Here is a 115,343-nt window from a genome sequence, read left to right as displayed (position 1 = left end):
TGATAATTATCAGAATTGGCCCATCAGGTATGTACGTACTTGATGGGCTTTTTCTTACTCTTCGGTGACGTCTTCCATCAGTTCGGCGCAGATCTGCAGCCATTCGGGAAGTTTGGGGCCAAAATCGTTCTGTTCCAGCCAGTCGGCAGCAAGCAGGTGCGGGGCGTAATCAGAGTTTTTTACCCGCAGTTCATGGTCAAAGGAATTGGCCACGTGGACGGCCACGGCAGGACTCAGGTCCGTACTGCCCAGCCTTTGCGGTTCATGGTGGCAGTAGATGGCCTCAATAACATCTTCATCGAATCCCCAGATAGCCAGCAGGTATGCCCCCACTTCGGCGTGGGTAAATCCGAGAATGTCTTTTTCTGCTTCCTGAATGGGAATGTTGGCATCGCGGACGATGCTTAAAATGGTGGAATATTCATCAGTATACGATGTGGCGAGCACCAGCTTGCCAATGTCGTGCATGAATCCGGCAAGGAAGGTGTGTTCGGCCAGTTCGTTACTGCCGCCTTCGGCCTTGACGATGGCCCGGGCCATAAGGGCCGTGTACTGGCAGTGTCTTCCCAGTTCGGCAATGGAAAAATCAATATTGACTTCCTTGGTCGAGTTGAAAAGATGGATTCCGAGGACCAGTCCCTTGAGATTGTCCAGTCCCAGCAGGGTGGCGGCCTGTTCAGGCTTGGTCACTTTGGAGTAGAGTCCGAAAAAGGGGGAGTTTACCAGCTTGAGCAGTCCGGCGGTCATGCCCATGTCTTCACCGATCAGCTTACCGATGTCGCTGATCACCACATCTTCTTTTCTCAGTTCTTTTTCCAGAGTCAGATACAGGTCCGGCAGGCTGGGCAGGTCTTCGATGGACGCAACCCCCTTGGCCGCACGCTCATTGAGGAATATGTTTTTAAGGCGCAGGCTTTTTTTGATTTTTGAGACCAGTTCGGTGCCGACATACGGTTTTGTAACGAACTGGTGCGCATAATTCATGAACTCCAGACAATTTTCTGAATTAATCGTCTCTGAGATAATAAAGCGTATGCTGCCGGGTTGTCTGCTTTTTATTTCTTCCAGCAGTTCATAGTCCTTAAATCCTTCAACGCAGAAATCGGAAGCGATAACATCAAAGGGATAGGTGCGCAGCAGGTCCATAGCCTCTTCGGCTGTGGAGGCAAATTGAATCGCCCACCTTTTTTTCATGGCGGTGAGCTCGTTATCAAGGGATTCAAGCTGGGATTTGTCTGCGTCAATAAAGAGAATGTTCTTTGAACGGCCCATAATCATCTCCGGGAATGTGAAATGTATTTAATATCTTATCGGTTGAATTTGCGGTTTATGGATTCACGATAGCATGGTCTGCTGCTTTTGAAAAATAAAAAACCCCGTTTCGCGTAGAACGGAACGGGGTTTTGCAGTTTTGTGACAGTAGCTTGGATTATTTCTTGATCAGCAGGTAGGGGCGGTCGGAAATGAACTGTTCATTGACCACAGTCAGCCCTTCGGGACGGTTTTCCCAACGGTCGTAATATTTTTTCTGCATGACCAGAATTACGTCATCCTGTTCCGCAAGGACCTTTTCGATTTCAGCAAAGTCGCTGGTCTCGTGAATATTGGTCCCGGCGTAGTAGGTGAAGATACCGGAATAGATCTTGTGGGCCAGCGGATAACTGCCTTCGGCCACGTATTTTTGCATCATTTCCCCGGTCTGGCGGGGACTCATGAGCGGGTCGAGTGAAGGCAGGGTCTGCAGGGCCAGCGGCTGCAGCCAGATGACCATGGCCGCAGTCATGACCAGCAGGCCTTTGTATGCTCCGCATTCCTTGACCTTGAGCAGGGCCAGTCCGGCCAGTCCCATGATCAGGACAGTGAAGGAAAGGCCGTTCAGGGTGACATCAAAGGGAATTAGTATTTCGGCAAAAGGCGCGGCAACAGCGAGGAGCAGGTAGAATCCGGCTATGGCGGTCCAGAGACGTTTGGAATCAAGAGCCGGCTCCTGTCCGTCTTCTCCAAGCAGTCCGCGGGCAGTGAGCATGGCCAGAGGCGCGAAAAGGGGCAGGATGTAAATCAGCACCTTGATGCTCAAGCAGGTCAGCAGAATAAATCCGCTGATGAACATGATCCAGGCCCAGTCGCGGCCCGCATTGAGGGTGTTTTTGCGTTCGGCAGCAACTGCAACCCAGTGCTCAATGCTGAAGATTTTTTTAACCGGTGCGGCGAAGATTGCCAGAGTCCACGGCAGCCATGCCAGCGGGAAGGCGATCAGGTAGTACTGAAAAGGCTCTTCGTGGTGGAAGGAGCTTACCGCGCGCTGGTAAATCTGCTTGTAGAAGATGTTGTGGATGAAAGCGGTTCCGTCCACGATGATCGCACCCACCACCCAGGCCAGCAGGATCGCCAGCAGGATGCCCAGACCTTTGAGCAGGCTCTTATCGCGCAGGAGTTTGAGTTGTCCTTTCCAGATCAGGAAACAGGCTGCGGTGAGCAGGGGGAAGATCAAGCCCAGCGGGCCCTTGGTCAGGGTGGCGATACCCATGAACCCGAAGGCCCAGAGGAAATATTTCCCGGATTCGCGGTTCTGGAAGCCCTTGAACAGACAGATGTTGGCCCAGAGGATGAAACCGCCGAAGAGCAGGTCCATGCGTGAATAATGGGCTATGCCGATGAAAAAGACATTGCTCAAGAGCACCAGTCCGGTGGCAAGGGAAGTCTTGCGGCCGCAGCCCAGCGTACGGGCAAAGCTGACAGTGGAAAACAGGAAGAATCCCGCAGAAAGGGCCGAGCCGAGGAAGAACACGCTGATTCCGTCCGCCGGGGTAACGGCATCGATGAGGGACAGGAACCAGAAATATACCGGAGGTTTGTCCGGGTAGGCCACGCCGTTGAGGTACATGACCAGCCAGTGTCCGGCGTCTTTCATCTGGGTGTAGACATCTGCGTAGCGGACTTCATCGGAAAACCACAGGGAACGGTAGTCCATGGTGAAGATGGACTGCAGAAAGAGAATGAACAGGACACTTAGCCATGGATTGGTTTCCATGATGTCCCAGAGAAAAGGTCTTTTTTCGTAGCGCATTGGCTAGTCCTCTTTGGAAAAAAGGTGAATGGCGAATCCGGCCACTGATCCAAGCATCCATCCGCAGAGAACATCACTGGGATGGTGCCAGTTAAGGTAGATGCGGCTGAAGGCCACGGCTGCGGCAAAGATGCCCAGCCCCAAGGTCAGCAGCAGGTTCCGGTAACGCAGGATAAGGGGCAGGCTGGCCCCGTAAATTTCGCATGTATGGCCCGAAGGCATGGAGTGGTAAACTCCCTTGGTGGAAAAAGGCTCGAAAAACGGTCCTTCGCCCGGACGTGGTTTGCCTATGGCAATCTTAAGGAAACGCACGGTGATCAGGCTGACCGCCAGCTGCACACCAAGAAAAACAAGGGCAAAGCGCAGTTTTGATTTATCGGTCTTGCGCTGCCTGATGCCTGTGATCAGGAACCAGAGATAAATGGGGTAAAAACAGGCGTTACCCCAGTTGGTCACGATTTTGGCAAAAGATTCCAGGTCCGGGTGGGCCTGCGCATGGGCCTTGAAAAAAGCCAGTACCTCAATTTCGTTGCTGAAATTAAAATACAGGCAGGCAAAAATGAGCAGCAGGGGCAGGGAACCCAGAAAATAGTGGCAGAGGGTCAGGTTTCTGTGAATAAAGGAATTCAATTACCTACTCCCCGCCGTCCGTGGACTCCTCTTTGGGAGGTCTGTCGTCCGGGTGTTTATCCGTGGTGAATTTATACCAGGTCTCCTTGTCCGTATTCAGTTCTTCAAGCACCTCGGAAAGCTTTTTACCTTCTTTTTTCCAGTACTTGTATTCGTGGTCCGGGCAGGAAAACGGGATAACCAGTGTGCCGTCTTCCAAGAGATAGGGCATGTCTTGCTTATTATCACTCATGGGCACGGTTTACACGTTGACGGGAGAGGATTCAAGGGAATGTTTTCGTCCCTGACCGGATTGTAATAATTAACGCGAAACTCCCCCGCAGCGGGCAGGTGCTGCGGGGGAGTTTCTTATGATGATGAATATCCTTTTACTGGACGTTGTTCTCTGAATTTTTCGGTTGATCCTTTCAGGCCGCCTTGCGGTTTACATTTACGCAGATGGACCGGTCCATGTGGCGGACTTTGGTCAGAATCTTTTTGACGATCTTTTTATAGCGGGGCAGGTCCTTAGGAGCGTAGCTTGACTTAGCTCTTGCCAGCCCGGCCATGTCGAGGATTTCGTTGTACAGGTAGGGCATATAGAGCAGGTCCTGCCTGATGAAGAAGTATACTTCGTGCAGGGCTTTGTGGATTTCCTGCTGATTTTTGCCGTGCTTGCGGAAAAGCTTTTCCAGCCTCTTGGTCACGTGGTTCAGCGATGAAGTCCACTTGGGGCTGCGCGGTTCAAATGAAGGCATGGGTCTCGGGGTGGAGGTCATGTTCATGGCTGTTTTGAAATAATCCATGCTTCCGGTGACGGCTGAGAGCAGCCCTTCCATATTTACTTCCTGCATATCCACATTGCGGGTGCCTTTGATGACGGCACAGCCGCCGTAAAGGTTGAATACCGGGGCGCGCAGTTTTTTGATGTCATCTTCCATTTCATGCTTTGAAGTCATGTACTGGACTGTGGAGGTCAGTTTTTCGCCATCGGCATTTACTGTTTCCACCAGCATGGCCGGATTGTATGCGTTATGCTTAACCGCTCTGGCATTCTGGTGACCGGGGGCGTGGGAAGAGTTGCCTTTCCATGCAAAGTCCTGACCCACCATCATGATGTGGTTGAAGCCGCACCAGTCAAGGAATCTTGCCAGCGTGATACTGACGTTACTACCTGCGTCAAAAATTTCTTCGTGGTGGCCGAGTACGAATGTTCCGATTCCGCCGACGGTCCACATGGGGATGGTCGGGCCGGGGTATTCGGCCAGTACTTTATGATCCAGCTTGGTGGAGTAGATGAGCGGGATATCCTTGGCCCATTCTTTATCAAGCTGTTCGTAGACTCTGCTCATGGATGCGTTGTAGTCAATACCGACGCAGAAATGGGGTTTGATTCCGGTTTTCTGCACTGCGGGCAACCCCTGCAGGGAAGTGGCGTAAATTGCCTGACCGGGATTTGCCGCCAGTTCAGGTCCGAACCGGGCCAGCGAAGGGCCTGCACCGAGGATTACCGCGCCCATACCACGTCCGGCTCCCTTGAGTGGGGAGATGGATCCATCTTTAAGTATACGTGAGAAATTATCCAGTTCGTTGCCGACCATGACGTCCTGCTTGAGGCGCAGGGTGGTCATTTCAACGGTGAAAGATTCCAGTTTGGCTTTGACTGTGGAAGACCACTGTGAGTATTCCGGACCAAGTTGCTGACTGGCCATATCGAGCCGCAGATAAATTTTACCGTATACGAATTGAAGGTCGAGTTCTTTAATGATAAGCATCAGGCTGTGTTCATCGGCTGGACAGAAATGGAGCTTTCCGGCCTCCATGAAAGGACGGTAGTCGGTCTGTCCCAGACAGGCGAGCAGCATTTCCGGATTGGGGTCGGTAACGATAACCTTGTGGGTGTCCGGTGTGCTCATCAGTACTTGATTGAGACCGTAGCCCACGTTGCAGCCCACTATGATGGTGGCACTGGTTTCGGGCTTTTCGTTCGCCACCCAGCCTTTGTAGATGGCATTGGGCGGGACGGTTTCAAACATTCCGTTGCCGTCTTCCATTTTCCAGTCGAGAATGTCCCACTTGTTTTTGAAGAGTGACTGCGTCAGTTTCTCTTCGTCAATATCCTGACCGCTGAGCCAGGCATAAAAGGGCGGGTTGTATGTTTCAAGAGCTTCGATGTTGTCTTTAAGAAAAGGATAGGCTGACATTTGTTCCGTCCTTGGCAGACTGTTTTTATTAGCTGTAGCTGTGCCGGGTTCATTCCTTGCCCCGGTTTTTCCAACCAGACTGATGTGATATCTGCCCTCTATTTGCAAAATGATTGCCAGAAATGAAAAGGACGAGGCCTGAAATTCGTTTTCTTAAAGATAATTACCTGAAAGGATTAGATAAAATGTTTGCTCGTGATATTTTGGAACTGGTCGGCGGAACCCCCCTTGTTGAGATGCAGGGGCTTAATCCCAATAAAAATGTCAAGATTCTGGCTAAGCTGGAATCCATGAATCCCGGAGGGTCCATCAAGGACCGCGCAGCCGGGGCCATGATCCGCAGTGCCGAGCGCAGCGGGGAGCTTACCCCGGATAAAGTTATCATCGAAGCTACTTCCGGCAATACCGGGATCGGGCTGGCCATGGCCTGTGCCGTGCGCGGTTACAAGTTGATGCTGATCATGCCCGAGACCGCTTCCGAGGAGCGTAAGATGATCATGCGTGCCTACGGGGCCGAGATAATGCTCACTCCCGGACATCTCGCCACGGACGGGGCAATCGAACAGGCTTACCGTTTTTACCGTGAGGAGCCGGAAAAATACCTGCTCATGGACCAATACAATAATGAAGCCTCCATCGAAGCCCATTACGAAGGCACCGGGCAGGAGATCTGGGACCAGACAGAGGGCAGGGTGACCCATGTTGTGGCCTGTCTCGGAACTTCCGGTACAGTCATGGGCATCACCAAGCGGCTCAAGGAATTGAATAAGGATATTCAGATCATTGCCGTGGAACCTGAACCGGGACATAAAATTCAGGGCCTTAAGAACATGCAGGAGTCCTATCCCCCCGGCATTTACGATAAGCAGAAGCTGGACCGCATCATCCGGGTGCAGGATAATGATGCCTTTGATGCCTGCCGCCGCCTTGCCAGGGAAGAGGGCGTGTTCGTGGGCATGAGTTCCGGCGCGGCCATGGCCGGGGCGGCTGATATTGCATCCGAACTGGAAGACGGCATGGTGGTGACCATTTTTCCCGATGGCGGTGAACGCTATCTTTCCACCCCGTTGTTCCGTCCGCAGGCTTTGAAAGGACCGAAGCTTTTTGATCATAGCAGCGGCGAGGACCGGGTACTTTCCATCTCTGAAGCTGAAACCGGGCTGTTCACCATGGGACCGTCTTTTGACAACCCTTATGATCCGGAAGTGTTCCGGCGTATTGTGCTTCTGGATGTGTTGGCCCGTCATCTTGAGCGTGAAGGAGCCAAGGTTTCCGCGCTGGTGGGGCTGGCTGACCTTGAGGATCAGACCTTGGCTGCCTCCCGTGAACGGGGTGTGGACCGCAATACATTTTCTACTGAGATTGCTACAGCTGTGCGCAAGGCCGCATACCTGCTGGGCGTGCGCAAATCCATGCGTTTTGAGCGCGCTTCCGAGTCCGTAGACCGTACGGTAGAACTTTGCCGCGCCCTGCTGGCCCACGGGCTGGCTTACGAAAAGCTGCGTTCCGTATATTTCGACATCTCCCGCGACAAGGGCTACGGCCAGATGTCCAATATGGATATCGACAAAGTGAGTCTCGGCAAGACTGTGGATATGGATGATTACGTGAAGGAGAATCCGCGCGATTTTACCCTGCTCAAGCGGGCCACCCTGCAGGATCTCAAGCTCGGCGACATTCTTGAGACCGAGTGGGGCAATGTACGCCCCAGCTGGTTTATGCAGCAGGCGGTGACCGCCCTTGAAGGTCTGCCCGGAGTAAGTCTCGTACTGGCCGGGGAAATCCACCGTTTTCCGCATCTGGAAAACCTGCGCGCCATCTGGGCCGGGGCCGGGGTTTCCCCGCAGGCATGGATGGTGGCCCAGCCGGTACTTCCCGGAGGCCCGGTGCTGCCCTGTGTGGATGAACTCCTCGAACAGTCCGGCCAGCCCATCGCCGTGCGCATGTGGATGCTTTCTTCTTCCTACAAAAAACCGCTGGTTTGCAGCGAACAGTCCATTTCCATGTGGGTCAAGAACCAGCAGAAATTGCAGGATCTTGCCGCAGGATTAAGCGTGCATGCCGGGGATTCCGGGCAGGTCTCGGAAGATATTGATCAGGAGGTTTTCACTCTCAAGTCCGGACTTTCGCAGGCCCTGAACGATAATCTCATGCTGCACCGTTTCTGGCCCATCCTGTTCAGCTTCACCAAGTCCATCAATTCCCAGCTGGGCAGCGGCAAGCTTTCTGGCAAGGAAGCCAAATTCTGCCTCGACCAGCTTCTCGAAGTGGACGACATCCTCGGTATCCTCGACCACGAAGCCATGCCCGTACCCTTCGTCTCCCTGCCCGAGGACGCAAAAGATCTACTTGAACAGCGCGAGCTTGCCCGTGCAAACAAAGACTTCGCCACTGCTGACGGTCTGCGTGATAAGCTTTTGGAGCTTGGGTTCAATGTGGAGGACAGCTCGGAGGGGGCGCGGGTTTTTCGGGTGAGGTGATGCCTCCGGCGGCTCTGCCGAGGGCCTTAAATCCTTTTGCAAAAGGGTTTAAGAATCCCAAAACCTTTTAGTTACGCTTCGCGTGGTGATTAAAATTTAACTCCCCCTGTCGTCTGGTGCGGCAGGGGGAGTTTTGTTGTTAGACGTTTAGTCTGTGTGTTGCTGGACTACGCTGTCTGATCATTTTTAGATTATATTTCTTTCTAAATTTTGCTTCTAATAACTGAAGTTTTGTTTTGGTTTTTGGGGTTCCAAATTGTCCAGTGAATGAGACTATGCCTGTTTTTGTTATGTTGTTGTGCTGATGTTTGTAGTGTACGGCAGCGACTTCTATTTGCTTGTATGCTTTAGGTATGTCTGATCCTTTTAGTTCGACATATAAGGCTATGTTTTTTTTGCTTTGTTTTTTGTTAGTGACCAAGACGTAGTCACAGGCTGTGTTTTGTGGCTTTACGCATCCATCAAAATCGATCACATCAAATTTGATTTTTTCCTTATTCTCAACATGAAGTTCTGCCTTTGCTTCTTTGTCGCTTTTGTCTACTAAGGTGATTCTTTTTTGATTGTAAGAAGTGGTGCACTTTTTACTCATCGTGTCCCTCTTCATCAAATTCAATGTCCAGCAATTTATTGAATTCTGCGCCAATTACATCGGAAACATCGTCGATGCTATCCGCTTCAATCAGTCCAGTCTCTTCATCCATGATCGAGCGTACTGCTCCGTCTGCTTCCACCATGTAAGCGGCTACGTCTTCAGAATTCAGCCACTGGTCTTCAGGGATAATTTCTTTGACCTTTGCGGCTTTTGCTTCACTTTGTTTGCCTACAGTTCCTGCGTAGATGAGGGTGTTTACTGCTGTTAGGATGTAGGGGCTGTGGGTGGTTAGGGTTATTTTGGTTTCTGCATGGTTATGTATTTCCGAGATATAGCGTGTTAGCAAATATTGGGCTTCGGGGAATATGTGGGCTTCTGGTTCTTCGATGAAAGCATGAAATATATCTTTGTTTTGTACTCTATTTAAGCCAATTAGAATAGGTGTTGCTGCTTGTTGTCCTGATGATGCATTGGATAGAGCGACAGTTCTTCCATTCTCATTAATAAAGTATTCGTTGTTTGATCTTTCAATATTTCCTTTAATGATACTGCTGAGCTGATAACACTCTATGGGCGCGTCTTCAGTGTCTTTTTTAATTTGACGTGAGTATATCTGGCCAAATTTATTTAGCAAAAAGTCAACATTGTTTTCTGTCATCCAGAATGAATTGTCTGAAATAGTGTTTACTAGAGATCTTGATGCTGGAATGAATATACGTCTAGTGTCTGCTTCGGGTGGAAGTCCGCTGACTATGTAGTTGTATACTTTGCTTAAAAATGCATCCTTATCTATTTCAGAGTTAAATTTTTTGCCCATACTTTTCGCAAAGTCAATGTTGTTCTCAAGAGCGTGCTGGACAACTGTTTTTACAGCAGAAGATATGGATGGATTTTCTTGAGTTTCGCTAAGGGTAATATCTTTTAAATCGTTTGGGTTGAATCCAGTATAAGTGAATTCCCATGTCCGATTTATGTTATTGCTTATAGTTAGTTTAAAGTTGATGTCTAAGGATTTTTTTTCAAAAATTGAATAAAATAACTTTAGCGAATCTTTATTAAACTCTTTTGTCTCTATATCAGGATCAGCTAGTTCATGTGCACTGTAGTGCAAGATCCTATCTTCCATAAAATACAGCACCTTCGCAATCAAACTCTTCCCGGCAGCCTGCGGGCCGATCAGTATGTTGAACTTTTTGAAATCCAGTTCGGCGTGCTTGATATTGTAAAAATTCTCGATCAGTAATTTCATATTTTCCTCGCAAAGTTATACCCGTGAAGTTCTTCATTCTCAGGGATTTGTCAATATCACCTGAGAATTTTTCACTAAACAGGTACGCCGGAGTTCCTACTTCTTAGTCATCCGATAAACCCCGTCCCAGACTTCGCCTTCAGGTACGGGCGGATTAATCTTGTGCTCCTCGGCGCGTTTGATGAACACATCGCAGGGTGTGAATTTTGTGTCGTCGTATCGTTCGTATTTGTTGGCTTCGGTGTATATTTCAATGGCCTTGTCCCAGTTCTGGGCCACGTACTCTTCGCGGGCTTTGTTGAAGAGGTCGAAGAGGATCTCCTCGCTTTCGGTCAGGCCGCCTTTCATGGCTACAAGCTCGTAGATGCGCACGGGTTCGTTTTTACCGACCACCTGAATGTTATCGATAAGCCTTGCTTCCACCAGATCAAGAATCTTGTGGGTTTCTCCGTTTACTTCCACTTCCTGATCAAGGGTGAAATGGGAAACCGCATTGAAGATGCCGAATTGCTTGGCACCCTCTTCCAGGCGGGCGGCGAGGTTAACAGCGTCGCCCATCATGGTGTAGTTCATGCGCATGGATGAGCCCATGTTTCCGACCACGATTTCACCGGAGTTGACTCCGATCCTTGTGCGCATGTTGTGCACTACCTTGGGCCACTTTTCGCCCTTGGCCCATTGCTCTTCGGGGAAGTTCTTGGTGTTGCGGTCCGGTTCGTCCGGGAGCTGTACTTCCTTGGCCCATTTGTCGCGCAGCTCAAGTCCGGCATTCTGCATTTTCACCGCCACCCGGCAGGCGCGCAGGGCGTGGTCCGGCACATCCATGGGGGCGCCGAAAAAGGCGATGATGGCGTCACCTTCGTATTTATCAAGGGTTCCTTTCTCCTCAATGAGAATATCGGTCATTACCGATAAGTATTCGTTAAGCAATTCAACCAGCTGCGGCGCGGTCAGCTTTTCAGAAAAGGTGGAAAAGCTCTGGATGTCGGTGAAGTAGGCGGTGACTTGCCTTGCTTCACCGCCCAGTTCCGGCATTTCACGGTTGGAGAACATCTCGTCGATGAGTTCCGGGGCCAGATAGGAGGAGAATGTGGCCTGCAGGAATTTTTTTTGGCCTTCTTCGCGCCAGAACTTGATCAGGGTCAGCAGGGTGAAGTTCAGGCCCAGTACAATGAGCGCGTACATGGGCGTGAAATAAGCATCGTACTCCCGGAAAATGTAGATGGAACCGTAAACAATGCCCGCACCCATGACTGCGATGGGCATGATCATCCACATGGAACGGGTCCAGGTCAGCAGGATCATGGAGCCTATGCCGGCCGCCAGTACCAGCAGCAGTTCAAGGCCGGGCACCCAGTCCGGTTTGAGGATGAAGTCCTTGGTCAGGATGTTGTCCACGATGGTGGCGTGCACTTCAACACCCGGATAGTCCGATGCAAAGGGGGTAACCCTTAAATCACGCAGTCCGGCGGCAGAGGTGCCCATGAAAATTATTTTGTTTTTGAGTTCCTTTTCCCCGACTTTTCCACTCAGAACATCCTTGGCACTGTAGTAGGGGAATTCTTCCATGCCGCCCCGGTAGCGGACCATCATCTGTCCTTTGGCATCGACAGGGATGGTGGTTTTGCCCAGTCTGATGGATTCAATACCGATGGGGCTGGTTTTAACGAGGATATTCCTGCGGCCTATGGCTTTCATTAGTGTGGCAAGGGCAAGGCTGGGGTATTGCTTGCCGTCCATGGTGATGATCAGCGGTACCCGGCGTACAACACCGTCATAATCGGTGATGGAGTTGTAGAATCCGCACAGGGGGGAGGCCTTGGCCAGCACCGGGAGCGGGCAGATGGCGTCCTGTGCGTTAAGGGTCAGGTCTTTGAGGTCCGGCGCGCCCTTGGCCCTGATCTGGGCGATGGGTACCGGTTTGGCAAAACAGGGCAGTGCCATGACTGACGGGTCCTTTTTGTCTTCCAGAAAATCAAAATAGAAACCGAGCACAAAACGGCCCCGTTCCAGCACATCGGCAAGGACCTTGTCGTTATCCATAAGTCCTTGAGGAAGTCCTTTGAAATCAACGGTTACGCCCAGTTCCTCTCGCAGGCTGTCCCGGATGGTGGACGGAGAGGTGCGGTCCGGTTCACCGATGAGAATATCAAGCCCGGTGGAAAGTGCCCCGGCCTGTTGTAGTTTTGCCAGCAGCAGGGCCATGCGGTAGCGGGGCCATGGCCACTGGCCCAGTTCGGCAAGGCTTTCATCGTCAATATCCACAATTACCGGAATGTTTGTCTTCTTGCCCACCGGGCTGGAGCGCATGTACTGGTCGTAAATTTTGTAATCCACAAATTGAAGGATGGGCGGCTGGAAAATATAGAGGGCTGCCACCAGAATTGAGACCGCCAGTCCGGTGGCGATGAGGAAAAAAGAGTCCGAACCTGTTATTTTTTTTAAGATAGCCAGCATTTTTTTCCCGGAAAGAGTTTAAGTTGTGTTAATAAAAATTACTCTATGTTATTTATATATGTATGAATCATCTGGATTTTTCAATTGAATTTATATATATACTATAGATATAAATGGGTTGAGAAAAGTAGAATATATTGTATCTTTTTAATATAGTTAGTTTTTTCGGGAGGGATCGGTTGTGAGAAAAGTGAGGTCTTTAATTCTCTGTCTGACGGCGTGCCTGTTGTTGGGGAGTTTTGGTGTTGCTTTTGCGCAGCCGGAAATGTCTCCCATGAATCCAGAGCAGGTTGACGGTTCACCCTATCTTAGAAATATTTTGCAGGACCTTCTCTCCACCCATGACCGCATCAAGGCTGCGGAAGCCCGCGTGGAATCCGCAGAACACCTTGTCTCCCAGAGCTGGTCAGGTTGGACCCCTTCAGTTGATGCCTCTATAGAGGGCGGACGTGAGGAGATTGACAAGCCCGGCGGCGGTACCAATAAAGCCCGCAACGAACAGCGTATTGAAGCCACTCAGCTGCTTTACGATTTCGGCGGGGTGAACAGCAATATCGATAGCAGCAAAGCTTTGCTGAATGAATACAAGGCCGTGCTCGAGCAGACCCGTCAGGAACTGCTGATTCAGGGTGTGGAAGCTTACCTCGGCCTTATCCGGGCAAGGGAAACCCTGAAGTACGCTATCCAGTCTGAAGAGAGCATGAAACGTCTTTCCGGCATGGAAGAGACTCTGGTCAAGCGTGGCGCGGGACTCTCATATAAGGAACTCCAGATTAAAGCCCAGCTTGCCGGGGCAACTTCTTACAGGGTTACAGTAGAACGTTCCGTTCAGACCGCACGTAACCGTTTTAAGGCGGTTTTCGGGTTTCCGGTGACCATGGAAGAAATCAACAAGATGGTTCCGGTGGATATGCCTGCCACTTACATGCCTGCATCCCTTGATGATGCCATTACACAGGCTCAGGCCCAGAACCCCATGCTGCTGCAGCTGAAGTTCACCAAGGAAAGACTTTCCCATGATGTAGGTGTTCAGGAAGCTTCCCTCTATCCCCAGTTTGAATTCGTGCTTGAAGGAAAGAGAAGAGAGCAGGATCAGGGAGCATCCGGTGTAAGAATGGAGAACAAGGCTACTTTTCAGGTCAGCTATACCGGGTTCAGCGGTCTTTATGAATACGAAGGTGCTCAGGCCGCAAAAGCGAACCTGCGCGAAATCCGCAAGACCACTCTGGATGTGCGCCGCACAGTTGAAGAAAATGTCCGCAACGCATGGCTGGAACTGATGACTCTGCGCAAGAACGCGGAGTTGTACAGGACTCAGGCCAATATCACTGCGGAGTTTCTTGAGCTGATCAAGAAGAAGAGAGCCACCGGCGAACAGGTTGAACTGCTCGACATCCTTGTTGGTGAACGGGATTACTCAACTGCTACCAGTGCCAGCGTTACCGCCGACATTGATAACATTATTTTCGCTTACAAGCTTTTGTATGAAATGGGCATGATGGGTATTGACGTTTTTAAATAAAGTCAGGACGTCAGTTAGAGATTAATTGAAAATTCCATGTGTGCATGCTCATGGAATTTTCTTTTTCCGGCTATATTTCTACATTCTGAATCTGCACAGGGGACCATCGGTATGAGAGAGTTATTGAGGCGATTGTCGTTACATCCTTTTCTGGCATTTGAAATCTGCCTCGCCTCTTTGTTTATCAATGTCCTGTCCCTTGCTTCTCCTATTTTTGTAATTCAGGTCCTGAACCGTTATGTGGGCTACGGCTTTGACGGCACCCTGATCACCCTGACCGTGGGCATGCTCATCGCCGGGGTTCTCAACCATGCTTTTACGCTGGGCCGGGTGCGGCTTGCTTCCGCCGTTAACGTGGGACCGGATAAGCATCTGGCCGATACCGTGCTGGGCTGTCTGGCCCGGGCCAAGATGTCCACTCTGGGGCGGATTCCCCCGGCCCGGATTCATGAACTTATGGGCGGAATTCAGGTGGTGCAGTCCGGGTATGATGCTTCGGTCATCTGCTCTGTGCTGGATATGCCGTTTTTCATTCTTTTTGTGGGGGCTACTTTTTTCCTCAGTCCGGTACTGGCCCTGATTACCGTACTGGCCATCGGTTGTTCTTTGCTTGCGGGATGGCTGAGCATGCGCCGCGGCAAACGTATGACCGACACCATGCGGAATGAGTCCATTGTTCATCGCGGCAACCTCGCCAATGCCATCAGCGGGGCGGATACGGTAAGGGCTTTCGGCGGACGCGGTTTTCTGACCGGGGTATTTCAGAACCAGATGGGCAAGCTGCAGCAGATCAAACGGGACATGGTGCAGGGCAGCACCCGCGGGCAGGCCGTTTTGCAGAGTATAGCCATGCTCTTGCGGGTCATGGTTTATGCTGTGGGCGCACGTGAAGTTGTGGCCGGGTCCATGAGTACCGGCGGGCTGATCGGTGCTTCCATTCTTTCCGGTAAGGCTCTGGCTGTTTCCGCATCCTTCATGAAATCCCGGACCATGATCTCGCAGGCCGGGCAGATGATGCAGTCCCTGCAGGAGTTTGTCCGCCAACCCCTTGAATCGGAAAGCGGAACCGAGTTGAAAAATTACCGGGGAGCCATTGAAATCAAGGATCTCGGTTTTGCCTACCCCGGTTCCACCGGACCTCTTTTCGAAGGTTTGGATGTGAATATTGAGCCGGGAAATGTTGTTGTTGTCACCGGCCATAACGGGGCCGGGAAAACCTCCCTCGTGCGTTTGCTGCTGGGACTCATTGACCCCGGACGGGGCCAGATTCTGGCCGGAGGGGTGGATGTCCGCCAGCTTTCCGCTCCATGGTGGCGCAGGCAGGTTATGTATCTCCCGCAGGAGCCCACTTTTCTCAATGCCACCATCAGGGAAAATATCTGCCTGAATAACCCGGATATGGACGAGGAACGTTTGAAGCGGGTGGTGGAGATTGCCGGGCTTAAAAAATATCTCGATACCAGCGTAAACGGGCTGGAGGCTCAGGTGGTTAACGGCGGCGCGGAGCTTGCCGTGGGCATCCGGCGCAGGCTGGCCCTGGCCCGTGCCCTTTCCGTACAGGGTGCTGTGGCCGTGCTGGATGAGCCTGCCGAAGGGTTTGATATTGAAGGGTTGCGGGCCATGGATATGATTATCCAGAGCATGGTCAAGGCCCAAAAGACCATGGTCATAGTTTCGCAGGATATGCGGCTGATGCAGCGTGCAGATATTATTATTGATCTGGGCAGCAAGCCCAAGCCGCAGGTGCTTTTTCCCAAGCAGGACGTGTCGGACTCCAATGCTGACCCTTCTGACAAAGCGTCTGTTAAACCCTCCGGGGATGGAGGTGTGCAGTGAGTCCTGAATATTCCGGAGATGTAAAGGCGACCAGTCACTTTTTTCTTTTTCTGTGCATCGCCATGTGTCTGGGCTTTTTCGGCTGGGCCTGTTTTTTTCAATTGGATATCGTCAGTCAGGCCGAGGGCGAGGTTATACCCAGCTCAAGGGTCAAACCGGTGCAGCACCTTGAGGGCGGCATCATCAGGCAGATCAATGTGCGTGAAGGCGAGAATGTCCGTAAAGGGCAGGAGCTTATTGTCCTTGAAGCCACGGCCAGTGATTCCACTGTGGAAGAACTTGAGGTCCGGGTAACTTCCCTGCGGGTAAACATTGCCCGGCTGGAAGCGGAGGACAAGGGACTTGCCGCGCCGGATTATCCCAAAGATATTTATGAGAAATTTCCGTCCCTGATTGAGCGGTCCCTGAAACTTTTCGAGACCCGCAAGGCCCGTCTTGAGAGTGACCTGCTTTCCGAGCAGGAAAAAATCAAGCAGCGTGAGCAGGATATCAAACAGATCACATCCCGGCAGCGTAACTCAAGGAACAGCCTGAAGCTGCTGCGGGAGCAGATCGGGATCAGTGCCGGACTGCTGGAAGACGGTCTGACTTCCCGTTACAAGCACCTCGGTTTTCTTAAGGAGGAGTCCAAGCTCAAGAGCGGCATTGAAGAGGATTCAGCCAAGCTGGGCAAAGCCCGTTCCGCACTGGCGCAGGCCAAGGCCGATATCGGCGAGATCAGGAATTCATATTTGGCTTCAGTGCGTGAGGAACTACAGGAAGACCGCAGGGAATTTGATGAATTGTCCCAGCGTCAGCGTAAATTTGCGGATAATCTGAACCGGACAGTTATCCGTTCCCCGGTGGACGGCGTTATCAAGACCCTTTTCGTATACAGTACCGGAGAAGTTGTGAAACCCGGGATGACCATCATGGATATTGTTCCGGCAGGCGACAAGCTGGTTATCGAGGCCCGGCTGCCCATAAGCGATATCGGCTACGTTAAGGACGGCCAGAAAGCGGTGGTCAAGCTGGCTTCCGGCGATGCCTCACGTTTCGGCAACATCGACGGCAAAGTCATTAATATCAGCCCGGATGCCGATTCCACCGACCGGGGCGTGACCTATTACCGGGTGCGCATTGTGACCGATAAGGATTACTTCGAGCACGACGGCAACTACTACAAGCTTTTTCCCGGCATTCGCGTGATTGCCGGTATCCATATCGGTACCCGTTCGGTTATGGAATATATCCTTGAGCCGTTCATGGGCTCCATGAGCTATGCCATGAGGGAACGATGAGCACTGAAGCAGCTCCCGGAAAGCCGGAGAAAAAACAGCCCGACTGGATTGATACTGTCCCGCCGAGGGTAAAGGAAAGTTTTCTTGCTGCGGTGAAAGCCCATTCTGCGGGCAAGTATGGTGAGGCTGTTACCCATTATGCCATGGCCCTGAGTATATTGCCGGATGACCCGGTGCTTTTGACCAATCTAGGTGTGGCCCTGCGCGAAGAAGGTAAATTCAAGGCTGCTGAGACCTGTTACCGCAGGGCTGTGGCTGTGCGCCCGGACAGTCCCGGAGCGTTCAGCAATCTCGGTAATGTTCTGCGCAGGCAGGGCCGGCTGAAAGAATCAGTGAACTGCCATCGCAGGGCCATAGAATTGGACCGCAAATTTATCGATGCCTATTACAATCTGGGGCTGGTTCTTCAGGATCTGGGCAAGCTGGATGAGTCCATTCGTCTTTTCAACTATTGCCTGAAATACAGGCCCGGTGACCACCGCATCAATTGGGATAAATCGCTGGCTCTGCTGTCCAAGGGTGATTTTATAAACGGCTTTGAACTTTATGAATACCGCTGGAAGCGTGAGGAACTGACCCTGCGTCATTTCCGTCAGCCTGTCTGGGACGGCTCTCCCTTGAATGGAAAAACCATCTTTATCTACGGTGAGCAGGGCTTCGGGGATACCCTGAATTTCTGCCGCTACCTGCCTCTTGTGGCTGAAGCCGGAGGTAAGGTCATTTTTGAATGCCAGCCGGAACTGGTCAGTCTGCTGGAAGGAATGGACGGTATTGATGCCATTATACGCAACGGGGAAAGGCTGCCGGATTTTGATGTGCAGAGTCCGTTGCTCAGTCTGCCGCGTATAATGAAGCATGATTTGAAATCAATTCCCCGTAAGTGTCCCTACATTATCCCTCCGGCGCAGGCCGGATTCCCGGTCCATGTTCCGCAGGGGACAAAATTCAAGATAGGCATTGTCTGGGCCGGAAAACCTACTCATAAAAATGACCATAACCGCTCAGTAAGTATTGAAAATTTTCTGCCCTTTGCCGGAATTCCCGGAGTGACTCTTTATTCTCTGCAGAAAGGTCCGGAAACAGCGCAGCGGGAAAAATACGGCTGCGGTCTGCTGGTCCGCGATCTCGGCAGCGGGTGTGAGGATTTTGCCGATACCGCCAAGATTATGGGGCAGCTTGACCTTATCATCACAGTGGATACTTCGGTGGCTCATCTGGCCGGAGCCTTGAATGTCCCTGTCTGGGTCGCCATACCCTATAATCCGGACTGGCGCTGGATGCGTAAACGCAAGGATTCCCCGTGGTATCCGTCCATGACTCTTTTCCGCCAGAAAAAAGCCGGGGATTGGGATCTTGTCTTCAGCAGCATGCTGGGTGCTCTCAAAAAGAAAATTTTCGGTTAACTATGTGGCAAGCCGGTGCTTTTTTATGAAGAATACTGGACTGAAATCCACAGGTGGGGTAACTGGTTAATCGTACTTAAAAAATTCGATTAAGATTTTAAATTGATTTGAGGGGACAGCCAGTAATGACGGGTAGTAAAATTCTGCTTGAGTCCGGTACCAACGAGGTGGAACTTCTGGAACTCTATCTTGATGAAGGCAGCGGCGATACATACAAACGCTGGTCTTTCGGTCTGAACGTTGCGAAAGTCAAAAAGATTGTCCGTGAGGCCGACCTGAAGAATTTTTCCGGGCGCAAGAATAACGGTTCCACCCCGCAGGGCGCGCCGGATATTGACCCGCAGAGCCCTCTGGTACTGGGTATGTTCGAATTTATGGGCACGGTCATTCCGCTTATCGACCTCAGCGGCTGGCTGCGCATGGAGCCTGTTTCCAAGGACCGGCGCATGGTGCTGGTTACCGAGTTCAATGAGATTGTCAGTGCATTCCTTGTTTCGGGAGTCAACCGCATTCACCGGGTCAGCTGGCAGGAGCTCGAATCCCTGCAGGGCGATATGGCTAAATATGCCGAAGGGACCATCATCGGTACGGTAAAGCTTACCGATCCTGACCGCATCCTGCAGGTGCTTGACCTTGAACAGGCCATGGAAGACCTTAATCCGGCGCGGGACAAGGCTGCCCTTGAAGAGGTGGAAGAATCCATTGACTGCGTTTATCAGGCTCTGTGCGCCGATGATTCGCGGTCCATGCGTAATCTGGTCCAAAAATCACTTCAACGGGGTGGGTTTGAGGTTGAAGCCTATCCCAACGGCCTTGAAATCTGGAAGGCCCTTGAAGAAATTTCTGAAAAAGTAACCAAGACCGGACTGCATGTTTCCGAATTCATCCAGCTGGTTGTCTCGGATATTGAAATGCCGGGAATGGACGGCCACGCCCTGACCAAGCGCATCAAGGAAGACCCCAATCTGCGTGACCTGACCGTGTATCTTTTTTCATCCCTGATCACAGAAGAACTGCTGCATAAAGGGGACGCCGTAGGTGCAAACCGTCAGTACTCCAAGCCCCAGATCGCCACGCTGGTCAAGCAGGCCAGAGAGGATTTGAACGGGCTTTACAAGCGTGACGGTTAAAGCTGTTCTTCACCGCTGGCAATGAGTTCCAGCGCGGCTTCATCAATAATCTCAACTGTTTTACGTTCCACTTTAATCAACCCCTGTTCGCTCATTTTTTTGAAAACGCGGGAGAGGGTTTCCTGAATTGTTCCCAGATACGAAGCGATCAATCCTTTGGGCAGGTCCAGTTCCAGCACATTGGAATTCTGGGTGGACTTGAGCAGCAGCAGGTAGCTTGCCAGCCGGGCCGGAACTTCACTCAGGCTGAGCGCGGCCACCTGATTTACCAGCTGGCGGAGCCTGCCGGAAAGCAGGGCCAGCATGGACATTGCCAGATCCGGGTCTTCACGGATGACCTTTTCAAAACGGTCGCGCGGGAAATAGAGCAGGGTGGATTTAGCCAGAGTTACCGCGCTTGCCGGATAGCAGGCTCCCTGAAAAACGGGCACTTCCCCGAAGATTTCCCCGGCCCCGAAAATATGGATGATCTGTTCTTTTCCGGCCAATGATTCCCGGTAGATTTTGACTTTACCGGATTCAATAGAATAAAATCCCGTGGCATCGCTTCCGGCGGTGAAAATCTGTTCCCCTTTTTTCAGCTCACGGGATACAATGATTTGTCCGATTTTCTCCAGCTGCTCCGCACTCAGTCCTGCAAAAAGGCTTATTTTGTCCAGATTATGTGTCTTTTTCATTACATTTTTCTTTTATAATTAATGGTGTCCGGTAAATGACTTAAGTCAGGGTTTGTGCCAAGTAACAGTACTATAGTCAACTAACCGATAATATGAAGAAAGGAAACATCATGAATAAAACAGCCGTAATAAATATCTGCCGCGGGTCTGGCGAGGGCGGTTGCCGTTTTGCTCTGTTTGTGGATGAGGGCTTTGCCGGGCGCATTGAGAAAGTAATCAACAACAGCGGCTGGCCTGAATTCCTGCAGCAAAGATTCGGGGATAAGATAAGCAGGCATAAGATGGTTTCGGTGAGCGGAGCATCCTGTCCTAACGGTTGTTCTCGGCCGCATATCGCTGATATCGGATTGATCCGGGCTTGTGTGCCGGTAATTGACCATGACGGCTGTATCGGCTGTGAAGAATGTGTGCGGGCCTGCCCTGACGAGGCTATGGAACTTGTTGACGGTAAAGTGGTAATCACCCGTGAGAAGTGTCTTGTGTGCGGCTATTGTACCAATGTCTGTCCCACCGAAGTTATTTCCTGCTCCCGTAGCGGCTGGCGTTTTCTTATCGGCGGCAGGCTGGGGCGGCACCCCCGGCTGGCGACGGAACTGCCCGGTGTATACACCAGCGAAGAAGCATTGGACCTTGTTGCCAGATGTATGAAAATCTGGATGGATAATTATGTGGACGGTAAACGTTTCGGCTGGGTCATGGAACGGGTCGGCCATGATAAACTTCTGCTGGATTAAAATTTATTCTTAACTCAGGACGGTAACGTGGCCGGACTTTTTTTTATATCCTTTTCATATCTCCTGCTTGCAGCACATGCGTTGCGCGGCGGCGATAACGGTCTGGTCTTTTTTATGGTCGGTGCTGCCGGGTTGGTTTTCAGCCGTGAACGCTGGGCCGGAAATGTGAGCGGGATATTGCTCGGGTGTGCTTCTCTGCTCTGGCTTGATAAAGGGACAGCACTTATTAACCTGCGCATTTTTACCGGAGGGGATTGGACTCGGCTGGCTTTGATTATGGGTGCCCTATTTGCGTTGACCCTGTTTTCCGCCGCCTACTGTTTCTCCTCTGCCGGGAGGGAACGTTTCAGCCGCAACGCAGAACAGGGGTGGTTCCGGGCTTCAATATTTCTGCTTACTGCACTCCTGCTTGAGATTACCCGCAGCAAGGTTTCTTTTCCCATACTTCTGGTTGACCGCTTTTTTCCGGGTTGGGGCAGGGCGGAGATATTTCTGCTGGCCTTTTACGCATCATGGCTGGGCGGAAAGATGTTCAGCCCGGAAGGGGCAAGGTATATGCGTCCGCGCATCTGGGCTTTGTTCTCCTTGGTGTTTTTCGGGCAGCTGGCCCTCGGTCTTAGCGGACTGGAACAATTCCTGATGACCGGGAAACTGCATCTGCCAATCCCCGCACTTATTGCCGCCGGTCCGGTTTACCGCGGTTCCGGTTTTTTTATGCCCATACTTTTTACGGTCTCGGTTCTGCTGGTGGGCTCGGCATGGTGCAGCCATCTCTGCTATATCGGGGCATGGGATGACCTGTGCAGCCGTAAAGAAGGAAAACCGCCGACAAAGGATTTCAACCCTCGGTTGATATGGGTGCGGCTTGTTTTGCTGATATTGATTGTCGGCGTTGCATGGGAGATGCGCAGGGCGGGAATCTCGTCGGTGGTGGCGGTCTGGGCAGCATCGCAGTTCGGGCTGCTCAGTGTTGTGGTTATGCTCGTTTTTTCCCGCGATATGGGCATGATGGTCCATTGCACGGCATTTTGTCCTATGGGCATTGTTTCCAACCTGCTGGGACGTATTTCTCCATGGCGGATGAAAATCTCTTCAGACTGCTGCAAATGCATGAAGTGCAGCAGGGTTTGCCGCTACAACGCCCTTAAGCCGGAAGACATTGAAGCCGGGCGGCCCGGCATATCCTGCACTCTTTGCGGGGATTGTGTTTCCAGTTGTTCTACCGGAAGCCTCAGGTTCAAATTCCCATTTCTCAGTTACAGTAATTCCAGAATGTTTTTTCTGGTCATGATAGTTTCGCTGCATGCTCTTTTTCTTGGGGTGGCAAGAATTTAATGTTTTGCATGAAACTCATGGAAACAGCTTTACTTATTTAATAGTAATGATTATTTTTACCTGAAATGGATAAAAATAAAAAATCTTTTTGGGAAGATATTTGTACTGTGTTATTCTTAATAGGTTCAGGTTCGGGCCTGATGATGAAAAGGAGAACGCCATGACTCGTACCGTAGTTGTTGATGTTGATGAATGTGTCGGCTGTGAGGCTTGCGTTGAAGTCTGTCCCGGTGTTTTTACCATGGGTGCCTGCGATCTGGCTCAGGTTCAGAATCCCGAAGGGGCTGATGAGTCTGAGGTTGAATCGGCTATGGAGCTTTGTCCGACTAATTGTATCTATTGGGAGGAATAAAAAATTATAAAATTATGTCTCCTTTGACCTGAATCAAATACTTTTGAACGTTGTTTTCCTATTTTGGACTCAACGAATGAGAGATGAAACCTGCCGATGGGGCTGATATGAATGCATAGCCAGCGGCAGGTTAATTTAAATAACAGTATTTAGCAGGAAGGGAGAAAATTTTATGGCTTTTGATCTGAATCAAATACTTAAAAAGGTTGTTTCTGTATTCGGTAGTGAAGAAGTAGAAAACCAATTACCTGAAAAGGAGTTTAAAATGTTTTGCAACCAGTGTGAACAGACAGCAAAAGGACAGGGCTGCACAGTTAAAGGTGTTTGCGGCAAGAACGAACAGGTTTCCGCCATTCAGGATCTTCTGGTTCAGGTTTGCGTTGAGCTTGGAACAGTAGCCACCGCTGCCCGCAAGGAAGGCATTGCAGTATCCAACGACGTTAACCGCCTCACCGCTGAAGCAGTTTTCTCCACCCTGACTAACGTCAACTTTGACGACGAAAGATTTGTTCCGGTCATTAAGAACGTTGCTGCCGCACGTGATGAGCTGGCCGCCAAGATTAAAGCTGACTGTGGTCCGGTAACCAAGGTTGCTGCCACCGCTGCTGAACTGAGCAAGCAGGGCGAAGCATTCCCCGTAACCTCCTTTGATGAAAATGAAGATCTGCGCTCCCTGAAGCAGATTCTTGTATACGGCCTCAAGGGTGTTGCAGCATACGTTGATCATGCCGCCATTCTAGGTCAGGAAGACGATGAACTTTACGCTCAGATTCACGAAGCACTTTCCGCAGTCCCGCAGCAGCTGGGCATGGAAGATCTGGTCGGCTGGGCCATGAAGTGCGGTGAAATGAACCTCAAGGCCATGGAACTTCTCGATGCGGGTAACACTGGAGCCTACGGACATCCCGTACCTACCGAAGTTCCCCTCGGTGCCAAAGCCGGTAAGGCCATCCTCGTTTCCGGTCACGATCTCAAGGATCTGCGTCAGCTTCTCGAGCAGACCGAAGGAACCGGAATCAATATTTACACCCACGGTGAAATGCTGCCCTGTCATGGCTATCCCGAGCTGAAGAAGTTTGACCACTTCTACGGCCATTATGGAACCGCATGGCAGAATCAGGCCAAGGAATTCGCAGCATTCCCCGGTGCCATCCTGATGACCACCAACTGCATCCAGAAGCCTGTTGAAAGCTACAAGGGCAACATCTACACCACCGGTCTTGTCGGCTGGCCCGGAGTTACCCACGTAACCAACGGTGATTTTGCTGAAGTGATCGCAAAGGCCAAGGAACTGCCCGGTTTCGCAGCTGATACCGATAACGGCGCAGTACTCTGCGGTTTCGCCCGCAATTCCGTCCTCGGCGTGGCTGACAAGGTAATCGAAGGCGTGAAGGCCGGTGCTATCAAGCATTTCTTTCTCGTGGGCGGTTGTGACGGTGCCAAGCCCGGACGTAACTACTACTCCGATTTCGTAGAGCAGGCTCCCAAGGATACCGTAATCCTCACACTCGCCTGCGGTAAGTTCCGTTTCTTTGACAAGCAGCTCGGCGACATCGGCGGCATCCCCCGTCTGCTGGATATCGGACAGTGCAACGATGCCTACTCCGCAATCCAGATTGCAGTAGCACTTGCCGACGCATTCGAATGCGGCGTTAACGACCTGCCCCTGTCCATGGTCCTGTCATGGTACGAGCAGAAGGCAGTATCCATCCTGCTGACCCTGCTGCACCTCGGCATCAAGGATATCCGCCTCGGGCCCAGTCTGCCTGCATTCGTAACACCTAACGTGCTGAACTTCCTCGTTGAAAACTTCAACATCATGCCCATCAGCACTCCTGAAGAAGATTTGAAAGCTATTTTAGGATAGTTTGCCTCCGGCGGCTGGGGAAGGGGAACTTTTGGGAAAAGTTCCCCTTCCCCAGACCCCATCCCCTCAAAACTTTTTAATAAGCTGTCGCTCTTTTAATCAGAAGATTTTACTTAACCTCATAAATTTATTTTTACCTGTTAGAGCGTCGTTTAAGGTTTAATACAAATTTCCGTCTTGGGCTTAATCTCCTGAGGCACAATCAAAGAAGTTCATAACTGGCTAAAAACTATTAAAAGTTTTTGAAGAGTCCAGAGAAACTTTTTTCAAAAAGTTTCTTTGGCCCTCGGAGAGCCGCCGGAGGCAAAATGCTTCCATCAAAAGCGCGATAGCGCATCAAATCCTAAGCCCCGCAGGGCCGCCGGAGCCCTACAAGGCACGGCAAGGAGGATAATAAAATGAAAGTATTACGTAAGATGATTTCTATAGACGAGGAACTTTGCGACGGTTGCGGGCAGTGTGTACCGGGTTGTGAAGAAGGCGCACTGCAGATAATTGACGGCAAGGCCAGGCTTGTTGCTGAGAAATACTGTGACGGCCTTGGCGCGTGTCTGGGCGAATGTCCTACAGGCGCACTGAAGGTGATTGAGGTGGAAGCTGATGACTTTGACCCTGAAGCGGTCAAGGAATTGCTGACCGAGCAGGGGCGCGACATTCCCAATCATATGCCTGATCCCAAGAGTCTGCATCTGGATAATGCAGGTGCCAAACCTGTTTCCGGCGGTTGCGGCTGTTCCGGTTCGAAGATTGAAGCTTTTGCTCCGGCTGCTTCGCCCTGTCAGCAGGCCAATGTGCCTACTGATGCTGAAGCCGGACCCTCGCAGCTGACCCACTGGCCGATCCAGATCCGTCTGGTGCCTGCGGACGCTCCTTTCCTGAAAGGTGCGGACCTCTTGCTGACAGCAGACTGTGTGGCGGTTTCCGTTCCCGGTTATCATGAGCGTTACCTGCCGGGTAAGAAGGTGCTTATGGGTTGTCCCAAGTTTGATGATGTGCAGATGTACGTGCAGCGACTGACTGAAATTTTCGCTACCAGCGGGGTTAGGTCTGTTACTGTGCTGGAAATGGAAGTTCCCTGCTGTTCCAATTTCAGCAGAATTGTTGCTACTGCACTGAAGCAGGCCGGATCGGACATCCCTGCTGAAAAGATTATCTTCACCAGAACCGGACAGCTCAAGGCCAAGACTACACTTGACCAGCCTGTGCCGCTCTAGGATTTACATAAAGAAGGGTTCATCTACCTCCTTTGACTATATAAGCTGAAACGGGGCATTTCCGAATTGATCGGAAATGCCCCGTTTCTATTTTTAAGACTATTTAGATTTTTCGTAGCGAAGCTTACTAAAAGTTTTAGGAGAGTCCAGAGAACCCTTTTTCAAAAGGGTTCTTTGGCCCCCGGAGGGTCGCCGAAGGCATTCTTAATTCATAATATCCTGCTCAAATCCGGGCTGGTTGTGGAGTTGGTCCGGCACGTAGTGCGGTTGCGCTGCGGAATCAGATTTTTCCAGCGGCCCGGAGGTGTTGACCATGGGACTGATGTTCGGGTCTTCCTTGATGGGCAGCAGGGTGCGCGTTCTGGAATTAAGCGGCACGTTCCAGTCCCATGACCCGAGGATTTCGCCATCGGCTACGGTGGATACTGCGGCGGTGATGAAGATGCGTTCGGTGCCCACGGAATATGCACCGGCTAGCACGCATTTTTCCGGCGGCGCAAGGTCTTCATCAAGGGCGGTGGTGGGGAAGCGGGAACTGTCAGCAACAATGGCGAACCCTTTCTGGGCAATGCGTGAGGCAACCTGCTCGGTGAGTACCTTGGCGAAGTCGGTCTGCAGGTTGCTGCCGCGCAGCCGGAACATGGTCACGGTAATGGGTGATCCCGGAGGCAGCCGTTCTTCAAGCTGGTTGGAAATCTGGTCCCCGGCCTTGTAGTTCAACTCCACCATGGGAGTGTTGTCTTCTTTGAAAAAAGGTCCGGTTGTGGGGCGTTTGCCGAGATAATCCAAGGTCCGTTCCTTGTATCCGGAACATGCGCCAAGGGCCATAAGCGCGGCCAGTGCCATTATCAAGCTGATTGTTTTGCCTTTCATGAAAGTTCCCTGTTTTTAAAATATGAGCAAGGGCAATAGTTTACTGACGCTAAATCGGATGCAATGAAAATGCCACGGGATAAAAGAGCCGCTTATACAGCCTCTTGACCCCGTGGCTATTTTAATTGTTTCGGCAAAACCGGGCAGATAAAGCCGGAAAATTGGCACTTTTCCCGGCAGGGGTTAATCCAGCCGGGAAATAATTTCTCTGATCAGCGCGGACATGGCGGCTGATGATTTTGCGGCCTGTGCGATTACCGCTTCATGGGTTGTCTCGGCCATGCAGTCCGGCAGGTTTTTGTTGGTCAGGCAGGCGACGCCCATGACTTTAATGCCCATGTGCACGGCGGCAATGGCTTCAATGGCGGTGGACATGCCTACCGCGTCTGCGCCGAGACGCTTGAACATGCGGGTTTCCGCCGGGGTTTCAAGGTTGGGACCTGTTACCTGCACGTAGACGCCGCGTTCAAGGCGGATGCCCTTGTCTTTGGCGGCCTGAGTGGCGGTTGCGCGCAGCTTTTCGCAGTACACTTTGCTCATATCCGGGAAGCGGACTCCCCATTGGTCGTTGTTGGGTCCGCTGAGCGGGGAGTGCCCGGTGAAGTTGATCTGGTCGGTGATCAGCATCAGGTCTCCGGCATCGAATTGCGGATTGAGCGCGCCTGCGGCATTGGTGATGAAAATTTTTTTGATACCCAGTTCACCCATTACCCGTACCGGGGTGCAGGCTTCGGCGGCAGTGTACCCTTCGTAGATGTGAAAGCGTCCGCTGAATACAAGTACTGGTTTTCCTTTTATAAATCCGTAGATGAGACTGCCGGAATGACCTTTGACAGTGGATTGCGGGAAGCCGGGAATTTCGGAGTAGGGTATTTCAATGGGAGAGTCCAGTCTGGTAATGGCTTCTCCAAGACCGGAGCCGAGAATTATTCCTGTTGCAGAGGCTTGAAAATTATCTATCTTTTCTAGTATATGCCTGCTAATAGTATGTATAGATTCCGGGGAGGTCATAGGTAGTTTTACTCGTATTTTCGGGTTTAATTTGATGGATGCGGCTGTAAACAGCACTGCAGTAAGTCTGTCGTCCGTTTTAACTAGTAACTCAAAAGAGAACGGGATTCTATGGATTTTTCCACCTTAATCGGGATGCTGGTCGGTCTTTCCCTTGTTGTGGGAGCGATTTTTATCGGCGGGGCGGTTGATGTCTTTGTCAACGTTCCCGGCATGATGATTGTTATCGGCGGGACTTTGGCATCCATATGCGTTGCTTTTCCTTTTGAGGAAGTTCTGCAGGCCATGCTGGCCGGATTCAAGGCTTTTTCTTCCAGAAAGGTCAAAGTAAACGAAGTCGTAAACATCATGGTCAAGGTTGCTGAAATCAGCCGCCGTGAAGGTTTGATCGCCCTTGAAAACGTACAGACCGAAAACGTTGTCCTGCGTAAATCCTGCCAGCTGATCGCGGACAACGCCGATCCTGAACTCATCCGCGCCACTTTGCAGATTGAAATTTCGGCCATGAAAAGACGCCACAAGATTGCACAGGACGTATACAAACGTCTTGCCGGGCTGGCTCCCGCTTTCGGGATGCTCGGTACCCTGATCGGTCTGGTCCAGATGCTTTCAAACCTGCAGGACCCTGCGTCCATCGGTCCGGCCATGGCTGTTGCCATCCTGACCACTTTTTACGGTTCCCTGCTGGCGACCCTGCTTTTTATTCCCATCGGTGCCAAGCTCAAAGCCAGAACCCTGCAGGAACAGCTGCACCTTGAAATCATTTTCGAGGGCGCCAAGTCTATCCTTGAGAACAACAACCCCCGTCTGGTTTATGAGAAGCTTTCTTCATTCCAGGCGCCCAAGGACAGAAGTGGAGATTAAGCCATGGATGATGAACTCCTGAAAGGCTCGTTGATCGGCGGCGAAGAAGCGGACGAGGATGAACCTAATGAGTGGATAACCACTTTTGCGGATTTATCCATGCTGCTGCTGGTTTTCTTTATCCTGCTTTATTCCATGTCCGAGATTGATGCGAAAAAATTTGATATGACTTTCCAGTCGGTCAGTAAATCCATCAGCGGAAAATTGCAGAAGATAGCCACCAGCAAGGTTTCGCGTGAGGAGGCCGGGGCCATCCTCAATCAGGTTGTGACCCGCAGGCAGATCATCAAGGCCCAGCGCAAGGTCTTTGAAGATGTTAAATACCTGCAGACCACCAAAGGGGTGGAAGGGATCATGAGCGCAAAATTCGAGGACGGCAAGATCACTATCAAGCTGCCCTCGGATGTGCTTTTCAGTTCCGGACAGGTGAAGCTCAGTAAAAAAGGGCGGGCAGCAATAAAAGCCCTGAAGAATTTTTTCATCAGCCATCCGGACCAGTATATCAATATTAAAGGATATACGGATGATACCCAGCCCAGCAGCAAAAGCAGGCTGAAGGACAACTGGGAAATTTCATCTTTGCGTGCGGTAAATGTCCTGCGCTACCTTATGAAGCTGGGAATTAAGCCGAACAGACTTACGGCAACAGGACTTGGGGAGATGGACCCTCTTGTGCCTAACAATTCTCCCCGCAACCGTCAGCGCAACCGGCGGGTTGAATTTGTTCTGGATAAGATAATGACCGGTCCTTAAGGGCAGGGTTATAAAAAAAATGAAAATTAAAATTTAACTTCCGCCATAAACATGGTTTTATTGCAGGAAGGAGATGTTAAGGTCGTGCTTTGGAGGCATCGACGTTAATCATTTGAATTTACGATTGGAGAGTAGGATGGATATTTCATTCGATAGCAGTTCGGCCAGAGGTGCTTTCAGGACAAGTCTTCCGGGGCTTGCTCTCAAGATTGAAGGCAAAAAATCCCCTTATAGCGTGAAGGATTTCAGTGTTAACGGTCTTGCTTTTTCCGCCGGGAAAGACACCTTTGAAGTAGAACAGCAGTTCAAGGTGGATTTTGTCCTTGGCAAAAAAGAGCTTTTGACCGGGCTTGATATCAAAATCGTGCGCGACATAGGTAAAGGGCTTATGGGCTGTGTTTACATTGATCTGGATAAATATCAGGAAGCGCGGCTTGATAAGCTTGTTCTTGAAGTCCAGAAGCGGATGATTCAGCTGCGCAAGAAAAAAGGCGCGTCCTGATTATTGGTCCGGTGCTGAGCAGTGTACAAAGGTGAACATAAGGTCCTCATCGCCAACCGGGGTGAGATCGCCATCAGGATAGCCAGGGCTTGTCTGGAGCTTAATCAGGATTTTGTCTGCGTATACACGGAGCCGGATTCTGAGAGCGGGCATGTGCGTTTCGCGCGTGAGAACGGAGGGGAGGAGAGCCTTTTCCGCATCAGCTCATACCGGGACGCCAATGAGATTTTCAGTGTCGCAGACCGTAGCGGGGCCACGGCCATTCATCCGGGATACGGTTTTTTTGCTGAGGATTTCCGTTTTGCGCGCCGGGTGGTCAGGCGCGAAAAACCGCTTATTTTTATCGGGCCTTCGTGGCGGGTGATTCAGGAACTGGGCGACAAGATTAATACCAAACGTCTTGCGCGCAGTCTGGGCGTCCCCACTGTTCCGGGGTCCGACAGTCCTATTTATGATGAACTTGAGGCTGTCGAGCTTGCCGACAGCCTTTTTGCATTTCAGCGGGAACAGGGATTCCAAGCCCCGGCTATCATGGTCAAAGCTTCCGCCGGGGGCGGGGGCATGGGCATTGAAGAAGTCAATGATCCTGATGAATTCCGTTCTGTTTATCGCCGCATCCGTAATTACGCCAAGCGTCAGTTCAATGATGAAGGCGTGCTCATAGAGCAGCGTATCTACGGCTTCAATCATCTGGAAGTTCAGGTGGTCTGCGAACGCAGCGGTAAAAAGCATGTTCATTTCGGTACCCGCAATTGTTCGGTGCAAAGCAGCGGAAACCAGAAACGGATCGAAGTTGCGCCCGGTTTCGCGCCGGACGAAATCCATTATATTTTCAATGCTTCCGAAGTACTGGAGAGCATTACCGAACATTCCCTGTCTATGGCCCGGGCTGTTAATTACGATAATGTGGGCACATGGGAATGGATAGTCACCCCTCGCGGGGAGCCGTTCCTCATGGAGGTCAACACCCGTATTCAGGTTGAAAACGGGGTTTCTGCGGCCATCTCAGCCATCAAGGATGAGCGAAACGTGAACATCGTGCGTGAGCAGGTCCGTCTTGGACTCGGCGATGCCATCAATTATAATCAGAGCGATGTTGAGCTGTCCGGTGTCGCTATCGAGTACCGCATTATTGCCGAGAATCCGGATAATGATTTTGCTCCGTGGGTGGGCAAAATTGAAGACTTCGGCTGGCAGGACCAGAGCTGGCTGGAAGTTTACACACAGGTTCCCACTGACCGGTCTTATGAGATCCCTACAGAATTTGATCCCAACCTTGCGCTGGCAATTGTGCGCGGGGGCAATCTGACAGAGGCTAAACAGCGCGGTGTGGAATTTTTGAACGGACTGGTATTGCAGGGGCAGGACCGTGCGGGCAGGAAGCTTGAGTCCAATATTTCCTATCTGATTGATAAGACTTCCGGTCTGCTGGAATTTTAGTATGAATATTGATAAGCGCATCAACGCTCTTGCGGAGCGGCTCAACTATATCAAGGACATTTTCGGGAATCTGGAAAATGCCAATATCAGCATGCTCAGTTCCGAACTGACTGAGTTTCGTGAGTTGCGCGGGACCATTTCCACTAAAGATTCCCTGAGCAGGCTGGCCCGTCTTGAGGATCTTTTTTCTTTTCTTGAATCCAAACTGGAAAAAGAGCTGACCGCCATGGACCGGGTGCGCATTGTGCGTCATCCGCAGCGTATCTGCCTGACCGATATTCTGGAAAATGTTTACGACAACTACACCGAACTGGGGGGGCTGGGCGAGTTCAGTATCGATCCTTCCATGCTCATTGCTCAAGCCTACATCACCCGCAGGGTAGGGCAGAAGGTTGTCCACCAGCCGGTCATGGTTATCGGGCAGGAGAAAGGGCACGGGCAGGAGTTTCGCAACGGCGGCTCAGTCAAGCCGTGGGGAAATGCCAAGGCGTTGCACTACATGAAGGTTGCGCAGGCAGAAGGAATTCCCATCCACACTTATATTTTTACCCCCGGTTCCTATCCCATTGAGGATTACCCCGGTGCGGCGCAGCAGATTGCCAAGAATATTTATGAGATGGGCAGGATTGATGTGCCCATTATCTCTGTTATTTCTGAAGGCGGGTCCGGCGGTGCCGAGGCCATCGGCCTTGCCGACCGCAGGCTCATGCTTTCTCACGGCTACTACTCGGTCATCTCACCGGAAGGCGCGGCGGCAATTGAGGCCAATCTCCGCGACGGCAAAAGAGTTGATGATTCCCTGATCGCCGGCTGCGCCCGCAAACTCGGCATTACCGCTGAAGAGAACCTCGACATGGGCTATATTGACCGGGTTATTCAGGAGCCGCATCTTGGAGCCAAAATTGCCAGCTATGATTTTTTCCGAAATCTGCGTTCCGAGGTTATCCGGGCCACCAACGAGGTCTGCATTTCCGTAAAGGGGCTTAAGTTGTTCCGGGCCATGGCTCTCAAACAGAAAGGGCCGGAAGATGGCGAGGATGTTTTCATGCGCTGGGCCTTGAGCTCCAGTGCCCGTGCGCGGCTGGTGGAAAAGCGTTATGAAAAATTCCGCCGTCTCTCAACTTCCGCCTACATGGATCAGCGTTCCGTGTTCCTGAAGATGGGAGCGGCTGTGCAGGGGATGGCCTGGGCCACCAAATCCTTGTTCGTCTACAATATGGTGGGGCGGACCGTTCGTGCAGCCAAGCAGGGTATGGAAGAGATTCAGGCCGAGGCCCATCTGGTCAAGGAACGCACCTCCCGGCTGCTGAAGAAAGGGCAGTCCGGGAATGGTACAACTGCTAAAATTTCCAGCGATGTACGGGATAAGCTGCTCTGTTTGTCCACCTCGGACCAGTCGCCCTGTTTTGAGGAAGGACGCTGGAAGTACAGCAGTCCCAAGTGCCGGGAAGACCGCACTTTCAGTTGCCCCAATTCCGCTGCCGAGGGTTGTCTTGATCTTTGGGCACCGGATCTTTTCGGGGATTTCGCCGGGGTCTGCAGCAATTGCGGACACCATTTTTCCATGGAATATCAGTGGTATCTGTATAATATTTTCAATTATGCCGAAGGTTTTGAGTTTAACTCAGGAATAGAATCCGCTAATCCGCTGAACTACGAAGGATTTGACCTTAAGCTGGATGAGGCCCGCAAAAAGACCGGGTTGCGCTCATCTTGTATTACCTTTGAGACCCGCATGGACGGCATAAATGCGGTAGTTATCTGCCTTGCGGCACCGTTCCGGGGTGGTTCCGTAGGTGCTGCCGAAGGTGAGAAAATTATTCGGGCAGCGGAAAGGGCCCAGCGCAAGCAGCTGCCGCTGGTTTTTTATGCCCATGGGACAGCCGGAATCCGCATTCAGGAAGGTACCAACGGGGTGCTCCAGATGCCGCGCTGCACCATGGCCCTGCGCCGTTATGTGGATGCCGGGGGGCTTTATCTGGTTATTTACGATACCAATTCCTATGGTGGTTCGGTGGCCAGTTTTCTGGGCTGTTCCCCCTACCAGTTCGGAATCAGGTCTTCAAAGATCGGTTTTGCCGGACCGCGGGTTATCACCGAGACCACCGGGATTCCCATACCGCCTGATTACCACAATGCGTGGAACGCCCTTGCTCGCGGGCATATTCAGGGTATCTGGGATCGTCGCGAAATGGGGCGCAATATAGCAGAGGCATTCATGACCATGGGCGGCAGGAATTTATATTATAGATAAGAATGCCTTCGTCAAGCCTACCGGCGGTCCCTCCGGGGGCTTAAACCCTTTTGGGAAAAGGGTTTAAGAATCCCAAAACTTTTTAGTAGGGCTTTGCCGCCTTATCTGGTGAAGTGTGCGTTGAGTTAGACTTACCTACGTTTGTGTAGGTGCTTATCGTATTTACTTTTCTGTGTTAGGGAGTGTTTCTTCAGGTTGACTTTGCCTGATAATATTTGCAAATTGCCCGGACCGGATGCCGGATTCAAAGGCTTCGGTTTTTAATGTAAGAAATTGATCTTCGCCCATGATGGTGAAATATAAGTGAAAATAATCCAGAGGTTAATATAATGCTGAATATTAAAGAACTGCTTGAAGAGATCAAGGCTTCTCCTTACGAGGAAATCGAAATATCCGTACCCCATACCGGATCTGTGGAATTTACCGGACTGAAAGTGGGTGATAAAGTGAACGGACCTTCCGGCGAATGGAAGGAAAAACCCGGAACCGTGTTGGCAAAGCTCACCCGCGAGCGCAACACCAAGAACATTACCGCTCCTGAAAAGGGCGAGATTGTTTCCATTCGTGAAGATCTCGAAGGCCGTTTTGTGGAAGCCGGCGAAGTGCTGATCAAAATCCGCCATTTCCTTTCCAAGGAAGAGGTTATCCAGCTGATTCTCAAGAAAGCACTTTTCCTGTTCAATGCCCCGGAAAAAGCGAAGTACTACTTCACCCCTGAAGTTGATGCCAAGATTAAAGGCTCCGGCGAGCGTTCCGTTAAGGTTACCGAAGGTATGGACCTGTTCATAGTTTCCCGCATGAAGAGGGAAACCCCGCTTAACTACAGCGGTCCTGAGGGTCTCATTTATTCCGTTTATTTTCATAACGGTGATAACGTTGACGCAGCACAGCCTCTGATCGGTATCTGCCCGGCTGACCAGCTCAAGCAGATTCAGGAAGTTGTGAACCGCGTTCAGAGCGAATGGGAAGAGGTTGACTAACAAGTTCTTTCGCCCTTTTAAAATGTAGCCATTGACGGACTCTTTTTTTCCGTATTAATAAAGGATTTTCGCATGGGAAATGTTCTTCAGATCAGGGTCATGGCCCGCACGTATGATGAGGCCGAAGTTGAGAAAAAGTGGCCTTATCTGGTTGAAACCGCATGGGAAGAACCCCACGTGGAAGGCCGTCCGCACGGAGTTGTCGAGTTAGTCGAGGACCTTAAGGACAGGCTGGAACTGGGCATGATTCCCGATGAAAAAGCCGAGGCCATGGCTGATTCCATCCGTAAGGCGTTTGATCTCAAACTGCGCATGGAAAAAGCCCTTGGCGATTGGAAAGCTTCGGAAGCCAATACTATCAGTTATGATCTTGAAGACGAGCTGAGCGTAGCGGAAAAAATAGCATCCAAAAGAAAATTCAGATAAATGGGGGCCTAAATGGCTGGAAGCATGAACAAAGTTATATTGATAGGACGTATCGGGCAGGACCCGAAACTTTCATACACCACATCCGGTCAGGCATTTGTCAACTTTTCGGTTGCGACTGATGAAGGTTACAAGGACCGCAATACCGGACAGAAGGTTGATAAAACCGAATGGCACCGCGTCACCGCTTGGAGACACACTGCCGAATTCGTAGGTAAATATCTCTCCAAGGGCCGTCTGGTCATGGTTGAAGGCAAGCTCCAGACCCGCAAGTGGCAGGACCAGAACGGTCAGGACCGCTACACCACTGAAATCGTCGCCAACAACGTTCAGGGTCTCGACAGCAGACAGGACGGCGGCTATCAGGGCCAGCAGCAGGGTGGATACCAGCAGCAGGGCGGCGGCCAGTACAACAACCAGCAGCAGGGTGGCGGCTATCAGGGCCAGCCCCAGCAGCAACAGTACAACAACCAGCAGCCCCAGCAGCAACAGCAGGGCGGCGGTTTTCAGGAAGAAGAGGACCTCGGTCCCGCATTTCCTTCCGAAGCCAGCGGAATGGACGAAGTCCCGTTCTAAGCAGGTTTTGAAATTGCAAAATCAAATCCCCAATCTCACTGAGATTGGGGATTTTTTAATTTATGCGGATTAAGCAGACAAGATGGCGAAGTCCAACTAAAAGTTTTGGGAATTCTTAAAACCTTTTTCAAAAAGGTTTTAAGCCGCCGGAGGCGAAATCAATTCATCAAAAAGCGCGAAGCGCAGCAAATCTGCCTTTATCTGGGCATATCCGGAAACATCTCCTTCACAATGGCTGAAGCTTCCTGCGTAGCCATGATGGCCCCGAATTCGCTGGTGAAGGGTTTCAGCTCATCAATCAGCCGGGGCAACTGCTCAATACAGGCCCGTGCAGGGACAAAGGGAGCCGGGGCGGGGGATTGCTGCGTGCCGTTTTCTGCGGGCGGTGCTTGCGGTTCTTCAGCTGCGGTTACAGGCTCTGCAGGCGGTGAGACCTGATAGATATGGCAGGCAAGTTTCCAGGCCACCTGCAGATCCCGGTAGGCGTAGCGGTATTCTTTCAGTGATGTATAAGCCTGCCCTCGGAGCATGAATGCGTGCGCTTTTTCTTCTTCGGAATAATCTGAATCGATGATGTCGCTGAGCTTGTCCACAGCCGCGTCATATTCATGATGGCGGGTGTATTCCTGAGCCTGCTCAATGGGCTGGTAAAAAAATGAGCAGCCGCTGATTGAAAACAGCAGCAGGAAAAGTGACAGGCAGGTCAGAATGCGGGGTATCTGCACAGGCTTTTGGGTCATAATGCCGAAGTATCGCACAGCCTGACCTTGCATGTCTATGGGGTAGCCGTGCTCTACTCCAGTGCCGTGGATTCATCCGATTTGATTGCCTCGATTATTTCTTCCTTCTGGTCATCTTTTAAATCCAGAAATTTTACCCTGAATCCGCAGGAGCAGTGGGCCTTACTCTGCGCTTTGTAGACGCCGGCATAGATGGGCAGTCTGTTTTTCAGAGAGAATATTTTAAGAAATAGAAATTTTTTGTCCCTGAGATCCGCATCAGTGTGGAAAGTGCAGCCTTTTTCCGAAATGTGATGGATTGTTCCGTGCACGGACCGGGACATGGCCGGATCATCTTCAAGGCTGATTTCCACCGCCATATTGACATTGATCGGGCAGGATGATCCCGGAATGGCGCACTTGCGGGTCAGGCAGTCGCAGATGAAATTCTCGTGGTCGTCCAGAAAAACGGGCCTCTTTCCTTTTTCAAGGGTTCTGATGGTCGGTATCCCGGATGAAATGGTGAATATCCTGTTTCGGTCACAGCAGGGCGTGTTCATGACCTTGCGTACATCAAGAATTGTCCCGGAATATTCTTTTTCCAGCAGAGCATGGCAGAATTTTGCCGGGCAGGAGCAGAACTCCAGCTTTACGTATGCTGAGAGTGTTGAATTTGAATATTGTTCAGGATTATCAGTATAGATAATTACCTGATTGTTTTGCTGACTCATTACCTCCACCATTCCCCAATAGTTTGTCAGTGTATAAAAATATCACGGGAGAAATCTGTTCACCTGCAGGCCGGAGCAGGTGCCGGAGACGGACTTTCCTTTACACGATACGTGGAAAATCTGGCCAGATTCCCTCCCGTGAAATATGTGTTCAACTTAATTTTTAACCCACGAAATAGTAATGGCAGGGCGGTATTGCAATATGCATGTCCGCATCGATTTCCGGTACATGGAAGAGAAAGTAAAGATGCTGTGAGGGCGGAGCGATGAAGAGGTTGCCCTTCATGTGTTCTTTGATGATTCCTTCGGGCAGGCCGTGCTTGGCTGCCAGTTTTTTTATGCCCATGCCGATCAGGATCATTGCTTTCTGGGTGAATTGTACTTCAAATAATGAAATTTTGACCGCTTCACGTTCGTTAAGTTTTACCTCTGCTGAGTATCCGCACATTGAATCGGGAATAAACATTTGTTCCTCCGGATTATTAAGTTTGTGAAATTGAGTTTCAATATCAATTAAATTAGATAATGAATTGTTGTCAACAACAAATCATTATTTTTGTAGAGAATTAGTAATTCTGCGGGTTATAAAAAGGCGGCTAGGCGGAGGGGGCAGTCTCTTTTTTCAGTCCCGGTTTAATGAATTCAGTATATAGTTGGGCAGTTTGGTCCGGCTCGGCTTTCATAAACTGGATTCCGTAGCCGTAAACACCGTCTTTGGGAATGGTAGACCAGCGGATACCGCCGCAAATGGGAAGCTGGTTGGCAAGCTTACAGATTTTGATATTGACGAGCTGGTTTGCAGAGAGATCGGTGTCTGTTTTCAGGTAGCATCCGGTTTCAGATAAATTGATTATTTCAGCATCAAATTTATTGGCCATGGCGTGGTCGTCACCGTGGCTGATTTTGCTCTGCAGGTCTACATTCACCCTGTCGTTGCGGCGGATAAGGGCTTTTTTCTTTTGGGTGCAGTGGTCCCGGAAGCGGTCCGGGTCGTCAACAAAAATGGCTGCCCCTTTGTTTATGCGGGTACGCATGAGGGGCTTGTCTGCGGCAAGGGTGAATATCTTGTTGCGTTCGCGGGCCGGGGTGGACATGACTTTTTTCATTTCAAGGATCATCCCGGAAAAGTCATGGCTCAGTGCTTCCTGGAAAAATTGTTCCAGATCAGAGCAGAACTTTATTTCCATTTTGGAATGGTTCTGAAAATTGCGGTAGGGCTGGTGACTGTCGGTGTAGGCCAGAATAGATAAATTATCGCTGTTCATTGATATTACTCCTGAAAATAAAAAACCCGGAACCAAAAGACGGTTCCGGGCCTACTTAATCACGGGTAATCATTTAATTGTTACGGCTGCATTAAATTTCGAACAACATTTCGAGGTCGTCACGGGTGAGTGACTTGAGCGCGGATTGACCCGGAATAATGGCATCCGCAACGCTCTTCTTCATTTCCTGCAGGCCGAGGATCTTTTCTTCCACGGTGTTCTGGCAGATCATCTTGTAAGCAAAGACCTGACGTTTCTGGCCGATACGGTGGGTACGGTCAGTGGCCTGATTTTCCACTGCCGGGTTCCACCACGGATCGTAGTGGATGACGTAGTCGGCGGAGGTCAGGTTAAGACCGGTACCGCCTGCTTTCAGCGAGATCAGGAAGATGGGGATATCCGGGCTGTCGTTAAAGCGGTCCACCTGCTCGAAGCGGTCCTTGCTGGAGCCATCGAGGTAGGTGAAGGGGATATCCTTAATGGTCAGCCATGAACGGATAACGTGCAGCATCTGTACGAACTGGGAGAAGACCAGCACCTTGTGTCCGCCTTCAACGATATCAAAGATGAGGTCTTTGAAGGCGTCGAATTTACCGGAAGGCAGGTTGGTGGACAGGCCGGGCATATCCAGCTTGAGCAACCGCGGGTGGCAGCAGATCTGGCGCAGCTTGAGCAGTGCGTCGAGAATGGACATCTGGCTCTTGGCCATGCCTTTCTCGTCCACATCCTTGAGCACCTGATCTTTGAGGCGTTTGGCAAGGGCGTTGTAAAGTTCGCGCTGTTCCTCGATGAGATCGCAGTAATGGACGGTCTCGATCTTGGGCGGCAGGTCCTTGGCCACCTCGGACTTGGTACGGCGCAGGATGAACGGTTTCACCCTTGTGCGCAGATAGTTGAGGGTCTCTTCGTCACCATCCTTGATGGGTTTGACAATGCCCCTCTGGAAAGCATGCTGTGAGCTGAGGAAGCCGGGCATGAGGAATTCGAACAGAGACCAGAGCTCAAAGAGGTTGTTCTCAATGGGCGTACCGGAAAGGCAGAGGCGCATGTCACTCTTAAGCTTGCGCACCGACTTGGCGGTGATGGTGTTCGGGTTCTTGATGTTCTGGGCTTCATCCAGAATCACAGAAGTATATTCGTGCTTGAGCAGCTCTTCAAGGTCCCGGCGCAGCAATGCGTAAGTGGTTATTACGATTGTTGAATCCGGAATTTTCTTGAACAGGTCCTCGCGTCTTGAGCCGTAAATGGTCAAAAGCGGCAGGTGCGGGCAGAATTTCTGCGCCTCACGTTCCCAGTTGGGCATGACCGAAGTGGGCACGATGATCAGGTTCGGTCCGGTAATGCCCCGCTCGTGCAGGGAAAGGATGAAGGACAGGGTCTGAATGGTTTTACCGAGACCCATTTCATCCGCAAGGATGCCGCCGAACTTGTAGTCGCGCAGGAAGTTCAGGTAGCTGAGGCCCTGTACCTGATAGGGACGCAGGGTCGCATTCAGTGCCTTGGGCTGATCAAGCATTTTGATTTCATCAAAGTTGTGGATCTTCTCACGCAGTTTGACGAAATGTTCGTCAGTCTTGGCGTCGGGAAGGTCTTCGATGATCTTGTCCAGCACCGGAGTTTCATACTGCTCGAACTGCTGGCGCGGAGGCTGTTCGGGATCGTAACCCAGAGCCTTGAGCTTGTGGCTGAGTTTCTTGAGCCATGATTCGGGCAGGCTGGTGTAAGAGCCGTCCTTGAGCTGGACATAACGTTTGCCCTGACTCCACGCTTCCCATATTTTTTCAATGGGCACGCGCTGGTCATCGTATTCAACGTTGATGTCGAGGTTGAACCACTTGTTGTCTTCGTCTGTTTCAACTTCGGCAACAATCTGCGGATTGGTCAGCCTTACCTTGTAACGGGTCAGGTTTTTCTCACCGTAGATGCGGTAGGCTTCAACCAGCTGCGGATAGTGGTCCAGCAGGAAGGTGATGGCCGCTTCCTGTTCCATGAACCAGATGGAGTTGTTACGCGGCTGGAAACCCATGTCGCGCAGTTCGGCAAAAAGCTGTGCTTCCTCGTCCTGAGCACGGCGTACAAGATAGGATTTTTCGCCATCCTTGTAGCTTCCGGTCTGCAGGTCGGGGTTGGGTTCGCCCATGGAGATTTCCCCATGCTCGGTATCGTAGGTGTTGTCGACCCTGATGGTCAGCAGTGAACCTTCCTCGTTGAGGTAGAGCTTGGGATTGAATGTGGCCGGTACAAAGAACGGCTGCATCTTCTCAAGGAATTCCTCATGGTCGTGCAGGTCGGAAACCGGAATCTGGGTCCAGACACGGTCAAGGAATTCCGGGATATCCCCGGGAGGGATGACCGGATTCTGGATGCGCATTTCCTGCACCAGTTTGGGAGCAAGAGTGGTCTGGACCGGGTAGAAACCCTGTTTCCAGTATACCCAGAGCGGCAGTCTGCCGTAGAAAAAGACTTCATCGTCATCCATTATGGAGAAAGGCGGTTTGCCTTCATCGGAAAGCAGGATGTCGAATGAAAGACCTTCCTCGGAAAGTTCCGGGGAGAGTTTTAGCTGCATGGTTCTGCTTTCAATGCGGATGGGAATATCTGTATCGCGCAGGAACATGTAATATTCGTCTTTGATGGCAGTAAAAAACCATGCATGCAGCCCGGCGGGAATTTCCACCCGGTGTCCGCGGTAATCAAGGTAGTGCCCGATCTGTTCGGAAACATGCGGCAGGCTGGGCGAGGTTTCGGCCCATTCCGGTTTTTCGATGATATCCTGCAGTTCTATTTCGTTCTGCACCTGAGAGAGGCCGGACTTGTTCTGGCGGGCCCGGAAAAAGGCCACCTGCAAGCGTTCCGGTTCCGGGTACATGCGGTAAATAATGTAGTGCTTGCCTGCTTCGGGCTCCAGTTCCGTGGCAAAGAATGAACGGAAATTCTGGCGCCAGTCGGCCTGCTTCTGGCTTTCGGCTTTTTCTTCCTCGGAATCAAGGGAGAGAAGCAGCTTTAATGCAGCAGCACCCACATGTTTGCACACGCCGGAAAAGGATTCCGGGCAGTTGCAGTAATGGTTTATGCTTTCCTCGGCCAGGTTAAGACCCAGCTCTGAGGAGTAGTTTTGAAAATCATCGCCTTGGATGGTGGCGTCCACATCCCAGTAGCGTTCGCGTTTTTTAAGATCGAGTTTCAGGACCCCGTCAGAATTTACGATCGTGCGTGCGCCGTCCAGAATATATTCCGGTACGGTGTCTGAGACAAATGCTTTGAGAATTGATTTTACTACAGCTTCTTCGTTTTGAGACATGATTACGTTTTCCCCGAACTGTAACTTTCCATAGTTTATTATATCTTATATGAAATAAATAGCTTAGTGTAAAAATAGTACGCGTTAAACCGCTTCCGCTGAATCCGTAAAGTAAAAAGCGATTCGGGTCAATCTGTAACGGTTCGTTACTTGGCTTTTAATCCACAATAGTCCATACTGCTTATATTATCAATGTAGTTGGCTTAATGAAAGGTTTTTATTCAAAAAAATAAGGATAACATGAACAGATTTCTCTTTGCCGCAGTGATGATTACTTGTCTGGCTTTTCTTCCAGCCTGCGGTCAGGATGGCGGACAGCAGGCTGGCAAGGACGCCGATACAAAGACTGGTCCCGCCCCGGCTGCTGTAAAAATTGCTGATTCCAAACCCGTTTATGGCGGCAGGCTGACTGAGCCGACGCTGGCTGAGCCCATGTGTTTGATTTCCACACTCTCTTCAGATTCTGCAAGCCACACTGTCGCCAGCAAGATATTTGTTTCTGCGCTTAAATACAACAAAGATATCGAACTTGTTCCATATGCTGCTGAATCTTTCGAAGTGCTGGAAGGCGGTAAGCTGTTAAAGTTCAAGCTCCGGGAAGATATCAAGTGGTTTGACGGAAAGCCTTTGACTGCTGAAGATGTTGAATTTACTTATAATATGATGCTTGATCCGAATACCCCCACCGCTTATGCCGGGGATTTCAAGAATATCAAGGAATTCAAGCGGACCGGTAGATATACTTTCGAAGTACGTTATGACAATATTTTTGCCCGTTCCCTGATTACCTGGGCTTCAGATATTCTGCCCAAGCACATTCTTGAAGGTGAAGACCTGAATACCACCAAGTACAGGCGTAATCCCGTTGGAGCGGGGCCGTACAAGCTTAAGGAATGGGTTCCCGGCCGCAGATTGATACTTGAGGCTAATGATGATTACTTTGAGGGACGCCCGTACATTGATGAACTGGTATACCGGGTCATACCTGATCTTTCCACGCAGTTTCTGGAGTTGAAAAGCGGCAGTCTCGACAACATGGGGCTGACCCCGCAGCAGTATCTTTTTCAGACCAAGGGCGGGAATTGGGAACGTGATTTTCAGAAATTCAAATACCTTTCCTTTTCTTATTCATATCTCGGGTTTAATATGGAAAGCCCTTTTTTCAAAGATGTGCGGGTGCGCAAGGCCATTAACTACGCCATTGACAAGGAAGAGATCGTCAAAGGTGTGCTTCTGGGACTGGGCTATCCGGCCATGGGACCGTATAAACCCGGTACATGGGTGTATAATGATAAGCTCAAACCCTATGGCTATCATCCTGAAAAAGCAAAAGCTTTGCTTGAGGAAGCGGGGTGGTCCGACAGTGACGGGGACGGGATTCTTGACCGTGACGGCAAACCTTTTTCCTTTACGATTATCATTAATCAGGGAAATTCCTTGCGTATTAAGTCCGCAACAATTATTCAGAACCGTCTAAAGGGTGTCGGAATCGATGTTAAGATCAGGACTGTTGAGTGGGCGGCGTTTCTTAATGATTTTATTCTAAAGGGACGTTTTGATGCCACCCTGCTCAGCTGGAATATTCTGCAGGACCCTGACAGCTATACGGTCTGGCATTCATCCAAGGCCGTAGACGGCGGACTTAATTTTATCAAATATAAAAACAGTGAGCTTGACGAGTTGCTTGAGCGTGGCCGGTCCACACTTGATCAGTCTGAACGCAAGGTCATTTATGACCGCATTCAGGAGATCATGCATGAAGAGCAGCCTTATTGTTTTTTGTATGTTCCCATGGCTCTGCCCATATACAGCAGTCGAATTCAAGGTCTGAAAGTGGAACCCGCAGGTCTGGGCTATAATGCCGATTGGTGGTGGATTCCCGAAGAGTTACAGAAGAAAAAGAGTTTACAGCAGTAATTATGATACGCATTAACGAAATCACTGACGTTGTCAGTACCTATATTGATGATCCTGATCTGGACTTGATCCAGAGGGCCTACGTCTTTTCCGCACGGGCACATGAAGGTCAGGTGCGCCTTTCCGGTGAGCCTTATCTCGCCCATCCGCTGCACGTGGCCAAGATTCTGGCCGATATGCGTCTTGATGAGCCCACTGTGGCCGCCGGACTGCTGCACGATACGGTGGAAGATACCGATACCACCATTGACGAGATTGCTGATCTTTTCGGTGAAGAAGTTGCCGACATTGTTGACGGTGTGACCAAGATCGGGATGATGGATTTCGAATCCAAGGCTATCGCCAAGGCGGAGAATATCCGCAAGATGATTCTGGCTATGGCTGAAGATATCCGCGTACTCATGGTCAAGCTCGCCGACCGTCTGCATAATATGCGCACCCTTGATTTTCAGAAGAATTACAAGCAGCTGCTCATTGCGCAGGAAACCATGGATATCTACTCCCCCCTTGCCAACAGGCTTGGGTTGTACATGGTCAAGCGCGATCTTGAAGATCTCTGTCTCTTCTACCTCAAGCCGGATGTCTATCAGGATATTACCGACGGGCTGGAACGCCAGCACACCATCGGTAAGGAATACGTTGATAACGTCATCGGACTGCTGACCGGTATCCTTGATGATAACGAAATCAAGGGGACCATCAAAGGACGCACCAAGCACAAGTATTCCATCCATAAGAAGATGCAGCGTCAGGGTTTAAGCCTTGATCAGGTGCATGACATTATTGCATTCCGGGTCATCGTTGATTCCGTAAAGGACTGTTATTCCGTGCTCGGTCTGGTCCACTCCATGTGGAAGCCTGTTTCCGGTAAGTTCAAGGATTATATTTCCATTCCCAAGGCCAATATGTACCAGTCCCTGCACAGTACGGTCATCGGGCCGGAAGGTGAGCGTATCGAGATCCAGATCAGGACCGAAGAGATGCAGCAGGTGGCGGAATACGGTGTTGCTGCCCACTGGCAGTACAAGGAATCCGGCAAGAGCGACGCCAAGACCAACCGTGATGCGGAACGATTTTCATGGCTCAGGCAGATCATGGACTGGCAGCGCGAGCTGGAAGACCCCCGTGAATTCATGGCCTCGCTGCGTTTCGATCTTTTTAACGACGAAGTTTACGTCTTCACCCCCGCTGGTGAGATCAAAGAACTTCCCGACGGTGCCACCCCGGTTGATTTTGCTTACTCCATTCACACCGAGGTAGGTAACCACTGTACCGGGGCCAAGGTCAATGGGCGCATGGTGCCGCTCAACTCCGTGCTCAAGAACGGTGATACCATCGAGGTTTTCACCGATAAAAAACGCAAGCCCAGCCGCGACTGGCTCAAGTTCGTAAAGACCGCCAAGGCCCGCACAAGGATCAAGCACTACATTCGCACCGAGGAGCGGACCCGTTCCATCATTCTTGCCAAGGAGCTGCTTGAGAAAGAAGGCCGGCGCATGAATATCAATGTGGCCAAGGCCATGAAAGACGGTTATTTCATCATGTTGGCTGATGAATTCAATTTCGGGCACGTGGATGATCTGCTTTCAAATATCGGCTATTCACGCATCACCCCGCGCAAGGTGCTGGGACGCCTCCATGCCATCCTCAATGAAGTCGAGGGCGTTGTGGAAGAAGCACCCAAGCCGGAACAGCATCATCACGAGACCGAGGAGGACAAGGCCAAGAGTGCTGCTAATTCCATTGATATCGAAGGTGTGGATAACGTCCTGATCCGTTTTGCAGGGTGCTGCACCCCGCTGCCGGGAGAGCCGATCATCGGTTACATCAGCCGTGGACGCGGTGTGGTCATCCATTCTGCAACCTGTCCCAATATCAAGAACCTGGAAGAAGAGCGTCTGCTCAATGTTTCATGGACCGGAGGACAGGAAGAATCCCAGCATCCGGCCCAGATCCGCATCCGCTGCCGCAACCACAAGGGTATGCTGGCAAAGATCTGTACCGTGCTGACCGATATGGACGTGAACATCGATTCCGGTGAATTCAAGTCCGACCTCGACGGCAGTTCCGTGCTCGAATTCACCGTTGAGGTCACCGACCTCGGGCATCTGCACCGTTCTTTGAACAAGCTCAAGACTATTGAGCATGTTTTGGAGGCTACTCGGTTGAGTTAGGGCTGACTCATTTTGACCAATGACAAAACGTCCCGCTGAACTTGGCTCGGCGGGACATTTCTATTTTTCAGAAAGATTCCTTTGATGTTTTTCTTCGGATTAGTGGTATTGTTAGACTTCTCATATTAAAAAACTTGAAAGGATTGCTTACAAAAGTTACTTATTAGATATATTATATTTAAAAAATAGAGGAAAAAGTAATGATTCCAGCTGCTGAGAAAGCAACTGAACAGGTTCGGAAGATGTTCCTCCCTTTTATTGAAGGGAAGAAACCTACTGAATTTGACCTTAAAAGGCTCGAAAGTGAAGTCTTGAAACTCATGAATAGTGCCCCCGGAACAGCGCATACTTTTCTTGGCGTAATTGCATCTTTTCGGAGAGATATCCTTGGAGTCCATAAGCATTTTGAAAATGCTTTGAAGATTGATGGAGATGATTTTGTCCATTTAGCTAATTATGCCCAAGCATTGTTTTCTTGTAATGCCTTACAAGAGGCGTTGAATATTTCTTTTAAGGCTTTAGCTAAAGGTTCCGATATCGCAAGTATTGACACTGCAATTGCAATCTCCAAGCAATTAAATGATGAAGGTGCATTAGAACGATTAGTTAAGATTCGTGAAGAATTTTGTGGAGAAAATATTGATTTAGATTTGTGCTTTACGCTTGGAGCACTCCAGCAGCAAATGTCGGTGTATCCTGAATTAGTGACTCCTCTAGATGAAGACATGTTTGCTGAAGCACTGGAACTTGTAGAAGGTGTTGAGGTTGAATAATGGGTGAGTGGAAGATTTTTTTATATCATCTTTTTAAGCTTCGTTACGAGTATTTATTTAACGAAGTGAAACGATTAAAAGCCAAAGACCCTGATTCGTATAAAGAGCACAAAACGACTAAGATGTTTGCTTCTGTTGTTAAGTGTATTGCGTTGTTGAAAAAAGATCCTACTGGTGACGAATATCAGATGGGGGTTAAAGTTTTATCAGGGTTTCGTTATTGGAGAAGGGTAAAAAGACACCTTCCGCAAAGGCATCGGCTCTTTTTTAGATTCCGTTCAGATCAAACTAGCGTGGTTTTAGCTTGGCTGAATGATGATAAAACACTCCGTAAGGAGGGTGCTAAGACTGATGTTTACCATGTTTTTTTTAAAATGCTTGAAAGTGGTAAGGTCCCGGATCGCTATGAGGAGCTTCTAGAAAGCTCGGAAGAGTACGGTGCTTCCTCTCAAAAGAGCATTAGCGCGCAAAGTTAAAAAGTATTCAGAGTCTCATCCTCCGCAAGTCCTCGTCGCTGCGGAGGACTTTTTTTATACCTCATCAAGAACCTTCTCAGTCAATTCCACTTCAATCAACTGCGGCACATACATCTCCGACCAGACAAAATTATGGTGCCTGATTATTGTTTCAGCATCTAAATAGGGTTTGTCGGCAGTGGTGTGCGCGTCTGAAGCTACCCGCACTTTGTAGCCCATGCTTGCGGCCTGGCGCACTGTGCTGTCTATGCAGAAGTCCGTACAGCATCCGGTGATTATTAGTTCTTCTACGTTCAAGTCGCTTAGCCTCTGCGCAAGATTTGTTTCGCAAAAAGAGTCGCAGCAGGTCTTTTCTATGACCGTATCTGTTGGTCGAAAATCAAGCTCATCCAGAATCTGCCAGCCGTCTGAATTTATTGCCAGCCCGTCTTCTGCGCTGTTGTGGCGTACGAATATTATGGGGATATTTTTGTCCCGTGCCTTCCCTGTGAGCAGATCTACCCTGCTGATTACCCCGTCTGTGTCATAGCGGTTTCCCGCTGCGAATAATGCTTTCTGCATGTCTATGATCAGTAAAGATTTCATGCTGAGTCCTTGTCTGTTCTGGTTAGTTAGCTGAGTTTGGGATGTTTTTTAGTTTGTTTTTAGGGAGATGTGAAGGTTTAAAATAAACAAACGAAAGTTTCAAACGATTCTTTTAAACAAGTGTTTGACTTTAGTTAAACGTTTGTTTAAATCTCTTCTTGAAAGAATGAGAAATTCTCAAGTTGAGAGGTTTAAATATGACGGTTCATCCTAAAGGAAAAACAAATAAGGCCCGTGGCGAAGAGACCCGCGAAAAGCTTGTTGACGTTGGCTTGCAGCTTTTTGCCATGAACGGTTTTAATGGCGTGAGTATGCGCAATCTTGCTTCAGAAGCAGAGGTTAATCTGGCTACTGTGGGCTACCATTTCGGTGGCAAACAGGGCCTTTATGAAGCAGTGATCAGAGAGATTATCCGTTTCCGTGAAGAGTTTATGCCGGGGGTCAGTGTCGTTCGTGAGCAGATTAAACGTGTAGAGTCCGGTGAAATTTCCAAAGAAGAGATGGTTACCTGGTTTTTCCGTTCCCAGATGGAAGGAATTCTCAGTGATCCAATCACTATCTGGGGGATTATGTTGATCAACCGTGAAATGGCTGCTCCCAGTGAAGTTTATCCGTTATTAGATGAGGAATTTTTCGAACCTGCCATTCAGGCCATGAATCTTCTGCTGAAAGCGGCCATGCCGGAGGGTAGTTCTTATACTGAAATAATGACAGTAGGGACTGCTTTAATCGGTATTGTGCTTAAGTTTGTGGCGTCAAAAGCTTTTACCGATCGTGTTGGCTGGGATGAAATGACCCCTGAACGCATTGAAGAACTCATAGAAATACTGTCCAGAAGGGTAGTGGCTTTTGTCTGCTGTTAGGAGGCATATTAAAATGAAAAGATTAATAATTATTTCAATATTGGTGCTCGGCTTCGCTTTGAGCGGTTGTAAGGAAAAGCCTGTCCCGGCGCAGGAGATATTGCGCCCGGTAAAGACCATGCAGGTTGGTGAAGGTGTTTCCGGCAGAAATTGGGTTTTCTCCGGTACTGCCGAGGATGCATTGCAGTCTGACCTCTCTTTCCGTGTGGGCGGCAAGATCACCTCTTTTCCCGGTGATCAGATCGGTCGCAAATTCAGGGCCGGGGAAGTCATTGCCCGTCTGGACCCGGAAGATTACGAGCTTGAAGTCCGGCAGGCAGAATCCAATCTGGAGCAGGTCCGCGCCAATTTTGTGCGTGCCAAGGCCGATGTGGAACGCATCAGCCAGCTTTACAAGCGCAAGGTTGTTTCCAAGTCCGAGCTTGACCAGTCCGAGGCCGATTTCAAATCCTATCAGGCTCAGCTCAACGCTTCAGCCAAAAAACTTGATATTGCCCGCAAACGTCTGCGCTACACCGTGCTCAAGGCACCTTTTGACGGCTGGGTAGGTGCTGTTTCCGTGAACGTGCACCAGAACGTGCAGTCCGGCCAGAAGGTTATCGGTTTCAATGCCGGTAAGCAGATGAAGATGTATATTTCCCTGCCCGATACCCTTATTTCTTCAGTGGAAGAAGGGGAGAAAGTACAGGTTACTTTTGATGCACTGCCCGGAAAGGTAATGCAGGGTGTGATCATGGAAGTGGGTATCGGCACCAACGAGGGTGCTTCCTTCCCGGTCAAGGTATATCTTGATAATTCCAAGCAGCTGGTGCGTAGCGGTATGTCCGGTAATGTCCGTTTTGCCGCCCGTTCCGCTAGTTCCAATGTATTTGTCGCCCCCTCGGCCATCGTGGGCAACCCGGACGGCAGCAAGCATGTCTGGGTGGTGGAGAACGGCTCTGTGGTCAAACGTCGTGATGTGGAAGTGGGCAACATTTCTTCTAAGGGCGTGCTGATCAAGGACGGTCTCAAATCCGGCGAAACCGTGGTCACCCGTGGTGTACATTCCCTTAAGGATGGGCTGAAGGTACGTAATGTCGGGGGGCTCTCGTGAATCTTGCCAGATGGTGCATTGAAAATAACAGGACTTCCATTGCCCTGTTTGTGCTGATCGCTTTTGCAGGGGTGTCCACATTTTTCAGCATCCCCAAATCTGAGGACCCTGATTTCACCATCCGGACTGCGGTTGTGACCACCGTTTTTCCCGGTGCTTCGCCGCAGCGGGTGGAAGAGCTGGTTACTGATAAGCTGGAAGAAAAGATCAGGGAAATTGATGTCATTAAAAACGTCAAATCCCAGTCCATGACCGGATTATCCATTATTGAGGTGGAATTTCAGGATAACCAGAAAAACATGGACCCGGTCTGGCAGCGGTTGCGCAATAAGGTTTCCGATGCCAAGCGCGATCTGCCTGCCGAGGCCTACGAGCCTGTGGTCAACGATGAGTTCGGGGATGTTTTCGGTATTGTTGTCGCCCTGACCGGGGACGGCTTCAGTTATCGTGAGCTTAAAGACGTTGCTGACTACACCCGTGATGAACTGCTTTCCATTCCCAGTGTCGGTAAGGTTGATCGCTGGGGCTTGCAGGATGAGCGGGTGTTTGTGGATTTTTCCAATTCACGCATGGCTGCGGCCGGGATCACTCCTTTTGCTCTCGCCCAGATGCTCAGTCAGCAGAATATGATCCGTCCCAGCGGTTCGGCCAAGGTCGGACCTGAGCGCATCTACATTGAGCCCACCGGGGAATTCAAATCTGTTAATGATATTAAAAACATGTCCCTGCGTGTCGAGGGCATGAGATCCTCGCTCAAGCTTTCCGATGTGACCGATGTTACCCGCGGTTTTGCAGATCCGCCGGGTGTTATGGCCCGTTACGACGGTGATCCGTGCATCATGCTCGCTATCTCCATGGCCGACGGCAACAATATCATGGAAGTGGGCAAACTGGTTACAGCCAAGCTCGAAAAGCTTTCCGCTGATCTTTACCACGGCATGGAGTATAATGTGGTCGTTTATCAGCCGGATTACGTTGATACCGCTGTTACCGACTTCATGATCAACCTGCTTGAATCGTTCATATTCGTGGTCATTGTTATTCTCGTGTTCGCCGGGTTCAAGACCGGACTTGTGGCCGGGTCGCTGGTGCCTATGGCTATGCTCGGTTGCCTCGGGCTCATGCCTCTTTTTGATGTGGGTTTGCAGCGTATCTCCATTGCCTCGCTGATTATCGCGCTGGGTATCCTTGTTGATAACGGGGTAGTTGTTTCGGAGGCTATTCTGGTGCGTCTTGCTTCGGGTGAGGAACGTTTGAAAGCAGTGGCCGGAGCCGTTTCTGAACTCTGGATGCCGCTTTTGGCCGCATCGTTGACCACTGTTTTTGCCTTTCTACCCATTCCGCTGGCGGAGAATACCACCGGGGAATATTGTTTTTCCCTGTTTATCGTGGTCAGCCTGACCCTGCTTTGTTCATGGGGGCTGTCCATGTCCATGGTGCCCATGCTCTGCTACTATGTGCTGAAACCGAAAATTGTTATCCAGACATTTTCCAGCCGCATGTACCGTGTTTACAGGGGAATGCTTCTTTTCTGCCTGCGCCATCGTCCCAGCTTTTTGGCTGTGGTGCTCATCGGCTGCATGGCTGCGTTCTGGGGATTCCAGTTCGTACCCAAAATGTTCTTTCCGCCCAACGAGCGGGCCCAGTTCACAATTGATTTCTGGCAGCCCTTCGGCACCGACATTACCGCCACTGCGGATGAGGTCGGCAGGCTGGAGCAGTTCCTGCTCAGCGATGAAGGTGTGGACAGTGTGGGAACATTCATCGGCCACGGCGGTCCGCGCTGGTACCTGCCCCTGAACCTTGAACAGCGTAATGATAACCTCGCAACATTTGTGGTTAACACCAAAAGTGTTGAAGCTACTGATGAAGTTATCGAGCGCACCCGCACCGAGCTTAAATCCCATTTCCCGGATGCCGATTTCAGTCTCAAGAAATTGATGAACGGTCCTCCGGTGGGTGCTCCGGTGCAGATTCGCATTTCCGGACCGGACCAGAAAACCCTCTACCATCTGCGGGATAAGATTGCCGCCATTGTTGAAAGTACTCCCGGTGTGGCCCGTGTCTGGGACGACTGGGGCCAGTGGACCAAGAAGATGGAAGTGAATGTGGATCAGGAAAAGGCCCGTCAGGCCGGACTGACCAGTTCCGATGTTGCGCTCAGCCTGCAATCAAGCATGAGCGGCTATCAGGCTTCCACCTACCGCGACGGGGATACCAATATCCCCATCATGCTGCGTTCCGAAGGCGACTTTCGCGACCGTCTGGATAAGCTGGAAAGTCTGAATGTCTATTCCTATCAGGCCCAGAGAAATGTTCCCTTGAGCCAGATTGCATCTGCGGAACTTGTCTGGCAGCCTTCGGATATCCGCCGCAGGGACCAGACAAGGACCATGACCGTCAAGGCTGACCTTTTTAACGGCTACTTTGCCATGCAGACCCTTGATGCAGTACGTCCTGAAATAAATAAAATGATGCAGTCTCCGGGCTGGCCCGTGGGTTATTCCGTGGCCTACGGCGGTGAGTTTGAGAAGAGTGTAGAAAGTCAGGAAGCCATCAATGCCAACATGCCTCTGGCCATGGGGCTGCTGGTGCTGGTGCTTATCTTCCAGTTCAACTCTTTCCGCCGCCCGCTGATCATCCTGCTGACCCTGCCGCCCATGATGTGCGGGATCACGCCGGGTATGATCCTGACCAACTCGCCCTTCGGATTCATGCCCATGCTGGGGATGATCAGTCTGCTGGGCATTATCGTCAACAACGCCATCATGCTTATCGACCGCATTGAAATCCTGCGCGGGCGCGGGCTGACGCTGGATAACTCCATTGTGCTGGCCTCCCTTGAGCGGGCGCGACCCATCATCATGACCGCTACTACTACCATTATAGGCATGGTTCCGCTCTCATTGCAGGGCGGTGAGATGTGGCGGCCCATGGCCAACTGCATCATGTCCGGGCTCATGTTCGCCACCGTGCTGACCCTGATCCTCTGCCCGGTTCTTTATTCACTCTTCTACAAACAGGGTTTCAAGAAGTATGAATGGAATCAGGATGTTGTTAAGCAGGGCAGTGATGTGTAGCCTGTATATATAAGTAATAGGAAAGGCCCGTAACTCATCAGAGTTGCGGGCCTTTTTAGTTGGTGTGATTTGAATTCTACAAGTCTTCCAGAATCTTCTGAATTCCGTCCACCAGCCTTTTAGGGGTGGATGCCCCGGCGGTGAGTCCGATCTTGTCTATGTCTTTAAGGTCTTCAAGAGGGAGTTCGTCAGCGATTTCAACATGGGTGCATTTGGTGCCCGCTGTCTCGACAACCTGCACCAGACGGCGGGTGTTGCCGGAGATGCGACCGCCCACAACAATCATGTGGTCCACTTCACCGGAAAGGGTGATGGCTTCGTCCTGACGCTGGCGGGTGGCGTCACAGATGGTGTTCAGGGTTACGAATTCGATGCCCTTGCTTTCAAGATACTGGATGCAGTCCGCGTATACGGCACGGTCCTGAGTGGTCTGGGCTGCGAGGCAGTACTTCCGGTTCGGGTCCAGTTCAATGTCCTGAAGCTCTTCAAGGGAGTCAAAAAGGTGCGGTCCTTCTGGTCCGTAGCTGAGCAGTCCTTTCACTTCCGGGTGACTGTCTTCGCCGTAAAGAAGAAGTACACGGTCATCTTCAGTATTGCGCTGGATGAGCAGCTGCGCTTTTTTGACCTTGGGGCAGGTTGCGTCGATTACGTTTACACCGCGCTGGCGCAGGTCTTCTTCTACAGCTTTGGGAATGCCGTGGGCCCGGATAACCACATATGCACCTTCGGGTACTTCTTCCGGGGTTGTGGCGGTGATTACACCCTGTTTTTCATAATCTTCCAGAACCTGCGGGTTGTGGATGATCGGTCCCAGAATGTATATTTTTCTATCTTCGTCTTTCTCAATCAGGGAATCCAGCTTGTTGAGAGCGAGGTCTACGCCCATGCAGAATCCGGCTGTTTTAGCTCTGATAACTTCAACCATTAACGGCCTCCATATATTTTACGGCAGATTTTACCGCGTTTTTTTGTCTTCGATATAACTTATTTATATTACATTTCATTGTTTCGTTTGGCAATGTGCTTGTTTCAGTCTTAAACCGGAGATAACCCATTGACCGCAGGGGGGAAGGGGAGTATTTTCCCCAAAAAATAATTCAGCTGCTTAATATTGAAATACATTGGAGCCTGTTAAAATGAGTTCTGAGATTATTAAAAAATATAGGGAAAGAATGGCGGAGGCTTACGAGCTGCACCGCAAATATGTGAACCCCCAGTTTGTGCGGGTCCTCGAAGTAATCGGCTATGACCGCAACTATGTTTCTTCCGAGGGGGCATATCTGACCGATGCCAAGGGTGTGAAAGTCCTTGATTTCCTCTCCGGGTTCGGTGTGTACAACATCGGGCGCAACCATCCTTATGTGGCCGATGTGCTTAAGGAAGTGATGGATGAAAAGACCGCCAGCATTGTGCAGATGGATCTCGGTGTCATGTCCGGCATGCTGGCTGAAAAGCTGGCCGAGCTTGCTCCCGGTGACCTTGAAGCCGTTTTTTTCACCAACTCCGGTACGGAAGGGGTTGAAGGGGCACTTAAATTCGCCCGTCAGGCCAGCGGCAAGCATAAGCTGGTCCATTGTCATCATGCTTTTCACGGGTTGACCCTCGGTTCGCTGTCCGTAAACGCCAACCGTGAATTCAGGGATCGCAACGAGCCTTTGCTGCCGGATTGTACTCCCGTGCCCTTTAACGATCTTGAAGCTCTGGAAGATGCGCTCAAGGGCGGCGATGTGGGCGCGTTTATTCTTGAAACCGTGCAGGGCAAGGGCGTTTTTGTCCCTGACGACGGTTACCTGCAGGGTGTGCGCGAACTCTGCGACAAGTACGGCACCTACATGATTGCCGACGAAGTGCAGTGCGGCATGGGGAGGACCGGAAAGATGTTCGCTGTGGATCATTGGGGCGTGAAGCCGGATATTCTGGTTATCTCCAAGGCTCTTTCCGGCGGTTACATCCCGGTTGGAGCCATCATCACCACCCGTGAGATTCATGGCAGAATTTTTGATTCCATGGAACGCTGTTTTGCCCATTCCAACACCTTCGGTCAGAACGATCTGGCCATGGCTGCCGGACTGGCGACCATCGAGATTATGGAGGAAGATAATCTGGCCGAAAATGCAGCCGGAATGGGCGCGCGCATTGAAGAAGGGTTGCAGAAACTTGCCGATAAGTATGAGATGCTCACTGAAGTCCGCGCCAAGGGGCTTATGATCGGCATGCAGTTCGGCGAACCTAAGTCCATGGCCCTGAAAGCCAGCTGGAAACTGCTGCACAAGATGAATGATGATCTCTTCTGCCAGATGATCACCATGCCGCTGCTGGAAAAGCACAACATCCTCAGTCAGGTTGCCGGGCACGGTCTTGATACCGTTAAAATCCTGCCCCCGCTGATGATCAATGACGAGGACGTGGATAAATTCCTCGCCGCCATGGATGACGTACTCAAGGAAGCGCACAAGATTACCGGATCGGCATGGAAAACCGTCAAGGATCTCGGAATCAGGACAGCTAAGACTTCATAGACAGATTCCCTTCCGGAGCTGGAAGGTCGAAAATCGTGGATATTATGGGAGGCAAATTGTACAATGTACGCTGATTTGCCTCCTTTAATTATCTGCCACGCCTAAAAAAGACCCCGGCGGTTCTCCCGCAGCGGGCAGAATTTAATGAATATTTTTTATAATGTTTTAGAGAAAGTAATTCGCTCCATCTGGGGGCTGGTCCGCAAGGCACCTGTTGCCATTGTTCTGTGCGCTGTGTTGATGGCCGCTGTCTGCGCCGCTTCTTCCGCTCTCTGGCTGAAGCTGGACAGCGATCAGGACAACCTCATTTCCCACGAGCTTCCCTTTCAGAAGCGCAATCTTGAGCAGATTAAGAATTTCGGTGATCAGGAATACATGTTTGTGGTCATTAAGACCGGGGGCACTGATGCGGGGAAGGATAAGGCCGCCAAGTTTGCCGCCACTCTCGCCACTAAACTCAAGAAACGTCCCGATCTGGTCAAGGAAGTGCACTACGCCATGTCCGCCCGTGACATGGGGCCGGGGGTGCTCATGTTCGCCTCTTCGGACGAGCTGCGCCAGTTCGTATCCCTTGCCCGTGATTTCGGTCCGCTGGGTAAGGAATGGTTTGAAGAACCGGGACTGACTCGTTTTCTGAACATGACAGCTGATCTGCTTAGCGGCAAAAAAGGCACAGAGCAGGGCGGCAGTGCCGGACCGGAAATGTTCGGTCCGTTTATCGGCGCAGTGGATAATCTTGTGGGCGAGATGCAGTCTTCCCTTGTTTCCGGGCCGACCCTTGAAACCATGAATGCCCCGGTTTTCGATCTCGACAAGGCCGGAATCCAGTATTTCTTCACCCGCAACGGCAAGCTGCTGATCATGCGTATCCTGCCCAAGAAGGATTTCCGGGTTATGGATGTGATCGGACCTTCGCTTAATTTTGTGCGCTCATCCCTTGAAACAGTGCGGACTGAGTTCCCGGAAGTTGAGGCCGGACTCACCGGACGCCCGGTACTTTCCGCCGATGAAATGCATACTACCGATCAGGATATGACCATTGCGGCCATTATTTCAGTGGTTGTGGTCGGGCTGATGTTCATGTTCATCCTGCACGGCTGGCTGCGGCCCATGCTGGTTATGGGCTCGCTTTTTTGCGCCATGGCCTGGACCTTCGGGTTCACGCTGGTCGCGCTGGGCAGCCTGAATCTGCTTTCCATTGTATTTGCCCTTGTGCTGGTCGGTATCGGTGTGGATTTCGGTATCCATATTGTCATGCGTTATGTGGAGGCTTCGGATTCGGGGTTGTCTCCTGATGAGGCAGTGGAAGAAGCCCTCGTCCATACCGGCCCCGGTGTATTGCTGGGCGGGCTGACTTCGGTCTGTGCTTTCTACGCCGTGCTGGGACAGGAGTTTGTGGGGCTGGCCGAACTGGGCCTTGTGGGCGGAACCGGGATTATTTTCTGCCTGATTTCCATGCTTACCGTACTGCCTTCCATGATGCTTATTGCCGGGCGGCGCAACTGGTTCCCGTCTTCGCGTCCGCGCATGGCCACCATGCCCTTCATGGAAAAGATTATTTCCCGCCCGGTAACCGTACTGCTGGTTTTTGCGGTCCTGACCGCGCTGGCTTTTCCCGGATTCCAGAAGGCCGGATTCAACTACAATCTGCTGGATCTTCAGGCTGAAGGTCTGGAGTCTGTTGAGTACGAACATGTTCTGATCAATGATTCCGATGAATCCACTTGGTTCGCGGTGATGACCCGCCCGGATTTGGAATCCGTAAAATCACTCATTGCTGAACTCAAGCAGATCCCTTCGGTGGGCCGCGTTGATTCCATTCTCGGCTTTCTGCCCGAAGGCCAGCAGGAAAAAGCAGAAATCCTGCGCGGTGAAGCGGAAGCACTGGCCGGAATCAATCTTGAAGCACGCAATTCATCCCTTGTGCCTTCCGAAGTTGTGTCCGGGCTTGAGAACCTGATTGAATCCCTTGAAGGACTGGAGGAAAAACTCTTTTCCGCCGGGGCCAAAGCGGAGCTGGAAAAAGTCGGTGAGATCATTGACCGGGCAGATTCCTGCCTTGAGATACTTGAAAAAAATCCTGCAGATGCAGTCAACCTGACTCCGCTTCAGGCCCGGCTGGTCAGCGAGCTTTCCGGCTCATTTGCATGGCTTAAGGAAATTCTGGAAGTGAAGTCCGTTGACCCGAATGACCTGCCCGAACATTTACGTTCCCTTTATGTTGGCAAGGACGGCAGCTTTATGGTCAAGATTTCTCCGGTAGGCAATGTCTGGGATTTTGACAAACTGACCGGATTCGTGGCCGACCTGCGCAGGATCGACCCCGAAGTGACCGGGGTTCCGGTGGTGGTTCTTGAATCCTCTCTGCTTATGCGCGAGACCTTTCTTGAGGCCGCAGGGCTGACCATCATTCTGGTTTCGGCCATTCTTTTCTTAAGTTCATTCAGCATCAGTTATGTTCTGCTGACTCTTGTTCCCTTGTTTGCCGGGATTTTCTGGCTGCTGGAGATCATGGGAATTACCGGACTGAGCTTTAATTTAGCCAATTTCTTTGCTATTCCTGTACTTATCGCCATCGGTGTTGACGGCGGAGTCCATTTTCTGGCCCGCTGGAAAGAGCTTTCCCAAGGGGAGCGGCTTTACCATACCAGCACTCCGGTGGCGGTGGGGCTTAGTTTCTGCACCACAATGATCGGGTTCGGGGGACTGCTTTTGGCCCACCATCGCGGCCTTGCTTCGCTGGGCGGCATTATGGTTACCGGGTCTGCCACCTGTCTTGTGGGCTGCATGGTGGTTCTGCCCGCTGTGTTCAGATTGATTGAAAGGATTAAAGGAAAGTAGTTTATGTACAGAAAAGTTATCGCACTTGTATTTGTTCTGCTGCTCGGACTGAGTTCTGCTGCTTCCGCCGGAAGATTTGATTTTGCCATCATCCAGCCCGGTCAGCCGGGTACAACAGCCGAAGCGCAGCCGGTAATGGATGAACTGGGTAAATATCTTTCCGCCCGGCTGGGCGAGAAGGTTCAAGGCGTTTATTACAATGACCTGAACGCTGCTCTTGAATATCTTGGAAAAAACAAGCCCGCATGGTCTATCTGCGGGCTGACCTTCTTTAAAACATACGCAGACAAATTCGCCATGACCCCGGTGGCGTCCACTCTGCCGCAGGGCATGGAAAAGGATGTCTGGCGGATGATCGTACCCGCTGACGGTCCCGGGTCCCCGGACGCTGTTCAGGGCAGGGTCTATGGTTCCATGCTCTACACCCCGCAGGCCATGGAGATACTCTTTGCCGGAAGAGAAGGTGGGAAATTCAGCATGGAAGGTACGCACAAGGCACTGCGTATGCTTCGTAAGGTGAATAAAGGTAAGATTGCCGGTGTGGTGCTGGACTCTGTACAGTATTCGGTGATCAAGGATTCGGACCGTTATTCCAATACCAAGGTTATTTATACTTCTGCGCAGCTGCCCAACAGCCCGGTGGTCTGGTTCGACAAAACCACCGATGACGCTTTCCGGCTTCAGGCTGTGCTGCTGGGCATGGATAAAGACCCGGCTGCCAGGGAACTGCTTAAGCTGCTCCAGACTTCCGGTTTCAACCCTGCTGATAAGGATTTGAGATAATGAAGTTGCTGCGCTTACTACCGTTGCTGCTGGTGCTGCTTGTTTGCGGATGTTCAGCGAAATATGACCTGCCCCTTTATGAATATGATGCGGACGGAGTGGTGCTCTGGAAACCGTGTTCACGGGCTCAGGCCGAAGTGCTTTCCAATTCTTCCAAGGATAACGATATCCTGCAAGGGGCGGCCTGTTCGGCATGGCTGCTGGAGAGCGGAGCCGTCAAGTCCGCTGATTACGCAAAATCTTCACAGGCAAAATTGAGGTCTTTTCTGGGTAAAAATAAGCAATCCGGTCTGGGCCACTATCTTTTGGCTTATTTAATTGCTAAAGAGGCTCAGCTTGCTCCCATGAAGGGTCTTGACCTTGTGCCGCAGATGGAGCAAGAAGCAATCGCAGCGTCCAAACTTTCTCCGCAGGTGGATCATGGAGGCCCGGATCGTTTTCTGGGTGAGCTTTATTTGAAAGCACCTTCCGCGCCCATCAGTATCGGGGATATGGATAACGCGCTGGAGTATTACGAAAAGGCCGTTAAAGTCGCGCCGGATTTTGCCATGAACCGTCTTGGGCTGGCAACAGCTTTACTTGAGGACGATGAAGTGGAGGAAGCCTGCACACATTACGACAAGGCCCTGCAAAGCAAATGCTTTGATGAAAAGTTATTAAAAGTTGATTCCTGTAAAAAGCTGGTCAAAGCCTGTGAGGCACGAAAGACCGCTGAAAAATAAAACCCGCCCCCATGCGGCGGAAATGAGGTTAAGACCTTGGCAATTCCTGCAATTCAAGTAGCTAGACTCGGTAAATACATTCTCACCCAGACCTTGAAAGGTAATAAGCATTACCCGCTGGTACTCATGCTCGAACCCCTTTTTCAGTGCAACCTGCGCTGCAAGGGCTGCGGTAAAATCGGGCATCCGCCGGAAATCATGAACAAGCGTCTTTCCGTGCAGGAATGTATTGACGCCGTGGAAGAATGCGGTGCGCCTATTGTTTCCATTCCCGGCGGTGAGCCGCTGCTGCACCCTGATATGCCTAAGATTGTGGAAGAGCTGATCAAGCGTAAAAAGTTTGTATACCTGTGTACAAACGGTCTGCTTGTTCCGCAGCGCATTCATGAATTTACCCCCAGCCCGTACCTGACTTTCAACCTCCATCTGGACGGACAGAAAGAGATTCACGACAAAATCGTCTGCAAGGACGGGGTTTTTGATAACAGCGTTTCCGTGATCAAGATGCTCAAGTCCAAAGGGTTCCGGGTTGTAACCAACACCACCCTCTTCGGCGGGCAGACTGCTGAGAACGCAGCAGAATTTTTTGATTTCCTCATGGACCTAAAAATTGACGGCATGACCCTTTCCGCAGCATTCAGCTACGAGGCTGCCGCTGATCAGGATAGCTTCCTGACCCGTGACCAGTCTGTGAAACTTTTCCGGGAGATTTTCAAGCTCGGCAAGGGCAAAAACTGGGATTTCTCACACAGCAGCTTCTATCTTGATTTTCTGGCCGGAAACCAGAATTACAAGTGCTCCCCGTGGGGCAACCCCTCCCGTTCCGTTCTCGGCTGGCAGCGTCCCTGCTATCTGCTGGAAGACGGCTTTGTCTCTTCCTACAAAGAACTCATGGAGCAGACCGACTGGGATAAGTTCGGCGTGGGTAACGATCCCCGCTGCGCAAACTGCATGGTCCACTGCGGCTTCGAACCCACCGCGGTTGCCGATTCAGTAAAACGTCCCCTCAAAGGCGCAATGCTGGCTTTGAAAGGTGTGGATGTGGGTTAGTACTTAGATTGATTGTAAAAAAGCCCGCTGAAGTTCGCTTCAGCGGGCTTTTTTTGTTGCGTATATTTAATTATTGCAGATCGCTGTCTTGAAATCTTCTGATGGTAATCTCTGAGGTCAGTTCTTCATCTACAGCATTAAAGTAGTGGATCTGTTCACTGGTGAGTGCGTTGGGATTAAAGCGGGTAGCCCCAAAAGCAGTATCTATTATTGATGATGGTGCTTGAGTTGAATATAAAGCATGCCGGGCAGTAATTTTTATCTCCACACATCCGGTGCAGGCAATTGTAAGTAGAAATATAATGAGAAAGAGATTTTTTCATATGATACCCAGTGTTTATTTGTTTGAATCGATATGTCTATGTAGTAGATGTTCGTCAATATGATTTGATGTAATAGTTGGTTGGCAGACGAAAAAATGACCGGATTCAAATTAAAATAGTATTATTTAAAAACTTTTCCCAAACTTTTTAAAGCCTTTGAATAATCACGCCCCACGGGGACCAGTTCGAATATCAGACCGGGCCGTTTGGCTATGGCTTTAAGGATAGGGCCGAGCTTGGTTTTTCCCGATTCATCAACTCCGATCAGTGATTCTTCCGGGATGGACCGTTTGCTGTCATCGCTGATGGCCCGGATACAGCCGAAGGGGATTCCGGCCTGTTTTGCCGCTTGTGCCACTGCGATGGATTCCATATCCACGGCCAATGCTTTGCTGCTCTTGTGCATGGCGGATTTGTCTCGCGTGGTAAGCAGCGGTCTGCGGGCGGTGATCAGTTTGCCTGATTGCAGCTCTGCCCAGCCGGGGATAAGTTCTGTGCAGATCTCCACATCTTTTTTCTTCCCGGACCATGCTTCAAATTCTGTCAGATCTGAACCAATGGATGATGCAGCCACGAGCGAACCGGCATGGAGGTCAGCAGCAAGGCCCCCGGACACCCCGATGCTCATGATTAAATCCGGTTTTTCAGCGCAGAGAAGTTTTGCCGCTTCAGATGCACGCCGGATGCCTATGCCTGATACAATGCAGCTGTATTCTATGGTGCTTGAAATATTTCCTGTAAGCAGTGGATAATTACCGGAAGTTCCGCGTTTCGGGTTAGGGCAGAGGGCCAGTGCTTCCTGTCCCATGGCCGCGACGATGGCTATTTTTTTTATTGTCATTGTTTGTCCTTCTCAATGTCTTGCGCGGATAATAGATGACTTCTTAGGATGGGTAAAGTTGTACAATGTTCCGATGTCCGGGTTTGACTTGAGTTTTGAGGAGAGGTAGTCAGTGATTATTGTTTGAGATGTTAATAAAAGGTGTAATCACTATGAATCAACGAATGTATTTTCTGGACAATCTGCGGGCTGTGGTCATTTTTCTGGTCGTGGTCCTGCACGTGTCACTCTGTTATATGAAGTTCGCCCCGAGCTGGTGGTTTGTTATTGATCCGGCACAGAGCATGTTTTTCACCTATGCGGTAATGCTCATCGATGTCCCCATCATGGCTGTGATGTTCTTTCTTGCCGGATACTTTGCCCTGCCGTCCCTGCAGAAGCACGGCCAGCACAGGTTCTGGGTCGGTAAGTTCCGGCGGATCATTATTCCGTGGGTGTTGGGTGTGCTTTTTCTTTCGCCCCCGGCCATGTACATGATCCTGCTTTCAAGGGGCAAGGCTCCCGGGTATATGGAATTCTGGGCCGGGCCGTTCTGGGGTCCACTGTACAGCCAGTCCGTGTTCTGGTTTCTCGGTCTGCTGGTCATGTTTTATCTGATTCTCTGTGGCTGCTATCGTCTTTTTCCGGGACTGCAGAGCCCGCCACGGGTCAGCCGTAATCCATCTCCGTTATTTCCGATTCTGTTTATATCTGTTTCCGCCGGGTACTTTCTGGGTATGAACCAGTTTTTTCCAGTGGATAAGTGGATTACCGATTGTTATCTGATTGTTTTTCAGCCAGTGCGTTTGCTTATTTATTTGTTTTATTTCGGGTTGGGCGTTCTTGCATGGAAGCGCAACTGGTTCACCCGGCAGGGCTATACCCCGAAACTGCTGCCATGGCTCATAGTCTGTCTTGTCTCAGCTGTTGTGTATCTGACTTTTAAAGGCATGATGGCTACCCGCGGCACTGAACTGCCCATCCAGCTCGGCAATGCGCTGGGATTCAATGTTTTTGCTTACAGCACACTCATGGCCGGGACAGCTCTGTTCAAAGCGTTTGTGAGCAGCTCCAACGGATTTTGGCGATTCTTCTCCGCCAGTTCCTACGGACTTTATCTCTTCCATTCGCTGGCTGTATATTACGGGGCTTACTACCTGTTGAATATGGATGCTTCTCCGTTTGTAAAGGCACCCATCCTGCTTGTAAGTTCCACTGCGTTTTGCTGGGTGCTGACTGTGGCTCTCAAGAAGGTTAAGGGGATTTCTTCGGTTTTGTAGGTGTCTTTTTTAGTTTATACTTAATGTATTAGTCACGCCCCGTTCTTGGTTGAGCGGGGCGTTTGTTTTGTTATGTTTTTTCAGTTTTAGTTGTGACTTATTTTTATCTTTCATGTAATCTCAAGCATAATAATGGCATCTGGGTTCATTAAAGCTATAATTTCAGGAGGGATTTGATGGGCTGGTTCAGAAATTTAAAAATGTTGTACAAAATTTTATTACCCGTGTCCGCCTTGCTGCTGATCACTCTTGTCAGTGTTGAGGTTGTTGCAACTTATAAGAGTTCAGGTGCCATTGAAGATGTAGCCAAAAGAGAGCTTAACGGGCTTGCCGGAACATACGGCGAAAAGGTTCTGGCCTATGTGGCAAAGGGGCAGAATCAGGCCCAGGGGTTAGCCGAAGCATTTGCCGGACTCAAGACCGATAATATTAATATCGACCGGGACAGTGTTATCTCCATGCTTAGAGGATTTGTTTCTGCCAACCCCGAGTTTGTCGGTGCTTGCGTGGGATGGGAACCCGATGCCTTTGACGGGCGCGATGCGGAATACGCCGGAACTGCCAACCATGATGCAAGCGGCCGTTTTGTCCCGTACGTTTTCAGGGACGGCGGAAGCATTAAAGTTGAACCATTGGTTGGATACGACGTGCCCGGTGACGGTGACTATTACCTTAAGCCTAAGGAGTTTCGTCGGACGTATATAACTGATCCCTACACATATAATGTAGGCGGGAAGGATGTGACCATGATCAGTATCTGTTCGCCGATTATGGTTAACGGTGCTTTTCAAGGGGTTGTTTGTGCTGACTTACCCATCACCAGTATTATGGATCTTGTTTCTCAGATTAAACCTTATGAATCCGGGTATGCATGGCTTACGACTCCCAGCGGAGATTTTATTTATCATCCCAAAGAAGAATTTCTGGGTAAAAATCTATATGATGTTGCATCCTTTCAGGATGAAGCCGCTTTGAAAAGGGCTGTCAGGGCCGGGGAGCCGTTTCTTGAATTTCGCAAAGCCGCTGCAACCGGGCTCATGTCCATGGTGCAGTATGTTCCGGTAGAATTTCCCGGGACCGGTCAGCGTTGGTATCTGGCGGTCAGTGCTCCTATGGATAAGATTCTCGCCTCAGCACACAGTCTTACTTATGACCTTATTGTGATCGGTTTTCTGGCATTTGTTCTGGTGCTTATTGCTGTGTATTTTGTGGCCCGTTCCATTTCCAAGCCCATCGGGGTTATGGCCGGTGCTGCCAAAGAGGTTGCCGGAGGTAATTTTGATGTCAGGCTTGATGATTCCATGTTCGGCGGGGAACTGCTTGATCTGAATGTTTCTTTGCGGGATATGCTGGTTTCCCTTGTGGACAACATCTCCAAGTCTGAAAAAATGGCTGAAGAGGCCCAGCAGCAGACCGATAAAGCGCAGGTTGCCTTGCGCGAGGCGGATGAAGCCCGCGCCGAAGCCGAGAATGCCAAGCGTGAAGGTATGCTTCAGGCTGCCGAGCAGCTTTCCGGTATTGTTTCACAGGTTTCCAGCGCAACCCATGAGTTGACCGCCCAGATTGATGAATCCAACCGTGGCTCGGAAACCCAGCGTGAACGCACTTCCGAATCAGCTACTGCCATGGAGCAGATGAATGCCAGTGTTCTGGAGGTCGCCCGCAGTGCCGGGGATGCTTCCGAAAGTGCGCTGAATGCAAAGAATAAAGCAGAAGACGGCGGTGAAATTGTAGCCAATGTTGTTGAGGCTATTTCTGCAGTGAATAAGCATACTGAAGAGATGGTCGCCGGGCTTGATGTGCTGGGCGGGCATGCGGACGGTATCTCACAGGTAATTACCGTGATTACCGATATTGCCGACCAGACCAACCTGCTGGCCTTGAACGCGGCAATTGAGGCTGCACGTGCGGGCGAGGCCGGGCGTGGGTTTGCCGTTGTTGCTGACGAGGTTCGTAAGCTGGCGGAAAAAACCATGCAGGCCACGCAGGAAGTCGGGCAGGCCGTACATTCGATTCAGTCTGAAACCCGCAGAAATATCGACAAGATGGGCAGTGCCGCAGAAATAGTCGGTTCCAGCACGGACCTGGCAGGCAAGGCCGGGGAAAGTCTTGAAGAGATCGTTGAGATTGTTGAAACCACTTCGGAACAGGTTCGCAGCATTGCAACAGCATCCGAAGAGCAGTCTGCAGCCAGTGAACAGATTACCCGCGGTATTGAGGAAGTAAACCTTATCGCCAACGATAATGCTCAGGCTATGCGGGAATCCGCAACAGCAGTTGAAGAGTTGATGCGTCTTGGCGAACAATTGAGCACGCTGATTGAGGAACTGCGTAATTCGTAAATCCTAGTCCGCAAATCCAAGTTAAGACCCCGGCAATATCATAGAAGATATTGCCGGGGTTTTTAATTTGAAAGACACTTTCAATAAGCTACATGCGAAGCTTATTAAAAGGTTTTGGGATTCTTAAACCCTTTTGCAAAAGGGTTTAAGCCCTCGGAGAGCCGCCGGAGGCATCTTATTTCCCGCAGCCGCACGAGCCGCCGCTTTCCTTTTTCTCTTCATCCTTCTCATCATCAGATGCACCGAAGTTCTTCAAGCCTTCGGCCAGTTCGATGAGTCTTGCGTCTGCCTTGCCGTAGATGGAATCCTCGGCATACTTGCCTTCTGCGTCCTTTTCGCCTGCGGCCACTCCGGTGAGGATTTCAATTCCCTGCTCGATGTTTTCCACCGACCAGATATGGAACTTGCCTTCCTTTACGGCCTGAACAACTTCCTTGCGCAGCATGAGGTCCTTGACGTTGGGTTCGGGGATCATGACTCCCTGCTTTCCGGTCAGACCTGCATGTTTGCAGCAGAGGTAGAATCCTTCCACCTTCTGGTTGACCCCGCCGATGGGCTGGACTTCGCCTTTCTGGTTCACCGATCCGGTGACGGCGATATCCTGCCGGATGGGCACTTCGGCCAGCGAGGAGAGCAGGGCGTAAAGTTCGGTGGAGGAGGCCGAGTCACCGTCAATGCCGCCGTAGTTTTGCTCAAAAGCGATACTGGCGGTCAGGGAGAGCGGCTTGTCCTGTGCGAACTGGCGGCGTAGGAAGCCGGAAAGGATGAAGATACCTTTATTATGGGTCGGGCCGGACATATCGGCTTCACGTTCAATATTAATGATGCCGCCCTTGCCCATGGCGGTTACGGCGGTGATACGTGAGGGCTTGCCGAAGGAATAATCACCCATGGAATACACGGCCAGTCCGTTGACCTGCCCGGTTACCGCGCCGTCAGTGTCAACATAGAGGGAGCCGCGGTCGATCATTTCCTGCAGCCGTTCTTCGGTCTGGTTTGAACGCTTGCGGTGGGCATCAAGGGCCTGATCCACGTGCTTTGCTCCCACGGCGGTAGAACCGTTGCGGGCTGCGTAGTAGCTGGCTTCGCCGAGCAGGTCGGCCAGCAGCGGGAAGGCGGTGGTTATTTTTTCCTGCCTGCCGGACATGCGCACGGCCTGTTCAATGATGGCGGCCACGCCGCTGCGGTCAAAATTCATGAGTTCGTCTTTTTTCACCATGCGGCTGATGAAGTTGGATACGGAATTGATGGCTTCGGTGTCCCGGTCCATGGAAGTTTCAAAGTCCGCACGGACCTTGAAAATCTTAGGGACGTCGGGATCGTAATGGCGCAGCAGCTGGTAGAGGTACGGTTCCCCCAGTACGACCACCTTTACATCCATATCAATGGGTTCCGGTTTCAGTCCGGTGGAGGATATGAAGTAGTAGGGGTCGAAGGTCTGGATTTCGATTTTTTCGGTTTTGAGCGAACGCTTGAGCGTGGGCCAGACACCCGGCTCCACAATGGCGTCCATGAGGTTGATGACCAGATAGCCGCCGTTGGCCTTGATGAAAGACCCGGCCTTGATTTTGGTGAAATCCGTGCGCCAGCCGCCGTGGCGATCCATAACCCGTTCAATGGAGCCGAACAGGTTGCGGTAGGTGGGGTAGGATTCGAAGATCACCGGAGGGCTGTCCTGCTCGGTGTTGTCCACCAGCAGGTTGACCTGATAGGGATGCAGGATGGCTTCGGCCTGCGGGGGCATGAACATCATGCCGCCTTCCCCGGCCTGCGGCTTTTTGCCGATCATGCGCATGGAATCGAGGTCTCCGCTCATTTCTTCAAGCATTTCATCAAAATATTTGACTATTTTGGCATCGGTATATTTTTCCCGCAGGGGAGCTATCAGCTCCTGAGCGAGAGTCATGAACATAAGCTTGTCCACGTCTTCGCTTTTTTTCTTCACTTCTTTCTGAAGCTTGCGGACCTGTGCGAGGATGTTGTCGATTTCTTCCTTGAGTTCCTTTTGTTTTTCCTTGAGCCGTTCAAACTCCTCGCGGGGAAAGCGGCCTTTCTCGACCTTCTCCTCAAGCTGAATCATGCGGATGGGTTCACCGTCCACCAGCGGAACCACATCGGGCCGCTGGTACTGGCCCATCTGCATATTGACAATAACCAGACCGGAATCCTTTACTTTATCTTCCACACCCTGAAAGAATTCACGGGTCTGCTTTTCATGCATCTCAATGATTTCATTTTTGCGGGCTATGTATTCCTGACTTTCAAAAAGCTGAGGCACCTCGCGCTTGATGGATTCAAGGAAATCATGGATCTGTTTCTTGAAAACAGCTCCTTCCCCGGCTGGCATGTGGATCAGGATGGGCGATTCCGTAGCTTTGAAATTGTTAACGTAAAGCAGGTCATCCGGGCTTTTGTCGGATTTTGAAAGCTCGGAGATCATTTTTTTTACCGTGGCCTGCTTACCGGTGTCAGCAGGGCCGGTTACGAAAATGTTGTAACCCTTAAGGCCCATACCCATGCCGAAGCGGAATGCTTCAACACCCCGGCACTGGCCGATGATTTCATCTTCGGGGGTCAGTTCGGCAGTGGTCTTAAAGGGCAGCTCTTCAGGGTCGAGGGTCCATCTCAGTTTTTCAAGCGGCAGTTCGCGGTCTTTCAGGATACTGGTCATGGCGGTCTCCGGTCTGATGGCTATTCAGAGGTTATGGAAATAACTTTTTGTGGCTTGATGATGCATTTGTTGAGCACAATTTTGAGCACACCGTCTTTAAAAGTGGCGGTGACATTGTCCGGGTCCACCCGGCAGGGCAGGGGCAGGGTCTTTTTGAAATGGCTGGATTGTCGTCCCCCTTCAAAGGTGACGTTCTTTTTTCCTCCGATGGTCATGGAGGTCTCGGTTACTTTCACTTCAAGGTCTTCAGCCTGAAAGCCGGGCATGGTGGTGCTCACTTCCAGTGATTCTCCTTCTTCACGCATACTGGTCTGCGGTGTGCAGTCTATGATGCCGCATACGGACGGGATGCCGTAATCATGGCAGAGGCTGTTGAATAGCCTGTCCATATCTGTTTTTAATCTTTCAAGTTCCCGGCTTCCCCACGAAGTAAGGTTTGGCATGTGCAGTCTCCTTGTTAAAACAGGTGGGAATATCAGTTAATTTCAGACTAACACATGGGGAAAAACCTTAGCAACCAATTACCATGGAAAAAGTATGAACCGGGTTGTATTTGTAATAACCGGAATTTGTGGCGTGAAAAATGGTGGTTTTCTTTCATGATCCTCACATTTTTGACAAAAAAGGGGGCGTAAGTTCCGTTTTTGAGGAGATACAGTCTTGCATGTTCCAGCTTCATAAGCTATTCGGTTCATCGCTTCTAATTTTATAAAGGCATGATGGAAGTGTTTTCCGTTATGGCTTTTTGTAAATGCTAAAGAAGCGAAAATTACATTTTCTTAGGAGTGACACATGAAAAGGGTATTAACAATTCTCATGGTTGCAATGATGCTGGCATTCGCAACCTCCGCTATGGCTGGTGACGGTTCCCTCGAAAGAGTACAGAAAGCAGGTAAACTCACCATCGGTCTTGATGACACTTTCGCACCCATGGGTTTCCGTCAGGACGACGGTAAACTGGTCGGTTTTGACGTTGACGCTGCTGAAGAAGTAGGTAAGCGCCTCGGTATCAAAATCGTATGGCAGCCCACCGCATGGTCCGGTGTTGTCCACTCCCTGAACGCTAAAAAGTTCGACTGTATCTGGAACGGTATGACCATTACCCCCGAACGCCAGAAAGCAGTTTCTTTTTCCAAGCCCTACATCATGGACGGCCAGATTGCCGTTATCGCCATGGGCAACAAAGCTATCAAGGCTCACAAAGACCTCGGCGGCAAAGTTGTAGGCGTACAGAAAGGTTCCCCCGCTCTTGAGGCTGCCAAGTCCCTCAAGCCCGCAGCCAAGGAAATCCGCGAATACGACACCAACGTTAAAGCTCTGCTCGACCTCGAATCCGGTCGTCTGGACGCAGTTGTTGTAGATAACATCGCAGGCCGTTACTCCATGGCTCAGCGTCCCGGTAAATATGTTGCGCTTCCCGGTTACATCACCAGCGAAGCTTTCGGTATCGCTTTCCGTCAGGGTGAAGATTCCCTGCGCGCAGCTGTACAGAAAACCATCGACGCTATGATCGCTGACGGCACCATGGGTAAAATCTCCCGTAAATGGTTCGGTGAAGATGTCACCAACCCCGCTAAATGGTAAGAAATGATTAGTATAAATAATAAACTCGGAAAGAGCGGGGCCTTGGCCTCGCTCTTTCTGCTGTTTGCACTTCTGATTTTTCCGGCTGCCAGTTCAGCCAGTGTGGACGCTGATGCTCTGCTCAAGCAGGCCCGTAATGCCCTGACGGTAGGTCAGATAGACGAGGCCGTTAAAATTTTCGAGCAGGTTCCCGCCCCCGGTACTGAAGGGGATGACGGGCAGTATGTGTATTCCCGCATGCAGCTTGCACGCATCAGCTATTCCATGAAAGATCCGGGCAAGGCCCGCTCCTACGCCGAGCAGGTCGTTGCTGTATACCCGGATAATGTGGAGGCAAAGAACTTTCTGGCCTCCCTAGACCGTGAGACCAAGCCTGAATGGCAGAAGACCCTTGATGACCTTAAGCGGTTCATGCCCAACCTGCTCAAGGGCGCGAGCATGACCCTGCTGCTGGTCTTCTTCACCATGATCGTGTCGCCCATCGGCGGTCTTTTTATCGCCCTTGGCAAGATCAGCCGCATGCAGCCGTTCATGGCTCTCAGCTGGTTTATCATCTGGTTTTTCCGCGGCACCCCCCTTCTGCTGCAGCTCTTTTTTATTTATTACGGACTGCCTGCCATCGGCATTACTCTTTCCCCGCTTGCTGCGGCACTTATCGGTCTGGGTATCAACTATTCCGCATATCTTGCCGAGATCATCCGCGCCGGTATCGAGTCCATTGACGACGGCCAGACCGAGGCGGCAAAAGCACTGGGCATGTCCTACGGCCAGACCATGCGCCGGGTCATCATCCCCCAGACCTACAAGCGGATTATCCCGCCCATCGCCAATGAATTCATTGCCTTGATCAAGGATACCGCACTGGTTTCCACCATCGCCATGGTTGAACTCATGCGCGCTGCGGACCAGATGTTCAATGCTTATTTCAACGTGACCGTACTGGTGATGGCTGCTGGTATTTATCTTATTTTCACCTCCGTATTCACCTTCCTTTTTGAGAAGATCGAATACAAGGTCGGGGTATACGAGAGGCGCTAAATGGAAACTATTTTAGAACTCAAAAAAGTCGTCAAGAAATTCGGCCAACTGACTGCGGTCAACAACATCGACCTCAAGATCAGCCGGGGTGAAAAAGTTGTTATCGTCGGCCCCAGCGGGTCCGGTAAATCCACCCTGCTGCGGACCATGAACTTCCTCGAAACCATTGATTCCGGGGAAATCCATTTTGAAGGCAAGCTCTGCGGCTATACCTATAAAGACGGCAATCCGGTGCTGTATTCCCAGAAGAATCTTTGCGCCCTGCGGTCCGAGATCGGTATGGTTTTCCAGCAGTTTAATCTGTTTCCGCACATGACCGTTCTGCAGAATGTCATGGAAGGGCAGGTGACTGTGCTCGGCAAATCCAAGGATGAAGCCCGTGAGGTCGCTTTGCAGATGCTGGAGAAGGTCGGCCTTTCCGACCGTGCTACCGTCTTTCCGGTGACCCTTTCCGGCGGACAGAAGCAGCGTGTGGCCATCGCCCGCGCATTGGCCATGAAGCCCAAGATGATGCTTTTTGACGAGCCTACTTCTGCCCTTGACCCGGAATTGGTCGGTGAGGTTTTCGATACTATCCGTTCACTCGCAGATGACGGCATGACCATGGTCATCGTTACCCACAATATGGGTTTCGCCCGTGAGGTTGCCGATACCGTAATCTTCATGGAGACCGGGGATTTCATCGCCAAAGGTACTCCCGGCGAATTCTTCTCTGCCGAGACACAGCATCCCAGAATTAAAGAATTTATGGATAAGTTGTTGTAGTTTGATGCGCTTCGCCGTTTTATTCGGCAGGATTTTGCAAATATTCAGGGCCGTGAAATCTTTTTGATTTCGCGGCCCTTTTTTGGGTTTTGTGTTGTTAGCCATGTGTTATATGGTTGACTTTGTGTTATCATGCGATACATGTATAGCAGGAGGAAAAGTTATGCCTATTTCAATCAGATTGCCGGAAGAAATTGAACAGCGGCTTACTGCTCTTGCAGAACAGACTGGTCGCACCAAGACATTTTATATTCGGGAAGCGGTTCTGGAATATCTGGAAGATTTGGAAGATATTTATCTTGCTGAAAAGCGTCTGGCGGACATAAAGGCCGGGAAAAGTCGCACTTACACATTAGAAGAAGTGGAGAAGCGTCTTGGCTTGGAAGATTGAGTTTGAAGCTGCCGCAGAAAAGGAATTGTCAAAAATTGATAGGCAGGCGCAGAAAAGGATTAGAAAATACCTTGTAGAGCGGGTCGCAGCGATTGGCCCAAGGAGTTTTGGAGCACCGTTGCGTGCTGATCTAGCGGGGCTTTGGAAATATCGTGTCGGTAACTATCGTCTTATTGCTGAAATTCAGGATGAGAAAATTGTTGTCCTTGTTTTGCTCATAGGGCACCGCAAAAAAGTGTACGGCGGACATTAGCGCACCAGTTTTCTATTTCACAATTTTTTCCCATCCGCCGGAGGCAAATGCGTAATCTAGTTTCAGAATTTTATAGAATATTCATCAGGCCGGTCGATCCGGGCCTGTTCATGACCAAATATGCGGCCAAATCCATCTGCGCCTGTCTGGTGGCATTGCTGCTGGCTTATCTGGTGGGCATGAGCACCAAGTTTTTGCAATGGTCGGTTTACGGATCCATGGTGGTAGTCATCTTCCGCGCCGGTAGCACCCTTGCCAAACGCAAGGCCGTGGCCCGCTGGCTTGCTTTCGCTGTCATGTGCCTTGTGCCTGTTTCCACTGTGGTCGGTAATTATCCGGTCGGGCTTGAATTCTATTTATTTTTGCTGGCCTTTGCGGTCTTTTTTGTTCCGGTGCTGGGCGTGGCTGCCGGGACTGCCGCTATCGGGACACTTATCGTCAATCTGCTGGCCCTGACTTCGCCGGATACACTGCTTACAGGACTTGAGCGTTCCGGGGCGATACTTTTCGGGGCCACGGTTTCCTACCTGTTTATCTTCCACCTCTGGCCCATGAAACCTGAAAAAGTACTCAACCGGGCCGGGGCGGTGGCTTTGACAGATATCGGGGACTATTTCCGCGCTGTGGCAGCGTCAACGGGCAGTGAGGAAGATTTGCAGGAGCTTTTAGAAATTCATGAACGGTCTGTGGAATCCATCCGTCGCTACCGCAGATTCATGGAAGCCATGAATGTGGACCCGGTAAAGGAGTTGGGTAGTTATGAGGGGCCATCGGCCCTCTACGCGCTGCTGGTGCGTATGATTGAAGCAGTGGTGGGGCTTGCCAACAGCCGCCAGTTTGCGGAGCACAGTCCGGTCTTCAGGGATATGCGTTTTAAATTCAGCGACCTTGCCGGACGAAGCGCGGTGGCTTTTGATGTGCTGGCGGCCTCCATTTCCACAGGAAAGGGCGAAGTGGATTTGCGCGGTATCGATGAAGGTATTTCGGATCTGGAAAGTGAGCTGCTGCGGCTGGGGGCCTATAAGCGTGATGAAGGTCTGCGTGATGAATTTCTGGAGGCATGGGGCGCGATCTATGGTTTGCGTAACCTGAGTATTGAGTTTGCGGAGATGAGCAAGCTCTGTTGCAAGGGAGGAGCCTGCAGTGTTCGCTGATTCTCTTGCAATTTTAAAGAAGGAGTTCCGCTGGGATTCTGTGCCGTTCCGTCATGCTCTCAAGGCTGCGGCGGCAATCACTGTTGCCATTGTGGCGGCCCGCTTTCTGGAGCTGCGCCATGCGGTCTGGCTGCCGATCAGTGTGATTGTGGTCATGCGTCCGTCAGTTGGCGGAACGCTCCGGCTGGGCTGGAAAAGGTTCTGGGGTACGGCCATCGGGGCTGCCGTCGGTGTTGGGATTCTCTTTCTTGAGCCTGCCATGCCGCTGCTGGTAGGCTTGATAATTTTTTCTTTCTTCTTGATGATTCTGGTGCGGGTCTTCAGTTATACCGCTTTTTCCGGGTGCTTGAGTACCGGGGTAATCTTGATGCTGGGGGCAATTTTTACGGACGGCTGGCAGTTCGGTGTGGAGCGTATAGTGGATACTGCGCTGGGCATCGGTATCGGTATCGCCGCATCATTCGGGGTCTGGCCAAATATGGCCCGCAAGAACCTGCGTACCAAGATGGCGACCCTTGTGGAATTACAGTCCACACATTTTAAGAAGCTTTCCGAATCCTACCTGCAGGGTGGGGTCAGCGAGACCGAGATAATACAGAGCAGGATTGAGGCTTCCACCATGCTCGATACCTGTGCGGAATCATTTCGCGAAGCAGCGGCAGAGCCGGGTTTGCAGGGCTGGCAGCGTAACGAACTGACCCGCTTGATCCGCACTTTCACCCGTATGCACAGCATTTTAATTACCATGTCGACCATTATTCGCCGCAGGTTCGGCGGGCCGCTGCCGTCCATTGCGCAGGGCATGACTGATATCCTTGGTGCTGCTGCCGAGTATTACGGTTGGCTGGAGCAATATTCCCTGAACCCGGAAGATTGTCCGGAAGAACCTGATTTTGATAAGGCTATCGATAAGTTCATGTCCGCAGTGAGCGATGCGCGCATCCGGGGCGAATTTGAGGATGTACCCCTTGAGCGGCGCAACAATGTTTCAGCGTTTATCTGGAATATCCACGCGCTGGGCAACGAGATTTCACGGGCCGGACGCAGAATGCATGATCTGCGGTATGGAAGGAATTGATGCGCTATCGCGCTTTTGATGTAAAGAGTTTGCTCCGGCGGCTTAGCCCTTTTTGAAAACAGGGCTAAGAACCCAAAAACTTTTAATAGTTTTAGTTCTGTTTTTGAATGGAGTTTATTTATGCTAGATGACAAAACCCCGTACACTTTTGACCGCGTAGTCCGTATCCTGCTTACAGCGGGATTTATCTGGGTTTCAGTGCTGCTTCTGGATAAGCTGAGTGCGGTGCTGGCTCCTTTTGCAGTGGCTTTGACTCTCGCCTACCTGCTTAACCCGCTGGTCAATTTTACTGCGCGATTTATCAAAAACCGCACCGGGGCGGTGCTGGCAACTCTGGTGGGGCTGTTGATACCTGCCTCATTTATCTTCTGGCGCGCAGTCAGTGCGGTGGGGCAGGAGATGAAGCAGACCGGGGTCTTGCTGGCCAGTGTGGTCAATGATTCGGATGTGGCCCAGAGGGCGGCGGAATATATTCCTGAAGATATCTGGCAGACCATCCTTGATCTCGCCAAGCAGGAGGATGTGCGCTCTTTTCTTACTGAATCCGGATTGACCGACATGCTTAAAGTCTCGGCCCAGAAGGCTCTGCCCGGCATCTGGAATCTGGTCAGCGGGTCGGCCCATACCCTCGGCGCATTGGCCGGGATATTTGTGATTATCCTTTACCTCGTTTTTCTGCTTACCGATTACGACAAGCTCGGTAAATGGCGGGAGCAGCTTCCTGCTAAATACCGGGAGCGGGTAGCATCGTTCGTGGAAGATTTCACCAATGTGACCAACCGTTATTTTCGCACACAGGCACTCATCGCGCTGATTATCGGCTGCCTGTTTTCAGTGGGATTCATGATCATCAAGCTGCCGCTGGCGATCCTGCTGGGCATGCTCATCGGCTTGCTGAATATGGTCCCGTATCTCCAGATAGCGGGACTCATCCCGGCCTTCCTGCTGGCGGCAATCGATGCGCTGGCAACGGGTGGTAATTTCTGGCTGGCCCTTGGCGGGGTAGCGGCGGTCTTCGCCGTGGTGCAGGTGCTGCAGGACGCTGTGCTGGTTCCGCGCCTTCAGGGTGAATCCATGGGGCTTTCCCCGTGGATGATTTTGCTTTCCCTCTCCATCTGGGGCAACCTGCTCGGTTTTCTCGGGCTGGTCATGGCCCTGCCGCTGACCTGTATGGCACTGGCCCTGTATCGGCAGTGGGTTATGGGGCAGGGGGAAGCGGAGGGAGAAGATTAAAGGAAACCCCCGGAATTGATTTCCGGGGGTATTTTATTAATCCGAATATTACGAGCACCTTATTGCTTGTTCATTTATTTCGTACCCGCAAGCATTTCTTTTATTTGGGGATCCACAGCATCCTGAAAGGTTTTGGAGTCTTTAAACCTGTGCTCGCCGCCTGCAATCTTCACATAGGTCACTGGTTTGTGCGCTTTTTTCAGTGCATCCACATAAAGCTCGGAGAGCCATGGCGGGGTGTTGGTATCATTGCTGCCAACTGCCACTGCGATAAATGTATCTGGGGCAATATTGGAAACGTGTTCGGTGGGAGAAAGAGAGGATTTCCAATTGTTCCGTCCTCTGCTGTGCATTCTCCATTTGGGTACATCTGCGGGCAGGGAAATTAATACTGCCCCCTCAGCAATGGACGGATAGAGATCAAGGATCAAAGCCGAGGTTGCTGCACCACCGGAGTGCCCGATTAAATAAATGTGTTCTGTTCCGTATTTCTTTTTTACTTCCTTGAGTCCCGCAGCGTATTTATCCATACTTTTTCGGGTATAGAGGTCGCCCTTTTTGTTCTTGTGTGAACCGTCAGACTTGCGTCCTTCAATGTAGCATCCCGGACGGGCCATAACCATGGAGATTACACCATCGCCGCCCCAGCGTTCAGCGAAATCAAGCATGTAGTCGCCTTTACCGCTATCACCATGCGCAATCACAAGTACTTTCGTCTCTGCAGGGGTGGCTGCAGGTGAGCCGAATACCGTTGCATGCATCTCTTCAAAAATCATGGGGGTTCCCTGGGAAGTGACACCTGTCAAGGTGTGGGCTCCGGTGGAAATGTCTGTTGCCCCGGTGGTTGTGGTATATGTTTTTTTACATCCAGCAATTAAAGCAACTGTTGTCAGCAACAACATGAGATACAAGAAATGTTTTTTGGAATGAAACGGCATGTGTTCTCCAGATGGTTGAAAATTTTGAGCGATCACTGATTGTGAGTAAGTATTATATATGGCCAAATTTTTATATCTTGCTAACACGCAAGTTTTTCAGCGGCAAGGTGCGGGGAAAGTTCTCTTCTTTGAATGTAATTAATTTCCGGCCAATTAGCTGAACGCCCGGATATGATCCGGGGTTATCCCGCAACATCCGCCCACGGAATCAATGCCTGAATCGAGAAGTTTTTTGCCGAACCCGGCGAAGTTCTCCGGGGTGATGGCATCCTGAAAAATCCAGTTGGGCATCTCGAAACGTCCGGCGTGGGGGTAGGCAAAAGTATGCCCGGACCAATGTTTTTTAAGGATCTCCACTGCGTCCATGGTATGTTCAATGAGCGTGTGCATGATGCCTACTGACGCGGCTTTTGAAAGGTCAAGTTCTCTCAGTGCACGTTCCAGCGAAATGTCGGTATCAAGCAGATAGACCTGCCCGTCGAATCCTGTAAAACATGTGAAGCCCACCCAGACCGGGACCCCGACACGCAATGCTCCTTCCAGTGCATAGCGGGTTTGTTCGATGTCTCGCATCATTTCAAGGATCATTAATTCCGCACCGGCTTTGACCTGTATTTCGGCCTGCCGTGCGTATTGCGCTACTGCCGCTTCACCGGAAAGCAGGCGTGAATAATCAAGCGGACCGGAAAAAGTGGTGCTGGAAATAGCTCCCGCCACAAGACAGGGCCGGGATGAACTGTCTGCAAGTTCGCGGACAATGCGTACTGCATCGTGGTTTATCTTTTCGAATTTGTCTGCCAGTCCGGCAGCTTCGAGATTGTGAATGGCGGCGGAGAAGGTGTTGGCAATGAGCAGTTCTGCCCCGGCATCAAGAAAAGATTGATGCACGGAACGCAGAAGTTCAGGATTGCTCAGCACAGCCTCGGCAGACCACGCCACTGTGTTCATGGGTGCACCCAGCCGCTCCAACTCGGTTCCGGTGCCGCCGTCGATGATGCGGGGAATGAAATTTAATTTTTCGATCATGGTGTAAATTTAGCTTTGATGCGGCAAAAAGAAAAGGCACTTGCGAATTTCTTCGTAAGTGCCTTGAATTATCTGGTCGGGATGAGAGGATTTGAACCTCCGGTCTCTGCGTCCCGAACGCAGCGCTCTACCAGACTGAGCCACATCCCGTCGTGAGATTGGGTAACTATCTAATCCTTACGCGCTTGGCAAGGAAAAAATTAAGAAAAAAAATAATTTCAAATTTAACGCTTGTGAATTTTTATATTCTTGCACATAAACTTCCAATGTTTTAAAGTGGTAAAAGTGCGAGTACTGAAATCATCCTGAAAATTCGGTTTGTATGATTTTTTAGTGAAATTCGGGGAGTTTGTTGGACAAAAATATTCATCTGTGCCAAGTTTTATTTACGGTTGCGGTTCAATTATGTATGAACGGCTCCGGTAATTTTAGTAAAAATTAAGAAATCGCCTTTGTATACAAACTGTTAAGGCTTTTGGTGAGCTTGTACCGTAGCGAAAGGAGATCGGGTTAGTGATAAATGTCGTTGTTGTAGATGATTCCGCTTTCATGCGTAAGGCAATCAGCACCATGCTGCAAAAAGATCCGGGAATCCGGGTTGTTGCCACCGCGCGTGACGGGGAGGAAGGTTTAAGGGTTATCCGGAAGCACAATCCGGACGTGGTTACCCTTGATATTGAAATGCCCAAGATGGACGGTCTTACCGCGCTGCGGCATATTATGATGGAAATGCCCCGTCCGGTGCTTATGGTCAGTTCCCTGACCACTGAGGGTGCTGAAGCCACTCTCAAAGCCATGGATCTGGGGGCGGTTGATTTTATCCCGAAACAGCTTTCCAAAGTTTCCCTCGACATTGTCAAAATCGAACGTGACCTGATTTCCAAGGTTAAGACAGTTGCCAGACGCAAGATGCGCCCGGTTCCCCGTATGCGCAGTGCCGTGGCCGCGCGCAAACCCGCGGCTCCGGTCAGGACACCGCGCGGGCGTGCCAAGCGCGATGTTGTCGTTATCGGCGTATCCACCGGAGGACCGCCTGCTGTCCAGAAGATTCTGTCTTCCCTGCCTAAGGATTTTCCGGCGGGGATTGTTATCGCGCAGCACATGCCTAAAGCTTTTACCGGGCCTTTTGCCAACCGCCTTAACGGTGTCAGCCAGATCAAAGTTAAAGAAGCTGAGACCGGAGACAGGCTGCTGCCCGGACATGCTTTTGTCGCTCCCGGCGGGTCTCATCTGGTTATCGACCAGAAAGTAAGCAGAATTGACCTGATTGTAACACCGGACCCCAAGGAAGCTTTGTATAAGCCTTCTGCAAACGTACTGGTTTCTTCGGTTGCCAATGCGGTAGGCCGCAGGGCGTTGGGAGTCATCCTGACCGGAATGGGCAATGACGGGCGTGACGGTATCAGGGAACTCAAAAACAAGGGAGGCAGGGCTATTGCCCAGAGTGATTCCTCCTGTGTTGTATACGGTATGCCCAAAGCCATCGTTGATGATGGCCTCGCAGATGAAATTGTAGATATTGATGATATGGCTAATGCGATCATCAATAATCTTTACCTGTAATATTTTTTTATGACGCAACCGTAAGATATCTTGCGGGTTTAAACAAAATGGGGACTTGCAATGACGGATTGTTCCAAGGTTCTTGAAGAACTTAAAAGCGATGACAATGAAATTGTCCGTGAGGCCGCGTTTCAGGCAGGAGAACTGCAGTGCGCGGATGCCGTGCCCCAGTTGGCCGATCTTTTGACGACCAGCCATCTGGGATTGCAGGAAGCTGCCGACCATGCTCTGCGCAGAATCGGTGGTAAAGGGGCGGTACAGGCTGTGGTACCCTTGCTGCGTTCGGATGACGCACCGGTAAGGAACCTTTCCATGGATATTCTGCGTGAAGTCGGAGCGCAGGACTTTGCTTCACTTGTGGCTTTGGTCCATGACGATGATGCAGATATCCGTATTTTTGCAACAGATATTCTGGGGTCTACAAACAGTTTCATGGCTGTGGAACCTCTTTGTGATGCCTTGCTGAAAGACCCGGAAGTAAACGTCCGCTATCAGGCTGCTGTCAGTCTGGGAGACCTTGCCAATCCTGCAGCGGCCCGTTGCTTGAACAAGGCCATGCAGGATGACGAATGGGTCCAGTATGCAGTTATTGAGGCACTGGCAAAAATCAAGCATTCCAGCTCGGTTGATGCGTTGGTAAAGGCCCTGAATTCAAGTTCCGACCTTGTGGCTTCCATGATTGTGGATGCCCTTGGCGAGGTGGGGAACATCAAGGCTGTGACCATGCTGCTGCGGCATCTGGACAAAAGCCCCACAGCCCTGCGAAATAAGATTGTTAAAGCCATTGTCGGTATTCTCGGCGGCAAATCACTCAAGCTTCTTTCCGCCAGCGAGCGTGAAAAGCTGCGTGAATACATGCTGGTCGCGCTTAACGACGAAGATGAAGATGTGCAGGATGCCGCCATCTCCGGTCTTGGCTACCTGGGAGGAGAGAAAGCCACTGAAGAAGTGCTTAATCTCGCCAGCGAGCTTGATCCGGACCGTGACCGCGACCGTCTTGCCCGTATTATTGATGATCTCTCCAATATCGGTCTCAACGAGGGCATGGCTGCCGCTCTTAATTGCGGTGAGTTCAAGAAAGCGGCAATTGCCATTGAAATTCTTTCCAGACTGGAAGGTGCTGAAGTTTCCGGTGTGCTGATGGATGCTTTCGGAAACGGTGACCGTGAGATTAAGCGTGGAATTCTTGAAGCTCTTGTCGGTACTGCCGGTGATGAGGCCAAGGAATTTTTTGAAAATGTTCTTGAGAGTGAGCAGGACGGCTCCATGCTCAAGTCGGCTATTAATTTTCTCGGCGGCAAGCTGAAGGATGTTGATGCTGTTGATTCCATTTTCGCGCTGCTTTCACATTCTTATGATGATGTGAAGGAAGCCGCGCTGAATGCCTGCGTCGCCATTGGCGGTGAGGATGTCAACTCACGTTTTGTGGAGCTTTTCAGCAGTGAGGAGCCTATCGACAGGTTGATGGCCGTGTTTGCCATGGGCAAAATTAATCCCCTCGGCAATCTTGAGCAGATCAGGATCGCGCTTGAGGATGAAGTTCCCGACATCAGAAAGATTGCTCTGGAGGCCCTGCATGATTGTGCTGCGGACTCCGAAAGCATGTCGCTTATTTTCTCAAGGCTGCACGATGAAAACCGTGATGTGCGCCTGACTGTGATCGAATTACTGGGAGGCTGCTACACAGAAGAAGCCATCCCTTACATTATACAGGCCCTTCAGGATGATGACGACTGGGTGCAGATTCGTGCTGCGGAAGCCCTTGGTGAACATCGTGAAGAAAGTGCATTACCCCAACTTATAACAATGCTGGACTCTCCGCATAAGCTTGTGGTCCTCAAGGTAATTGAAGTATTAGGCGCCATTGGCGGAACTATGGCGTTTCAGGCTCTTCTGGAAGCGTCCAATTCCGATTCCGATCCCGAGGTTATTCAGGCCGCCGAAGATGCCATTTTGAGAATTCAGGAAGAGCAAGGAGAAGGAGACTAGATGTCTTCTCTGTTTTCAAAGACAATATCGCTGCGGAAAGAGTTGAAAATCTCCGATCTGGAGTTCACCCAGCTCAGGGATTTTATTTACGAACAGGCGGGTATTTTTATTGCGGGCAACCGTAAATACCTGCTTGAAAACCGCCTTGCCAACCGCTTGAAGGAACTTAACCTCAAGAGTTTTGGCGAGTACTACTATTACCTGCAGTATGATCCGGGCAAAAAAGCGGAGCTCAATAAGCTTTTCGAGGTAATCACTACCAACGAAACCAGCTTTTACCGCAACCCGCCCCAGCTGAAGGTTTTCCAGACCAAGGTTCTGCCCGCTGTTCTGGATGAGTTGCGCAAGAAAAGACGCAAGCGTCTGCGCATCTGGTCCGCCGGTTGTTCCACCGGTGAAGAGCCGTATACCCTGTCCATGATCATTCATGATGTGCTTGGTCCTGAACTGAGCAGCTGGGATATCAAAATCACGGCCAATGACCTTTCCGAGCGTGTGCTTAAATCCGCACGCCGTGCGGTTTATAGCGAATATTCGCTGCGGACCACCCCCAAGGAAATCATTGCCAAGTATTTTGATAAAGACGGCAAGCAGTACAAGGTCAAACCTTCCATCAAGCAGTTGGTCAGCTTCGGGCAGATCAACCTGAGTGATCGCATGCAGGTCAAGCGGGTGGAGCGTTCCGAGATTGTTTTCTGCAGGAACGTAATCATCTACTTTGATGAGGCCATGAAGAAGAAGGTTATCAATGCTTACTACGACAACCTTCTTCCCGGTGGTTACCTGATAATCGGGCATTCCGAATCCCTGCATAATATCACCAGGGCATTCAAGCCGGTTCACCATCCGGGCGCAATTATCTATCAGAAGTTGGAATAATGGCAGTCTGCGGTTGAATAATCTATAAAGCTGCGGGCTGTTATGGAAACTAATATTGAAGAAGCGCAGTTGAACGGTACTGCAAAGATGGCGAAAGTTTTTGCTATCGCCAACCAGAAAGGGGGAGTGGGCAAAACAACCACGGCACTGACCCTGGGGGAGGCCCTGACCAGACTTAATAAGAAAGTACTGGTTATCGACCTTGATCCCCATGCCAATGCTTCGGTGCATATGTCCTACTTTCCTGAAACCGTTACAACCTCGGCTCATGATCTGTTTTTTGATAATGCGGATTTTAAGAGCCTATGGGGCAAAATAGTCAAAAAACGCGATTGGGTGGGTTTTGACTTTGTCCCGGCCAGCATTCGGCTTTCCGAACTGGAGGTTGATCTTAAGGACAGAAAGAACAAGGGGATGGTGCTTTCCAATTCGTTGGATGAGATCAAGGAGTATTACGATTACATCCTGATCGACTGTCCGCCCCATGTGGGAGTGCTGCTGGTTAACGCCATTGTGGCTGCAGACACGGTGCTGATTCCCATTCAGACTGACTTTCTGGCTCTTTACGGAATTCGGTTGCTCTTTGATACGATCAAGATTTTGAATAAGGTTCTGCCAAGTCCTGTAAAATTCAGGGCATTGCCCACCATGTATGACGGTCGGGCCGGGGCCTGCAGGAAAATTTTGAATCTGATCAGGAGAAAACTCGGAGACAAGGTCTTCAGTACGGTTGTCCATATGGATACCAAATTCAGAGAGGCTTGCGCCAGCGGAAGGATCATTTTTGATATCGATCCTTCCACAAGAGGCGCTCAAGAATATATGCAGTTGGCAAGAGAGATAGTCAGAAATGAAGACGCCTGAAGAATATTTTGTTGAGAACGTGAACCTGCCCAGCGAAGAAAAGCAGAACGGCGGTTACACTGACGCTGAACAAGCCTTTATGGATAAGTATATGGGCATCGGCGGTCAGGCCGCGTTCGACAGTATGCAGCGGGTTGATCCTCGCGGTGATTCCGCTCTTCCCGGATTCGGTTCCGGGCCGGTGGATGATCACGGGGGGGAAGGCAGTTCCGCCGACTTTGAGGAAAAACTCAAAGACGAGGATGAAGTTCAGCTGGTCAGTTTTGTGGTCGGAGACCGTGAGTACGGCTTGCCGATCATGGTTATTCAGGAAGTGGTCAGGAAAATTCCGGTCACCCTGCTGCCTGCAGCTCCTCGTTTCATGCAGGGAATTATTAATCTCAGGGGGAGGGTGACACCTGTCCTTGATTTGCGCCACCTGCTGCATGATGGAATGGGGATTCAGGACAAATTTGTGGTTATCTGCAGGCATAAAGGATTGCAGATAGGTTTGGCCATCAGTGCTGTCAGGACCATGTATCGTGCGGATGGTAAAGATATGGTCTGGGGAGTGGAATCAGAAGTGGGTGTGAGCTCTGATTTTCTGCTCGGTCTTTATAAAAATGGTGAGAAACTGGTCAATGTTCTTTCCGTAGATAGGCTGGTGGAACAAATTTTAAAGAGTGAAGGAGAGGGAAATGCCTAAACATATTCTGATAGTGGACGATTCAAAGACTGTAAGGAACCTCGTCGCCTTCATTATGAAAAAGGAAGGATTCAAGGTTACCACAGCGGAAGATGGTTTGGACGGTCTTGAAAAGCTTTACAGCGTGGACAAAGTTGATCTAATTATTTCCGATGTAAACATGCCGAGAATGGATGGGTTTACTTACATTAAAACAGTCCGTGAGCAGGATGCATACAAGGATATTCCGATAATCGTGCTCTCGACTGAAGGTCAGGAAAAGGATATTCAGACCGGCCTGAGCCTCGGGGCAAACCTGTATATGGTTAAGCCGGCCCAGCCTGAAAAGATGGTTAAGAATATCAAAATGCTTCTCGGATAATGAATTTACGGTTCGGTCCCCACGGACTGCTGCTGGATTTGACTGCAACTGACCAATGCAGAAGAACTTTAAATACAGGGGTCTCTAGATGAGCCAGGATTTCATGGATCCTGAAATTTTTGCGGATTTTATCATAGAAGCTAAAGAGCATCTCGAAACCATTGAGCCCAACCTGCTTGAGCTTGAGAATAATCCCGAGAATCTTGACCTTCTGAATGAAATATTCAGACCGATGCATTCGCTCAAGGGTGCTTCGGGTTTTCTTGGGTTGAATATTATCAACGGACTGGCCCACAGGGCGGAAAATATTCTTGATGAGCTCCGCAAGGGTGAGATTGCAGTTACATCCGAAATTATGGATGTAATTCTTGCCGCCACTGACTTGCTGCGTCAGTTGATTGATAATCTGGACGAGCTTGGCAATGAAGGTGAAGTTGATACTTCTATCACCATTGATAGGATTGATGCGATCATGGCCGGTGAAACACCTGCCCCTGTGGTTCAGGAAGAAGTGGCTTCGGAGCCTGAACCCGAGCTTGAGCCTGATCCCGAACCAGAACAAGAATCCGAACCCGTGCTGGAAGAAGTCGAGCCGGAACCGGTTGAAGAATATGTTGAAGCAGAAGCAGATTCGTCGCAGACCCAAATGGTGCAGGAGTCCAATATGGCCGAAGCAGGACGTAAACAGGCTTTTCAGTTTGTAGCCATCGTTAATGAGGAAGCTGAATCCTACAAGCTAACCACTGTAGGTGAAGGGCATCTGGCTGATTTTCTCGAAGAAGCCCATGAAATCATCGAGAATTTGACCAACGGTCTGCTTGAGCTTGAGCAGGACCCTGAAGGCAATGACGATCTCATTAACGACATATTCAGATATTTTCATAACCTTAAGGGTAACAGCGGAATTATCGGTTTTCGTGAGCTGAATTCACTGACCCACGAAGCTGAAACCCTGCTGAACAAGGTCCGCAAAGGTGAAGTGGCGGCAAGCCGTTCCATGATCGACCTGTTGCTGGCAGTGGTCGACGGCATTGAATCGCTCATTGCCCATGTTGCTCCGGCAACGGGCGAAGTGCAGCCTCTTGATATCGATCAGCTTGTCAGTCCCCTGCAGGAAGCAGTGGAAAAAGGCGAGGTTGTGGCTGCAGCTGTTCCTGAAGAGGAGCCTGCAGCTGAAGAAGAGGCTGAGCCGGAAGTCGAACTGGAACAGGCTGATGACGGTCTGGATCCTGAGGATGTCGCAATTTTCGAGCAGACTGTCCGTCAGCAACTGGACAATATTGATCTGGCCCTGACAACCCTTGCAGAGGATTCCGGGCAGAAAGATTATATTGACGGACTGTACAGAAGCCTTGTTTCCATCCAGAATTCAGGTGGTTACATGGGTTTTGACGACCTGAGAGAGTATTCCGAGCGTACAGCCGGACTGGTTGATCAGGCCCGTTCTTCCGACATGGACTTTGAGCTTATGCTCGATCTGCTGCGTCAGGAATGTGGAATCATTGGTGAAATGATTGATTCCGCTGTAGCAGAACTCAAGGGTGGCGGTGATGCTCCTGCAGCAGCTGAATCTAAGCCGGAATCGAAGCCCGAGCCCAAGCCGGAACCGAAGCCCGAGCCCAAGCCGGAACCGAAGCCTGAGCCCAAGCCGGAACCTAAGCCCGAGCCCAAGCCGGAACCTAAGCCCGAGCCCAAGCCGGAACCGAAGCCGGAACCTAAGCCCGAGCCTAAGCCGGAACCGAAGCCAGAGCCTAAGCCGGAACCGAAGCCTGCAGCGAAACCGGCAGCCAAGCCCGCAGCGAAGCCGGCAGCCAAGCCCGCAGCGAAACCTGCAGCGAAATCCGCAGCCAAGCCTGCAGCAGGCGCACCTGCCAAGGGTAAGCCTAAGGCCATGTCCACCATCAGGGTTGATCATCAGAAGCTTGACCACCTCATGAACCTGATCGGTGAGCTTATTATCAGCCGGGGCCGCTACACCATGCTGGCCCGCGGTCTTGAAGAAGGACACCTTGAAGTCCCGGTTGTTGCCCAGCAGCTGACCGAGACCACCTATGCTCTGTCCAGAATTTCCGATGACCTGCAGGACACCATCATGAAAGTCCGCATGGTCGCAGTACAGACTGTTTTTTCCAGATTCCCGCGTTTGGTTCGCGACCTCAGCCGTAAGAGCGGCAAGCGGGTCGAGTTGATAACCGAAGGCGAAGAGACTGAACTCGATAAGAGTGTTGTCGAGGAAATCGGCGATCCTCTTGTTCACCTGATCAGGAACTCCGTGGACCACGGGCTTGAGCCTGAAGAAGAGCGCATTGCCAACGGCAAGACTCCGCAGGGTCATGTCTGGCTGCGCGCCTACCACAAAGGTAACTCCGTTGCCATTGAGGTAGAAGATGACGGTCGCGGAATTGATCCTGAAAAGATGCGTAATGTGGCCATCAAGAAGGGTGTTATTTCTCCGGAAGAAGCCCGCAACCTTGATGACCGTGAGGCCATTGAGCTGATCTTTGCTCCCGGTTTCTCTTCCGCCGAAAAAGTCACCGACATTTCCGGTCGAGGCGTGGGTATGGATGTTGTGCGTAACAACATCAAGGACCTCAAGGGGAGCGTGCACATCTCATCCGAAGTGGGCAAGGGGTCCAAGTTTACCCTGACCCTGCCGCTGACCCTGGCCATCATCGATGCGCTCATGGTCCAGATTAACGGTGCCAACTACGCTATTCCCCTTGATGCGGTTTCCGAAACCACCAAGATTGAAGCTGAAAGGCTCACCGAGGTCAACAACCGCAAAGCTGTTACCCTGCGCGGCGAAGTGCTCGGTATTGCTGAACTGGCTGAACTGTTGGAGCAGGAGGTTAGTGATCCTGATCGTGAAGTTTTGCCGGTGGTTATTGTTCATGACAATGACCGCAGGCTCGGTCTGGTTGTGGACAGGCTGCTTGAGCGTCAGGAGATCGTTATCAAGCCGCTCGGTAATTACCTCAACGGCTTTGACCTCAAAGGAGTGTCCGGTGCGACCATCATGGGTGACGGTAGTGTAGTGCTTATCCTCGATCCCCATGAAATCTACAGCATGGCGACTGTCAAGGGCGGTACTATTCAGTAAGAAGATGCCTCCGGCGGCCAAAGAACCCTTTTGAAAAAGGGTTCTCTGGACTCTCCTAAAACTTTTAATAGGGCTTCGCCGCTTCGCATAAAAAATGTAAACGAAATAAGCCCCGCAATATCTTCAAAGATATTGCGGGGCTTATTTGTGCTCTGCTTATAAAGCTAAAACGGCGAAGCCTAATAAAAGGGTTTAAGCCGCCGGAGGCATTCTTACTAAGACAAACTTAAATATAAATTCATGGTCCCGGCCATGAGGGTGGCGTGTGCTAAAATCACCAGCACAGGAGCGAGGCCGAGGCCGATCTTGTGGCGCATGGGAGTTTCGCTTTTCCATGTCACGATCCAGACAGCGCAGCAGATCACGGTCAGCAGCAGGGATATGCCGAAGCTGAGAGCTACCGGGATATTGTTGTACAGGGTGACGATGTTGGGGCCGCAAATGTAGTAGATAACCCCGCCGGAAGCAGCGGCCTGCAGCAGGGTCGGGAAAAGTGCCCAGCGGGCTACAACGGGCAGGGTGAACTTGTAGTAATCGCGGCCGAAGTCGTCCTTGTTGCGGCGGAGCACCAGATAAAGACCGGAGGCCGCAGCAGCAAAGGACATGGCCATGATCAGGTAGATTCCGGCGAGACAGAGTCCTGCTTTACCGGGCATGGTCATAAAATGTGTGTAAAACGGAACAGCCGGAACCGCCGGGGTGGGGCTTTCGATCTGCAGGGTGAAGAATTTCTGCATGATCACGGTGGCAACATGGATAGTGGCTATGCCGCCCAGTGCTCCCACTGATCCGAGAAGGACATGCAGCGGCTTCTGCTTTTTGAGCTTTTTCCATGAATATTTATATGGAATCAATCCTGCCAGTGCTATGCCGAGTGTGACGTAAAACATCATTACCGGGGATGCCGGGTTGATGAACCAGTCTTTCAGCCAAGGTAGCTGGCGGCTGAAAAATCCCCCGGCACTGCCGAGACAGATAATAAACAGCAGGTACAGAACCAGTGTCATGGCGGTAACCTGCTGAGCCAGCTTGTCGTAAAATACTTTTTTACGGGCTTTGGCCGTAATTTCAAGGATCACTGCCATGATCGGGCCGCCGATTGCCGCCAGTGTGGCGAAATCCATTATGGCCTTGGGCAGCATCTGGGCGCTCATCATTGCAGTGAGCCGGATGGGTTCCATGGGGATGTTCATATTTACATTCCTTAAATAAGGTTTTTTAAAACTTCTTTTGTGAGCACTTTTGCCCTAATTTTGCACAGGACGCAAGGGCAGGACCCTGTTCATTCTGTAAAAGCTTAGATATGCTTGCCAAATCTAATTAAGTGGCCTACTTTAAGTCCGTTGAAACTTGAACCAAATTCACCAGTTAGATTCAACAGGTTCCCCGGAGAATATTTGATGCAGTACTTACGAATCCTTCTTGTTGCAATCCTGGCCTTCGGCGTTTGCGGATGTTTTGCCGCCAAACAGCCGGAACAGCCCGAAAAGTCCGCATGGGGCGGCAGTGAAGAATGGCGCCTTAAAAGTCTTGAGGAAAATTTCCTTAATTTCAAGGAAGGATTGCGCCAGCAGAATAATTTGATTGAAAGCAACCATAAAGATACCACCGCCCAGATAGAAAAGCTGGAAAACAGAATCAGCGAGATGGACAGCACTCTTGCTGAGCTTAAGCAAAACCAGCAGAAGATGCTGGCCATGAACGCCGAAGCTGAGATCACCCCTGAGGAAACCGTAGTGACCGAAGAAGTGGTCATGGGCGGGACCGCCAGCAGCGAAGAAAAGCCATGGATGGTTGTTCCCGGTGAGAATCCCGTGCCGGGACAGGATGCGGCCAATGCTGCTCCGGCCCCTGTATCCTCTCTGAGCGGGGACGCGCTTTATCAGGAAGGGGTGCGTCTGGTCATGAATGACAAGCCGCTGGAAGCGCGCGGTCTGCTGGAGCAGTATCTCAGCCAGAACCCTTCATCCAAACTTGCTCCCAACGCTTTGTACTGGGTCGGAGAGACTTATTATTCCGAGAAAAGTTTTGCCCAGTCCATCCTTAAGTTTAAGGAAGTGAGCAGGCGTTTTCCCAAAGCAGGAAAGGTTCCTGCGGCCATGCTCAAGATCGGTCTGGCATACGATAAGCTCGGTGACCGTGAAAATGCCGTATTTTACCTGCGTACCCTGATTGAAGATTATCCCAAGTCCGATCCCGCCAAGATCGGTCGGGAACGTCTGCGCGCCATCGAAGGTTAGGCTGCGGCGGCAGAGGTGGATTCACTCCGCGAAGAATATTTTGCCTGTCTGGCCCTGCGTTACACACCGGGGCTTGGGCCTAAATCATGGTCCGCTATTCTGCGTCATTACAGTACAGCCTATGAAGGTTTGAAAGATGCTGCCAAGTGGCCGTCCCTTAAACTTGCTTCGGAAAAAAGTGCTGATGCAGCTTTAAAAGATATCTGGCGTCCGAAAGCCGAGGAAGAATTTCACGCGGCTGTGCGTCACGGTTTCGGAATCCTTCCGTGGACCCATCCCTTATTTCCCGATCTGCTCAAAGAACTGCCGGATCCTCCGGTCTGCCTCTATTACTTCGGTGACCCCAAGCTGCTGGCGAATCCGGCTGTGGGTATTGTGGGTTCGCGTAAGAGCGGGCGGCTGGGGCTGGAGTATGCTTCGCGTCTTTCCGCCGATCTTTCCCGAAGCGGAGTCACGGTTGTTTCCGGCTTTGCAAAAGGTGTCGATGCCTGTGCCCATGAAGCTGCACTGCAGGGTGTCGGTTCCACTATTGCTGTTCTGGGGACGGGGCTGGATGTGGAATCCTATCCTCCGGACAGCGGCTGGCTGCGTAAAAGCATGATTGAAAACGGACTGGTCGTTTCAGAGTTCCCTCCGGCAACAAAGCCTTTTGCCCGCAATTTCCCGTTCCGCAACCGGATTATCAGCGGACTCAGTGTCGGCGTGGTTGTGGTGGAGGCTGAAATAGCCAGCGGCAGCCTGATCACCGCCCGGCTGGCCGGGGAGCAGGGCAGGGAAGTTATGGCCATGCCCGGTCCCAGCGGTGATAGAAGTTTCGCCGGATGTCTGAAATTGATTAAGGAAGGCGCGGCACTTGTGGAAAGTGTGGATGATGTATTAATGAACATCAGGCACGCCCTTGATGCGGATATTTCCGCTCAGGAAAAGGTGGCCGGGGCTGAGCGTAAGATTCCGCTAAAAAGGATGATAAACAGTTCGTCTGAAAAGGTGATTGCTCCTGCGGAGGTTGAACCGGACGCGCCTGCTGTTGATATTTCCGCTTTGGAGCCGCCGGAATCCGACATCGCAAAAGCCCTTGAAAAAGATGGCAAGCTCCATATTGACGAGATTGCCCGTGCGGCCGGGATTGAAGTTTCCATTGCCGGGGCGGTAATACTCGGCATGGAAGTAAAGGGAATGGTTGTGCGCTTTCCCGGCATGTATTATGATCTCAATCGTAGCTGATATGGGGCGGGTATTTTTGAATTTTATTAGGAGAAGTCCGACTGATGCAGAAAATTCCGGTTAAACTCGCGGCTCCGGGCATGAAGCTCGCCAAGCCGGTAACCCGAGAGAACGGTATGGTGGTTCTGGCCGAAGGGCTGGAGCTGACCGACGGTATCATCCATAAGCTGGAATCCATGGATGTGGAACGTATTGTTGTTAAAGGAAATCCCGTTGATCTGGGGGATAATGACAATTCCTCGTGGGCCAAAAAATCGGAGCGGATGGACCATCTTTTCCGCCGTTATGCAAAGGACAAGTGGATGTTCCGGGTTAAAGGATTTTTCAAGGAATATTTCGACCTCAAAGCTGCCGCCCAGCGCGCTGAAGAGGAAGCTGAAAGACTGGCTGAAGAGCAGGCCGCAGCCGAGGCCGCCGCAGCTGAAGAAGCTGCTGAAAACGGAGGGGAGGCATAGATGGCTGCTCAAGATCTTAAAACCAGTGTAAAAGGGCAGATTCTTTCCACTTCCGATCTTCCGACCCTGCCTTCAGTTCTCGATGAAGTTACCAAGCTTGTGGATGACCCCAATTCTTCCACCGAGCAGGTAGCCAAAGTTATTTCACAGGATCAGGTTCTCTCGGCCAAGGTCCTCAAGATGGTCAACTCGCCCATTTACGGTTTTCCGGGCAGGATCACCACCATTCAGCACGCCCTTGTGCTGCTAGGCCTGAACGTTATCCGCGGGATCATTATCTCCACCTCTGTTTTCGACATGATCCAGAAGGCCATGGCCGGACTTTGGGAGCACAGTATCGGCTGCGCCATTGCCAGTGGTGCTGTTGCCAAAGCTGCCGGATTTGAAGACCCGGAAGAATTTACAGTGGCCGGGCTGCTTCATGACCTCGGTAAGGTGGTCACCGCGGTGCAGCTTCCGGAGCTCAATGAAGCTGTACGTATGACCGTGCAGGAAAAGAATTTGACCTATTACGAAGCCGAACGTCATATTCTCGGTTTCGGGCATGACCGCATCAATGCATGGCTGGCCCGGCACTGGCATCTGCCTCCCAATGTGCGTGAGGCTATGACCTATCACCACCACCCGGACCGTGCCCAGCATTACCAGCAGACAGCCGCTGTAGTCCATGTGGGTGATTTTCTGGTCCGTCTTTTTGAATACGGAAACGGCGGTGATGACCAGATTTCCTACTTTAAACCCGCTGCCATGAAGATCCTTAAGCTGAAGATGCGTGACCTTGAACCGGTCATGGATGAGGTTTCCGATAAGTTTATGGAGATTTCCGACTTCAGTTTTTAAGCCGTCCTGTTATTTTTTTGAAATTATACAGAGTGCAGCCTGCTTGAGCTTTGACGTTATACAATGGTTGATGTTAAAGCCTAGGCATGGACATGAATAAGGATCACGGCCTGTTGGGGCTGGCAAAACACAAGGCTATTCTGGTTTCTCCGGATAATTCCCTGCGCGACCTGCTCTTTGAAATCTGGCCGCAGGATGTGCTGGAATTTACCTGCTATACCGAGGCTCGCGGGGCTGTTGAGGATTTGTTCAATGATCCGCCGGATCTGCTCATTGTGGACAGCCGGGTGGAGGATGTGCCTGCCAAGGAACTGGCCCGTCTGGTCAAGAGTGAAAATGTCTACCGCCAACTGCCGGTGATTATCTGCCTTGATGATACCGATATGCAGCATCCGTGGGACTGGAACGAGGTCGAGGTGGATGATTTTCTGGTCCGTCCTTTTTTTCTGCCCGTGGTGCGTGAGCGGGTAAACCTGACTCTTTGCCGCGCTTTGCGCGCGCTGGACGCCAATCCGCTGTCCAAGCTTCCGGGCAACACTTCCATAATCCAGAAGATTCAGAGCCTTATTGACCGCAAGCAGGATTTTGCCCTTGCCTATTGCGATCTTGATTATTTTAAATCCTTCAATGACAAGTACGGTTTTTCCCGCGGTGACGAGGTGCTCATGATGAGCGCGCGCATCATCGTCAATACGGTGAAGAGTTTTGCCGGGGAGCAGACTTTTGTGGGCCATGTGGGCGGTGACGATTTTGTGGTCATTACTTCGCCGGATATTATTGAGGAAGTCTGCCAGCGGATCATTTTTTCTTTCGACGGCATTGTACCCAATTTTTATGACCAGGAAGACCGTCAGCGCAAATCCATTGTTTCCAAAGACCGTCAGGGCAACACCCAGACCTTCCCGTTGATGGCGATTTCCATTGCTGTTGTTTTCAATATTAATGGCAAGATGAAGCATTTCGGTGAGGCTTCGGCTATTGCCATGAGCCTGAAGAAGAAAGCCAAGGAAAACCCCAAGAGCAGCTATGTCCTCGACCGCAGGAATCCCTAACGATCTGCCCGAACCGGTTCTGGTTTTCATGACCTATCTGGATGTGGAAAAACGTGCATCCGCCGCTACCCTGCGTTCTTACGCGAAAGATCTTACCCAGTTCGAAGAATTTCTGGAAACCCGCAAATCCACCCTTGCCAAGCCGGAAAAAATAATTCCGGACCATGTGCGTGCTTTTTTAGCCAAACTGCACGGGCAACGGCTGGCAAAGTCGACCATGTCCCGCAAGCTTTCTTCTCTGCGTTCATTTTTCAAATACATGACCAGGCATCGTTTCATTAAGAATGATCCTATGGTCGGGATCAGGAATCCCAAGCAGGAGATGCGTCATCCGCGTTCACTTAATGTGGATCAGGCCGTGAATCTCATGGACGCACAGCTGGGAGAAGAACCTGCGGACAAGCGTGATCTGGCGTTGGCGGAGATGCTCTACGGTTCCGGGTTGCGGGTAAGTGAAGCCATCACCCTTGATCTGTTTGATATAGACACTTCCAGCGGGGTGGTCCGGGTTTCCGGTAAGGGTAACAAGGAACGTCTTTCCCCGCTTAGTGATGCCGCTTGTAAAGCCGTTAACGATTATCTGGCCGTCAGGGCCGAGTTGGGGGCTTCCCTTGAAGAACAGGCCCTTTTTGTGGGTAATCGCGGTGGGCGGCTGAACCGCAGGCAGGTCAACCGTATCCTCGCACGCATGGCCGAGGGCGCAGGGCTGCACGAGGGGGTGCATCCGCATATGCTGCGGCACAGCTTCGCCTCGCACATGCTGCAGTCCGGCGCGGATATGCGCTCGGTGCAGGAGCTTCTAGGGCATGAGCATTTGAGCACTACTCAGCGTTACACCCATCTGAATCTGCAACAGATTATGAATGTGTACGACAAGGCTCATCCACTGGCCGGGAATCAATCTCCGGATTCCGATAAAAGCGAGGAAGAACAGTAAAATAGGCTAGTTTGCGATAGTATTTTGTAAATAGTTGTGTTAAGCAAAAATTAACTTAACAATTCTGGAGGAGTTTTAATGAAAAAACAGACCGCAGCGGCAGTTACGAATGCAATCAATGACAAGAGTGAAGAAGCGCGCAAGGATGCACTGTTTGAAATCCGCAGCCTGAAAAAAGATCTGGCCCAGCTTGAAAAAGAGCTTTCCTCCAAGAAATGCGAAATCGAAGATCCGGCTTTTGATCTGGTACACAGTGCTTTTGAAATTTTCCGCCACACACAGGTTATGGCTGAGAACTGCAAGCTGACCGTGCAGATTGATGAGAGTCTCGAAAAAGCCTCCTACAAAGATTACCTTGATTCGAAAGGCGCACGTATTCTCAAGAAGCCCGAAGGATGGCACTGGATATCCCCGCAGGGCGAAATGCACTTTCTAGGCGAATCCGGTGAAACACAGGCCGCCGCCGAAAAGCTTGAATCGCTGATCTCCAAGCGCAAGAAGCCTGCGGCCAAGAAAGCTGCTGCTAAAAAAGCCGCCCCCAAGAAGGAAGAAGCAAAAGAAACTCCCAAGAAAGAAGAAAAGAAACCTGCTGAGAAGAAGTAGGTATTTTGACGGTTTGGATAAATTTTTACAGCGAAGCTTACTAAAAGGTTTTGGGATTCTTAAACCCTTTTGCAAAAGGGTTTAAGCCGCCGGAGGCAAAATAAAAAAACGGGCGTTCCGCATAATGCGGAACGCCCGTTTATATTATCATATGGAGATATTCAGCTTAGCGTGCGACAGCGCGGTCAAATTCAGATTTGAGATCTGAGATGAGCTGTTTAACGGAGATGATTTTGTCGGTTTTCCATGCGTTGGACCCGGCAAAGGCGAAGCCGTTTTTCAGTTTGCCGCGCTGGGCATTGATCAGGGCGGAAGCGATGCAGTAGGGGCTTTCCTCTACCTTGCAGCTTTTGATGCAATGGAACGGGCATTTGAAAGGAGATTTCTTGCCATCGGTTACCGCCTGCAGGAAGTCGTTGTTCACTGCGCGTCCGGGGAGTCCTACGGGACTCTGAATGATGGCCATATCTTCCTTGGTGGAGTTTACATAAGCCTGTTTGAATTCTTCGTCAGCATCGCATTCGTGGGTGGCGACAAAACGGGTACCCATCTGGACTCCGGCAGCTCCCATGTCGAGATACTTGCTGATGTCCTGACCGGAGTATACGCCACCGGCAGCAATAACCGGAATGGTGCGGCCTGTTTTTTCTTCGAAGGGCTTAACTGCTTTGATTACTTCGGGGAGGATGTTTTCGAGGGCGAATTTGGGATCGTTGAGCTGTTCGCGTTTAAAGCCGAGATGGCCGCCTGCCATAGGGCCTTCAACTACGAATGCGTCGGGCAGGTAGTCGAATTTGGAAATCCACTTTTTGCAGATAATGGATGCTGCGCGACCTGAAGATACGATGGGCACCAGCTTGGTCTTTGCGCCGTCGTGCAGGTATTTGGGCAGGTCCAGCGGCAGTCCGGCACCGGAAAAGATGACATCCGCGCCTTCCTTGACGGAAGTGCTGACCATGTCCGCAAAGTTGGACAGGGCAACCATGATGTTGACACCGAGGATGCCGGAGCTCATTTCCTTGGCCTTGCGGATTTCTTCGGCCAGAGTTTCGATGTGTGCTCTTGCGTGGTCCTTGCCGCCGTTCTTGTTGGTCAGGCCGATCATTGCAGCAGCGATAACGCCGATGCCGCCTTCTTTGGCAACTGCGGAAGCAAGGCCGGAGAGGGATATTCCCACACCCATGCCGCCCTGAATAACGGGCACCTTGGCAACCAGATCACCAATCTTAAGCTGAGGAAGATTCATACTAAAGTTCTCCTGTGACTTGTATATTTAAGAGCTGCCCCGCTAATTAAACAATACTGTCAACAAAAACGCTTTGTGGCAGGTATCTAAAAAAGATACATACAGCGGTGTATTTATTGTCCAGAGGCAACTTTGAAGTCCGGGATAAGTTTTTTCCTGTATGAGGTCTAAAGTCAAGCTCTTTTTGACTGTTACAGCTTGGTGACACAATGTAAAACGGCGGTTTTTGCAATGCATAATACATACATTCTTTAGTGTATGTATTTCTCCACAATCATTTCAGCAAAGTACATGGAACTGGTGAATGCGGGTGAAATAGCGTTGAGTACGTGCACACTTTTTTCATCACTTTCTACTAAAAAGTCCATGACCAGTTCGTTGCGTTTCAGATCCACCAATTGCGGGCGGATACCCACTTTGGGGGAGCTTTCAATATCGTCCGGGGAAAGTTCCTTAACCAGTTTTTTTGCATCATCGAAGAAACATTTGAAAAAGTATTTGCGCGGCTCTTCAAATGCAACGGAGCGGAACTTGGGGTTCCTGAAAAAGAGGATGGCATCGCGGATCATGATATCAAAGGCTTCCTTGTCCAGACCGGAGAGGATGCCGTAGTTCTCGCGGCCGAAGGCCGGAATGGCGGTGGGGCCGAGGTAGACATCGCCGCTTGCTCCGCGGGTGAAATGGATTCCAAGAAAGGGGTTCTTGATGTTGGGGACCGGATAGATGCTGCCGTTGATGGTGTGCGCTTTTTCTTTCTTGAGCTTTTTGTAGATGCCTTTGAAAGGAATGAGCTGGTAGCCTTCGCCGAAACCGAAAGGGCGGGCAACCTGATCGCTGTATGATCCGGCGGCATTGATGAACAGGCCGCAGCTGAAATCCCCTTTATCAGTGATGATTTTGTTGTATTTGGCAGTAATGAATTTAGTGCCGAGCATAAAAGTAACTTTCCCGCTGGCTTCAAGATCTTCATACAATGATTTCATTACAGCGCGCGGGTCTACTACAGCTGTATAGTGCGAAAGTAACGCTTCCTTTGTAGTTTTTGCATTGGGTTCTATTTCCGCAAGACGCTGTTCATCAATGATTTCCACTTTTGCGCCGTTGGCGGTGGCTCTGCTGTGCAGCTCGTGCAGGGTGGGCAGTTCTGATTCATTGCGGGCGACGATGACTTTGCCTGTTTCCAGCAGGGGCAGCCCCTTTTCGCGGCAGTATTCTTTCATTTTGAAGTTGCCGGAAAGGCAGGAAACAGCGCGCAGACTGCCCGGAGCATAGTAGATTCCGGCATGCAGAACGCCGCTGTTGCGGCCTGAAGCATGTTTGGCAATTTCATTTTCTTTGTCGATGATCAGAATATCCTTATGGCCTCTGGCAATAAGTTCCCGCGCCACAGTAAGTCCTACGATGCCCGCACCGCAGATCATGATTTCAGCAGTTTTCATATTTATATCCCTTTTATATTTGATGCGCTGCGCGCTTTTTGATGTAAAGATTTTGCCTCCGGCGGCTTAAGACCTTTTTGAAAAAAGGTCTTAAGAATCCCAAAAACTTTTATTAAGGCTTCGCCGCTGTATTAGTCAAATCGTACAGATGGAATCAGCTTCCGCATGCTTCCCGGTATGCACACCAATCACACATGTTGGAACGGATCGGTTTAAAGCTTTCCTCATGCAGCATGTTGTTGATGATCAGTTTGCTCAGGGCCGGGATTTTGGTTTCGATGATTTCCTCGCGTTCCTCATCGCCGGTCTTGGAATCGAACAGTCCTATTTCCCGTCCATCGGTGACCAGTTCCACCAGTGCGGCCTGCCTCGGCATTTCCCCGGAAGTGTGCTGGTCCATGAGCAGATAAAGGGGGAGTTGCAGGCTGTCCGCTGAGCCTTTGATCATCTCAAGAAACGGCGTTCCGTCATGATGGATCGCCTGCGGGTCTTCCAGCACCGGGCCCCAGATGTTTTCATCCTCCCAGAAAGATTTGCGGGGTAGGTGCAGCCGTCCGGTTTTGTAGTCCAGCACATAACGTTCCCCGGCCCGTTCATCCACCCGGTCCACGCGACCATGGATTTTGACCGTAAAGTCATCCAGCTGAAGATTGGCCTGTGAATCCGATTCCAGTTCCACGATCTTGGTCGGTTGCATGCTTTTCAGGAACAGGGCAAGTCTGTTTTTCCCGGCCTGTTCCAGCGATTTTTTTATGTCGTAGGCGAGATTAGGGTAGAGGGAATCCCGCTCCAGCCGGAGCATGAACAGATCCTGTAATTCCTGCGCGTCCAGATCTGTTCCGCTGATATCCTTATTAAGATGCGGCTCTAGAAAATCCTTGAGCACGGAATGAATCAGATCCCCGAATCCGGCGCGGTCGCCGTCTTGATCCACGGTTACGCTCTCGCGCACATTGGAAAGGTAGCGGAAAAAAAACAACTTCGGGCAACCCACGTAGCAATCTATTGCTGAAGGGGAGAGCCCTTTGAATTTTAGCAAGTTGTGCAGCTTTTCCTGCAACGGTTCTTTGGGGATGGCCGACGGAGCGTTGACAATGGCCCCTACCGGAAAATTAACCGCTTTGAGCGGGAATTCCTCGCCCGGGGTGATGATTTCCTTACGTTGCTGTTCCATCTCCCAGAGCAGTTGCTCCACAAATCTTGAGCGGATGGATTTGGAATCCAGCAACCCCGGTTGTACGCCGCTCTGGTAAAAAATGCAGGACTCCTCGCTGCCCATGATCAAGCGGTAAAAGTTGTAGGTGGCTACGGACTCCCTTTCCCGTGAATCGGGCAGGTCCAGCAGGTGGCGCAACTGGTCCGGCAGCAGGGGATCATAAGGATCGGTGCCGGGCAGTTTTTCATCCACGGTATCGAGGATGAAGGTGCGTTTGAAATTGAGAAGGCGGCTTTCCAGCATCCCCAGCACCTGCATGCCGGAAATGGGGTCCGGTTCGAATGATACTCTTTGTGACGAGAGCAATTGCCGGAAGATGGAAAAGCAGAGCGATTGTCCGAAGACCTCATTACTGATGGAGCTTTCACGCAGTTCCGGGATAACTTCATTCATGAGCCGGAATAAACATTCGGAGTCCAGCAGGTAGCGGTTCCAGAGTGTGCCGCCGCGCTGGCGCAGCATTTCAGCCATGGTCTGCAGACTGTCGGCCAGTTCGGAAAGGGTTTCAATATCCTTGAACCCGTCAATGCAGACCCGTACAGCCTCGGCGCGCAACTCTTCGGTAATTTCCGGGTTGTCCACCAGATTGCCGTTATCATCGCTGTAGACCGGGACGAAATCTTTAACGTCTGCGTAGGGCGCACCGTGGCGGAGCGCGTTTTCCCATTGGTGAAAGATGGTGCGTAAAGGCTGGTCGCCGTCCACTTCCAGCATTTTCAGGTACGGGTGGCGGATCAGCGCAAGAATATCTTTCCAGTAAAAATTATGACCGTTGCGGTTTTCCTGTAATTTAAGGACCGCTTCCAGCAGTCCGTTCAGGGCCGAGCGTTCCAGCGGATAGCCCATACTGATATTGATATCCTGTTCCGGCAGGTGGTGCATAACCGGAAGCAGCAGCGAAGTATCGGGCAGGACCACGGCGCAGCCTTCAACTTTTTGCGAGCAGAGTTCATCACGCATGGCACTGAGCTGGGAATGGCGGTCGAACCCTTCGAAGAATTTCAGTTCCGGCAGTTCGCAGCTGCCTTTGGCCGGATGGTCCGAGATGGCCTCGGCCTTCCAGTTCTGGAGCCATAAGCGGTGTTCGCGTACAGCAAAGTGCCCTTTGCGTCCTTCGGCAAGTCCGGGATCGCTGTGCCAGATGACCTGCAGCCCCAGATTTTCCCAGAGGTAGCGGAAGAACATATCTTCCACCCCGCTGACTCCGTAAAATCCGGCAAGGTAGAGCTTGCGATTTTTAAGAATTTCATCAAGGCCGCTGAAGTTCTCCACCAGCGTGCGGTTTTCAAGGCCCGATGTGGTCCAGCCGCGTTTTTCCAGCTCTTCCACGTAGCGCACAAAAATTATTTCCAGCTCTTCCAGCAGGGCGGCGGCCCATTCCAGAACTTCCCCCTGCAGCATGGTCAGGTTTCGCGGCTTGATGTCCTGGCGCAGCAGGTCTTCCAGCAGCGAGGCCAGCCGGGTGCCCCACGGGAAAAACATTTGCAGATCTGCGGGCATTTTGGAGAGCATGCCCGTGGATTCGCTACGCAGCTTCTCAATAATATCAAAGAGCAGCCCGACCTGATCCAGTTTGCCGATTTTGCGCGGGAACTCTGCGGTAAGTTTGGGGATGAGCGAGGATACAAAATCTGAAAAAGAAAATATTTCCGGCAGGATGCACGGTTTCGGCAGGCTTTCCGATGCCGCAAGGGCTTTCTTCAGGTAACGGGCCGGGCGGTGGTGCGGCACGATGACAGTAACTTTGCTCAAATCGCCGTCTGAGTCATTGATGATGGTGGAAGCAAGGTTTTCAATGAAATCTTCTTTCCATGAGATTATCTGAATAGGTTTGTTATTTGTCATAAAAAGATGCCTCCGGCGGCTCTGCCGAGGGCCTTAAACCCTTTTGGGAAAAGGGTTCAAGAATCCCAAAACTTTTTATTAGGGCTTTGCTGCTTTGCATTCTAGATAGCTACTTCTTTTGTAAATTTTCCATCGAGATAGACCAGCAGGCCGCGTAATTCTTTTGAATCTCCGTACATATCTCGCAGTAATTTCAAATATCTTTTGACCTGCTTCTCGTTTTCCGGGGAAGGCTGGCCTGTTTTGTATTCAACAACCAGAGCCCGTGCGTCTTCCAGAAGGAGCAGGTCCGCGCGATGGGTTTCGCCCTGCGCGTCCATGATGGCTACTTCCGGCCTGCCGCGCTCAATGGCGGCGCGTACATCCGGCACCGATAAGGCCCAGAGTCCCATGTTTGTTACTTCCGGGACCAGCACGTCTTCTTCCTTGGTCACTGCCGGGAATTTGGCAAATGCGGCTTCGGCACTGCGGAGGCAATCCGCCTCGTCATCCCCTGTAAGGATCAGGTTTTCCATGGCGTTGTGGGCCAGTTCCCCGCGCATGCGGGCATCGTAGGAGTAGTCTTCGAGGTTGTGGCGGTAGACGCGCAGCCTCGGCAGCCAGCCCATGAGTTCCGCTTCCGGGGCGGCGGAAGAATCTGTGGTGCAGAAGTCAGCACAGAGCTCAGCTGTGGGAATTTCCTGTTTCTTTGCTGGATCTTCGTTTAGGGCTGTTTCCGGTCTGATGCCGTATTCAAGCAGACCGAGATCATTAAATTTTCCTTCAAGGATTAACTCAATAGCCGTCATGGCCGGGCTGACTCCACGAGTTTTTTCCGAGGGCAGGAAACCGTACAACTCCTGTCCGGCGCGGGTCCAGGCCACATAGAGCAAATTGAGCTGCTCGCTGAACATGCGGGTCCGGTTTTCGTAATAAATATCGCCCAGTGAACTGGACATGGGGGTCAGCATGGTCTGCCCGTCAATTTCAATATCCGCCAGTGAACTGTCCGGGCCGGATACGGACCAGTTATGGAAAGGCACCACAATGACCGGGAATTCCAGACCCTTGGATTTATGGATGGTCATGATGCGTACCGCATTGACCGATTCCGGCAGGGGCACTTTTTCTTCAGCCGAGGAGAGTTCCCAGAAATCAAGGAAGGCCGCCAGCGAGGTGCCGCGTTTTTCCTCGGCAAGGTGGACCACCTCAAGGAAGCGGCGAATGTACAGTTCATCCTGCGGGTAGGTTTCGATGAGTTTGAAACGGCTGACCATTTCGCTGGCCAGATCGTAAGGGGTCATCAATCCTGATTTGCGCAGAAAGGGTGAAATATGTGTGGACCAGAAATCCGGGTATTTTTCGGAAAAGCGGCGATGCAGCGGGCCTTTGTCCCGTCCGGCCAACCATCTGAAAAGTTCATCGTGTTCAATTTCTGAAATGGTGCCGAAGATCTCCTGCCCGCAGATGAATTCCAGAAAGGCCAGATCGTCCTGCGGGTAATCGAGGAATTTCAGCAGGGAAACCATCTGGCGCACGATGGGATGGCGGTCAAGCTGCAGGCTGTTTTCGGTGATCACCGGGATGGAATTTTCCACCAGCCAGTCACAGACCAGTTGCGCATGCCCGTTAGAGCGGACCAGCACGCAGATATCGCGGTATTCGCGGCGGGGCAGCAGCTCTTCCATGAGCAGGTCGAAATTGCGGCGTGTTTCATCCACAATCTCGGCCGCGCTGGAGGCGAAAACACGTTGCAGCCGCACATAACCGCCTGCGCGGTCCTGATTCGGCGGCAAATCCTGCGATGCTTTATCAAATGAATGGGAAATTTTCTGGGCCAGTTCGATCTGCTGTTCTTCCGGGCCGTTGGGGTAGAGCTTTTCCGCAAGATCCATGGCCAGATCGTAATCCGCCAGCGCATCAAAGAAATCGTTATTGAAGCCGATAACATGTTCAAGGCTGCGCCAGTTGTAATCCAGATTTGCCGGGGTGAATTCGGAAAGTCCGCTAAGTTCCGGGTCCTGCCCCACTTCGTCGAAAAGTTCTGAGCGGCCCCCGCGCCAGCTGTAAATGGCTTGCTTCACATCACCCACGTAGAAGAGACTGCCCGCCTTGGACAGACACTCCACGGCCAGCGGAATCATGGCCTGCCACTGGGCGAGGCTGGTATCCTGAAATTCATCAACCAGCAGATGGTGCAAGCGCGAACCCATGCGGCAGAAAGCATCGGGCAGGGCACTGCCGCCTTGCAGCACGTAGCTGGCCACCTTGGGCAGATCCGCACTGAGCAGCATGCCGTTGCGGGTCTGGTATTCAATGATGTCCGCCCGGATTTCTTCCACAATGCGCACAAACGGGGCCAGCGCGTATGCCCCGCGCAGGATGGTGGCTTTATCGCGGTATATTTCGTGGGCTTGCTTCAGTTCGGCGTAGATTTTTTCATGATATGACCCGATATCGCCTTTGGATTTTTTATTAACGCAATCCTCGAAGCTGTCCTTGGCGACCATGGCTGAATCTTTGGGCAGATCCATGAATTCTATTTTGGCGGCGTGGGCCAGATACTTTTTCAGGTGTGCCGAGGCCGCCAGCTTGTCCGTATCAATGAGTGCTGAAAGATCGCGTACGGCTTTTTGGAATGCGTCAAATTCTATTTGCAGCAGTCCGGCAATTTCCTCCTGATCGGTGAGTCTTTCCGCCGGATGGTCGATAACATGGGTAAGGATGTCGAGCAGCCGCATGCGCATCTGTTCGGCCAGCCAGAACCCCTGCTTTTCTTCCTTAAGCACGAGGCTGTCCACGGCATCGTCCAGCAGTTCTTTGCGTTGCAGGTCGCCTTCTTCGCACTGGGCCAGAAATTTGTTGAAGTTGGGCTCGAAGAGTGCCTGCGGTTCAAAGAGCAGTTCGAATTCCGGATTAAGACCCAGTTCAAGGGCGAAAATGCGTACCAGCAGGTTCAGCAAACTGTCGATGGTACGGATGTTCAGCCTGTTATATCTTTGCAGGATGGGAGTGAGCTGCCGTTTGGCATCCAGCGGTTTCCAGTCCGCGCCGAGGCCGTCGCCTTCAATATCCAGAGCGCGGTTTTTAAGTGACCTGATCACGCGTTCTTTCATCTCCGCAGCCGCTTTATTGGTAAAGGTCACGGCCATGATTTCAGGCCAGCAGTAACCCTTGCCCTGCGAGCTTTTACATACCGGGACGGAATCCTCTTCCTGCGCCCCGGCCAAGAGGGATAAGAATCTGGCAGTAAGTTCGTAGGTCTTACCGGACCCGGCAGAAGCCTTAACTTGTTTTAGCATTTATTATTTGCCTCCGGCGGCTTAAACCCTTTTGCAAAAGGGTTTAAGAATCCCAAAACCTTTTATTAGGCTTCGCTGCTTTTACTCGATAAAAATGCAGTAATTTTATTTTCCATTACAATCATCAAAACAGCTGAAATAATCAAACCACTGCCGATGTATCCGGTCCAGTCGAAGCTTTCGTTCCACCAGAGCCATGCGAGGATGGCGGCGATTACCGGTTCGATGGTGGCGATGACTGCGGCTACAGTGGGCTCCAGCCATTTGAGGCCCGCGTAGTAGACGGAGTAGGCTCCGTAGGTGCAGATTACTGCCAGCGCGATGATGCTTCCCCACGAGGTTCCGGTCTTGGGCGTGAATTCAAAGAAGGGCAGCAGACAGAGCGCGCCGATGGGCAGGGCGTAAAGAAAGATGGTCGGCGTGGTGTAGCGGGCGAAGATGGTTTTGCCGTAGATGTAGTAGAGGGCGTAGGTAAACCCGGAAGTGAGCCCGAAAATGATACCCGGCCAGGTGAAGCTCATTTTAGTGCCGGTGCCGAAAATCTGGGGTCCCAGCGATACACAGGCCACTCCGAAGATGGTGATCAGCATGGCTGATATTTTTACCGGGGTCATTTTTTCGCCCAGCAGCAGCCAAGACATGAAGGCCACCCATGCCGGGGCGGTGTAGAGCAGAACCGAAGCCAGAGCCGCGCCTACGTCCTGTACCGCCAACTGGTAGGAACCGTAGAAGATGGTTACCCCCACGAAACCGAACCCGATGATCTGGGGCAGGTCCTTGATGTTGATTTTGACGGCCCGGATGCGGCAGGCGTGGACAGCAAAGAGTATCCATGCGAAAACCGCTCTCCAGAAGGCGTTTTCCAGCGGTGCAACTCCCTCTGCAATGGGGAATTTGGAAATGGGGCCGATCAGCCCCCACATAATCGCGGCACAGATGACGAAAATACAGCCTTTAATATTCACGGCAGATCCTGTTACACTGGGAAAAGGTTGATCAAGTCCGTTTGGCAGCTTAAAAATAGGTACGTGCTGTAAAAACGGCAGCTTAAATAAATTTTAATGCGTTCAGTGAGTTGTATGCTGTTTCCCTTGCAGCGTAAACCCTGTTGACCAGATTTGAACGGTAATCAGCTAACACAAACGGAAGATGAAAAATTGAACGAAATTGACAGACTGATTGCAGAAGAGAGCGATGAGGGCGTGCGCGTGGATAAATTCCTGCTCAAGCTGCTGCCTGAAAGTGGTCTGCGCGAACGCAGACGGCTGATTGAAAACGGCTTTGTGATGGTCAATGGGCGCAGCTGCCGTTCCGGCTTGAAGATGTTTCCTGGCGCGGAAGTTGTGTTGCTTGAGCCCGCTGAATTCTCTTGTACCGTGGATATTTTAGCGCGGGTGAAAGTGGTTCGGCAGGGTGAAGGTTTCGCTGCTGTTTTCAAGCCGGAAGGTCTGCATTCCGCTGCAATCGCCGGAAGTGTGGAATCCTCAGTGGAAGATTGCTTGCCCGGAATCTTCGCGGGGCAGGAGCCGATTCTCGCCAACAGGCTGGATTATCTTACTTCGGGAATGCTGCTGGTTGCCTTCGGAGTAGAGCGGGAAAATGAATTTCGCGCCTACGAGGACTGCGGCACAGTGGATAAAATTTATCATGCCAAAGTTTACGGCACTCCGGAAGAATCGTTTATCTGTAAAAATCTGCTTGATACCGCCGACCGCAAACGGACCAAAGTGCTTGACGAACAGGCACCGTCCGAACGTTGGAGTCGCGTTGAATTGCTGGAAAGTTATGAGGACGGAACATCCTTACTTGAAGTACGCATCGCCAAGGGTGCCCGCCACCAGATTCGCGCCCATCTCGCCCATGCGGGATTCCCAATCGTAGGTGATCCTGTTTACGGGCGCGATGATGGTGCGGATAGGATGTATCTTCATCACCGGGAGATTAAGTTTTCCGGGTTTGCGGCGGTTTGTGAGACGGGGTGGGAATAAAAAATCCCGCCCGGCTCAACAAGCCGGACGGGATTTCCATTCTTAATATTTTTCAATTCCTACGACAGCAACAACGCCTTCGCAAAATCCTCACCATTAAATGGACGTAAATCTTCCATTTTTTCACCCAGCCCGATGTGGGTGATGGGAATCTTGTGCTGCATGGTTACGGAGATCATGACTCCGCCTTTTGCGGTGCCGTCCAGCTTGGTCAGGATCAGTTCATCTACGCCGATTTCCTCGTTGAAGATTTTGGTCTGGGAGAGGGCGTTCTGTCCGGTGGTGGCGTCAATGACCAGTACACTGCGGTGCGGTGCTTCGTCATGCTTTTTGCCGAGGACCCTGCGGATTTTGTGCAGTTCTTCCATGAGGTTGGCTTTGTTGTGCAGACGTCCGGCAGTGTCGAGCAGCATGAGGTCGTAGCCGTTCTTTACTGCGTAGTCGATGGCTTCGAATGCTACGGCTGCGGGGTCGGAACCTTCGGCCTTGGCATAGAATCCGGCACCAACGCGGCGGGCCCAGACTTCCAGCTGGCCGATGGCGGCGGCGCGGAAAGTGTCACCGGCAACGATGAGCACCTTGCGACCCTGCATCTGGGCGCGGTGGGCCAGCTTGGCGATGGTGGTGGTTTTACCTACACCGTTCACGCCGATCATCATGACCACTTCCGGCGGGTTGAATGCCTTGATGCGTCTGGGAACCTTGAATATTTCGTCCAGTTCCTCGCGCAGCAGGTCTTTAAAATTCTCGGGATTGGTTTCCCCGGCCTTGCGGATGCGGTCTTTCATGCGTTCCACAAGTTCCATGGAAGCTTCATAACCCACGTCAGCCATGATCAGGATTTCTTCGAACTCTTCCCAGAAATCGTCATCAAAGGCGGTGTGGCTGGAAAGCATGGAGTCGATGCGCTTGGTGATCTGCTCGCGGGTCTTGTTCAGACCTTCGGAAAGCTTGATAAACAAACGGCTGCGCTCGTCTTCCTCATCCTCAAGCTCAAGGGCGAGGGCCAGACGGTACTGGAGTTCGGAGCGGAATTCTTCCACATACTCGTAGTCCATGTCTTCGAGCCAGTCCTTGAAGCGGCTGATGAAGTCTTCAGCTTCACTTTGCGGTGCTTCAAGTGCCTGCAGCAGAAAAGAGAGGCGATCCCAGAGATCGTCCCCGGCTTCTTCAATGTCTTCGAGGATCAGTCCCAGCCATACGGAAAGGCGCGGTTCGGCCTGCTGCAGTGCCTTGGTCAGGTCGATCTGCCATTGCGGCTTATCTTCAGCAGGGGCGGCTTCGGTCTCCATGACCGGCTCAAGGATAGTCGGTGCGCCGGGGCGAGCGGGTTTTTCCGCCACAGGTTCCGGCTCGGCTGCTGCCACCGGAGCTTCTTCGATTACTTCCGGGTCTGCAACAGGTTCCGGTTCCAGTTTAACTTCTGCCGCAGGAGCTTCTTCAACAACTTCCGGCTGAGTCTCAACGGCAGGTTTTTCAAATGAAATTTCAGGCTCTGCAACAGCTTCAGGCTCTGCAACAGCTTCGGGTTCTGCCGCAGGCTCTTCAACCACGGGTTTTTCCGCCGGGATTTCGGCTTTTTCTTCAATCGGTTCCGGAGCGGTTTCAAGCACAGGCTCCGGTTCGGGAGTCGGCTCCGGTTCGGGAACAGGTTCCGGTTCGGGAGCGGGTTCCGGCTCCGGTTCCGCCTTAACTTCCGGTTCTATCTCTTCCTGCGGCTCATAGTCATCACCGAGATAATCTTTAAGTGCTTGTTCAGCCCTGTCTTCCGGGCTGCTCCACATTTTTTTTACTTTAGAAAAGAATCCCATTGAAATCCCCTTTGCAGTCTATTTTGAACAGGCGAAGATAGCGCAGTAATCCCGGATGCGCAACTGTCCGGTTTTGACTGATCTCGCTGTCAGCATAACAGGTAAGTACTCTTTTCCGTTCGTCCAGTGGGGGACAGTTTTATGAACGGAAAAACCCCGTGCGCATATAACGCACGGGGTTGATGAGGCAGTTGTACACAGTGTAGGGGATTAGTCCACTTTGCTGTAAGCCTTGGGTGCTGCGCCGCAAATGGGGCATTTTTCAGTGGCTGCACCGTTCTGGGTGTGGCCGCATACGGAACAGATGTGGAAGTCTGCTTCCGCGAAAACATCGCCGTCAGCATTGAGAGCTTCAGTGTAAAGGTTGGCGTGGATTTTTTCCGCTTCGTTGGCAAATCCGAAGTAGCGCAGTACTGCGTTTTCGCCTTCAGCTTTCGCGTCTTCCATCATCTCAGGATACATGGATTCGTGCTCGTAGTTTTCTCCTTCGATGGCTGCTTTGAGGTTTTCCTCGGTAGAACCGATGCCTTTCATGAGGCGAAGATGTGCGTGGGCGTGGATGGTTTCAGCAGCTGCAGCAGCGCGGAAAAGCTTGGCTACGCCGGGCTTGCCTTCGGACTCAGCTTTTTCTGCGAAAGCGAGGTATTTACGGTTGGCCTGGGATTCACCTGCGAAAGCTGCTTTAAGGTTTTCAAGTGTTTTGGTCATTTTAATGTCTCCTTGCGATTGAATTTGAGTGTGAATTTATTTTTAAAAATCTTGTTCCCGTTTCGTTGAAATAATTAGTAACGATTCCTATTATGAAATGCAAGAGAAAAATGTAATTAATTTGAAAAAAGATTTTCGCTCATTCTCTGCTATATATATTAATGATGCATAAGTTGGTTGAAATTTACCCGTCTAGCGGCTACATCTTACGCGAAGCGCAATTATCTGCGCTAAACCGAGTGATTGGAGACAATTTATGAGAAGAACATGCGTGAAAGATATTTTGAATGCCGAGAGTGCTGCATCCGAGATTCTGCTTAAAGGCTGGGTCCGCACCAAGCGTGACAACAAAGGCTTTTCCTTTCTGGAAGTGAACGACGGTTCCTGCCTGAAGAACGTGCAGGTGATCATCGACCACACTCCGGAAATCGAGGCCGAGCTGGAGAAAATCTCCACCGGGGCATCAGTAGGTGTTGTCGGTGAACTGGTTGAATCTCCGGGTAAGGGGCAGAAGTGGGAAGTGCGCGGCAAGTCCATCGAGTTGATCGGCTTTGCCGACCCTGAAACTTTTCCGCTCCAGAAGAAACGCCATTCTGATGAATTCCTGCGTTCCATTGCCCATCTGCGTCCGCGCTCAAATAAATTCGGGGCCATGTTTCGCATCCGTTCCGAGCTTTCCTACGCCATTCATAAATTTTACCGCGATAAGGGATTCTTTTACGTACACACCCCGATCATTACCGGCTCCGACTGTGAAGGCGCGGGCGAAATGTTCCGGGTTACTTCCCTTGACAGCGAAGCCCTTTCTTCCATGAAAAAGGAAGATCAGGCAGCCAACGATTTCTTCGGCAAGGAAGCGCACCTTACTGTTTCCGGTCAGCTTGATGCTGAAATGTACGCTCTTTCCCTCGGACGGGTATACACTTTCGGTCCTACTTTCCGCGCTGAAAAATCAAATACTCCGCGCCACGCCGCCGAGTTCTGGATGATTGAACCCGAAGTTGCCTTCGCCGATCTGAATGACAACATGGATCTCGGCGAGGAAATGGTTAAATATCTCATCAACCATGTTCTTGAAAATTGTGCTGACGATATCGAGCTGTTTGCGAAATTCGTGGACAAAACTCTTATGGATACACTGCGCAATACTCTTGATAACGAGTTCGAACGCATCCGTTATGAAGACGCGGTGAACCTGCTCCAGCGTTGCAAAAAAGCCAAGAAATTCGAGTATTATCCTGAATACGGTCAGGATCTGCAGACCGAACACGAAAGGTATCTCACTGAGAAGCATTTTAAGAAGCCGGTTATCGTTTACGATTATCCCAAAGAAATTAAGCCGTTCTACATGCGTGTGAACGATGATGACAAGACCGTGGCCGCCATGGACCTGCTGGTTCCCAGAATCGGCGAGCTTGTCGGCGGCTCACAGCGTGAAGAAAGGTTCGATGTTCTGGAAGCAAGAATTGCTGAAACCGGAATGGATTCCGAAGATTACTGGTGGTATCTGGATACCCGCCGCTTTGGAACCGCACCCCACGCCGGATTCGGTATGGGCTTCGAACGTATGCTCATGCTGCTCACCGGAGTAACCAATATCCGCGACGTCATCCCCTTCCCCAGAACTCCCAAGAATCTTGAGTTCTAAATAATTATATAATCAAAGGGCCGTGCTGCACGGCCCTTTTTTTCTTTCCTATGCTGACAATTCCCCGTTTCATTCATAAATCCCCGGAGTTTGCCGATATCACTGCGAATGGAATTACCTTTGTGCAATTTCAGAGCAGAAAATCGAAACTCCGTCACGAAGTCTGTGTATCGCAGCATTCTCTTGTTTTTCTGCCGCAAGGGTTGCCACCTCATGTCCGAGATGATTCCGGAAGAGGGTGGAACGTTCGATACAGTCCTGTTCTTTTTTGATGATGCCATGCTTGCGGGTTTTGTTGAGCAGCTTCCGGTTGAACCGGGCGGATGTTTAGGGCTGGACCGTTCGGCTTTTACCATCCAATTAACTGAACAGATCAACATTTATCTCTCTTCCATGCTTTCATTATTCGATTCCCCGTTGGGCAAGAATAACGATTTTTTACGGCTGAAGGTGCAAGAACTGCTACATTATATATGTATAACTTCTGGAAATGAGGAGTTTGTCAGCTTTCTTATTTCCTGCAGGGACGGCAGCAGGGTGGATTTATCTGAGGTAATGGACCAGTATTTTAACAAGAATATAAGCCTCGAAACCATGGCCGAGCTTTCCGGACGCAGCCTTTCATCATTTAAGCGGGAATTCAAAAAGACATTTGATACCACCCCGGCCCGCTGGATTCGTGAGCGGCGTATGTCATGGGCGGAGCAGCTTATCCGCAATTCCGGTAAGAGTATTACCGAGATATCCTATGAATCGGGCTACGAAAGTCTTTCCCATTTCAGCACTCTTTTCCGTAAGAATTACGGAGTCACACCCCGCGAATATCGGTCTGAACTGAATTCAGCAAAATCTGGTCTTTAATCGCAAGTCCTGTCTGCTTCTTTACGCTAGCTTTCCTTCAAACAAAACAAGGAGAAAGTTTATGCGTAAATATTCAATCATCGCAATTTGTCTTTTAATGTTCCTGCAGCTTGCAGCCTGTTCAGCAAAAACAATCAAGGTTGAGGGGTTTTCTGCACCTGAAAGTGTGACCTCGGACGGAACATTTTTTTATGTTTCCAATGTGGGCGAAAAGCTGAAGCCTATGGATAAGGACGGTGACGGTTACATTTCCCGTCTTTCCGCAGACGGAAAGGTTCTTGACCGCAAATTCATTTCAGGTCTGAATGCTCCCAAGGGTCTGACGGTTTTAAACGGCGTCCTTTACATTAATGATATTGATCATCTTAAAGGTTACAGCGTGGCAGATGGAAAACAGGTGCTCGATCTTGATTTTTCCGCTCAGGGGACTTCGTTTCTGAACGGCATGACTGTCATTGGCGGTGGGAAGTTGCTGGTCTCCGCAATGGATACCGGTGCTCTTTTTGAAGTAGACCTTTCTGCTGGACCGGCATTTGTCAGACTTGAGTGCGACTCAGATCTTTTCGGGCCCAATGGTCTTTCTTATGATCCGGAAACCGGAACTGTATACCTTTGTTCATTCGGTAAGGATCATCAGCCGAACGGGATTGTGGGTAAAGGGCGCATTGATGGCGGTAAGTTCTACTTTGAAAGAACCAGCCTGCAGACCGGATTGTATGACGGTATGGTTTATCAGGATGGAAATATTATCTTCTCCGACTGGGTCGATTTTAAAAAAGAAGGTGTCCTGATCAAGCAGAATGTCAATTCCGGGGAGCTTTCCACACTTGATCTTGGAGAAAAAATCGGCGGTCCGGCTGATCTTTATCTGGATGAAAAGGGAAAGCGGTTGTGGATTCCCATGATGCTGGAAAACAAAGTTATGATTGTTAATTATTAATTCCGGCCGGGAAAGAAGTACGCCCCGCTTTTTCTGTGCATGAAAGCGGGGCGTTTTTTTGTCATTTTATTTAATTGGCATGCACAATATTGTTACCAGATGTTCCGGTTTAGTGTTTTGGGGGTCGTTCATATACTGTTCATAGCAAGGGGCTTCCGCATGGGCTTCGCCACTCTGCGGGAGCCATTCTTCATAGAATTTGAGCCATGATTCGCCGAGTTTTTCGTATGGGCCGAGATGAGTTGTTACAGCATATTTGCCGCCGGGGAAGTCCTTGAATTTTATTTCCGCAGGTGCGTCAACGGCACTTTCTAAAGTAATGCAGGCTTCAGAGCGCAGCTTTTCCGGGGCAACCTCACGGGGATCATCGTAATATACGCCGAAAAATTTGGTTTTCGGAGTGAAAATGCCGGCGGGACCTGCCCATCCGCAGAGTTTTTCCCATGCTTTTCCGACTTCTTCGTACGGACCGACGTGTTCAACATAAGCCATTTTTGCCGGATCAAGGGTCCAGATCTGTACATTCATTTTTGCTACTCCATGTTGTTTTTTATTAATAAATGGCCAGCCAGATTTCCGTGACCGCTTCTTCGGGCGGAACATCCGGTGGAACTTTTATGTATTTTTCAAAAGAAGGGACTGTGTTTTTTACCTGATGTCCGCTGCTTGGAAGCCATTTTCCGTAAAATTCTCTATAGGCAGTATGCAGCCCTTCGTAAGAACCATAGTGGGTGGTGACCGCAAACCTGCCGCCGGGAATGATCTGGAGTCCCATCTCCGGCGGTGTTTCAACTTCATTTTGGATTGTGAAGCAGGCATCGTAACGGATTTTTTCTTCCGGGGTGATGTCGGGGTCGTCATAGCTGAGGCCAAGGAATTCAGTCTCGTTGGTCATCAGGCCGTTGCCATAGCCCCATCCGCAGAGTTTTTCCCATGCTTTTTCCACTCCGAAATACGGCCCTACATGGCGGATAAATACAACCTGTGTTTCCTCGCGAGTGCGAATTTCCACTTTGCATTTGGCCGGGGAGTCATCCAGCTCAAACCCTTCAATACTCGGGTCCGGCCGATAATGGATTTTTCCATCGTTTCCGGGGCCGAGTATGGCCCGTGAGCTGTTCCTGAAATCGCTGGGCGGAACCAGAAATCTTTTCTTGAAAGCCCGGCTGAATGTTTCCGGGGATTCAAAGCCTGAATCAAGAGCAATATCCATGACGGAATCATCCGAGTAGCAGAGCCGGTACGCTGCACGTTCAAGACGCAAGCGGCGGACATGCTCCTTCAGGCTTTCACCGATCATTCCTTTGAAAATGCGGTGGAAGTGGGCCACGGAAAAACAGGCTTGTTCAGCCAGTGTTTCCGGGGAGAGGTCGCCGTCCAGATTGCGCTGGATGTAGAGCAGGACTTCCATCATCCTTTCATTATATGGTTGAAGCAGTGTGGACATTTATTTTCCTCAATGTTTTGCTGTGTTGAGTTTTATTAAACACATTCTCGCTGATTCGGCATGACCTTTTTTATCATCCGGGGAAATTTTTAAAAATAAATTTGCGGTGTTTGAAAACGATAACGGTTGCTGATCAGCAAACTCTTGGTTTAGAATAGCAGTATGAATAAGTTAAGCCTAGCCGTGATATTGTGTGTCGCTGTATGTATTGCAAGTGCCTGTACCCCGATTAAGCAGTTTGTTGGCAATCCCTGTGTCAGCAATGCCACGAGCACTATGCAGCGCATTGTGGATTCATCTGCCTGTGCGCTTAATCAGATGCGTGCTAAGGAGTTCGGTCCGCATATTGATGCCTTGCTGCATGACGCACGGGCAGTGTTTATTTTTCCTGATGTATACAAAGCAGCGTTCATGATCGGGGCGGAGGTCGGTCCCGGAGTGCTTTGCGCCAAGGATGATACCGGATTCTGGAACGGTCCGGCGTTTTACAATATGGCCGGGGTGGATATCGGTTTGCAGGGCGGTGTGGAAGGTAAGACCCTGCTGGTTTTTCTTATGGATGATCAGGCTCTGGAAGATGCTCTCGGCGGGAAGATAGATCTTTCCCTCGGTGCGGATCTCGCAGTGGGACATGCCTCAGACCGCAGCAACCGGGGAACTTTTGATGCAGAAGGAAACATTCTCATGCTTGTGGATCAGGCTGGTGCATACGGAGGTATGACCTACCGCACCGGGGCGTTCATGGTCAGCAAGGATTTCAACAAACGGTATTACGGTGAAAAAGTCGGTGTGCGCGATCTGCTCATGACTCATAAATATGATAAGCCCGAGGCGGACGTTCTGCTTATGACTCTGGCCGGTGCATACTAATTTTTTCCCAGCTTGGCGTTGATCCTTTTTCTTTCGCGGGTGTAGCGGAGCAGGTCTTCGCAGATAAATTGTGCGCCGTGGTAGAAGGCAAAGAACTGGATCATTTTTTGTAAATAGAATCGCCGTGTGGCTCCTTCATTGCGCAGGTTTTCCAGTTTTTTCTGGGAGGCGACAAGGGCGTCGTGCAGCGATTGCTCATCCGGAATTCGTTTGGAGCCGATGTCGCGCATGGCCTGAGCCGTAACTTTTGCCAGCTGGCGCAGTTCATCTTCCATTATAATATGATAGCCTTCACCATGAACATGGTTCAGGGCATGGAGCATGGCCCGCAGATGCGAGGCACATTTTTCGAGGATTTCTACTTTCATGCCCAGCAGCTGGGTGTCTTCTATATATATGAAACGTTCGAGACGGATTACTTTGGCGTAAATTTCCCTGTTCTTGGTCATCCTGCTGTTGAATGCTTCCAGCGCACTGGGGATCAGGCTGCTCTGTTTGTCCAAGAAACTGTCCATCAGGGTTTCATAGTTTGCAGCGCATTCCTCAAATTGTTTAAAGAGGTCGTTTTTCAGGGATTCCGAGGCGCGCATGGGCCAAACCGCAATACTGGTTACAAAGGCACTGCCGACGCCGATGCCGATTTCAAGCACCCGGAAGAGTCCGAATTCAACCCGGTTCGGTTCACCGAGGCTGGCCAGAGTTACAATAGTGGTCGTGATGGCGGCCATTTTGTAGCGGCTGTTGTATTTGGTCATGTATGCGCAGAAGCCTACTGAAAGAAAGAGCGCGAGAATGGTCATCTGCGGAGTCTGGGGAAAAACCAGAATACAGAGTACGCCGATGAATGCTCCGATGGCGGTGCCGGAAAAGCGGTACCAGCACATCTTGATGGAGTCCGCGACGTTGACCTGCATGACAATTACAGCCGAAAGGGCGGCCCAGTAACCGAATTTCAAGTTGCATAAGTCCGCGGCGATGTAGGCAAGGACAGCGGCAATTCCGGTTTTTAGACCATGAATGATGTGGGCTTTGTGGGAGTTTAGGGCAGCGATGTTCATAGTATGTTCAGCAAGCCTGACAGGTTAGAAGTTTTAAGGTCCGTATGTAATATGTATATCATACGTAGGTTGGCAATAGGCTGCAGCTAAATTATCAAATATATACCCCAGTTCCCGCCAACCCGCACCACTAAGCCATCCTCTCAACTAACTTGCCAGATATATAAACAATAATTCAAAAACCTGTTGACGGAAGCACTGCTTTTCCATAGAACCACTCTTCTCGACGCAGCAACGGCTGAGAGCCACGAGCGAGGTCGAGATTTTTTATTGCCTGACCGGGCAAAAAACGGTTGACAAGTTTAGGCGGATCACATAGTTTCCGTCTCCGCACTGAGCGAAAGCAAAGTGCTTAGATCTTTGAAGAAAGTTTGAGATTCAAAACGCAGCAGCTGCGAGTTGCAACGACAGTTCCGGAGAGCGGGTATTCTGAACGAAACCTACCGGAGTGAGCGCGGGGCAGAGCGAAGCATACTGAAAAGTTTTGGGATTCTTAAACCCTTTTTCAAAAGGGTTTAAGGCCTCCGGCAGGATCGCCGAAGGCATCTTAAAAAACTTTCAAAAAGAGATTGACAAGCGGCGGGTGATTCTCTAGATTGCCCAACGCACCGAGTGAGAGCGAAGTGATTCGAACTTCTCGGGATCATTGAAAAAACAAATTTCAGAAAGTTGTTGACAGCGGACGCGAACTTAACTAAGTTTCACCTCCGCGCCG

Annotated in this window: 95 protein-coding genes and 1 tRNA gene; 60 read left to right on the top strand and 36 right to left on the bottom strand. The window is 50.9% G+C overall.

Annotated elements, in window-relative coordinates; all coding sequences use genetic code 11:
- Positions 1-54: 54 nt before the first annotated feature.
- The 5 genes from FMR86_RS02765 to FMR86_RS02745 form a co-directional block, all read right to left on the bottom strand.
- Positions 55-1,272: a response regulator gene (locus FMR86_RS02765; RefSeq protein WP_163349554.1), complete on the bottom strand. Its 1,218-nt coding sequence runs from the start codon at positions 1,270-1,272 to the stop codon at positions 55-57.
- Between the two features lie 157 nt (positions 1,273-1,429).
- A complete protein-coding gene (locus FMR86_RS02760) occupies positions 1,430-3,067 on the bottom strand; it encodes a glycosyl transferase (RefSeq protein ID WP_163349553.1) in 1,638 nt (545 codons plus the stop codon).
- Positions 3,068-3,070: 3 nt separating this feature from the next.
- The gene (locus FMR86_RS02755; RefSeq protein WP_163349552.1) at positions 3,071-3,697 is read right to left on the bottom strand and encodes a phosphatase PAP2 family protein; all 627 of its coding nucleotides are present in this window, start codon (positions 3,695-3,697) and stop codon (positions 3,071-3,073) included.
- A gap of 4 nt (positions 3,698-3,701) precedes the next feature.
- Positions 3,702-3,929 (bottom strand): hypothetical protein, encoded by a 228-nt coding sequence (locus FMR86_RS02750; RefSeq protein WP_163349551.1) that lies wholly within the window; start codon positions 3,927-3,929, stop codon positions 3,702-3,704.
- A gap of 175 nt (positions 3,930-4,104) precedes the next feature.
- Positions 4,105-5,880, bottom strand: a complete 1,776-nt coding sequence (locus FMR86_RS02745) for a 6-hydroxymethylpterin diphosphokinase MptE-like protein (RefSeq protein ID WP_163349550.1) — start codon at positions 5,878-5,880, stop codon at positions 4,105-4,107.
- A 185-nt stretch (positions 5,881-6,065) separates the two neighbouring features.
- On the opposite strand from FMR86_RS02745, the gene FMR86_RS02740 reads away from it, so the two are divergent.
- A complete protein-coding gene (locus FMR86_RS02740; RefSeq protein ID WP_163349549.1) occupies positions 6,066-8,360 on the top strand; it encodes a cysteine synthase in 2,295 nt (764 codons plus the stop codon).
- Positions 8,361-8,499: 139 nt separating this feature from the next.
- On the opposite strand, the gene FMR86_RS02735 is transcribed toward FMR86_RS02740, so the two are convergent.
- From FMR86_RS02735 to FMR86_RS02725, 3 genes are all read right to left on the bottom strand, one after another.
- A complete protein-coding gene (locus tag FMR86_RS02735; protein ID WP_163349548.1) occupies positions 8,500-8,952 on the bottom strand; it encodes a hypothetical protein in 453 nt (150 codons plus the stop codon).
- A complete protein-coding gene (locus FMR86_RS02730; protein WP_163349547.1) occupies positions 8,945-10,204 on the bottom strand; it encodes an AAA family ATPase in 1,260 nt (419 codons plus the stop codon). The genes FMR86_RS02735 and FMR86_RS02730 overlap by 8 nt, the downstream gene beginning before the upstream one ends.
- Positions 10,205-10,300: 96 nt before the next feature.
- Positions 10,301-12,661 carry a CHASE2 domain-containing protein gene (locus FMR86_RS02725; RefSeq protein ID WP_163349546.1) on the bottom strand — a complete coding sequence of 787 codons (2,361 nt, stop codon included), beginning with the start codon at positions 12,659-12,661 and terminating at the stop codon, positions 10,301-10,303.
- 265 nt (positions 12,662-12,926) lie between these two features.
- Between FMR86_RS02725 and FMR86_RS02720 the strand changes: the two genes are divergently transcribed.
- The 5 genes from FMR86_RS02720 (at position 12,927) to FMR86_RS02700 (ending at position 19,832) form a co-directional block, all read left to right on the top strand.
- The gene (locus tag FMR86_RS02720) at positions 12,927-14,183 is read left to right on the top strand and encodes a TolC family protein (protein ID WP_239057122.1); all 1,257 of its coding nucleotides are present in this window, start codon (positions 12,927-12,929) and stop codon (positions 14,181-14,183) included.
- 111 nt (positions 14,184-14,294) lie between these two features.
- A complete protein-coding gene (locus FMR86_RS02715; protein ID WP_239057121.1) occupies positions 14,295-16,019 on the top strand; it encodes an ATP-binding cassette domain-containing protein in 1,725 nt (574 codons plus the stop codon).
- Positions 16,016-17,299 (top strand): HlyD family type I secretion periplasmic adaptor subunit, encoded by a 1,284-nt coding sequence (locus tag FMR86_RS02710; protein WP_163349544.1) that lies wholly within the window; start codon positions 16,016-16,018, stop codon positions 17,297-17,299. Before FMR86_RS02715 ends, FMR86_RS02710 begins: the two co-directional genes overlap by 4 nt.
- Entirely contained in the window at positions 17,296-18,702 is a 1,407-nt protein-coding gene (locus FMR86_RS02705; protein ID WP_163349543.1) for a tetratricopeptide repeat protein, read from the top strand. Before FMR86_RS02710 ends, FMR86_RS02705 begins: the two co-directional genes overlap by 4 nt.
- A 125-nt stretch (positions 18,703-18,827) precedes the next feature.
- Complete coding sequence (locus FMR86_RS02700; protein WP_163349542.1) at positions 18,828-19,832, top strand: chemotaxis protein; 1,005 nt, start codon at positions 18,828-18,830, stop codon at positions 19,830-19,832.
- Here FMR86_RS02700 and FMR86_RS02695 read toward each other — a convergent pair.
- Entirely contained in the window at positions 19,829-20,509 is a 681-nt protein-coding gene (locus FMR86_RS02695) for a Crp/Fnr family transcriptional regulator (protein WP_163349541.1), read from the bottom strand. The two genes, FMR86_RS02700 and FMR86_RS02695, sit on opposite strands and share 4 nt — an antisense overlap.
- Positions 20,510-20,619: 110 nt before the next feature.
- Between FMR86_RS02695 and FMR86_RS02690 the strand changes: the two genes are divergently transcribed.
- From FMR86_RS02690 to FMR86_RS02670, 5 genes are all read left to right on the top strand, one after another.
- A complete protein-coding gene (locus FMR86_RS02690) occupies positions 20,620-21,243 on the top strand; it encodes a 4Fe-4S binding protein (protein WP_163349540.1) in 624 nt (207 codons plus the stop codon).
- A gap of 27 nt (positions 21,244-21,270) precedes the next feature.
- Positions 21,271-22,578, top strand: coding sequence for a 4Fe-4S binding protein (locus FMR86_RS02685; protein WP_163349539.1), 1,308 nt, complete (start codon positions 21,271-21,273; stop codon positions 22,576-22,578).
- 88 nt (positions 22,579-22,666) lie between these two features.
- On the top strand, positions 22,667-22,930 hold the full coding sequence (locus tag FMR86_RS02680; protein WP_306770943.1) for a ferredoxin: 264 nt from the start codon (positions 22,667-22,669) through the stop codon (positions 22,928-22,930).
- A 265-nt stretch (positions 22,931-23,195) separates the two neighbouring features.
- Positions 23,196-24,797, top strand: a complete 1,602-nt coding sequence (gene hcp / locus FMR86_RS02675) for a hydroxylamine reductase (RefSeq protein WP_163349771.1) — start codon at positions 23,196-23,198, stop codon at positions 24,795-24,797.
- A gap of 398 nt (positions 24,798-25,195) precedes the next feature.
- Positions 25,196-26,011 carry an ATP-binding protein gene (locus FMR86_RS02670; protein ID WP_163349537.1) on the top strand — a complete coding sequence of 272 codons (816 nt, stop codon included), beginning with the start codon at positions 25,196-25,198 and terminating at the stop codon, positions 26,009-26,011.
- A 204-nt stretch (positions 26,012-26,215) separates the two neighbouring features.
- On the opposite strand, the gene FMR86_RS02665 is transcribed toward FMR86_RS02670, so the two are convergent.
- On the bottom strand, positions 26,216-26,884 hold the full coding sequence (locus FMR86_RS02665; RefSeq protein ID WP_163349536.1) for a hypothetical protein: 669 nt from the start codon (positions 26,882-26,884) through the stop codon (positions 26,216-26,218).
- 183 nt (positions 26,885-27,067) lie between these two features.
- Positions 27,068-27,895, bottom strand: a complete 828-nt coding sequence (locus FMR86_RS02660) for a purine-nucleoside phosphorylase (RefSeq protein WP_163349535.1) — start codon at positions 27,893-27,895, stop codon at positions 27,068-27,070.
- Positions 27,896-28,006: 111 nt separating this feature from the next.
- Between FMR86_RS02660 and FMR86_RS02655 the strand changes: the two genes are divergently transcribed.
- From FMR86_RS02655 to FMR86_RS02620, 8 genes are all read left to right on the top strand, one after another.
- Positions 28,007-28,759, top strand: a complete 753-nt coding sequence (locus tag FMR86_RS02655) for a motility protein A (RefSeq protein WP_163349534.1) — start codon at positions 28,007-28,009, stop codon at positions 28,757-28,759.
- A gap of 3 nt (positions 28,760-28,762) precedes the next feature.
- Positions 28,763-29,512, top strand: a complete 750-nt coding sequence (locus tag FMR86_RS02650; RefSeq protein ID WP_163349533.1) for a flagellar motor protein MotB — start codon at positions 28,763-28,765, stop codon at positions 29,510-29,512.
- 136 nt (positions 29,513-29,648) lie between these two features.
- Positions 29,649-30,014, top strand: coding sequence for a PilZ domain-containing protein (locus FMR86_RS02645; protein ID WP_163349532.1), 366 nt, complete (start codon positions 29,649-29,651; stop codon positions 30,012-30,014).
- A gap of 21 nt (positions 30,015-30,035) precedes the next feature.
- The gene (locus FMR86_RS02640) at positions 30,036-31,454 is read left to right on the top strand and encodes a biotin carboxylase N-terminal domain-containing protein (RefSeq protein WP_163349531.1); all 1,419 of its coding nucleotides are present in this window, start codon (positions 30,036-30,038) and stop codon (positions 31,452-31,454) included.
- Position 31,455: 1 nt separating this feature from the next.
- A complete protein-coding gene (locus FMR86_RS02635) occupies positions 31,456-33,708 on the top strand; it encodes an acetyl-CoA carboxylase carboxyl transferase subunit alpha/beta (protein WP_163349530.1) in 2,253 nt (750 codons plus the stop codon).
- 329 nt (positions 33,709-34,037) lie between these two features.
- Positions 34,038-34,688, top strand: a complete 651-nt coding sequence (locus tag FMR86_RS02630; RefSeq protein ID WP_163349529.1) for a biotin attachment protein — start codon at positions 34,038-34,040, stop codon at positions 34,686-34,688.
- A gap of 72 nt (positions 34,689-34,760) precedes the next feature.
- Positions 34,761-35,114, top strand: a complete 354-nt coding sequence (locus FMR86_RS02625) for a hypothetical protein (protein ID WP_163349528.1) — start codon at positions 34,761-34,763, stop codon at positions 35,112-35,114.
- Between the two features lie 12 nt (positions 35,115-35,126).
- Entirely contained in the window at positions 35,127-35,690 is a 564-nt protein-coding gene (locus FMR86_RS02620; RefSeq protein WP_163349527.1) for a single-stranded DNA-binding protein, read from the top strand.
- Positions 35,691-35,887: 197 nt separating this feature from the next.
- On the opposite strand, the gene FMR86_RS02615 is transcribed toward FMR86_RS02620, so the two are convergent.
- From FMR86_RS02615 to FMR86_RS02595, 5 genes are all read right to left on the bottom strand, one after another.
- Positions 35,888-36,430 (bottom strand): hypothetical protein, encoded by a 543-nt coding sequence (locus FMR86_RS02615; protein WP_163349526.1) that lies wholly within the window; start codon positions 36,428-36,430, stop codon positions 35,888-35,890.
- A gap of 53 nt (positions 36,431-36,483) precedes the next feature.
- Positions 36,484-37,140, bottom strand: a complete 657-nt coding sequence (locus tag FMR86_RS02610; protein ID WP_163349525.1) for a PilZ domain-containing protein — start codon at positions 37,138-37,140, stop codon at positions 36,484-36,486.
- A 163-nt stretch (positions 37,141-37,303) separates the two neighbouring features.
- A complete protein-coding gene (locus tag FMR86_RS02605) occupies positions 37,304-37,606 on the bottom strand; it encodes a hypothetical protein (RefSeq protein WP_163349524.1) in 303 nt (100 codons plus the stop codon).
- 130 nt (positions 37,607-37,736) lie between these two features.
- Positions 37,737-38,405: a PilZ domain-containing protein gene (locus FMR86_RS02600; protein ID WP_163349523.1), complete on the bottom strand. Its 669-nt coding sequence runs from the start codon at positions 38,403-38,405 to the stop codon at positions 37,737-37,739.
- Between the two features lie 91 nt (positions 38,406-38,496).
- Positions 38,497-41,706 carry a DEAD/DEAH box helicase gene (locus FMR86_RS02595; protein WP_163349522.1) on the bottom strand — a complete coding sequence of 1,070 codons (3,210 nt, stop codon included), beginning with the start codon at positions 41,704-41,706 and terminating at the stop codon, positions 38,497-38,499.
- 240 nt (positions 41,707-41,946) lie between these two features.
- Here FMR86_RS02595 and FMR86_RS02590 point away from each other — a divergent pair, with 240 nt between their 5' ends.
- The 4 genes from FMR86_RS02590 (at position 41,947) to FMR86_RS02575 (ending at position 47,046) form a co-directional block, all read left to right on the top strand.
- Positions 41,947-43,623, top strand: a complete 1,677-nt coding sequence (locus FMR86_RS02590; protein ID WP_163349521.1) for a peptide-binding protein — start codon at positions 41,947-41,949, stop codon at positions 43,621-43,623.
- A 2-nt stretch (positions 43,624-43,625) separates the two neighbouring features.
- The gene (locus FMR86_RS02585) at positions 43,626-45,797 is read left to right on the top strand and encodes a bifunctional (p)ppGpp synthetase/guanosine-3',5'-bis(diphosphate) 3'-pyrophosphohydrolase (protein ID WP_163349520.1); all 2,172 of its coding nucleotides are present in this window, start codon (positions 43,626-43,628) and stop codon (positions 45,795-45,797) included.
- A gap of 200 nt (positions 45,798-45,997) precedes the next feature.
- Positions 45,998-46,570: a hypothetical protein gene (locus FMR86_RS02580; RefSeq protein ID WP_163349519.1), complete on the top strand. Its 573-nt coding sequence runs from the start codon at positions 45,998-46,000 to the stop codon at positions 46,568-46,570.
- Positions 46,570-47,046, top strand: coding sequence for a type II toxin-antitoxin system YhaV family toxin (locus FMR86_RS02575; RefSeq protein WP_163349518.1), 477 nt, complete (start codon positions 46,570-46,572; stop codon positions 47,044-47,046). The genes FMR86_RS02580 and FMR86_RS02575 overlap by 1 nt, the downstream gene beginning before the upstream one ends.
- A gap of 54 nt (positions 47,047-47,100) precedes the next feature.
- Here FMR86_RS02575 and FMR86_RS02570 read toward each other — a convergent pair whose 3' ends face one another.
- Positions 47,101-47,631 carry a cysteine hydrolase family protein gene (locus FMR86_RS02570; protein WP_163349517.1) on the bottom strand — a complete coding sequence of 177 codons (531 nt, stop codon included), beginning with the start codon at positions 47,629-47,631 and terminating at the stop codon, positions 47,101-47,103.
- 197 nt (positions 47,632-47,828) lie between these two features.
- On the opposite strand from FMR86_RS02570, the gene FMR86_RS02565 reads away from it, so the two are divergent.
- Genes FMR86_RS02565 through FMR86_RS02555 form a run of 3 tightly spaced genes read left to right on the top strand, consistent with a single transcriptional unit; the run spans position 47,829 to position 52,667 of the window.
- A complete protein-coding gene (locus FMR86_RS02565; protein ID WP_163349516.1) occupies positions 47,829-48,494 on the top strand; it encodes a CerR family C-terminal domain-containing protein in 666 nt (221 codons plus the stop codon).
- Positions 48,495-48,507: 13 nt separating this feature from the next.
- The gene (locus tag FMR86_RS02560; protein ID WP_163349515.1) at positions 48,508-49,587 is read left to right on the top strand and encodes an efflux RND transporter periplasmic adaptor subunit; all 1,080 of its coding nucleotides are present in this window, start codon (positions 48,508-48,510) and stop codon (positions 49,585-49,587) included.
- Positions 49,584-52,667: an efflux RND transporter permease subunit gene (locus FMR86_RS02555; RefSeq protein ID WP_163349514.1), complete on the top strand. Its 3,084-nt coding sequence runs from the start codon at positions 49,584-49,586 to the stop codon at positions 52,665-52,667. Before FMR86_RS02560 ends, FMR86_RS02555 begins: the two co-directional genes overlap by 4 nt.
- 76 nt (positions 52,668-52,743) lie before the next feature.
- Here the strand turns inward: FMR86_RS02555 and ispH are convergent, their stop codons facing one another.
- Entirely contained in the window at positions 52,744-53,592 is an 849-nt protein-coding gene (gene ispH, locus FMR86_RS02550) for a 4-hydroxy-3-methylbut-2-enyl diphosphate reductase (protein WP_163349513.1), read from the bottom strand.
- A gap of 211 nt (positions 53,593-53,803) precedes the next feature.
- Here ispH and FMR86_RS02545 point away from each other — a divergent pair, with 211 nt between their 5' ends.
- From FMR86_RS02545 to hpnH, 5 genes are all read left to right on the top strand, one after another.
- Complete coding sequence (locus tag FMR86_RS02545; RefSeq protein WP_163349512.1) at positions 53,804-55,186, top strand: aspartate aminotransferase family protein; 1,383 nt, start codon at positions 53,804-53,806, stop codon at positions 55,184-55,186.
- 144 nt (positions 55,187-55,330) lie between these two features.
- Complete coding sequence (locus tag FMR86_RS02540) at positions 55,331-58,027, top strand: MMPL family transporter (protein ID WP_163349511.1); 2,697 nt, start codon at positions 55,331-55,333, stop codon at positions 58,025-58,027.
- Positions 58,028-58,030: 3 nt separating this feature from the next.
- Entirely contained in the window at positions 58,031-58,810 is a 780-nt protein-coding gene (locus FMR86_RS02535) for a phosphate/phosphite/phosphonate ABC transporter substrate-binding protein (RefSeq protein ID WP_163349510.1), read from the top strand.
- On the top strand, positions 58,810-59,532 hold the full coding sequence (locus FMR86_RS02530) for a hypothetical protein (RefSeq protein WP_163349509.1): 723 nt from the start codon (positions 58,810-58,812) through the stop codon (positions 59,530-59,532). Before FMR86_RS02535 ends, FMR86_RS02530 begins: the two co-directional genes overlap by 1 nt.
- Positions 59,533-59,568: 36 nt before the next feature.
- On the top strand, positions 59,569-60,582 hold the full coding sequence (hpnH, locus tag FMR86_RS02525; protein WP_163349508.1) for an adenosyl-hopene transferase HpnH: 1,014 nt from the start codon (positions 59,569-59,571) through the stop codon (positions 60,580-60,582).
- Positions 60,583-60,652: 70 nt separating this feature from the next.
- Here the strand turns inward: hpnH and FMR86_RS02520 are convergent, their stop codons facing one another.
- Positions 60,653-60,850, bottom strand: coding sequence for a hypothetical protein (locus FMR86_RS02520; protein ID WP_163349507.1), 198 nt, complete (start codon positions 60,848-60,850; stop codon positions 60,653-60,655).
- 176 nt (positions 60,851-61,026) lie between these two features.
- A complete protein-coding gene (locus tag FMR86_RS02515; protein WP_163349506.1) occupies positions 61,027-61,746 on the bottom strand; it encodes a phosphorylase in 720 nt (239 codons plus the stop codon).
- Positions 61,747-61,898: 152 nt separating this feature from the next.
- On the opposite strand from FMR86_RS02515, the gene FMR86_RS02510 reads away from it, so the two are divergent.
- Positions 61,899-63,005 (top strand): acyltransferase family protein, encoded by a 1,107-nt coding sequence (locus FMR86_RS02510; RefSeq protein ID WP_163349505.1) that lies wholly within the window; start codon positions 61,899-61,901, stop codon positions 63,003-63,005.
- A 176-nt stretch (positions 63,006-63,181) separates the two neighbouring features.
- Positions 63,182-65,347, top strand: coding sequence for a methyl-accepting chemotaxis protein (locus tag FMR86_RS02505; RefSeq protein ID WP_163349504.1), 2,166 nt, complete (start codon positions 63,182-63,184; stop codon positions 65,345-65,347).
- A 175-nt stretch (positions 65,348-65,522) separates the two neighbouring features.
- Here FMR86_RS02505 and FMR86_RS02500 read toward each other — a convergent pair whose 3' ends face one another.
- Together FMR86_RS02500 and FMR86_RS02495 are read right to left on the bottom strand one after the other, a co-directional pair.
- The gene (locus tag FMR86_RS02500) at positions 65,523-68,018 is read right to left on the bottom strand and encodes an AAA family ATPase (protein ID WP_163349503.1); all 2,496 of its coding nucleotides are present in this window, start codon (positions 68,016-68,018) and stop codon (positions 65,523-65,525) included.
- Between the two features lie 20 nt (positions 68,019-68,038).
- Positions 68,039-68,461: an Hsp20/alpha crystallin family protein gene (locus FMR86_RS02495; RefSeq protein ID WP_163349502.1), complete on the bottom strand. Its 423-nt coding sequence runs from the start codon at positions 68,459-68,461 to the stop codon at positions 68,039-68,041.
- A 349-nt stretch (positions 68,462-68,810) separates the two neighbouring features.
- Between FMR86_RS02495 and FMR86_RS02490 the strand changes: the two genes are divergently transcribed.
- The 8 genes from FMR86_RS02490 to FMR86_RS02455 all read left to right on the top strand — a co-directional run bounded on the left by FMR86_RS02490 (position 68,811) and on the right by FMR86_RS02455 (position 75,514).
- Positions 68,811-69,602 (top strand): amino acid ABC transporter substrate-binding protein, encoded by a 792-nt coding sequence (locus FMR86_RS02490; RefSeq protein WP_163349501.1) that lies wholly within the window; start codon positions 68,811-68,813, stop codon positions 69,600-69,602.
- 3 nt (positions 69,603-69,605) lie between these two features.
- A complete protein-coding gene (locus tag FMR86_RS02485; protein WP_163349500.1) occupies positions 69,606-70,640 on the top strand; it encodes an amino acid ABC transporter permease in 1,035 nt (344 codons plus the stop codon).
- Complete coding sequence (locus FMR86_RS02480; RefSeq protein WP_163349499.1) at positions 70,641-71,405, top strand: amino acid ABC transporter ATP-binding protein; 765 nt, start codon at positions 70,641-70,643, stop codon at positions 71,403-71,405.
- Between the two features lie 163 nt (positions 71,406-71,568).
- Positions 71,569-71,796, top strand: coding sequence for a DUF6290 family protein (locus FMR86_RS02475; protein ID WP_163349498.1), 228 nt, complete (start codon positions 71,569-71,571; stop codon positions 71,794-71,796).
- On the top strand, positions 71,780-72,049 hold the full coding sequence (locus FMR86_RS02470; RefSeq protein ID WP_163349497.1) for a type II toxin-antitoxin system RelE/ParE family toxin: 270 nt from the start codon (positions 71,780-71,782) through the stop codon (positions 72,047-72,049). Before FMR86_RS02475 ends, FMR86_RS02470 begins: the two co-directional genes overlap by 17 nt.
- A 47-nt stretch (positions 72,050-72,096) precedes the next feature.
- Positions 72,097-73,203, top strand: a complete 1,107-nt coding sequence (locus FMR86_RS02465) for an FUSC family membrane protein (RefSeq protein WP_163349496.1) — start codon at positions 72,097-72,099, stop codon at positions 73,201-73,203.
- A complete protein-coding gene (locus tag FMR86_RS02460; protein ID WP_163349495.1) occupies positions 73,193-74,281 on the top strand; it encodes an FUSC family protein in 1,089 nt (362 codons plus the stop codon). Before FMR86_RS02465 ends, FMR86_RS02460 begins: the two co-directional genes overlap by 11 nt.
- A 120-nt stretch (positions 74,282-74,401) precedes the next feature.
- Positions 74,402-75,514: an AI-2E family transporter gene (locus tag FMR86_RS02455; RefSeq protein WP_163349494.1), complete on the top strand. Its 1,113-nt coding sequence runs from the start codon at positions 74,402-74,404 to the stop codon at positions 75,512-75,514.
- 74 nt (positions 75,515-75,588) lie between these two features.
- Here FMR86_RS02455 and FMR86_RS02450 read toward each other — a convergent pair whose 3' ends face one another.
- The 3 genes from FMR86_RS02450 to FMR86_RS02440 form a co-directional block, all read right to left on the bottom strand.
- Positions 75,589-76,320 (bottom strand): S9 family peptidase, encoded by a 732-nt coding sequence (locus FMR86_RS02450; RefSeq protein ID WP_163349493.1) that lies wholly within the window; start codon positions 76,318-76,320, stop codon positions 75,589-75,591.
- A 285-nt stretch (positions 76,321-76,605) separates the two neighbouring features.
- The gene (locus tag FMR86_RS02445; RefSeq protein ID WP_163349492.1) at positions 76,606-77,478 is read right to left on the bottom strand and encodes a homocysteine S-methyltransferase family protein; all 873 of its coding nucleotides are present in this window, start codon (positions 77,476-77,478) and stop codon (positions 76,606-76,608) included.
- Between the two features lie 73 nt (positions 77,479-77,551).
- Positions 77,552-77,628 (bottom strand) — tRNA-Pro (locus FMR86_RS02440).
- A 363-nt stretch (positions 77,629-77,991) separates the two neighbouring features.
- Here FMR86_RS02440 and FMR86_RS02435 point away from each other — a divergent pair.
- The 7 genes from FMR86_RS02435 (at position 77,992) to FMR86_RS02405 (ending at position 86,919) form a co-directional block, all read left to right on the top strand.
- Positions 77,992-79,041, top strand: a complete 1,050-nt coding sequence (locus FMR86_RS02435) for a chemotaxis response regulator protein-glutamate methylesterase (RefSeq protein ID WP_163349491.1) — start codon at positions 77,992-77,994, stop codon at positions 79,039-79,041.
- Positions 79,042-79,101: 60 nt separating this feature from the next.
- On the top strand, positions 79,102-81,030 hold the full coding sequence (locus FMR86_RS02430) for a HEAT repeat domain-containing protein (RefSeq protein WP_163349490.1): 1,929 nt from the start codon (positions 79,102-79,104) through the stop codon (positions 81,028-81,030).
- The gene (locus FMR86_RS02425) at positions 81,031-81,909 is read left to right on the top strand and encodes a protein-glutamate O-methyltransferase CheR (protein WP_163349489.1); all 879 of its coding nucleotides are present in this window, start codon (positions 81,031-81,033) and stop codon (positions 81,907-81,909) included.
- A 42-nt stretch (positions 81,910-81,951) separates the two neighbouring features.
- Entirely contained in the window at positions 81,952-82,773 is an 822-nt protein-coding gene (locus tag FMR86_RS02420; RefSeq protein ID WP_239057120.1) for a ParA family protein, read from the top strand.
- The gene (locus FMR86_RS02415) at positions 82,760-83,458 is read left to right on the top strand and encodes a chemotaxis protein CheW (RefSeq protein ID WP_163349488.1); all 699 of its coding nucleotides are present in this window, start codon (positions 82,760-82,762) and stop codon (positions 83,456-83,458) included. The genes FMR86_RS02420 and FMR86_RS02415 overlap by 14 nt, the downstream gene beginning before the upstream one ends.
- Positions 83,451-83,819 (top strand): response regulator, encoded by a 369-nt coding sequence (locus tag FMR86_RS02410; protein ID WP_163349487.1) that lies wholly within the window; start codon positions 83,451-83,453, stop codon positions 83,817-83,819. Before FMR86_RS02415 ends, FMR86_RS02410 begins: the two co-directional genes overlap by 8 nt.
- A gap of 88 nt (positions 83,820-83,907) precedes the next feature.
- On the top strand, positions 83,908-86,919 hold the full coding sequence (locus FMR86_RS02405) for a chemotaxis protein CheA (protein ID WP_163349486.1): 3,012 nt from the start codon (positions 83,908-83,910) through the stop codon (positions 86,917-86,919).
- A 215-nt stretch (positions 86,920-87,134) separates the two neighbouring features.
- On the opposite strand, the gene FMR86_RS02400 is transcribed toward FMR86_RS02405, so the two are convergent.
- Positions 87,135-88,112, bottom strand: coding sequence for a hypothetical protein (locus tag FMR86_RS02400; RefSeq protein WP_163349485.1), 978 nt, complete (start codon positions 88,110-88,112; stop codon positions 87,135-87,137).
- A 207-nt stretch (positions 88,113-88,319) separates the two neighbouring features.
- Between FMR86_RS02400 and ybgF the strand changes: the two genes are divergently transcribed.
- The 7 genes from ybgF to FMR86_RS02365 all read left to right on the top strand — a co-directional run bounded on the left by ybgF (position 88,320) and on the right by FMR86_RS02365 (position 94,270).
- Complete coding sequence (gene ybgF, locus FMR86_RS02395; protein ID WP_163349484.1) at positions 88,320-89,159, top strand: tol-pal system protein YbgF; 840 nt, start codon at positions 88,320-88,322, stop codon at positions 89,157-89,159.
- A gap of 15 nt (positions 89,160-89,174) precedes the next feature.
- Complete coding sequence (gene dprA / locus FMR86_RS02390) at positions 89,175-90,383, top strand: DNA-processing protein DprA (protein WP_163349483.1); 1,209 nt, start codon at positions 89,175-89,177, stop codon at positions 90,381-90,383.
- Positions 90,384-90,427: 44 nt separating this feature from the next.
- Positions 90,428-90,838 (top strand): hypothetical protein, encoded by a 411-nt coding sequence (locus tag FMR86_RS02385; RefSeq protein ID WP_163349482.1) that lies wholly within the window; start codon positions 90,428-90,430, stop codon positions 90,836-90,838.
- Entirely contained in the window at positions 90,839-91,678 is an 840-nt protein-coding gene (locus FMR86_RS02380; protein ID WP_163349481.1) for an HDOD domain-containing protein, read from the top strand.
- Between the two features lie 86 nt (positions 91,679-91,764).
- Positions 91,765-92,730: a diguanylate cyclase domain-containing protein gene (locus tag FMR86_RS02375; RefSeq protein ID WP_373682444.1), complete on the top strand. Its 966-nt coding sequence runs from the start codon at positions 91,765-91,767 to the stop codon at positions 92,728-92,730.
- Positions 92,705-93,667, top strand: a complete 963-nt coding sequence (gene xerC, locus FMR86_RS02370) for a tyrosine recombinase XerC (protein ID WP_163349479.1) — start codon at positions 92,705-92,707, stop codon at positions 93,665-93,667. Before FMR86_RS02375 ends, xerC begins: the two co-directional genes overlap by 26 nt.
- A 78-nt stretch (positions 93,668-93,745) precedes the next feature.
- A complete protein-coding gene (locus tag FMR86_RS02365) occupies positions 93,746-94,270 on the top strand; it encodes a hypothetical protein (protein WP_163349478.1) in 525 nt (174 codons plus the stop codon).
- Positions 94,271-94,436: 166 nt separating this feature from the next.
- Here FMR86_RS02365 and FMR86_RS02360 read toward each other — a convergent pair whose 3' ends face one another.
- From FMR86_RS02360 to FMR86_RS02340, 5 genes are all read right to left on the bottom strand, one after another.
- A complete protein-coding gene (locus tag FMR86_RS02360) occupies positions 94,437-95,516 on the bottom strand; it encodes a nitronate monooxygenase family protein (RefSeq protein WP_163349477.1) in 1,080 nt (359 codons plus the stop codon).
- A gap of 251 nt (positions 95,517-95,767) precedes the next feature.
- Positions 95,768-96,955: an L-2-hydroxyglutarate oxidase gene (gene lhgO / locus FMR86_RS02355; protein WP_203544760.1), complete on the bottom strand. Its 1,188-nt coding sequence runs from the start codon at positions 96,953-96,955 to the stop codon at positions 95,768-95,770.
- Between the two features lie 154 nt (positions 96,956-97,109).
- Positions 97,110-100,016: a PD-(D/E)XK nuclease family protein gene (locus FMR86_RS02350; protein WP_163349476.1), complete on the bottom strand. Its 2,907-nt coding sequence runs from the start codon at positions 100,014-100,016 to the stop codon at positions 97,110-97,112.
- Positions 100,017-100,117: 101 nt separating this feature from the next.
- Positions 100,118-103,297: an exodeoxyribonuclease V subunit beta gene (locus FMR86_RS02345; protein WP_163349475.1), complete on the bottom strand. Its 3,180-nt coding sequence runs from the start codon at positions 103,295-103,297 to the stop codon at positions 100,118-100,120.
- Positions 103,298-103,362: 65 nt separating this feature from the next.
- The gene (locus FMR86_RS02340) at positions 103,363-104,262 is read right to left on the bottom strand and encodes an EamA family transporter (RefSeq protein ID WP_163349474.1); all 900 of its coding nucleotides are present in this window, start codon (positions 104,260-104,262) and stop codon (positions 103,363-103,365) included.
- 192 nt (positions 104,263-104,454) lie between these two features.
- Here FMR86_RS02340 and FMR86_RS02335 point away from each other — a divergent pair, with 192 nt between their 5' ends.
- Positions 104,455-105,285 (top strand): RluA family pseudouridine synthase, encoded by an 831-nt coding sequence (locus FMR86_RS02335; protein ID WP_239057119.1) that lies wholly within the window; start codon positions 104,455-104,457, stop codon positions 105,283-105,285.
- Positions 105,286-105,344: 59 nt separating this feature from the next.
- Here FMR86_RS02335 and ftsY read toward each other — a convergent pair whose 3' ends face one another.
- The gene (gene ftsY, locus FMR86_RS02330; protein WP_163349472.1) at positions 105,345-107,096 is read right to left on the bottom strand and encodes a signal recognition particle-docking protein FtsY; all 1,752 of its coding nucleotides are present in this window, start codon (positions 107,094-107,096) and stop codon (positions 105,345-105,347) included.
- Positions 107,097-107,306: 210 nt separating this feature from the next.
- Positions 107,307-107,804, bottom strand: a complete 498-nt coding sequence (locus tag FMR86_RS02325) for a rubrerythrin family protein (protein ID WP_163349471.1) — start codon at positions 107,802-107,804, stop codon at positions 107,307-107,309.
- A gap of 256 nt (positions 107,805-108,060) precedes the next feature.
- On the opposite strand from FMR86_RS02325, the gene asnS reads away from it, so the two are divergent.
- The 3 genes from asnS to FMR86_RS02310 all read left to right on the top strand — a co-directional run bounded on the left by asnS (position 108,061) and on the right by FMR86_RS02310 (position 111,253).
- Positions 108,061-109,452 carry an asparagine--tRNA ligase gene (gene asnS, locus FMR86_RS02320; protein WP_163349470.1) on the top strand — a complete coding sequence of 464 codons (1,392 nt, stop codon included), beginning with the start codon at positions 108,061-108,063 and terminating at the stop codon, positions 109,450-109,452.
- Positions 109,453-109,560: 108 nt separating this feature from the next.
- Positions 109,561-110,313 carry a helix-turn-helix transcriptional regulator gene (locus tag FMR86_RS02315; protein WP_373682443.1) on the top strand — a complete coding sequence of 251 codons (753 nt, stop codon included), beginning with the start codon at positions 109,561-109,563 and terminating at the stop codon, positions 110,311-110,313.
- 61 nt (positions 110,314-110,374) lie between these two features.
- On the top strand, positions 110,375-111,253 hold the full coding sequence (locus FMR86_RS02310) for a hypothetical protein (protein ID WP_163349468.1): 879 nt from the start codon (positions 110,375-110,377) through the stop codon (positions 111,251-111,253).
- 66 nt (positions 111,254-111,319) lie between these two features.
- Here the strand turns inward: FMR86_RS02310 and FMR86_RS02305 are convergent, their stop codons facing one another.
- Positions 111,320-111,781, bottom strand: coding sequence for a GyrI-like domain-containing protein (locus FMR86_RS02305; protein ID WP_163349467.1), 462 nt, complete (start codon positions 111,779-111,781; stop codon positions 111,320-111,322).
- A gap of 25 nt (positions 111,782-111,806) precedes the next feature.
- The gene (locus FMR86_RS02300; RefSeq protein ID WP_163349466.1) at positions 111,807-112,700 is read right to left on the bottom strand and encodes a GyrI-like domain-containing protein; all 894 of its coding nucleotides are present in this window, start codon (positions 112,698-112,700) and stop codon (positions 111,807-111,809) included.
- A 162-nt stretch (positions 112,701-112,862) separates the two neighbouring features.
- Here FMR86_RS02300 and FMR86_RS02295 point away from each other — a divergent pair, with 162 nt between their 5' ends.
- Entirely contained in the window at positions 112,863-113,570 is a 708-nt protein-coding gene (locus FMR86_RS02295) for a lipid-binding SYLF domain-containing protein (protein ID WP_163349465.1), read from the top strand.
- Here the strand turns inward: FMR86_RS02295 and FMR86_RS02290 are convergent.
- The gene (locus tag FMR86_RS02290; RefSeq protein ID WP_163349464.1) at positions 113,567-114,628 is read right to left on the bottom strand and encodes an FUSC family protein; all 1,062 of its coding nucleotides are present in this window, start codon (positions 114,626-114,628) and stop codon (positions 113,567-113,569) included. The genes FMR86_RS02295 and FMR86_RS02290 overlap by 4 nt on opposite strands.
- Positions 114,629-115,343: the final 715 nt, after the last annotated feature.

Origin of the sequence: Desulfovibrio sp. JC010, assembly GCF_010470675.1 — a bacterium.
GTDB lineage: Bacteria > Desulfobacterota > Desulfovibrionia > Desulfovibrionales > Desulfovibrionaceae > Maridesulfovibrio.
The sequence above is the reverse complement of the archived record's forward strand: the minus strand, read 5'-3'. Positions and strand labels throughout refer to the sequence as shown.

What these genes read in the sequence shown, in the direction of transcription:
- FMR86_RS02620 (WP_163349527.1), top strand. Translation starts at nt 35,127, where the DNA reads ATGGCTGGAAGCATGAACAAAGTTATATTGATAGGACGTATCGGGCAG.
- FMR86_RS02475 (WP_163349498.1), top strand. Translation starts at nt 71,569, where the DNA reads ATGCCTATTTCAATCAGATTGCCGGAAGAAATTGAACAGCGGCTTACT.
- FMR86_RS02290 (WP_163349464.1), bottom strand. Translation starts at nt 114,628, where the DNA reads ATGAACATCGCTGCCCTAAACTCCCACAAAGCCCACATCATTCATGGT.
- FMR86_RS02325 (WP_163349471.1), bottom strand. Translation starts at nt 107,804, where the DNA reads ATGACCAAAACACTTGAAAACCTTAAAGCAGCTTTCGCAGGTGAATCC.
- FMR86_RS02505 (WP_163349504.1), top strand. Translation starts at nt 63,182, where the DNA reads ATGGGCTGGTTCAGAAATTTAAAAATGTTGTACAAAATTTTATTACCC.
- FMR86_RS02705 (WP_163349543.1), top strand. Translation starts at nt 17,296, where the DNA reads ATGAGCACTGAAGCAGCTCCCGGAAAGCCGGAGAAAAAACAGCCCGAC.
- FMR86_RS02345 (WP_163349475.1), bottom strand. Translation starts at nt 103,297, where the DNA reads ATGCTAAAACAAGTTAAGGCTTCTGCCGGGTCCGGTAAGACCTACGAA.
- FMR86_RS02375 (WP_373682444.1), top strand. Translation starts at nt 91,765, where the DNA reads ATGGACATGAATAAGGATCACGGCCTGTTGGGGCTGGCAAAACACAAG.
- FMR86_RS02715 (WP_239057121.1), top strand. Translation starts at nt 14,295, where the DNA reads ATGAGAGAGTTATTGAGGCGATTGTCGTTACATCCTTTTCTGGCATTT.
- FMR86_RS02560 (WP_163349515.1), top strand. Translation starts at nt 48,508, where the DNA reads ATGAAAAGATTAATAATTATTTCAATATTGGTGCTCGGCTTCGCTTTG.
- FMR86_RS02615 (WP_163349526.1), bottom strand. Translation starts at nt 36,430, where the DNA reads ATGACCCAAAAGCCTGTGCAGATACCCCGCATTCTGACCTGCCTGTCA.
- FMR86_RS02750 (WP_163349551.1), bottom strand. Translation starts at nt 3,929, where the DNA reads ATGAGTGATAATAAGCAAGACATGCCCTATCTCTTGGAAGACGGCACA.
- ftsY (WP_163349472.1), bottom strand. Translation starts at nt 107,096, where the DNA reads ATGGGATTCTTTTCTAAAGTAAAAAAAATGTGGAGCAGCCCGGAAGAC.
- FMR86_RS02445 (WP_163349492.1), bottom strand. Translation starts at nt 77,478, where the DNA reads ATGATCGAAAAATTAAATTTCATTCCCCGCATCATCGACGGCGGCACC.
- ybgF (WP_163349484.1), top strand. Translation starts at nt 88,320, where the DNA reads ATGCAGTACTTACGAATCCTTCTTGTTGCAATCCTGGCCTTCGGCGTT.
- FMR86_RS02660 (WP_163349535.1), bottom strand. Translation starts at nt 27,895, where the DNA reads ATGACCTCCCCGGAATCTATACATACTATTAGCAGGCATATACTAGAA.
- FMR86_RS02645 (WP_163349532.1), top strand. Translation starts at nt 29,649, where the DNA reads ATGGATATTTCATTCGATAGCAGTTCGGCCAGAGGTGCTTTCAGGACA.
- FMR86_RS02625 (WP_163349528.1), top strand. Translation starts at nt 34,761, where the DNA reads ATGGGAAATGTTCTTCAGATCAGGGTCATGGCCCGCACGTATGATGAG.
- FMR86_RS02575 (WP_163349518.1), top strand. Translation starts at nt 46,570, where the DNA reads ATGGGTGAGTGGAAGATTTTTTTATATCATCTTTTTAAGCTTCGTTAC.
- FMR86_RS02540 (WP_163349511.1), top strand. Translation starts at nt 55,331, where the DNA reads ATGAATATTTTTTATAATGTTTTAGAGAAAGTAATTCGCTCCATCTGG.
- FMR86_RS02730 (WP_163349547.1), bottom strand. Translation starts at nt 10,204, where the DNA reads ATGAAATTACTGATCGAGAATTTTTACAATATCAAGCACGCCGAACTG.
- FMR86_RS02690 (WP_163349540.1), top strand. Translation starts at nt 20,620, where the DNA reads ATGAATAAAACAGCCGTAATAAATATCTGCCGCGGGTCTGGCGAGGGC.
- asnS (WP_163349470.1), top strand. Translation starts at nt 108,061, where the DNA reads ATGAGAAGAACATGCGTGAAAGATATTTTGAATGCCGAGAGTGCTGCA.
- FMR86_RS02765 (WP_163349554.1), bottom strand. Translation starts at nt 1,272, where the DNA reads ATGGGCCGTTCAAAGAACATTCTCTTTATTGACGCAGACAAATCCCAG.
- FMR86_RS02600 (WP_163349523.1), bottom strand. Translation starts at nt 38,405, where the DNA reads ATGAACAGCGATAATTTATCTATTCTGGCCTACACCGACAGTCACCAG.
- FMR86_RS02480 (WP_163349499.1), top strand. Translation starts at nt 70,641, where the DNA reads ATGGAAACTATTTTAGAACTCAAAAAAGTCGTCAAGAAATTCGGCCAA.
- FMR86_RS02510 (WP_163349505.1), top strand. Translation starts at nt 61,899, where the DNA reads ATGAATCAACGAATGTATTTTCTGGACAATCTGCGGGCTGTGGTCATT.
- FMR86_RS02760 (WP_163349553.1), bottom strand. Translation starts at nt 3,067, where the DNA reads ATGCGCTACGAAAAAAGACCTTTTCTCTGGGACATCATGGAAACCAAT.
- FMR86_RS02515 (WP_163349506.1), bottom strand. Translation starts at nt 61,746, where the DNA reads ATGACAATAAAAAAAATAGCCATCGTCGCGGCCATGGGACAGGAAGCA.
- FMR86_RS02495 (WP_163349502.1), bottom strand. Translation starts at nt 68,461, where the DNA reads ATGCCAAACCTTACTTCGTGGGGAAGCCGGGAACTTGAAAGATTAAAA.
- FMR86_RS02360 (WP_163349477.1), bottom strand. Translation starts at nt 95,516, where the DNA reads ATGAATCTTCCTCAGCTTAAGATTGGTGATCTGGTTGCCAAGGTGCCC.
- FMR86_RS02300 (WP_163349466.1), bottom strand. Translation starts at nt 112,700, where the DNA reads ATGTCCACACTGCTTCAACCATATAATGAAAGGATGATGGAAGTCCTG.
- FMR86_RS02295 (WP_163349465.1), top strand. Translation starts at nt 112,863, where the DNA reads ATGAATAAGTTAAGCCTAGCCGTGATATTGTGTGTCGCTGTATGTATT.
- FMR86_RS02740 (WP_163349549.1), top strand. Translation starts at nt 6,066, where the DNA reads ATGTTTGCTCGTGATATTTTGGAACTGGTCGGCGGAACCCCCCTTGTT.
- FMR86_RS02385 (WP_163349482.1), top strand. Translation starts at nt 90,428, where the DNA reads ATGCAGAAAATTCCGGTTAAACTCGCGGCTCCGGGCATGAAGCTCGCC.
- FMR86_RS02670 (WP_163349537.1), top strand. Translation starts at nt 25,196, where the DNA reads ATGAAAGTATTACGTAAGATGATTTCTATAGACGAGGAACTTTGCGAC.
- FMR86_RS02405 (WP_163349486.1), top strand. Translation starts at nt 83,908, where the DNA reads ATGAGCCAGGATTTCATGGATCCTGAAATTTTTGCGGATTTTATCATA.
- FMR86_RS02315 (WP_373682443.1), top strand. Translation starts at nt 109,561, where the DNA reads ATGGAATTACCTTTGTGCAATTTCAGAGCAGAAAATCGAAACTCCGTC.
- ispH (WP_163349513.1), bottom strand. Translation starts at nt 53,592, where the DNA reads ATGGTTGAAGTTATCAGAGCTAAAACAGCCGGATTCTGCATGGGCGTA.
- FMR86_RS02650 (WP_163349533.1), top strand. Translation starts at nt 28,763, where the DNA reads ATGGATGATGAACTCCTGAAAGGCTCGTTGATCGGCGGCGAAGAAGCG.
- xerC (WP_163349479.1), top strand. Translation starts at nt 92,705, where the DNA reads ATGTCCTCGACCGCAGGAATCCCTAACGATCTGCCCGAACCGGTTCTG.
- FMR86_RS02695 (WP_163349541.1), bottom strand. Translation starts at nt 20,509, where the DNA reads ATGAAAAAGACACATAATCTGGACAAAATAAGCCTTTTTGCAGGACTG.
- FMR86_RS02595 (WP_163349522.1), bottom strand. Translation starts at nt 41,706, where the DNA reads ATGTCTCAAAACGAAGAAGCTGTAGTAAAATCAATTCTCAAAGCATTT.
- FMR86_RS02455 (WP_163349494.1), top strand. Translation starts at nt 74,402, where the DNA reads ATGCTAGATGACAAAACCCCGTACACTTTTGACCGCGTAGTCCGTATC.
- FMR86_RS02380 (WP_163349481.1), top strand. Translation starts at nt 90,839, where the DNA reads ATGGCTGCTCAAGATCTTAAAACCAGTGTAAAAGGGCAGATTCTTTCC.
- FMR86_RS02365 (WP_163349478.1), top strand. Translation starts at nt 93,746, where the DNA reads ATGAAAAAACAGACCGCAGCGGCAGTTACGAATGCAATCAATGACAAG.
- FMR86_RS02410 (WP_163349487.1), top strand. Translation starts at nt 83,451, where the DNA reads ATGCCTAAACATATTCTGATAGTGGACGATTCAAAGACTGTAAGGAAC.
- FMR86_RS02590 (WP_163349521.1), top strand. Translation starts at nt 41,947, where the DNA reads ATGAACAGATTTCTCTTTGCCGCAGTGATGATTACTTGTCTGGCTTTT.
- FMR86_RS02610 (WP_163349525.1), bottom strand. Translation starts at nt 37,140, where the DNA reads ATGAGTCAGCAAAACAATCAGGTAATTATCTATACTGATAATCCTGAA.
- FMR86_RS02630 (WP_163349529.1), top strand. Translation starts at nt 34,038, where the DNA reads ATGCTGAATATTAAAGAACTGCTTGAAGAGATCAAGGCTTCTCCTTAC.
- FMR86_RS02665 (WP_163349536.1), bottom strand. Translation starts at nt 26,884, where the DNA reads ATGAAAGGCAAAACAATCAGCTTGATAATGGCACTGGCCGCGCTTATG.
- FMR86_RS02400 (WP_163349485.1), bottom strand. Translation starts at nt 88,112, where the DNA reads ATGAACATCCCCATGGAACCCATCCGGCTCACTGCAATGATGAGCGCC.
- lhgO (WP_203544760.1), bottom strand. Translation starts at nt 96,955, where the DNA reads ATGAAAACTGCTGAAATCATGATCTGCGGTGCGGGCATCGTAGGACTT.
- FMR86_RS02350 (WP_163349476.1), bottom strand. Translation starts at nt 100,016, where the DNA reads ATGACAAATAACAAACCTATTCAGATAATCTCATGGAAAGAAGATTTC.
- FMR86_RS02735 (WP_163349548.1), bottom strand. Translation starts at nt 8,952, where the DNA reads ATGAGTAAAAAGTGCACCACTTCTTACAATCAAAAAAGAATCACCTTA.
- FMR86_RS02565 (WP_163349516.1), top strand. Translation starts at nt 47,829, where the DNA reads ATGACGGTTCATCCTAAAGGAAAAACAAATAAGGCCCGTGGCGAAGAG.
- FMR86_RS02545 (WP_163349512.1), top strand. Translation starts at nt 53,804, where the DNA reads ATGAGTTCTGAGATTATTAAAAAATATAGGGAAAGAATGGCGGAGGCT.
- FMR86_RS02485 (WP_163349500.1), top strand. Translation starts at nt 69,606, where the DNA reads ATGATTAGTATAAATAATAAACTCGGAAAGAGCGGGGCCTTGGCCTCG.
- FMR86_RS02530 (WP_163349509.1), top strand. Translation starts at nt 58,810, where the DNA reads ATGAAGTTGCTGCGCTTACTACCGTTGCTGCTGGTGCTGCTTGTTTGC.
- FMR86_RS02490 (WP_163349501.1), top strand. Translation starts at nt 68,811, where the DNA reads ATGAAAAGGGTATTAACAATTCTCATGGTTGCAATGATGCTGGCATTC.
- FMR86_RS02605 (WP_163349524.1), bottom strand. Translation starts at nt 37,606, where the DNA reads ATGTTTATTCCCGATTCAATGTGCGGATACTCAGCAGAGGTAAAACTT.
- FMR86_RS02305 (WP_163349467.1), bottom strand. Translation starts at nt 111,781, where the DNA reads ATGAATGTACAGATCTGGACCCTTGATCCGGCAAAAATGGCTTATGTT.
- FMR86_RS02465 (WP_163349496.1), top strand. Translation starts at nt 72,097, where the DNA reads ATGCGTAATCTAGTTTCAGAATTTTATAGAATATTCATCAGGCCGGTC.
- hcp (WP_163349771.1), top strand. Translation starts at nt 23,196, where the DNA reads ATGTTTTGCAACCAGTGTGAACAGACAGCAAAAGGACAGGGCTGCACA.
- FMR86_RS02415 (WP_163349488.1), top strand. Translation starts at nt 82,760, where the DNA reads ATGAAGACGCCTGAAGAATATTTTGTTGAGAACGTGAACCTGCCCAGC.
- FMR86_RS02720 (WP_239057122.1), top strand. Translation starts at nt 12,927, where the DNA reads ATGTCTCCCATGAATCCAGAGCAGGTTGACGGTTCACCCTATCTTAGA.
- FMR86_RS02585 (WP_163349520.1), top strand. Translation starts at nt 43,626, where the DNA reads ATGATACGCATTAACGAAATCACTGACGTTGTCAGTACCTATATTGAT.
- FMR86_RS02500 (WP_163349503.1), bottom strand. Translation starts at nt 68,018, where the DNA reads ATGACCAGTATCCTGAAAGACCGCGAACTGCCGCTTGAAAAACTGAGA.
- FMR86_RS02635 (WP_163349530.1), top strand. Translation starts at nt 31,456, where the DNA reads ATGAATATTGATAAGCGCATCAACGCTCTTGCGGAGCGGCTCAACTAT.
- FMR86_RS02700 (WP_163349542.1), top strand. Translation starts at nt 18,828, where the DNA reads ATGACGGGTAGTAAAATTCTGCTTGAGTCCGGTACCAACGAGGTGGAA.
- FMR86_RS02420 (WP_239057120.1), top strand. Translation starts at nt 81,952, where the DNA reads ATGGAAACTAATATTGAAGAAGCGCAGTTGAACGGTACTGCAAAGATG.
- FMR86_RS02425 (WP_163349489.1), top strand. Translation starts at nt 81,031, where the DNA reads ATGTCTTCTCTGTTTTCAAAGACAATATCGCTGCGGAAAGAGTTGAAA.
- FMR86_RS02535 (WP_163349510.1), top strand. Translation starts at nt 58,031, where the DNA reads ATGTACAGAAAAGTTATCGCACTTGTATTTGTTCTGCTGCTCGGACTG.
- FMR86_RS02430 (WP_163349490.1), top strand. Translation starts at nt 79,102, where the DNA reads ATGACGGATTGTTCCAAGGTTCTTGAAGAACTTAAAAGCGATGACAAT.
- FMR86_RS02580 (WP_163349519.1), top strand. Translation starts at nt 45,998, where the DNA reads ATGATTCCAGCTGCTGAGAAAGCAACTGAACAGGTTCGGAAGATGTTC.
- FMR86_RS02745 (WP_163349550.1), bottom strand. Translation starts at nt 5,880, where the DNA reads ATGTCAGCCTATCCTTTTCTTAAAGACAACATCGAAGCTCTTGAAACA.
- FMR86_RS02725 (WP_163349546.1), bottom strand. Translation starts at nt 12,661, where the DNA reads ATGCTGGCTATCTTAAAAAAAATAACAGGTTCGGACTCTTTTTTCCTC.
- FMR86_RS02570 (WP_163349517.1), bottom strand. Translation starts at nt 47,631, where the DNA reads ATGAAATCTTTACTGATCATAGACATGCAGAAAGCATTATTCGCAGCG.
- FMR86_RS02310 (WP_163349468.1), top strand. Translation starts at nt 110,375, where the DNA reads ATGCGTAAATATTCAATCATCGCAATTTGTCTTTTAATGTTCCTGCAG.
- FMR86_RS02655 (WP_163349534.1), top strand. Translation starts at nt 28,007, where the DNA reads ATGGATTTTTCCACCTTAATCGGGATGCTGGTCGGTCTTTCCCTTGTT.